Annotated in this window: 96 protein-coding genes and 2 pseudogenes (2 of these 98 only partly in view); 45 read left to right on the forward strand and 53 right to left on the reverse strand. The window is 68.9% G+C overall.

Annotated features, from left to right (window positions below; translation table 11 throughout):
- Together J2X41_RS02100 and J2X41_RS02105 are read left to right on the forward strand one after the other, a co-directional pair.
- Positions 1-256 carry the 3' end of a hypothetical protein gene (locus J2X41_RS02100; protein ID WP_310079236.1) on the forward strand. Its footprint begins 902 nt before the window's first position, so the window shows 256 of its 1,158 coding nt (coding positions 903-1,158); its start codon lies beyond the left edge, outside the window; the stop codon is at positions 254-256.
- A gap of 73 nt (positions 257-329) precedes the next feature.
- Positions 330-1,169 (forward strand): hypothetical protein, encoded by an 840-nt coding sequence (locus tag J2X41_RS02105; protein ID WP_310079237.1) that lies wholly within the window; start codon positions 330-332, stop codon positions 1,167-1,169.
- Between the two features lie 130 nt (positions 1,170-1,299).
- On the opposite strand, the gene J2X41_RS02110 is transcribed toward J2X41_RS02105, so the two are convergent.
- Both J2X41_RS02110 and J2X41_RS02115 read right to left on the reverse strand, forming a co-directional pair.
- Positions 1,300-1,671, reverse strand: a complete 372-nt coding sequence (locus J2X41_RS02110; RefSeq protein WP_310079238.1) for a hypothetical protein — start codon at positions 1,669-1,671, stop codon at positions 1,300-1,302.
- A gap of 35 nt (positions 1,672-1,706) precedes the next feature.
- Positions 1,707-2,522 carry a universal stress protein gene (locus J2X41_RS02115; RefSeq protein WP_310079239.1) on the reverse strand — a complete coding sequence of 272 codons (816 nt, stop codon included), beginning with the start codon at positions 2,520-2,522 and terminating at the stop codon, positions 1,707-1,709.
- Positions 2,523-2,676: 154 nt separating this feature from the next.
- On the opposite strand from J2X41_RS02115, the gene J2X41_RS02120 reads away from it, so the two are divergent.
- From J2X41_RS02120 to J2X41_RS02140, 5 genes and pseudogenes are all read left to right on the forward strand, one after another.
- A complete protein-coding gene (locus J2X41_RS02120) occupies positions 2,677-3,318 on the forward strand; it encodes an HD family hydrolase (RefSeq protein WP_310079240.1) in 642 nt (213 codons plus the stop codon).
- Positions 3,284-4,307: pseudogene (locus J2X41_RS02125) on the forward strand (NrtR DNA-binding winged helix domain-containing protein); the annotation flags it as partial. The gene J2X41_RS02120 and the pseudogene J2X41_RS02125, both read left to right, overlap by 35 nt.
- A gap of 235 nt (positions 4,308-4,542) precedes the next feature.
- Positions 4,543-6,387, forward strand: a complete 1,845-nt coding sequence (locus tag J2X41_RS02130) for a methyl-accepting chemotaxis protein (RefSeq protein ID WP_310079241.1) — start codon at positions 4,543-4,545, stop codon at positions 6,385-6,387.
- A gap of 121 nt (positions 6,388-6,508) precedes the next feature.
- On the forward strand, positions 6,509-6,748 hold the full coding sequence (locus J2X41_RS02135) for a hypothetical protein (protein WP_310079242.1): 240 nt from the start codon (positions 6,509-6,511) through the stop codon (positions 6,746-6,748).
- Positions 6,745-7,638, forward strand: coding sequence for an SPFH domain-containing protein (locus tag J2X41_RS02140; protein WP_310079243.1), 894 nt, complete (start codon positions 6,745-6,747; stop codon positions 7,636-7,638). The genes J2X41_RS02135 and J2X41_RS02140 overlap by 4 nt, the downstream gene beginning before the upstream one ends.
- Here J2X41_RS02140 and J2X41_RS02145 read toward each other — a convergent pair.
- Both J2X41_RS02145 and J2X41_RS02150 read right to left on the reverse strand, forming a co-directional pair.
- Positions 7,625-8,581 carry a sterol desaturase family protein gene (locus tag J2X41_RS02145; protein ID WP_310079841.1) on the reverse strand — a complete coding sequence of 319 codons (957 nt, stop codon included), beginning with the start codon at positions 8,579-8,581 and terminating at the stop codon, positions 7,625-7,627. The genes J2X41_RS02140 and J2X41_RS02145 overlap by 14 nt on opposite strands.
- Positions 8,582-8,601: 20 nt before the next feature.
- Complete coding sequence (locus tag J2X41_RS02150) at positions 8,602-9,006, reverse strand: hypothetical protein (protein WP_310079244.1); 405 nt, start codon at positions 9,004-9,006, stop codon at positions 8,602-8,604.
- 180 nt (positions 9,007-9,186) lie between these two features.
- On the opposite strand from J2X41_RS02150, the gene J2X41_RS02155 reads away from it, so the two are divergent.
- Positions 9,187-9,651 (forward strand): DUF805 domain-containing protein, encoded by a 465-nt coding sequence (locus J2X41_RS02155; protein ID WP_310079245.1) that lies wholly within the window; start codon positions 9,187-9,189, stop codon positions 9,649-9,651.
- 44 nt (positions 9,652-9,695) lie between these two features.
- The gene (locus J2X41_RS02160) at positions 9,696-10,109 is read left to right on the forward strand and encodes a DUF805 domain-containing protein (RefSeq protein ID WP_310079246.1); all 414 of its coding nucleotides are present in this window, start codon (positions 9,696-9,698) and stop codon (positions 10,107-10,109) included.
- Between the two features lie 81 nt (positions 10,110-10,190).
- On the opposite strand, the gene J2X41_RS02165 is transcribed toward J2X41_RS02160, so the two are convergent.
- On the reverse strand, positions 10,191-10,724 hold the full coding sequence (locus J2X41_RS02165; protein WP_310079248.1) for a porin family protein: 534 nt from the start codon (positions 10,722-10,724) through the stop codon (positions 10,191-10,193).
- A gap of 311 nt (positions 10,725-11,035) precedes the next feature.
- Here J2X41_RS02165 and J2X41_RS02170 point away from each other — a divergent pair, with 311 nt between their 5' ends.
- The gene (locus J2X41_RS02170; protein WP_310079249.1) at positions 11,036-12,151 is read left to right on the forward strand and encodes a beta-ketoacyl-ACP synthase III; all 1,116 of its coding nucleotides are present in this window, start codon (positions 11,036-11,038) and stop codon (positions 12,149-12,151) included.
- A 242-nt stretch (positions 12,152-12,393) separates the two neighbouring features.
- Here the strand turns inward: J2X41_RS02170 and J2X41_RS02175 are convergent, their stop codons facing one another.
- From J2X41_RS02175 to J2X41_RS02185, 3 genes are all read right to left on the reverse strand, one after another.
- On the reverse strand, positions 12,394-12,636 hold the full coding sequence (locus J2X41_RS02175; protein ID WP_310079250.1) for a FitA-like ribbon-helix-helix domain-containing protein: 243 nt from the start codon (positions 12,634-12,636) through the stop codon (positions 12,394-12,396).
- Between the two features lie 6 nt (positions 12,637-12,642).
- On the reverse strand, positions 12,643-13,122 hold the full coding sequence (locus J2X41_RS02180; RefSeq protein WP_310079252.1) for a nuclear transport factor 2 family protein: 480 nt from the start codon (positions 13,120-13,122) through the stop codon (positions 12,643-12,645).
- Positions 13,123-13,192: 70 nt separating this feature from the next.
- The gene (locus J2X41_RS02185; RefSeq protein ID WP_310079253.1) at positions 13,193-14,389 is read right to left on the reverse strand and encodes a M48 family metalloprotease; all 1,197 of its coding nucleotides are present in this window, start codon (positions 14,387-14,389) and stop codon (positions 13,193-13,195) included.
- Between the two features lie 166 nt (positions 14,390-14,555).
- Here J2X41_RS02185 and tcyJ point away from each other — a divergent pair, with 166 nt between their 5' ends.
- From tcyJ to recG, 5 genes are all read left to right on the forward strand, one after another.
- A complete protein-coding gene (gene tcyJ, locus J2X41_RS02190) occupies positions 14,556-15,356 on the forward strand; it encodes a cystine ABC transporter substrate-binding protein (protein WP_310079842.1) in 801 nt (266 codons plus the stop codon).
- 139 nt (positions 15,357-15,495) lie between these two features.
- Complete coding sequence (tcyL, locus tag J2X41_RS02195) at positions 15,496-16,152, forward strand: cystine ABC transporter permease (protein ID WP_310079255.1); 657 nt, start codon at positions 15,496-15,498, stop codon at positions 16,150-16,152.
- Entirely contained in the window at positions 16,149-16,889 is a 741-nt protein-coding gene (locus tag J2X41_RS02200) for an amino acid ABC transporter ATP-binding protein (RefSeq protein ID WP_310079257.1), read from the forward strand. The genes tcyL and J2X41_RS02200 overlap by 4 nt, the downstream gene beginning before the upstream one ends.
- 62 nt (positions 16,890-16,951) lie before the next feature.
- Positions 16,952-17,254 carry a hypothetical protein gene (locus tag J2X41_RS02205; RefSeq protein ID WP_310079258.1) on the forward strand — a complete coding sequence of 101 codons (303 nt, stop codon included), beginning with the start codon at positions 16,952-16,954 and terminating at the stop codon, positions 17,252-17,254.
- Between the two features lie 154 nt (positions 17,255-17,408).
- On the forward strand, positions 17,409-19,484 hold the full coding sequence (gene recG, locus J2X41_RS02210) for an ATP-dependent DNA helicase RecG (protein ID WP_310079259.1): 2,076 nt from the start codon (positions 17,409-17,411) through the stop codon (positions 19,482-19,484).
- A gap of 22 nt (positions 19,485-19,506) precedes the next feature.
- Here recG and J2X41_RS02215 read toward each other — a convergent pair whose 3' ends face one another.
- Positions 19,507-20,640 (reverse strand): DUF3089 domain-containing protein, encoded by a 1,134-nt coding sequence (locus J2X41_RS02215; RefSeq protein WP_310079261.1) that lies wholly within the window; start codon positions 20,638-20,640, stop codon positions 19,507-19,509.
- A 150-nt stretch (positions 20,641-20,790) separates the two neighbouring features.
- On the opposite strand from J2X41_RS02215, the gene J2X41_RS02220 reads away from it, so the two are divergent.
- Positions 20,791-21,045, forward strand: a complete 255-nt coding sequence (locus J2X41_RS02220) for a type II toxin-antitoxin system VapB family antitoxin (RefSeq protein ID WP_310079264.1) — start codon at positions 20,791-20,793, stop codon at positions 21,043-21,045.
- Positions 21,042-21,428 (forward strand): type II toxin-antitoxin system VapC family toxin, encoded by a 387-nt coding sequence (locus J2X41_RS02225; RefSeq protein WP_310079266.1) that lies wholly within the window; start codon positions 21,042-21,044, stop codon positions 21,426-21,428. Before J2X41_RS02220 ends, J2X41_RS02225 begins: the two co-directional genes overlap by 4 nt.
- 16 nt (positions 21,429-21,444) lie before the next feature.
- Here the strand turns inward: J2X41_RS02225 and rfaD are convergent, their stop codons facing one another.
- Positions 21,445-22,446 (reverse strand): ADP-glyceromanno-heptose 6-epimerase, encoded by a 1,002-nt coding sequence (gene rfaD / locus J2X41_RS02230; RefSeq protein WP_310079267.1) that lies wholly within the window; start codon positions 22,444-22,446, stop codon positions 21,445-21,447.
- 63 nt (positions 22,447-22,509) lie between these two features.
- Between rfaD and J2X41_RS02235 the strand changes: the two genes are divergently transcribed.
- From J2X41_RS02235 to J2X41_RS02270, 8 genes are all read left to right on the forward strand, one after another.
- A complete protein-coding gene (locus J2X41_RS02235) occupies positions 22,510-22,743 on the forward strand; it encodes a hypothetical protein (RefSeq protein ID WP_310079268.1) in 234 nt (77 codons plus the stop codon).
- Positions 22,744-22,811: 68 nt separating this feature from the next.
- On the forward strand, positions 22,812-24,047 hold the full coding sequence (locus J2X41_RS02240) for a cyclopropane-fatty-acyl-phospholipid synthase family protein (RefSeq protein ID WP_310079269.1): 1,236 nt from the start codon (positions 22,812-22,814) through the stop codon (positions 24,045-24,047).
- Between the two features lie 171 nt (positions 24,048-24,218).
- Positions 24,219-24,500: a hypothetical protein gene (locus J2X41_RS02245; protein ID WP_310079270.1), complete on the forward strand. Its 282-nt coding sequence runs from the start codon at positions 24,219-24,221 to the stop codon at positions 24,498-24,500.
- Positions 24,501-24,605: 105 nt separating this feature from the next.
- On the forward strand, positions 24,606-25,604 hold the full coding sequence (locus J2X41_RS02250) for a cysteine synthase A (RefSeq protein WP_310079271.1): 999 nt from the start codon (positions 24,606-24,608) through the stop codon (positions 25,602-25,604).
- Between the two features lie 89 nt (positions 25,605-25,693).
- Entirely contained in the window at positions 25,694-26,266 is a 573-nt protein-coding gene (locus J2X41_RS02255; protein ID WP_310079273.1) for a peptidoglycan recognition family protein, read from the forward strand.
- 200 nt (positions 26,267-26,466) lie between these two features.
- On the forward strand, positions 26,467-27,333 hold the full coding sequence (sseA, locus tag J2X41_RS02260) for a 3-mercaptopyruvate sulfurtransferase (RefSeq protein ID WP_310079275.1): 867 nt from the start codon (positions 26,467-26,469) through the stop codon (positions 27,331-27,333).
- Positions 27,334-27,545: 212 nt separating this feature from the next.
- Positions 27,546-28,709 carry a cystathionine beta-lyase gene (gene metC / locus J2X41_RS02265; RefSeq protein WP_310079843.1) on the forward strand — a complete coding sequence of 388 codons (1,164 nt, stop codon included), beginning with the start codon at positions 27,546-27,548 and terminating at the stop codon, positions 28,707-28,709.
- Positions 28,710-28,771: 62 nt separating this feature from the next.
- Positions 28,772-29,317, forward strand: coding sequence for a DUF1697 domain-containing protein (locus J2X41_RS02270; RefSeq protein WP_310079276.1), 546 nt, complete (start codon positions 28,772-28,774; stop codon positions 29,315-29,317).
- Here the strand turns inward: J2X41_RS02270 and J2X41_RS02275 are convergent.
- The 21 genes from J2X41_RS02275 to fucP form a co-directional block, all read right to left on the reverse strand.
- Complete coding sequence (locus tag J2X41_RS02275; protein ID WP_310079278.1) at positions 29,314-30,657, reverse strand: DUF5690 family protein; 1,344 nt, start codon at positions 30,655-30,657, stop codon at positions 29,314-29,316. The genes J2X41_RS02270 and J2X41_RS02275 overlap by 4 nt on opposite strands.
- Positions 30,658-30,705: 48 nt before the next feature.
- On the reverse strand, positions 30,706-31,479 hold the full coding sequence (gene cobA / locus J2X41_RS02280) for a uroporphyrinogen-III C-methyltransferase (protein ID WP_310079279.1): 774 nt from the start codon (positions 31,477-31,479) through the stop codon (positions 30,706-30,708).
- Positions 31,472-34,165 carry a molybdopterin-dependent oxidoreductase gene (locus tag J2X41_RS02285; protein ID WP_310079281.1) on the reverse strand — a complete coding sequence of 898 codons (2,694 nt, stop codon included), beginning with the start codon at positions 34,163-34,165 and terminating at the stop codon, positions 31,472-31,474. The genes cobA and J2X41_RS02285 overlap by 8 nt, the downstream gene beginning before the upstream one ends.
- Positions 34,158-34,514 (reverse strand): nitrite reductase small subunit NirD, encoded by a 357-nt coding sequence (nirD, locus tag J2X41_RS02290; RefSeq protein ID WP_310079282.1) that lies wholly within the window; start codon positions 34,512-34,514, stop codon positions 34,158-34,160. Before nirD ends, J2X41_RS02285 begins: the two co-directional genes overlap by 8 nt.
- On the reverse strand, positions 34,511-36,967 hold the full coding sequence (nirB, locus tag J2X41_RS02295) for a nitrite reductase large subunit NirB (RefSeq protein WP_404979860.1): 2,457 nt from the start codon (positions 36,965-36,967) through the stop codon (positions 34,511-34,513). Before nirB ends, nirD begins: the two co-directional genes overlap by 4 nt.
- Before the next feature lie 23 nt (positions 36,968-36,990).
- Positions 36,991-38,214 (reverse strand): nitrate/nitrite transporter, encoded by a 1,224-nt coding sequence (locus J2X41_RS02300; protein WP_310079284.1) that lies wholly within the window; start codon positions 38,212-38,214, stop codon positions 36,991-36,993.
- A gap of 386 nt (positions 38,215-38,600) precedes the next feature.
- Positions 38,601-39,740: a CmpA/NrtA family ABC transporter substrate-binding protein gene (locus tag J2X41_RS02305; protein WP_310079286.1), complete on the reverse strand. Its 1,140-nt coding sequence runs from the start codon at positions 39,738-39,740 to the stop codon at positions 38,601-38,603.
- On the reverse strand, positions 39,737-40,315 hold the full coding sequence (locus J2X41_RS02310; protein ID WP_028039058.1) for an ANTAR domain-containing response regulator: 579 nt from the start codon (positions 40,313-40,315) through the stop codon (positions 39,737-39,739). The genes J2X41_RS02305 and J2X41_RS02310 overlap by 4 nt, the downstream gene beginning before the upstream one ends.
- A gap of 162 nt (positions 40,316-40,477) precedes the next feature.
- The gene (locus tag J2X41_RS02315; RefSeq protein WP_310079288.1) at positions 40,478-41,923 is read right to left on the reverse strand and encodes an efflux transporter outer membrane subunit; all 1,446 of its coding nucleotides are present in this window, start codon (positions 41,921-41,923) and stop codon (positions 40,478-40,480) included.
- Complete coding sequence (locus J2X41_RS02320; RefSeq protein ID WP_310079290.1) at positions 41,923-45,129, reverse strand: efflux RND transporter permease subunit; 3,207 nt, start codon at positions 45,127-45,129, stop codon at positions 41,923-41,925. The genes J2X41_RS02315 and J2X41_RS02320 overlap by 1 nt, the downstream gene beginning before the upstream one ends.
- Entirely contained in the window at positions 45,126-48,275 is a 3,150-nt protein-coding gene (locus J2X41_RS02325; RefSeq protein ID WP_310079291.1) for a multidrug efflux RND transporter permease subunit, read from the reverse strand. Before J2X41_RS02325 ends, J2X41_RS02320 begins: the two co-directional genes overlap by 4 nt.
- Before the next feature lie 9 nt (positions 48,276-48,284).
- The gene (locus tag J2X41_RS02330) at positions 48,285-49,604 is read right to left on the reverse strand and encodes an efflux RND transporter periplasmic adaptor subunit (protein ID WP_310079293.1); all 1,320 of its coding nucleotides are present in this window, start codon (positions 49,602-49,604) and stop codon (positions 48,285-48,287) included.
- Between the two features lie 231 nt (positions 49,605-49,835).
- Positions 49,836-50,186 (reverse strand): PilZ domain-containing protein, encoded by a 351-nt coding sequence (locus tag J2X41_RS02335; protein WP_310079295.1) that lies wholly within the window; start codon positions 50,184-50,186, stop codon positions 49,836-49,838.
- Between the two features lie 103 nt (positions 50,187-50,289).
- Entirely contained in the window at positions 50,290-51,018 is a 729-nt protein-coding gene (locus J2X41_RS02340) for an SDR family oxidoreductase (RefSeq protein WP_310079296.1), read from the reverse strand.
- A 12-nt stretch (positions 51,019-51,030) separates the two neighbouring features.
- Positions 51,031-52,248 carry a UxaA family hydrolase gene (locus tag J2X41_RS02345; protein ID WP_310079298.1) on the reverse strand — a complete coding sequence of 406 codons (1,218 nt, stop codon included), beginning with the start codon at positions 52,246-52,248 and terminating at the stop codon, positions 51,031-51,033.
- The gene (locus tag J2X41_RS02350) at positions 52,245-52,541 is read right to left on the reverse strand and encodes a UxaA family hydrolase (protein WP_310079299.1); all 297 of its coding nucleotides are present in this window, start codon (positions 52,539-52,541) and stop codon (positions 52,245-52,247) included. The genes J2X41_RS02345 and J2X41_RS02350 overlap by 4 nt, the downstream gene beginning before the upstream one ends.
- A complete protein-coding gene (locus J2X41_RS02355) occupies positions 52,541-53,578 on the reverse strand; it encodes an aldo/keto reductase (RefSeq protein ID WP_310079300.1) in 1,038 nt (345 codons plus the stop codon). Before J2X41_RS02355 ends, J2X41_RS02350 begins: the two co-directional genes overlap by 1 nt.
- Entirely contained in the window at positions 53,575-54,345 is a 771-nt protein-coding gene (locus J2X41_RS02360) for an IclR family transcriptional regulator (protein ID WP_310079302.1), read from the reverse strand. The genes J2X41_RS02355 and J2X41_RS02360 overlap by 4 nt, the downstream gene beginning before the upstream one ends.
- A 4-nt stretch (positions 54,346-54,349) precedes the next feature.
- Positions 54,350-55,177, reverse strand: coding sequence for an amidohydrolase family protein (locus J2X41_RS02365; RefSeq protein ID WP_310079304.1), 828 nt, complete (start codon positions 55,175-55,177; stop codon positions 54,350-54,352).
- The gene (locus J2X41_RS02370) at positions 55,171-56,184 is read right to left on the reverse strand and encodes a zinc-binding alcohol dehydrogenase family protein (protein ID WP_310079305.1); all 1,014 of its coding nucleotides are present in this window, start codon (positions 56,182-56,184) and stop codon (positions 55,171-55,173) included. The genes J2X41_RS02365 and J2X41_RS02370 overlap by 7 nt, the downstream gene beginning before the upstream one ends.
- Positions 56,184-57,488, reverse strand: a complete 1,305-nt coding sequence (gene fucP / locus J2X41_RS02375; RefSeq protein WP_310079306.1) for an L-fucose:H+ symporter permease — start codon at positions 57,486-57,488, stop codon at positions 56,184-56,186. The genes J2X41_RS02370 and fucP overlap by 1 nt, the downstream gene beginning before the upstream one ends.
- 122 nt (positions 57,489-57,610) lie before the next feature.
- On the opposite strand from fucP, the gene J2X41_RS02380 reads away from it, so the two are divergent.
- The gene (locus J2X41_RS02380) at positions 57,611-57,964 is read left to right on the forward strand and encodes an L-rhamnose mutarotase (RefSeq protein ID WP_310079308.1); all 354 of its coding nucleotides are present in this window, start codon (positions 57,611-57,613) and stop codon (positions 57,962-57,964) included.
- 6 nt (positions 57,965-57,970) lie between these two features.
- On the opposite strand, the gene J2X41_RS02385 is transcribed toward J2X41_RS02380, so the two are convergent.
- Complete coding sequence (locus J2X41_RS02385) at positions 57,971-59,395, reverse strand: short-chain fatty acyl-CoA regulator family protein (protein WP_310079310.1); 1,425 nt, start codon at positions 59,393-59,395, stop codon at positions 57,971-57,973.
- A gap of 158 nt (positions 59,396-59,553) precedes the next feature.
- On the opposite strand from J2X41_RS02385, the gene J2X41_RS02390 reads away from it, so the two are divergent.
- From J2X41_RS02390 to aceB, 4 genes and pseudogenes are all read left to right on the forward strand, one after another.
- Positions 59,554-61,173 carry an isocitrate lyase gene (locus J2X41_RS02390; RefSeq protein ID WP_310079312.1) on the forward strand — a complete coding sequence of 540 codons (1,620 nt, stop codon included), beginning with the start codon at positions 59,554-59,556 and terminating at the stop codon, positions 61,171-61,173.
- 45 nt (positions 61,174-61,218) lie between these two features.
- Positions 61,219-61,452 carry a hypothetical protein gene (locus tag J2X41_RS02395; protein ID WP_056751998.1) on the forward strand — a complete coding sequence of 78 codons (234 nt, stop codon included), beginning with the start codon at positions 61,219-61,221 and terminating at the stop codon, positions 61,450-61,452.
- Positions 61,430-61,554, forward strand: a pseudogene (locus J2X41_RS25225) (hypothetical protein); the annotation flags it as partial. The gene J2X41_RS02395 and the pseudogene J2X41_RS25225, both read left to right, overlap by 23 nt.
- Before the next feature lie 45 nt (positions 61,555-61,599).
- Positions 61,600-63,180: a malate synthase A gene (gene aceB / locus J2X41_RS02400; RefSeq protein WP_310079313.1), complete on the forward strand. Its 1,581-nt coding sequence runs from the start codon at positions 61,600-61,602 to the stop codon at positions 63,178-63,180.
- A 175-nt stretch (positions 63,181-63,355) separates the two neighbouring features.
- Here the strand turns inward: aceB and J2X41_RS02405 are convergent, their stop codons facing one another.
- Positions 63,356-64,372 carry a hypothetical protein gene (locus J2X41_RS02405; protein WP_310079314.1) on the reverse strand — a complete coding sequence of 339 codons (1,017 nt, stop codon included), beginning with the start codon at positions 64,370-64,372 and terminating at the stop codon, positions 63,356-63,358.
- A 97-nt stretch (positions 64,373-64,469) separates the two neighbouring features.
- Here J2X41_RS02405 and J2X41_RS02410 point away from each other — a divergent pair, with 97 nt between their 5' ends.
- Positions 64,470-65,882, forward strand: coding sequence for a PLP-dependent aminotransferase family protein (locus J2X41_RS02410; protein ID WP_310079315.1), 1,413 nt, complete (start codon positions 64,470-64,472; stop codon positions 65,880-65,882).
- A 51-nt stretch (positions 65,883-65,933) separates the two neighbouring features.
- On the opposite strand, the gene J2X41_RS02415 is transcribed toward J2X41_RS02410, so the two are convergent.
- From J2X41_RS02415 to J2X41_RS02440, 6 genes are all read right to left on the reverse strand, one after another.
- Positions 65,934-66,611, reverse strand: coding sequence for a peroxiredoxin-like family protein (locus tag J2X41_RS02415; RefSeq protein WP_310079316.1), 678 nt, complete (start codon positions 66,609-66,611; stop codon positions 65,934-65,936).
- On the reverse strand, positions 66,608-66,991 hold the full coding sequence (locus tag J2X41_RS02420; RefSeq protein WP_310079317.1) for a ferredoxin family protein: 384 nt from the start codon (positions 66,989-66,991) through the stop codon (positions 66,608-66,610). The genes J2X41_RS02415 and J2X41_RS02420 overlap by 4 nt, the downstream gene beginning before the upstream one ends.
- Positions 66,991-68,565, reverse strand: coding sequence for an FAD-binding protein (locus J2X41_RS02425; RefSeq protein WP_310079318.1), 1,575 nt, complete (start codon positions 68,563-68,565; stop codon positions 66,991-66,993). Before J2X41_RS02425 ends, J2X41_RS02420 begins: the two co-directional genes overlap by 1 nt.
- Positions 68,562-69,512 (reverse strand): ABC transporter substrate-binding protein, encoded by a 951-nt coding sequence (locus tag J2X41_RS02430; protein WP_310079319.1) that lies wholly within the window; start codon positions 69,510-69,512, stop codon positions 68,562-68,564. The genes J2X41_RS02425 and J2X41_RS02430 overlap by 4 nt, the downstream gene beginning before the upstream one ends.
- 11 nt (positions 69,513-69,523) lie before the next feature.
- Positions 69,524-72,196, reverse strand: coding sequence for a TonB-dependent receptor (locus tag J2X41_RS02435; protein WP_310079320.1), 2,673 nt, complete (start codon positions 72,194-72,196; stop codon positions 69,524-69,526).
- A 97-nt stretch (positions 72,197-72,293) separates the two neighbouring features.
- Positions 72,294-73,139, reverse strand: a complete 846-nt coding sequence (locus J2X41_RS02440) for a TauD/TfdA family dioxygenase (protein WP_310079321.1) — start codon at positions 73,137-73,139, stop codon at positions 72,294-72,296.
- A 265-nt stretch (positions 73,140-73,404) separates the two neighbouring features.
- On the opposite strand from J2X41_RS02440, the gene J2X41_RS02445 reads away from it, so the two are divergent.
- The 3 genes from J2X41_RS02445 (at position 73,405) to J2X41_RS02455 (ending at position 78,734) form a co-directional block, all read left to right on the forward strand.
- Positions 73,405-74,742, forward strand: coding sequence for an LLM class flavin-dependent oxidoreductase (locus J2X41_RS02445; RefSeq protein WP_310079322.1), 1,338 nt, complete (start codon positions 73,405-73,407; stop codon positions 74,740-74,742).
- 209 nt (positions 74,743-74,951) lie between these two features.
- Positions 74,952-77,132: a catalase/peroxidase HPI gene (gene katG / locus J2X41_RS02450; protein ID WP_310079324.1), complete on the forward strand. Its 2,181-nt coding sequence runs from the start codon at positions 74,952-74,954 to the stop codon at positions 77,130-77,132.
- Between the two features lie 258 nt (positions 77,133-77,390).
- On the forward strand, positions 77,391-78,734 hold the full coding sequence (locus J2X41_RS02455; RefSeq protein WP_310079326.1) for an LLM class flavin-dependent oxidoreductase: 1,344 nt from the start codon (positions 77,391-77,393) through the stop codon (positions 78,732-78,734).
- Positions 78,735-79,073: 339 nt separating this feature from the next.
- Here J2X41_RS02455 and J2X41_RS02460 read toward each other — a convergent pair whose 3' ends face one another.
- Positions 79,074-79,490 carry a DUF6766 family protein gene (locus J2X41_RS02460; RefSeq protein ID WP_310079328.1) on the reverse strand — a complete coding sequence of 139 codons (417 nt, stop codon included), beginning with the start codon at positions 79,488-79,490 and terminating at the stop codon, positions 79,074-79,076.
- A gap of 251 nt (positions 79,491-79,741) precedes the next feature.
- Between J2X41_RS02460 and J2X41_RS02465 the strand changes: the two genes are divergently transcribed.
- Positions 79,742-80,239 carry a YetF domain-containing protein gene (locus J2X41_RS02465; RefSeq protein ID WP_310079330.1) on the forward strand — a complete coding sequence of 166 codons (498 nt, stop codon included), beginning with the start codon at positions 79,742-79,744 and terminating at the stop codon, positions 80,237-80,239.
- Between the two features lie 109 nt (positions 80,240-80,348).
- On the opposite strand, the gene J2X41_RS02470 is transcribed toward J2X41_RS02465, so the two are convergent.
- The 3 genes from J2X41_RS02470 to J2X41_RS02480 all read right to left on the reverse strand — a co-directional run bounded on the left by J2X41_RS02470 (position 80,349) and on the right by J2X41_RS02480 (position 89,570).
- Entirely contained in the window at positions 80,349-83,360 is a 3,012-nt protein-coding gene (locus J2X41_RS02470; protein ID WP_310079331.1) for a TonB-dependent receptor domain-containing protein, read from the reverse strand.
- A gap of 137 nt (positions 83,361-83,497) precedes the next feature.
- Entirely contained in the window at positions 83,498-86,536 is a 3,039-nt protein-coding gene (locus J2X41_RS02475; RefSeq protein ID WP_310079332.1) for a glycosyl hydrolase family 28-related protein, read from the reverse strand.
- Positions 86,537-86,564: 28 nt separating this feature from the next.
- Positions 86,565-89,570 (reverse strand): glycosyl hydrolase family 28-related protein, encoded by a 3,006-nt coding sequence (locus J2X41_RS02480; RefSeq protein ID WP_310079333.1) that lies wholly within the window; start codon positions 89,568-89,570, stop codon positions 86,565-86,567.
- A 169-nt stretch (positions 89,571-89,739) separates the two neighbouring features.
- Here J2X41_RS02480 and J2X41_RS02485 point away from each other — a divergent pair, with 169 nt between their 5' ends.
- Complete coding sequence (locus J2X41_RS02485; RefSeq protein ID WP_310079334.1) at positions 89,740-90,315, forward strand: gluconokinase; 576 nt, start codon at positions 89,740-89,742, stop codon at positions 90,313-90,315.
- A gap of 46 nt (positions 90,316-90,361) precedes the next feature.
- On the opposite strand, the gene J2X41_RS02490 is transcribed toward J2X41_RS02485, so the two are convergent.
- Entirely contained in the window at positions 90,362-91,039 is a 678-nt protein-coding gene (locus J2X41_RS02490; protein ID WP_310079336.1) for an FCD domain-containing protein, read from the reverse strand.
- Positions 91,040-91,302: 263 nt separating this feature from the next.
- On the opposite strand from J2X41_RS02490, the gene J2X41_RS02495 reads away from it, so the two are divergent.
- From J2X41_RS02495 to J2X41_RS02520, 6 genes are all read left to right on the forward strand, one after another.
- Positions 91,303-91,707 carry a LuxR C-terminal-related transcriptional regulator gene (locus J2X41_RS02495; RefSeq protein WP_310079338.1) on the forward strand — a complete coding sequence of 135 codons (405 nt, stop codon included), beginning with the start codon at positions 91,303-91,305 and terminating at the stop codon, positions 91,705-91,707.
- 158 nt (positions 91,708-91,865) lie between these two features.
- On the forward strand, positions 91,866-92,948 hold the full coding sequence (locus J2X41_RS02500) for a LacI family DNA-binding transcriptional regulator (protein ID WP_310079339.1): 1,083 nt from the start codon (positions 91,866-91,868) through the stop codon (positions 92,946-92,948).
- Positions 92,949-92,964: 16 nt separating this feature from the next.
- On the forward strand, positions 92,965-94,242 hold the full coding sequence (locus tag J2X41_RS02505; RefSeq protein WP_404979868.1) for an MFS transporter: 1,278 nt from the start codon (positions 92,965-92,967) through the stop codon (positions 94,240-94,242).
- 147 nt (positions 94,243-94,389) lie between these two features.
- Entirely contained in the window at positions 94,390-94,743 is a 354-nt protein-coding gene (locus J2X41_RS02510; RefSeq protein ID WP_310079341.1) for a PilZ domain-containing protein, read from the forward strand.
- A 200-nt stretch (positions 94,744-94,943) separates the two neighbouring features.
- On the forward strand, positions 94,944-95,735 hold the full coding sequence (locus J2X41_RS02515) for a tryptophan 2,3-dioxygenase (protein WP_310079342.1): 792 nt from the start codon (positions 94,944-94,946) through the stop codon (positions 95,733-95,735).
- Positions 95,711-96,895 carry a class V aminotransferase gene (locus J2X41_RS02520; RefSeq protein WP_310079343.1) on the forward strand — a complete coding sequence of 395 codons (1,185 nt, stop codon included), beginning with the start codon at positions 95,711-95,713 and terminating at the stop codon, positions 96,893-96,895. The genes J2X41_RS02515 and J2X41_RS02520 overlap by 25 nt, the downstream gene beginning before the upstream one ends.
- On the opposite strand, the gene J2X41_RS02525 is transcribed toward J2X41_RS02520, so the two are convergent.
- From J2X41_RS02525 to J2X41_RS02565, 9 genes are all read right to left on the reverse strand, one after another.
- Positions 96,892-98,010: an acyltransferase family protein gene (locus J2X41_RS02525; protein ID WP_310079344.1), complete on the reverse strand. Its 1,119-nt coding sequence runs from the start codon at positions 98,008-98,010 to the stop codon at positions 96,892-96,894. The two genes, J2X41_RS02520 and J2X41_RS02525, sit on opposite strands and share 4 nt — an antisense overlap.
- Entirely contained in the window at positions 98,007-100,343 is a 2,337-nt protein-coding gene (locus J2X41_RS02530) for an alpha-N-acetylglucosaminidase (RefSeq protein ID WP_310079844.1), read from the reverse strand. Before J2X41_RS02530 ends, J2X41_RS02525 begins: the two co-directional genes overlap by 4 nt.
- Positions 100,344-100,450: 107 nt before the next feature.
- Positions 100,451-103,138 (reverse strand): TonB-dependent receptor, encoded by a 2,688-nt coding sequence (locus tag J2X41_RS02535; protein ID WP_404979869.1) that lies wholly within the window; start codon positions 103,136-103,138, stop codon positions 100,451-100,453.
- 464 nt (positions 103,139-103,602) lie between these two features.
- Positions 103,603-105,102 carry a CoA-acylating methylmalonate-semialdehyde dehydrogenase gene (locus tag J2X41_RS02540; protein WP_310079348.1) on the reverse strand — a complete coding sequence of 500 codons (1,500 nt, stop codon included), beginning with the start codon at positions 105,100-105,102 and terminating at the stop codon, positions 103,603-103,605.
- Positions 105,103-105,131: 29 nt separating this feature from the next.
- Complete coding sequence (iolB, locus tag J2X41_RS02545) at positions 105,132-105,941, reverse strand: 5-deoxy-glucuronate isomerase (RefSeq protein ID WP_310079351.1); 810 nt, start codon at positions 105,939-105,941, stop codon at positions 105,132-105,134.
- Positions 105,938-106,837, reverse strand: coding sequence for a myo-inosose-2 dehydratase (gene iolE, locus J2X41_RS02550; protein ID WP_310079353.1), 900 nt, complete (start codon positions 106,835-106,837; stop codon positions 105,938-105,940). The genes iolB and iolE overlap by 4 nt, the downstream gene beginning before the upstream one ends.
- 6 nt (positions 106,838-106,843) lie before the next feature.
- On the reverse strand, positions 106,844-108,688 hold the full coding sequence (iolD, locus tag J2X41_RS02555) for a 3D-(3,5/4)-trihydroxycyclohexane-1,2-dione acylhydrolase (decyclizing) (RefSeq protein ID WP_310079355.1): 1,845 nt from the start codon (positions 108,686-108,688) through the stop codon (positions 106,844-106,846).
- Complete coding sequence (iolC, locus tag J2X41_RS02560; RefSeq protein ID WP_310079357.1) at positions 108,689-110,617, reverse strand: 5-dehydro-2-deoxygluconokinase; 1,929 nt, start codon at positions 110,615-110,617, stop codon at positions 108,689-108,691.
- A gap of 115 nt (positions 110,618-110,732) precedes the next feature.
- The gene (locus J2X41_RS02565) at positions 110,733-111,605 is read right to left on the reverse strand and encodes a MurR/RpiR family transcriptional regulator (RefSeq protein ID WP_310079359.1); all 873 of its coding nucleotides are present in this window, start codon (positions 111,603-111,605) and stop codon (positions 110,733-110,735) included.
- 305 nt (positions 111,606-111,910) lie between these two features.
- On the opposite strand from J2X41_RS02565, the gene iolG reads away from it, so the two are divergent.
- The 3 genes from iolG to J2X41_RS02580 form a co-directional block, all read left to right on the forward strand.
- Positions 111,911-112,897: an inositol 2-dehydrogenase gene (gene iolG / locus J2X41_RS02570; RefSeq protein ID WP_310079361.1), complete on the forward strand. Its 987-nt coding sequence runs from the start codon at positions 111,911-111,913 to the stop codon at positions 112,895-112,897.
- Positions 112,898-113,091: 194 nt separating this feature from the next.
- Positions 113,092-114,075: a sugar ABC transporter substrate-binding protein gene (locus J2X41_RS02575; protein WP_310079363.1), complete on the forward strand. Its 984-nt coding sequence runs from the start codon at positions 113,092-113,094 to the stop codon at positions 114,073-114,075.
- A gap of 19 nt (positions 114,076-114,094) precedes the next feature.
- A protein-coding gene (locus tag J2X41_RS02580) for a sugar ABC transporter ATP-binding protein (protein ID WP_310079365.1) crosses the window boundary here: on the forward strand, positions 114,095-115,343 show its 5' portion. 314 nt of this gene lie beyond the right edge of the window; only the first 1,249 of its 1,563 coding nucleotides appear in the window; it begins with the start codon at positions 114,095-114,097; its stop codon lies beyond the right edge, outside the window.

Raw genomic sequence — 115,343 nt, forward strand, 5'->3', positions numbered from 1 at the left:
GCAGGCCAAGGCCCACACCCCATCGGTGGGCGACGTCGCCGATCCCTACCCGGCGTCCGAAGGCGGTCCGCGCCGCCAGGGGCGGTTCTGGCGCGACAAGGAAGGCCGCAACGAGGGCCTGTGGCTGGTCCAGATCGGCCCCTGGTTCGCCAAGCTGCGCGTGACCTATGCGGACGCCGACGCGGCGACGGTCCGCCGCTTGGCCGCCGACCTGCTGACGGCCATCGACGCCCAGGTGAAGCCGCCGACCGTATGAGGCCGTTACCGCGATTTCATTGGATTTCCGCGCCTTCCCAGCCCAGGTTCGCGCCGAACGGGAGATTCCTCTGATGCGATACCTGCCGCTGACCGCCGCCGCGAGCTTGGCCGCGCTGGTCGCCCTGGCGGCCTGCTCGCCCAAGGTCGAGGTCACGCACAAGGACCGCAAGGGCATGGGCAGGCACGAGCCCTTGCGGGCAATCAGCAAGCTGGACTGCCCCGACAAGCAGGGCGAGCTGACCCGGGTCAGCGCCGCCGCCGACGGCCAAGCCTGCGTCTATGCCGGCCAGAACGCCGAGGTGACCCTTCAACTGGTGACCCTGAACGGCGGCGACGCCGAGGCGGCCCTGGCCCCGATCGAGGCCGACCTGAAGACCCTGATGCCAGCCATCAAGTCGCCGCCTCCCCCGCCGGCGAACGGCAAGCCGCGCGGCGACGGCGCCAAGATCAGCCTGCCCGGCATCCGGATCGACGCCCACGACAAGGGCGCCGACATCAAGATCGGCGGCCTGACAATCAACGCCAATGACGACACGGCCGAGGTCAAGGTCGCCAAGAACGTCACCATCCGCGACGGCGACACGACCCGTAAGGTCACCGAGCGCGTCAGCGGCGGCAATTCCAATGTCAGCGTCAAGACCAGCGACGACGAGGAGGGCGACGTCGACATCCACGCCACCGACGAGGGCGCCCAGATCCGCCAACGCCGGCGCGGCGACGGGGTGCGCGCCACCCTGATCCTGGCCAGCGACAAATCGACCAGCGGCTACCGCGTCGTCGGCTACGAGGCCCGCGGCCCCAAGGGCGGCCCGCTGGCCGTGGCCGTCGTCAAGGCCAAGGGCCGCGACGGCAGCGACCACGACATCTTCGAGGATATGAAAACCCTGGTGCGGCGCAATGTGGGGGGGTGATCGTCACTTGCCCCCTACGGGCCTTCGGCCGTCTTCCCCCAGAGGGGGAAGAGCCTGAAGCGCGAGGCTCCGCCCCCTATGGGGGCGGACAGGCGGCGCAGCCGCCAGGTGGGGGCAAGTTCAAACCTCCTCAAACCGGCGTCACCTCCATCACCTTGTAGGTCAGCGGCCGGCCGTCGTCGTCGGTGACGGTGACGTATTCGCCCAGGGCGAAGCGGTGTTGGCCCAGGCGATGGACCGGCTCGTCGTCCAGTTCGACATCCTCGTCATAGTCGAAGAACCAGCGCTCGCCACGACGGTTCAGCCGGCCGTCGGCCGCGTCCTCGTCCGGCGCGAAGCGGCGCACCACGCACTCGTCCTTGGCCTTGGCGTAGGCGGCCGCGTCCAGGTGGCCGTCCTCGGTCAGCGGCGCGGTCAGGGCGTAGCCGCGGTGATCGTCGCCCCCCGCGAACTCGGTGCCGGGATTGCGGGCCAGACGCATGACGATGCGGGACAGGGACATTTGCACGTCCTCCTTCTTGCTTGAGAAACCAGGGTTTAGTGCGACAGGAACAGTGACGGCCCGTCGCTGTTCAGCAAGCTTCGGGTGGTGCCCCCGAAGATGAACTCCTGCAGGCGCGGGTGGCCGAACGCCCCGGCCACCAGGAAGTCGGCGCCCATCTCCCGGGCGGCCCCCAGCAGCAGGGCCGCGGCGTCGTTGCCCGTTCCGTCCAGCACCTTGGCCGTGGCCGTAACGCCGCGGGCCGCCAGGAACTCGACCAGCCGCTCCAGGGCGAAGCTTCGCGACGAGGCGCCCGGCGCGCCGGCCACCACCACCTGGGCGGCCTTCTGCAGCAGCGGCAGCGAGGTGCGCATGGCCCGGCTGGCCTCCTTGCCGCCGTCCCAGGCCACCATCACGGTCCCGCCGACCTTCAGGCCCGGCCGCGCCACCACCACCGGCCGCTGCTCGTCGGCGATCATCTGCTGGAACGACTCGGCCAGCGGCCCCTTGCCGCGCGCGGCGGCGCTGTCGAACACGATCACGTCCGACAGCCGGCCCTCCATGGCCAGGCCCGCCCAGACCGGCGAGTCCAGGCTGATCGCCCTGCAGCGATCGTAGCCCAGCTCGCCCACCAGGCGGTCGACGGCGCGATGGCCCTCGACGGCGGCTTCCTTCAGGCTTTCCAGGGCCGTGACCTGCACGCCGCCCATGAAGCCTTCGCCCATCCATGGCATCAGGTCGGCCATGTCGGCCGGGGCGTGGACGCAGGCCAGTTCGGCGTCGAACGCCTCGGCCAGCACCCTGGCGGACTGCAGAAGACCCCGGTCGGCGGCCGCGCCGGCCAGCGGCGCCATGATTCTCGCCCAGCTCATGATCGATCTCCGGCTCCAGGCATTTCCAAAACGGCGAGGGCGTTTCCTCAGGCTCATTTCCACAGCCAAAGGCCGGCCCCTCATTGATCTTTGTCAATCGATGGGCCAGTCCAGACAGGGTCAGGCCTGCACCTTCACCGTAAGGAACGATCTCGTGGCCAAAGGGCTGCATAAAACTCCGCCCCGGGCGTGGCAGCGCATGCTGTCGGGACGCAGGCTGGACCTGCTGGACCCCTCGCCGATGGACATCGAGATCGAGGACATCGCCCACGGCCTGGCCCGGGTGGCGCGCTGGAACGGCCAGACCACCGGCGAGCACGGCTTCTCGGTGGCCCAGCACAGCGTGGTGGTCGAGGAGATCGCCGCCCATATCAGGCCCGATCTCGAGCCGAAATGGCGCCTGGCCGCCCTGCTGCACGACGCCAGCGAATACGTGATCGGCGACATGATCAGCCCGTTCAAGGCGGCCTTGGGCGTCAGCTACAAGGATTTCGAGGCCCGGCTGGAGGACGCCATCCATATCCGCTTCGGCCTGCCGCCGAAGACGCCGCCGGCGGTCAAGAAGCTGATCAAGTCTGCCGATCGGGCCTGCGCCTTCTTCGAGGCCACCCAGCTGGCCGGGTTCGAGCACGCCGAGTCCCTGGCGATCTTCGGCGCGCCGCCGGCCGGCTACGACCTGAAGATCCTGCCCCTGCCGCCGTTCGAGGCCCAGGCCCGCTACGTCCAACGCTTTCACGTGCTGTCGCGCGCCGCCGGTTTCGAGTCCGCACCCGGCGCGGCGTTCGAGACCGAATGACCGGGTCCGGACCGACATCGGTCGTCATCGGCCTGTCGGCGGTGGTGGTGGCCATCCGCGACGGCGAGGCCGTGGTCCTGACCGTCCGGCCGCACGACGCGGTCACCGACGTCGCCAGCCCCCTGCCCGGCCTGCCGTTCGGCCCGTTCGACCCCGCCGGCCACCGCACCTTCGAGCTGGGCCTGCGGGCCTTCGTCACCGAGCAGACCCGGTTCCAGCTGGGTTATGTCGAGCAGCTCTACACCTTCGGCGACGAGGGCCGCGACGCGCCGCGCGCCGAGATGGGAGCCGGGGCGGCGCGGGTCGTCTCGGTCGGCTATCTGGGCCTGACCCCCACCGCCGTCGAGACCCGGGCCCCCGACACCGCCTGGGCCCCTTGGTCGGCCTTCTTCCCGTGGGAGGACTGGCGCCACGGCCGCCCCGCCCTGCTGGACGACGCCATCGCCCCCGCCCTGCGCCGCTGGGCCGGCGACGACGTCGGCAAGGGGTCGCGCGCGCGCCTGGCCTTCGCCCTGGACGGCGCGCCCTGGAACGAGGAACGGGTGCTGGAGCGCTACGAGCTGCTCTACGAGGCGGGCCTGGCCCCCGAGGCCGCTCGCGACCGGGCCCGGGCCGAGGGCCATGACCCGGCCGAGCCCGCCGCCCTGTCGGCCGCCTTGGGCGAGCCGATGATCTCGGACCACCGTCGGATCCTGGCCACCGGCCTGTCGCGGCTGCGCGGCAAGATCAAGTACCGCCCGGTGGTGTTCGAACTGATGCCGGCCGAATTCACCCTCTCGGCCCTGCAGCGCACGGTCGAGGCCATCGCCGGCGTCCCGCTGCACAAGCAGAACTTCCGCCGGGTGGTCGAGCGCGAGGACCTGGTCGAAGGCCTGGGCCGCCAGGACGCCGACACCGGCGGCCGCCCGGCCGAGCTGTTCCGCTTCCGCCGCGAGATCCTGGCCGCGCGGCCAGCGACGGGGCTGAGCCTGCCGCTGCTGCGGGATTAGACTCACGCGACCGGCCGGTCAGTAGAGTCTCGCCTCAAGAACTCAGCCCTCGCGCGAATTACAACCTCAGAACCTCCACTCAGAACTTAGAAACACGCTACCCGATAGCTCTTGAACAGGGCTGCGACGTTGTGACCTTAGTTATCGTCGTTCTGGAATGAGCCGGATACGTATTCATTAACTTTAATCAAGCTCCATGAGCCTCGCGAATATTAAAACTTCGGGGAGGTTGGTCATGAAATTCGTCGACAGCTGGAAAATTTCGACCAAGATTCTGGCGGCGTTGATGCTGCTGGCCCTCGCCTTCGCCGCCTCGGCGACTTACAGCAGCATCGCCCTCAAGAAGGCGGACAACGCCACGAAGGCGTTGGTCGCCCATCGCGCGCCGGCCGCGCTGGAACTGGCCCGCGTCGGGCGCATGGTCAATGTGATCGGCTACGCCACCTATCGCGTCATCGCCGAGGACGGCCCGACCCCTGGGGCGCGCCAGGCCAAGGCGGACATCGAGACTTCCACCGCCCAGCTGCGCAAGAATCTGGAAAACGCCGGACGGCTGCTGCCGGAAAACGCCGCCAGCTACACGGCGTTCGAGGCTCAGGCGAAGCAGGTTTCGGACCTGGCCGGCCAGGCGGCCGATCTGTCCCTGGAGGCCAAGGACGACCAGGCCAAGCTGGTCATGGCGCAACTCAATCCCAAGATCGCGGGAATGACCAAGGACATCGTCGACTTCAACACCAAGGCCGCCATCCGTGACGACAAGGCCGTGGCCGATCTCTCCGCGGCCGCGCGCAAGTCCATAATGATCAACATCGTCCTGGCGGTCGGCGGCGTCGCCATCGGCTTGGGGCTTGGGCTCTGGGTCGCGATCGGCAAGATCTCCCGCCCGCTGAACGGCCTTTCCGAGCGCATGCGCCGCCTGGCCGAGGGCGATCTTCAGGTGGTCATCGAAGCCCAGGAGCGTGGCGACGAGATCGGCGGCATGGCTCGCGCGGTCCAGGTGTTCAAGGAAAACGGCGTCAAGGCCAAGGAACTCGAACGTGAGGCCGAGCGGCTCCGCGCCGCCTCCGAGGACGAGCGCCGCGTCAATGAAGCCGCGCGCGCCCTGGCCGCCCAGGAGCAGGCGTCGGCCGTCGAACGGATCGGCGCCGGCCTGTCCAGGCTTTCAAGCGGCGACCTTACCTACCGCCTGACCGAGGCCTTCGCGACGGACTACGCCAAGCTGCGGGAAGACTTCAACGCGACCGTCGAGACCCTTCAGGCGACGATGGAGGAGATTTCCGGCAACAGCCAAGGCATCCGCTCCGGCGCGGGCGAGATCACCGTGGCGTCGGACGACCTGTCCCGCCGCACCGAGCAGCAGGCCGCCAGCCTCGAGGAGACCGCCGCCGCCCTGGAGGAAATCACCGCGACGGTGAAGAGGACCGCCGAGGGCGCCACCCATGCCCGCGCGGTGGTGGCCGCCGCCAAGCTCGACGCCGAGACCGGCGGCGAGGTGGTGGGCAAGGCGATTGTTGCGATGAACGCCATCGAGACCTCGTCTCAGGGCATCACCCAGATCATCGGCGTCATCGACGAGATCGCGTTCCAGACCAACCTTCTGGCCCTGAACGCCGGGGTCGAAGCCGCGCGGGCGGGCGACGCCGGTCGGGGCTTCGCGGTCGTGGCCCAGGAGGTTCGCGCCCTGGCCCAGCGTTCGGCCGAAGCCGCCAAGGAGATCAAGGTCCTGATCGCCACCTCCACCACCCAGGTCAGCGCCGGGGTCGACCTCGTCGCCCAGACCGGCAAGGCCTTGGAACGCATCGTCAATCAGGTCGCGCAGATCAATGGCGTGGTCGGCGAGATCGCCGCCTCCGCACAGGAGCAGTCCAGCGGACTTCAACAGGTCAATGTGGCCATCAACCAGATGGACCAGGTCACCCAGCAGAACGCCGCCATGGTGGAGGAAAGCACCGCGGCCAGTCACGCCCTGGCCCGGGAGGCCCAGGATCTGGCGCGACTGATCGGCCGGTTCAAGGTGGGCGAGGATGGAGCCCCGGTCCAAGCCGGTCGCCAACAGAGCCATCCCGGCCGCGCGGCGTAGACCGGGTCGATCTCGCTCCGTCCGGCTCCGCCGGACAAGGTTTCGCTCGCGTAGCGCGGCCAGACTTGCCACTCTGGCTGGAGCTTGGCCGATCGATGACGCCGAAGCTGCGGAGGGCGCCATGATCTATGCGAAGGCCACGGCCTTTCTCGTCGTCTGGGTGTCGCTGGCGATCGTGCTGGTGCGGGTCGTGGTCGGCCCGCTCTGGGGTTCGGCCACCGACATCGGCCTGGTCGCCGCGCCGATCGCCTTCGCCCTGGGCGTGGTCGCCCTCGGCAAGCTGGCGTCGATCATGCTCAAGGCCATCGCCCAAGATCGCGCCCACGCCGACACATCCACCGACGGGGACACCAGGGAATGACCGAAGACTTTCAGGCCAGGGCCGCCAAGACGCGCGCGCGGATCAAGAACACCGGGCGCAACATCGCCATCGGCGTGGTCAGCGTGCTGGTCCTGCTGGTCGGCTCGTGCGGCGTCGCCTCGCACAGCACCACGGTCGAGCCCGGCAACGCCGGGGTGAAGATCAAGACCCTGGGCTCCGGAGCCGGCGTCGTCCCCGAGCCCCTGCCCGCCCGCTGGTACTTCCGCGGCGTCGGCGAGCGGATTGTCCAGTATCCGGTGATCCAGCGCACCTACAGCTACACCCGCGAAAAGGACGAGCGCGGCAACGAGAACGAGGAGATCACCTTCTCCGACAACACCGGCCTGCCGATGACGGCCGACGTCTCGGTGACCCTGCAGGTCAATCCGGTGTCGGCGCCGAGCCTCTACCAGACCTACCGCCTGTCGTTCGACCAGCTGCTGGACGGGCCGATCCGCAACGACGTGCGCTCGGCCGTCGCCGCCGAGGCCGAGAAGGTCGGGGTCGAGACGCTGTACAGCGGCGGTCGCCAGGCGGTGATGCAGCGCGCCTTCGCCCGGGTGTCGGGCAAGTGGGCCAAGCACGGGGTCACGGTCTCGCAGATGGATTGGATCGGCTCGATCCGTTATCCCGACGCCATCATCCAGCAGATGCAGAACAAGACCCAGCTGGAGCAGGAGGCCCTGGCGGCCAAGGCCCTGGAAGCCAAGGAAACCGCCCTGGCCAACGCCGCCATCGCCAAGGCGCGCGGCGAGGCCGAATCCATCCGCATCAAGGGCGAGGCGATCCGCGCCAATCCCCAGATCCTGCAGCAGCTGGCCATCGAGAAATGGAACGGCGAACTGCCCAAGGTGACCGGCGGGGCGACGCCGTTCGTCAAGATCGACTGATCAGCCGAGGTTCCGGGGCTGTCCCTTCTCCCACAAGGGGAGAAGGAAGGATTTCGCCAGCTTCGCCAGCCGGCTCGCGCTCAATCCGCGCCCGCCACTTGGCCTTCAGGGTGTGGGATGTCTCCCTTGAGCCGTCCGGGCTCCAGCCGGGCGGGCCGAACAGGTAACCCAGCGCCTCGCGCGGCGAGCGCGACGCCCAAAGATCCCGGCCGATGCCGATCCACTCGTGGAAGACGTTGGTCAGCAGGTTGAAGCTGGTCAGGTTCTTCACCGTCCCATAGCGGCAGGGCTCCTCGTCGGTCTCGGGGATGAAGGTGCCGAACATCCTGTCCCAGATGATCAGGACGCCGGCGTAGTTGGCGTCCAGGTAGCGGGGGTTGCGGGCGTGGTGCACCCGGTGGTGCGAGGGCGTGTTGAACACCACCTCGAACCAGGCCGGCATGCGCTTGATCGCCTCGGTGTGGATCCAGAACTGGTAGACCAGGCTGATCCCCTTCTGAATGGCCACCATCGCTGGCGGAAAACCCAGGAACGACAGCGGCAACCACAGCAGCCAGGTCCCGGCCACCCCGCCCGTCCAGGTTTGCCGCAGGGCGGTCGACAGGTTGTAGTGGGTGGAGGTGTGGTGGTTGACGTGGCTGGCCCACCAGAACCGCCGCTCGTGGGAGAGGCGATGGAAGGCGTAATAGGTCAGGTCCTCGGCGAAGAAGAGCACCACCCAGACCCAGACGGCGGTAATTGGGATGGTGAAGATCCGGTGCTGATAGACCCAGAGGCTGGCCGCGAAGATCACCCCGCCCACAAGGGTTCCGGCGATGCTGCTGCCCAGGCCCATGGCCAAGGAGACGGCGGTGTCCCGGGTCTCGTAGCGGGCGTTCGCCCGGCCCATCCGCGCCAGGACGATCTCCAGGATCACGGCCAGCACGAAGAACGGAATGGCCATCTGGACGGGATCGAAGGTCTTCACGCGGCGGCCTCCCGAGCGGCGAACCGAGGCGGCGGCCAGGGCTCGCCGTCGTCCAGCGCGAGGCGGGCGACGCCGTCCGCGGTCCTGAGGATCAGGACGCCCCCGGCGGGCCTGGCGGCCAGCGCCGCCGCCCAGGGCAGGTCGCGGGCCACGTAGCCGTCGCCCTTGCGCCAGGCGACCAGGGCCCGCTCGCCCGACCGCGCCACCAGGCCCGCGCCGTCGGCGGCGATCCACAAGGCCTCGACCAAGTCGTCGGGGAACTCGACCGCCAGCAGGGCTCGCGCGGCCTCGGCGTCGAGCGGCGGGGTCGGCCGCGCGATCCGCGCCCAGGCCGCCAGGGCCACCAGCAGCCCCACGGCCGCGGCCGAGCCCGCCAGCTGAATGATCAGCGCCTTGTCCAAAGCGACGCTTCCTCCCGATCGCTTCAGCGTCGGCGCGGCGTCGACCGGCGTCAAGCCTTCCGCCCGGCCGCCGAGTGATCTTGGCAATTGTTCTTTACGGCGACGGTCTTCCCACCATAGGTTCGCCTTCGGGTTGTCAGAGTCGGCCAATCGCCGACCATCGGGGGGAAGCTTAACCGCATGATGTTCGAGGCCTTGCGCAAATATGCCGAGTTCGAAGGCCGCGCCCGGCGTTCGGAATACTGGCTGTTCACGCTGTTCCAAGTCCTGGTGACCTTCGGCCTGTTCCTCGTCCTGGTCATGGTCGCCGCGGCGACGGGCGGCGACGGCGATCAGGCGGGGGCCGCGGCCGTGATGATCATGGCGCTGCTGGGGCTGTTCTACCTGGCCATGCTCATCCCCAGCCTCGCCGTGAGCGTCCGCCGCCTGCACGACAGCGACAAGTCCGGCTGGTGGCTGCTGCTGAGCTTCGTGCCCTTCGGCGGCTTCGTGGTGTTCATCTTCACCCTGCTGGACGGCACGCCCGGCGACAACCGCTACGGCCCCGATCCCAAGGGCCGCCCCGGCTACGCCCCCCCGACCGTCGTGCACAACCACTATTACCCGCCCGGCGGCGGCCCGCCTTCCGATCCGGCCCAGGCCTGACCGCGAAATTCACGCCCCTCCGGGGGCCTTCACAGGAGCCTGCCATGTCGTTGATGTTCCAGCCGCTCAAGAAATACGCCGATTTCTCCGGCCGCGCTCGGCGTTCGGAATACTGGCTGTTCACCCTGCTGATCGTCATCGCCGAGATCGTGTATTTCGCCGTGCTGGGCGCGGTGGGGGGCTTCAGCCCCAATGGGCCGAGCGGCGCGGCCATGGCGGTGATGGGGATCTTCTCGCTGGCCTTCCTGGGCGTGATCATCCCCAGCCTGGCGGTGAGCTTCCGGCGCCTGCACGACACCGATCGGTCGGCCTGGTGGCTGCTGATCAGCCTCATCCCGGGCATCGGCGGCCTGGTGCTGCTGGTGTTCTGCCTGCTGCCCGGCACGAACGGTCCCAACAAGTTCGGCCCCGACCCCAAGGCCTCGCCCACCGGCGACACCGCCGCGGTGTTCAGCTAACCGCCGAACGCCCCTCGGGAATCAGGAAGCGCGCCCCCGTCCGGAGGCGCGCTTCCTTTCGTCTCAAGTCTGGGCCGCCGACTAGAACTTCCGCGCATAGCCCACCGACACCACGTTGGCGTCGGCCGCGTCGTTGTCGCGGAATTGCTGGCGGGTGTAGTCGACGCGGACGCCGTTCTTGTCGTCGACCTTGTACTGGGCGCCGACGCCGTAGTTGACGCTGTCGGCGTCGAACTTGCTCTCGACCCCGGCCAGGGTCTGCTTGTACTGGGTGTTGCCGTAGCCGACGCGACCGATCAGGTCGATCTTCGGGCTCACCGGCAGGAAGCCCACGCCGTAGACGGCGGCCGAGTGGGTCTGCTCGATGTTGGACCGCACGCCGTTGGTGTCGATGTCGTCATCCTTGACGCCGCCGGACAGCTCGCCCTCGACGCCGAAGTGCGGGGTCAGCTTGGCGCCCAGGCGGCCCTGCACCGCGCCGGTGTCGGCGCCTTCGGCGCGAGATCCGGCGTAGCCGAGGGTCCCATAGACCCCGGTGTCCTGGGCTTGCGACAGGGCGGGGACAGCAGCGACCGAAAGGGCGGCCAGGGCGGCCGCCGTCATGAGAGCTTTCATTGTTGTACTCCTTGGCACTGGCGAGGCGGGGGAGCGCCTCGACCTGCCCTGGATAGCCGCGCCATGGGGCCGCGATTGGACCCTCGCTGGACCGTTTGGGGCCATTGCGTGTCGTTCCCGACATGTCCGTGGCGATTGTGGCGGCGCCAGATCGTTCCGTGTTCGGCTTCGAAAGCGGCGAGGTGTGACATCCCTGCCGCGCGGGGAAAGGTGACGCCCGCGCCGGGCGTGCTATGGATCGATCCACAGAGCCAAGCCGCGCCCGCACCTTTTCAGAGAGGGGGCGCGCCAGCGTCACCGGGACCGCCGCCTTGCCTAAAGCCGTCATCGTCGCCACGGGGTTGTACACCCCTCCGTTCAGCGTTTCGAACACCGAACTGGTCGAAGCCTTCAACACCTATGTCGAGCGCTTCAACGCCGCCAACGCCGAGGCGATCGCCGCCGGCGAGGTCGTGGCCCTGGCCCCCTCCTCGCCCGAATTCATCGAGAAGGCCTCAGGCATCAAGGCCCGCTACGTGATGAACAAGTCCGGGATCGTCGACCCCGAGGTCATGCGCCCGATCCTGCCCGAACGGCCCAACGAGGAGATCTCGATCCTGGCCGAAATGGCCGTCGAGGCCGCCAAGCAGGCGATCGAACGCTGGGGCAAGCCGGTCAGCGAGATCGGCGCGGTGATCTGCGCGGCCTCGAACATGCAGCGGGCCTATCCGGCCATGGCCATCGAGGTGCAGCAGGCCCTGGGCATCGACGGGTTCGCCTTCGACATGAACGTCGCCTGCTCGTCGGCCACCTTCGGCATCAAGACCGCCGCCGACTTCATCGCCACCGGCAGCGCCAAGGCGGTGCTGATGGTCAATCCCGAGGTGTGCTCAGGCCACCTGAACTTCACCGACCGCGACAGCCACTTCATCTTCGGCGACGTGGCCACCGCGGTGATCCTGGAGGCCGAAGACCAGGCCCAGGGCGGCTGGGAGATCCTGGGCACGCGGCTGAAGACCGAGTTCTCCAACAACATCCGCAACAATTTCGGCTTCCTCAACCGCGCCGCTCCGGAAGGGGTCGGGGCCAAGGACAAACTGTTCGTCCAGGAGGGCCGCAAGGTGTTCCGCGAGGTGGTGCCGATGGTCAGCCAGATGATCCTCGAGCACGCCGCCGACCTGGGGGTCGAGCCTGCGGGGCTAAAGCGCCTTTGGCTGCATCAAGCCAACATCAACATGAACGACATGATCGCCCGCAAGGTGCTGGGCCGCGACCCCGAGCCCGGCGAGAACGTCATCATCCTCGACGACTACGCCAACACCAGCTCGGCCGGCTCGATCATCGCCTTCCACAGCGCCAATGACGACTTCGCGCCCGGCGAGACGGGCCTGATCTGCAGCTTCGGGGCGGGCTATTCGGCCGGGACGGTGTTCGTGCGGAAGCGGTAGGCGAGCTTGGAACTTATGCCAAGCGCCCTTGAGTTTGCCCCCTAGCTTCCCTTGAATTCGTTATCCCGGGCCCTGTGCCCGGGACCCCTCTGTCCGCCGCAGGTGCAGGGGTGTGGCGCGCTGGCGCGCCACTTTGCTTCACCGTCAGCTGAACCAGGGGTCCTGGGCACCCGGCCCGGGATGACGAACTGTTAGGGAAGACCAGAACCGTGGGAATCAAAGGCCGCTGGTATTACCCTCAATCACCGATGATCGTCGCGAGCCCGATCTGCTCGCAGTAGGTCGAGGCTCGTCGGCCCGCTATCCGAACCTAGTTGCTCCCGCACCGCGTTGAGACGCTCGACCGCTTCTCGCCATTCAAGTTTGACGCTGTCCGACAGCGCCCGCCGCGCCTCTTCCTCGATCGAAGTTCCATGATCGGTCGCCCGGCGCTTGAGTGCGTCGATCACCCAGTCATCGAGATTGCGGATGAGAATCTGGCCCATGGCAATCTAATCCGTCACCGGCACCACATGGGCCGAGACCGCCCGCCACGCGCCGGCTCGCCGGACATAGACGTCGGCATAGTCGTTGCGGCCGGAGAAGTCGCCCTCGGCGGTCTTGCCGACGATCCGGCTGCGGGCGCGAACGACGGCAACGTCGCCGAACACCAGGATCTTCAGGTCGTCCCAGCCGATGTCGGAGACGGTGCGGGCCGGATTGGTCGCCGTCTTGATCAGGTCGGCCTTCCTGAGAATGCGTCCGCCCGGATAGATCGCCTCGAAATCGTCGGCGAGAATGCGATCGAGCGCCGCGCCGTCGCGGGTCTTGTAGGCCGTCAGCCATTCGCTGTTGAGCTTCTCCAGCGCGGCGACGACCTCCGGCGGGGCCTGGGCCGACGCGGCAGCTGCTGGCGGGGCGGTCTGGGCCGAGGCGGCCAGGGGCGTCACGGCGGTCGACGCCAGCAGGGTGAACAGAGCCAGGATTTTCAACGTCGGATCTCCTTGGACGCGCCCGGAACGACCCGCGTTCCAGGCTGGGAAAGGGTCGCTTCGAGGCCGGTCAGGTTCTGGGCTTGGCGGCGGCCAGATGCGCCGCCTTCCACTCCATGGCCCGGCGGATTCGCCGCCCCACGGCGGGGTGATCGTAGAACAGCACCTCCTCGACCACGCCGGGCGTCGCGGCGCGGTATTCGATGGTCTTGACCAGGGCCTTGGCCAGGCCGTCGGGCTCGCCGACATGCTCGAGGCTGTAGCGGTCGGCGTCGCTCTCGGCGATGCGGATCAGGCTGTTGGTCAGGGGCGCGCCCAGCAGCGACAGCACCGCCAGGATCACGCTCAGCACCGGCAGGCCGGCCGGATCGGCCAGGCCGCGGACCGACTCCGCGCCCAGCAGGGCGGCGACGGGGACGAACAGGCGGTCGACCAGGAAGAAGGCGACGACGGCCAGCAGGCTCATGACGCCGGCGATCCACAGGGCGTGATGGTGGGCGTAGTGGCCCATCTCGTGGCCGACCACGCCGCGCACCTCGGCCAGGTCCGCCCCCTGCTTGAACATGGTGTCGCTCATCGCCACCCGCGCCGAGCCGAATAGGCCCGAGACGTTGGCGGTGTAGGCGTTGGACTGCTTGGAGCCGTTATAGACGAAGATCTTGTCGGCCGGCACGCCGTTGGCCTTGGCCATGGCGGCCACGGTGTCGCGCACCGGGCCGGGCGGGGCCGGCGTATAGTGGTTGAAGATCGGCTCGATATAGATCGGGGCCAGCACCATCATCACGGTGATGAACACCGCCGTCAGTCCGCCGCTCCACAGCCACCAGGTCCGCGGCGCCTTGCGGATCAGGGCGTAGAGGGCGACGAAGAACAGGCCCAGCACCACGGCCGAGATGGCCAGGCTGATAGCGGCCTCGCCCAGCCAGCCGGTGAAGGCCTGGCTGGTCAGGCCGTACTGTTTCTGCCGCCACCAGCCGCTATAGGCCGACCAGGGCAGGCTGAGCACGCCGTCGATCAGGAGATAGACGATCCCGACCACCAGGCTGGCCAGCAGCGGCCGGGCGCGTCGCCGCTCCAGCCGCCGGCGCAGCCCGGGCAGCACGCCGCTGCGCACGATCAGCCACGACACCAGCACCGTGACCAGAAATCCCCACAGCAGCAGCCAATGGCCGCCGTGGGTGTAGGCCGCCGCCTTGGCGTGGGCCGCCGGCGGCAGGGTCGCCAGATAGGCCGCCGTGGCGGCGGCGGGATCGAACGCTTGGGCCATGTCGCTCCCCGGACACACAAGTCGCCGCAGAAGGCCAGAACCGGCCTGTCGCGTCAGGTTAATTCGCCGTCAGGTCGATCAACGGGAGCGAGCGACGGCGCTTGCCCCTGGCGGCGGCGCGCGGGCCGTATAGAAATAGGTCATGACCCGCGCTTTCGAGGCCCGCATGCGATTCCCCGCCCGTCGTGATTTCCTTCTGGGCCTCGGCCTGGGCGTCGCCGGCCTCGGCCTGGCCGGCTGCGGCGGCAAGGCCGGCGACGCGGCCGAGACCGGCCTCAAGCGCGTCGAGGCGACCAAGACCCTGCGCATCGGCCTGGAGGGCACCTATCCGCCGTTCAACTTCCAGGACAAGGACGGCCAGCTGGCCGGCTTCGAGGTCGACTTCGCCAAGGCCCTGGCCGCCCAGATGAAGGTCAAGGCCGAGTTCCATCCCTCGCCGTTCGCCGGCCTCTTGGGAGCGCTGGAGTCCAGGCGCATCGACGTGGTGATCAACCAGATCGCCATCACCCCGGAACGGGCCGCCAAGTACGACTTCTCGCGGCCCTACACCGTCTCGGGCATCCAGATCATCGTCCGCAAGGGCCAGGCGGGGATCGCCACGCCCGCCGACCTGGCGGGCAAGAAGGTCGGAGTCGGCCTGGGCACCAACTACGAGAGCTGGCTGCGGGCCAACGTGCCCGCGGCCGTGGTCCGCACCTATGACGACGATCCCACCAAGTACCAGGATCTGAAGGCGGGCCGCATCGACGCGGTGCTGAACGACCGGCTGGTGGCCGCCGACTTCGTCAAGACCTCGCCCGACTTCGTCGCCTCCGGCCCGGTGTTCGCCAGCCAGGGCATGGGCGTGGCCATGTTGCGGGACCCGGCCCTGAAGGTCACGATCGACGAGGCCATCGACGCCCTGCGCGCCGACGGCCGGCTGGCGGCGATCTCGACCCGGTGGTTCGGGCAGGACGTGACGAAGTGATCTTGAGCCACCCTGTTGTCATCCCGGAAGCGCGTAGCGCTGTCCGGGACCCAGGGGACTGGGCCAAAGCGGTGCAGCCGCCCCTGGATCCCGGACAGCCTCTACGAGGCTTCCGGGATGACAACCGTTGGGGACGGATTTGAACCCCGCCCTCGACCTCGTCGCGCAGTCGGCCCCGCTGCTGCTGAAGGGCGCGGGCTATACCGTGCTGCTCAGCCTGATCGGCATGGGCGTCGGGCTGGCGATCGGGTTCGGCCTGGCGCTGATGCGGCTGTCGCGCAGTCCGTTCCTGCGCTGGCCGGCGGCGGTCTATGTCTCGGCGATCCGCGGCACGCCGCTGCTGGTGCAGCTGTTCCTGATCTATTACGGCCTGCCGCAGCTGGGCGTGCAGCTGCCGCCGCTGCTGGCCGCCGGGATCGGCTTCTCGATCAATATCGGGGCCTATGCCGGCGAGATCCTGCGCAGCGCCATCGCGGCCGTGGACAAGGGCCAGTGGGAGGCCGCCAGCGTGCTGGGTATGAGCCGCGGCCAGGCCCTGCGCCGAGTGATCCTGCCCCAGGCCGCCCGCACCGCCGTCGCGCCGCTGTCCAACAGCTTCATCAGCCTGGTCAAGGACACCTCCCTGGCCGCCACCATCCAGGTGCCCGAGCTGTTCCGCCAGGCCCAGCTGATCACCGCCCGCACCTACGAGATCTTCGCCATGTACCTGGCGGCCGCCGCCCTCTACTGGATCCTGTCCAGTCTGCTGGCCCTGGGCCAGGCCCGGCTGGAACGCCAGGCGGAGCAACGCCGATGAGCGCGATCTCGGCCACCGGCCTGGTCAAGCGCTTTGGCGACACGACCGTGCTGAACGGCGTCGACCTGACCGTGACGCCCGGCGAGGTCGTCGCGGTGATCGGCCCCAGCGGTTCGGGCAAGAGCACCCTGCTGCGCTGCCTGGCCGGGCTGGAGCTGATCGATGGCGGAACCCTGACCGTGGCCGGCGTGACGGCCGGGTCCAGGCCGCCCCTGGCTCGCGCCCTGAAGGGCCGGGTCGGCTTCGTGTTCCAGAGCTTCAACCTCTTCCCGCACCGCACGGCCCTGCAGAACGTCGCCGAAGGGCCGATCGTGGTGCGGGGCGAAAAGCCCGCCGCCGCCCACGCCAAGGCCCGGGCCCTGCTGACCAAGGTGGGCCTGGCCCATCGGGTCGACGCCTATCCCCGCGAGCTGTCCGGCGGCCAGCAACAGCGCTGCGCCATCGCCCGGGCCCTGGCCATGGATCCGCAGGTCATCCTGTTCGACGAACCGACCTCGGCCCTGGACCCGGAACTGGTCGGCGAGGTGCTGACAGTCATCCGCGACCTGGCCGCCGAGAGGCGGACCATGGTCATCGTAACCCACCAGATGGACTTCGCGCGCGATGTGGCCGATCGGACGCTGTTTATGGATGACGGCGTTATAATCGAACAAGGCCCTTCCGCCGAAGTGCTTGGTTCGCCTAAGGAAGAGCGTACGCGGCGATTCCTCAGCAAGGTGAGTGGCCTAAGGTCATAATTTGGCCTCCGGCGCCCCTCACCTCCTCTCCGCCGACGCCGTGTGCTGTGAGGCGAGGTCCAGTGAAACCCTATATCGATCTGCAAGGCGCATCGGGCGCCGTCTACCGTTACAAGCTGGCCGAGGATCGCGATCCTCGGACGACGATCGCTGGCAATTTCGTCTTTGTCGACGCCACCGGAACCGTCGTCTATGCGGGCGAAGCCAACAACCTGCACGGGGCGGGCAACCGCTTCCCTGAGGCGGCGACGAAGCATAAGGCCGAGTATCTCTACACCCGCCTGAACGTCTCGGGCGCCTCGCGCTCGGACGAGCTTCAGGACATCGTGGCCGCGCTGAAACCGGCCATGAACAAGGGCGAATAGCGCCCGCCTTCGGATTTCGGGGAGACGGCGACGTCACGCCCCGGGATCCGTTCGGCCTTTTACGGTCGAGCTTCTCACCAAATCGTCCTGCGGCACGAAAAGAGAACATCGCGGCGTCCACATCCGCCGCCGGCTTCGCTATGGTGGGAGCCGCATGCGCCCCGAGATTCTCTTTCCGCTGTTCACGCCGGTCTCCACGCTGAAAGGCGTGGGGCCGCGCGTCGCGCCGCTGGTCGAGCGCCTGGCCGGACCGATCGTCCGCGACGTGCTGTTCACCCTGCCCCAGGGCCTGATCCGCCGCACGGCCACCACCTCGGACCGCGCCGTCGACGGCCAGGTCCAGACCTTTCTGGTCACCATCGACGCCCACCTGCCGCCGCAGCGCCCCGGCCAGCCCTGGCGGATCCGCGCCTGGGACGAGCACGGCTTCGTCACCCTGACCTGGTTCAAGGGCCATGGCCCGCACCTGGAGCGCCAGCATCCGGTCGGGGCCAAGCGGGCGGCCAGCGGCAAGGTCGAGCGGTTCGGCAGCGAGATCCAGGTCGCCCATCCCGACTATCTGCTCGAGGCCGAGCGGGTCGGCGAGATCCCGCCCATCGAACCGGTCTATCCGGCCACCGCCGGCCTGCCCTCGCGCACCTTCCGCAAGTTCGCCCAGGAGGCCCTGGAGCGCGCCGTCGCCCTGCCAGAGTGGCAGGATGGGGCCTGGCTGGCCAAAAACGGCTTTCCGACCTGGCGCGAGGCCCTGGCCCTGGTCCACGGCCCGCAGGCCGAGATCGACCTGTCGCCAATGTCGGTGGCCCGCCGCCGCCTGGCCTATGACGAGCTATTGGCCCACCAGCTGGCCCTGGCCCAGCGCAAGGCCGGCAAGCGCTCTCACCCCGCGCCGCGCATCGTCGCCGGCCCGCTGTCGGACGCGGTCGAGAAGGCCCTGCCCTTCAGGCTGACCGGCGCCCAGATCCGCGCCCTGTCGGAGGTGCGCGGCGACATGGCCAGCGGCGAGCGGATGGGCCGGCTGCTGCAGGGCGACGTCGGCTCGGGCAAGACCGTGGTGGCCATGCTGGCCATGGCCGACGCGGCGTCCAGCGGCCTGCAGTCGGCCCTGATGGCCCCGACCGAGATCCTGGCCCGCCAACACTACGAAACCCTGGCCCCGCCGCTGGAGGCGCAGGGTTTGGCGGTGATCCTGCTGACCGGCCGCGACAAGGGGTCGGCCCGGGCGTCGAAACTGGCCAAGCTGGCCGACGGCTCGGCCGCCGTCGCCGTGGGCACCCACGCCCTGTTCCAGGACGATGTGGCGTTCAAGGCCCTGGGCCTGACGATCATCGACGAGCAGCACCGGTTCGGCGTCAACGAACGCAAGCGCCTCCAGGAAAAAGGGGAAGGCGCGCACCTGGTGGCCATGTCGGCCACGCCGATCCCCCGCACCCTGGAACTGACGGTGTTCGGCGACCTGGATGTCTCGCGCATCGACGAGAAGCCGCCGGGCCGCACGCCTGTCGCCACCCGCGCCGCGCCGACCCCGCGCATTCCCGAGATCATCGAACGGCTCAAGGCCGCCGCCCAGGCCGGGGCTCAGGCCTTCTGGATCTGCCCGCTGGTCTCGGAGTCCGAAAAGATCGACCTGCGCGACGCCGAGATGCGGGCCGCCTCGCTGCGCCAGGCCATCGGCCCCACCGTCGGCCTGGTCCATGGCCAGATGCCGTCCGCCGAGAAGGACGCCGTCATGCAGGCCTTCGTCGATGGCGAGGTCTCGGTCCTGGTCGCCACCACGGTGGTCGAGGTCGGGGTCAACGTGCCCAACGCCAGCATCATGGTGATCGAGCACGCCGACCGCTTCGGCCTGGCGCAACTTCACCAACTTCGCGGGAGAGTGGGTCGCGGCGCCCGCGAGAGCTCGTGCGTGCTGCTCTACGACCCGCCGCTGTCGGAGACCGCCCAGCAGCGGCTGGACATCCTGCGCCGCAGCGACGACGGTTTCGAGATCGCCGAGAAGGACCTGGAGCTGCGCGGCGGCGGCGATCCCCTGGGCCTCAAGCAGAGCGGCTTCCCGGCCTACAGGCTGGCCGACCCGGTCGCCCACCGCGACCTGATCGCCGTGGCCGCCGACGACGCCCGCCTGATCCTGGCCCGCGACCCCGACCTCACCTCGCCGCGCGGCCAGGCGGTGCGGACCCTGCAGGAACTGTTCGACTGGAAGGCCGCCTCGCCGCTCAACGACGCCGGTTGAGCCGCGCAGGGCAGAGAACCGCCTAGCTGGCGGCCTGCGGAACCGGCCCCCGCCGCTTCAGCGCCGCGACCCGGGCCAGGGCGTCGGCCTCGATGTCGGCCCAGAACAGGTTGAAGCCGTCCACCTTGCGGCGGTCGGTCCACGAGCCGCTGTCGCGCAGCGAGGTCGATTTCGGGCGCCCGGTGTGCAGCAGGCCGTTCTCGCACTGGGCCCAGACCTGGCGCTTGAGCAGGGCCGGCCTTGAGTCCCATTCCAGGCCGGTGGCGTTGGCCGCGCCGAGGTTCAGCTTGGCCGGCGCGCGGATCTCGTTGCGCGCCCCCAGCAGCGGGTTGACGCAAAGCGGCTGACGACCGTCCAGGGTGACCAGCTCGCCGCCGGTGTTCCAGACCAGCGAGCGGTTGGTCAGTTCCTGGGCCTGCTGGAAGTCGCCGTCGACCATCGACGCCCAGGCGACCAGACAGCCGGCCTGGTCGCGACCGGCGCAGGCGGGCACCGGCGCGCCGGGGCCGAACTCGTCGGCCGGCACCACGGTCTCGATCAGGTAGACGCCGGCCAGGCGGCCCCGCAGCGCCGCGTTCGGGGCGATCTCCTCGTTCAGCAGCCGCTCGGCCAGGATGCCGCCCTGCTCCACCCCGACCAGCACGATCGGCCGCCCGCCGTTGTCGTGCGCGAGGTAGTGGCGGAAGGCGTCGCGCACGTCGTCATAGGCGAAGCGCCGGGCGTCGCGGGCGTCGTCGCGCAGCGTCAGGAAGGTGTAGAGGCTGGCCTGGCGGTAGTGCGGCGCGAAGATCCGTCCGACCCGCGCGAACGGGGCGGCGTAGTTGGGCAGCATGACCCGAGCCAGGTCGCGCGCCGCCTTCGGCTGGTCGAACGGCGCGTTCCAGTCGCGACCGCCGTCATAGCTGGTGGGGTGCACGAAAAAGACGTCGGCGCCGCCCCGGCTGGCCACGCCGTGCTGGGGCGCCAGCGCCCAGGCTTCCGGCCGCGCGTAGTTGGGAGCCGGCGGCGGCTCGTAGGTCTGGAACGGGATCTTGGGATCCAGCGTCGTGCGCAGGATGTCGTAGCGCCAATAGAACGCCGCCGACAGAACCAGCGCCAGGAACAGCACCGCCCCCGCGAAGATCCAGCGCTTGAAGCCCTTGAAACGGTCGGCCATGGCCCTTGGTTACACGAACCCGCCGCGTCGCGCGAGACGGCCTGGAGCCTCCTGGAGCGTGGCGGCCGAAGGTGACGCCCTTGACCATGGCGGCGCTCCGAATCACGGCTCGGCTTGGAGGCCGTATTGATCGGGTGTATATACAGGACCATGAGCCTGTACATTCGCAGCGAAGAAGCCGACCGCCTTGCTCGCCAGTTGGCGGAGCGGACGGGACTGACCCTGACCGACGTCGTCACGCGGGCGTTGCGCGCCGAACTCGACCGCACGCCAACCACGCCGGAAGCCCTGGCCGCGCGGCTGGCGCGGATCCGGGCGATCCAGGCCAGGGTCAGGGCCTCGCCCGTGCTGCAGGAAGGCTCCGACGACGCCCTGCTGTACGACCAGGACGGCTTGCCGAAGTGATCGTCGTCGATACCTCGGCGCTGATCGCGATCTTTCAGGGCGAGCCCGACGCCGAAACCTTTCTCGACGCGATCATCACGACGGAAACCGCGCTGATCGCCGCGCCGACGCGCCTGGAGGCCTTCATCGTCGCCAGCCGTCGTCACGGCGCCGTGCGCGCAGCCGAGTTGACGGACCTGATCGCCGCCCTGAACCTAACGACGGTGGCGTTCGACGGGGCCCTGGCCGATGTCGCCCAGATGGCCTACCGAACCTTTGGACAAGGCGCTCACGGCCTGAACTACGGCGACTGCTTCAGCTACGCCCTGGCCAAGTCGCGCGACCTGCCGCTGCTGTTCAAGGGCGAAGACTTCGCCGTCACCGACGTGCGGCGGGCGGCCTGACCGTCAACCGCGCGCCTCACCGGTACGGATCGTCCGTATTGAGGAACCCGCAGACATAGTCCTCGACGCCGTCTTCCAGCGAGGTCATCGGTGCGTTGTAGCCGGCGGCGCGCAGGCGGCTCATGTCGGCCTGCGTGAAGTACTGGTACTTGCCGCGCAGCACCTCGGGCATGTCGAAATAGTCGATGTCGGGCTCGCGGCCCACAGCCCGGAAGGTGGCCTCGGCCAGGGCCTTGAACGAGCGGGCCTTGCCGGAACCGAGGTTGTAGATCCCGTTGACGTGCGGGCTCTTGGCCAGCCAGGCGACCACGTCGGCCACGTCGCGCACATAGACGAAATCGCGAAGCTGGCCGCCGTCCTCGTAGTCGGGGTGGTGCGACTTGAACAGCCGCACGCCCTCGCCCGCCGCCACCTTGGGCCAGATCTGGCAGACGACCGACTTCATGCCGTCCTTGTGGTCCTCGTTAGGGCCGTAGACGTTGAAGAACTTCAGCCCCGCCCACTGGGCCGGCGCATGTCCACGGGCGGCCTCGCGAACGGCGTAGATGTCGAACAGCGCCTTTGACCAGCCATAGGCGTTCAGCGGTCGCAGGGCCTTGAGGCTTTCCAGGTCGTCCTTGCCGTCGAAACCTTGCAGGCCGTCGCCGTAAGTGGCCGCCGAAGAAGCATAAATCAGTCGCCGCTGATGTTGCGCGCACCACCGCCACAGGTCGCGCGACAGCACGAAGTTGGACTGCACGATCAGGTCGGCGTCCGGCTCGGTGGTCGAGGAGATCGCCCCCATGTGGATCACCAGCTCGACCTCGTCGCCGCGCTGGGCCAGCCAGTCGAACAGATCCTCCGGGGCCACGAAGTCGGCGATCGGCGCCTTGGCGATGTTTTTCCACTTGTTCTGCGCGGCCTCGCCCAGCCGGTCGCAGACCACCACGTCGAGGCTGTCGTCCTCGCACAGCTTGGCCACGATATTGGAGCCGATGAACCCGGCGCCGCCGGTGACGAGGATGACGCGTCTGGACATGATGGGCGTTATGGCACAGGGGGCGGATGGAGCAAGGGACTGGGACAAGCATCGGGGCGAGGCGTGGGCGTGAAGGTGCGGCTCGGTCGGAACGGCCCCGTCCTCGTCTGGCCGCGCACCGAACCGCGCCTGGCCGACGCCCTGAGCCACGCGCCGTGGAAGGCTTCGGCGCAACCCAACCCCGCCGCCAGGCGTATCCATGGCGAACCGATCGTGGGGCGTTCGGCGGCGCGTGAAGGCGCGCTCGCGGCCTATCGCGGCCTCAAGGGCGAGGAGATTTCTCGCGAGGGCCGATAGTCCTCCCCATTTACAGGTCGGTTCCGAGAGTTCTTACTTTCGTCATCAAGTTAGGGATGGGACCGTCGATGACCGATATCCTGCCTGCGACCTGGCCGGCCGCGGCCCGCGACCCCGAACTGCGTCGCGCCCCGGCCGCCTTCCGCACCGCGCTCCGCGTCGCCGTCGAGAACTGGGCGGCCGGCGATCTGACCTTCGTCCTGCCCTCGGGCAAGCCCCTGCGCATCGTCGGCAAGGGGCCGGGCCCGGACGCGGTGATCCGCATCCACGACTATCGGTTCATCCGCCGGGCCCTGGCCTCGGGCGACATCGGCTTCGCCGAGGGCTACATGGCCGGCGAGTGGGACACCCCCGACCTGTCGGCGGTGTTGGAGGCCTTCTCGCTGAACTTCGACCGGCTGACGGCCCTGGTCCGGGGCAATCCGATGATGCAGGCGGTCAACAAGCTCTACCACCTGTTTCATCGCAACGATCGGGTGGGCTCCAGGAAGAACATCCACGCCCACTACGACCTGGGCAACGCCTTCTATTCCCGCTGGCTGGACCCCAGCATGACCTATTCGTCGGCCCTGTACGAAAAACCCGGCCAGCCGCTGGATCAGGCCCAGCGCGCCAAGTACGCGGCCCTGGCCCGGTCGATCGACCTCAAGCCCGGCCAGCACGTGCTGGAGATCGGCTGCGGCTGGGGCGGCTTCGCCGAGTTCGCGGCCAAGGAAGTGGGAGCCAAGGTCACCGGCGTCACCATTTCCCAAGCCCAGCACGACTTCGCCAAGCGGCGCCTGTTCGACCAGGGCCTGGCCGAGAAGGCCGAGATCCGGTTGATCGACTATCGCGACGTCCAGGGCCAGTTCGACAGCGTCGCCTCGATCGAGATGTTCGAGGCGGTCGGCGAGGAATACTGGCCCACCTATTTCGGCAAGATCCGCGAGGTGCTGTCGCCCGGCGGCCGGGCCGGCCTGCAGATCATCACCATCCGCGACGAGCTGTTCGCCCGCTACCGCGGCCACACCGACTTCATCCAGCGCTACGTCTTTCCGGGCGGCATGCTGCCCAGCGAGGCGCGCCTGAAGCAGGAGACGGCCGCCGCCGGCCTGGCCTGGACCGAGATCAACCGCTTCGGCCAGAACTACGCCGACACCCTGTCCGAATGGGCCGCGCGGTTCGAGGCGGCCTGGGACGACATCAAGGGTCTGGGCTTCGACGAGCGCTTCCGCCGGCTGTGGCGGTTCTATCTCAGCTATTGCGAGGCCGGTTTCCGCACCGAGCGCACCAACGTGATCCAGCTGGGCCTTTCCCGGGCCTAAAGCATCGCGCGGAAAAGTGGACGCCGGTTTTCCGCAAAAGCGATGCGAAAACAAAAATCTAGAGCAAGCGGCGCGATTCCTACTATCGCGCGGCTTGCTCTAGCAAACCTGGCCATGCATCCCGACCTTGGGTGTGCGTACAGTCCGCAAGCGCTCACCGAGGTCGGCCCGATGAACCTCTACACCCTCGTCCTGGATTTCCATGGCGGCACCTACATCACCCAGTTCGACGCCGAGACGGCCACCGATGCGGTCGCCGCCTGGTGCAAGGAGCTGGAAGACGAACAGCTGCTGGGCGACGCCTCGTTCCCCGTGGCCGAGGGCATCATGGTCGACGCCATCGAGAACCATCTGGTCGAGGTCGAGGGCCTGCACGGCGCCTGGTGCGCGGCCGCCTCGGTCAACGGCGCCCTGGCGCTGCTGAACGTGATCATCACCCAACGGCTGGATTAAACCTGCGCTGAAACCGTCAAGGCCGCCTTCAGGAAAACTGGTCTTGCCTGAAGGCCGCGCATCACGATCTACCAAGCCGACCTCCCGCTCGGCTGGACTGAAGAGATGACCGTAAAGACCAGCGTCCTGGACGCTATCGGCGACACGCCGCTGATCCGCCTCAACCGCGCCAGCGAGGCCACCAGCTGCGAGATTCTCGGCAAGGCCGAGTTCATGAACCCCGGCCAGTCGGTCAAGGACCGCGCGGCCCTGGGCATCATCCGCGACGCCGAAGCCCGCGGCCTGCTGAAGCCCGGCGGCCGGATCGTCGAGGGCACGGCCGGCAACACCGGCATCGGCCTGGCCATGGTCGCCTCGGCCCTGGGCTACAGAACCACCATCGTCATTCCCCGCACCCAGAGCCAGGAGAAGAAGGACGCCATCCGCCTGCTCGGCGCCGAACTGGTCGAGGTGGACGCCGTCCCCTATTCCAACCCCGACAACTATGTCCGCTATTCGGGCCGCCTGGCCGAGGAACTGGCGAAGACCGAGCCGAACGGGGCGATCTGGGCCAACCAGTTCGACAATGTCGCCAACCGCCAGGCCCATTTCGAGACCACCGGCCCGGAGATCTTCGAGCAGACCGACGGCAAGGTCGACGGCTTCATCTGCGCCATCGGCTCGGGCGGCACCCTGGCCGGCGTCGCCGCCGCCCTGCGGGCCCGCAAGCCGCAGGTCAGGATCGGCCTGGCCGACCCGCACGGCGCGTCGCTGTACAGCTGGTACGCCGACGGCGAGCTGAAGTCGGAAGGGACCTCGATCAGCGAGGGCATCGGCCAGGGGCGGATCACCGCCAACCTCGAGGGCCTGGCTATCGACCACCCGTTCCGGATCAGCGACGAGGAGATGCTGGAGCAGGTCTTCGACCTGGTGCAGCACGAGGGTCTGTGCCTGGGCGGCTCAACCGGGATCAACGTCGCCGGCGCGGTGCGCATGGCGAGAGCCATGGGTCCGGGCCACACCATCGTGACCATCCTCTGCGACCATGGCTCGCGCTACCAGAGCAAGCTGTTCAACCCCGCCTTCCTGGCCGAGAAGGGTCTGCCGACCCCGCCCTGGATGTAGCCCCCGGCGCGCGATGCGCGCCGAATAGCAAAGTTGCGCCATTCAACCTTACAGTGCAGGATCGTCCCAATCTCGATGAGGAGGGCCGAATGGCTTGGAAGGGGATCGTGGGCAGGAGCTTCACGCCGGAGTCGTTCGAAACCTACTGCGAAACCCTGACCTGGTCGGCCTGGCGGCCGAAGTTCATCGTCCTGCACAACACCGGCGCGCCCTCCCTGGCCCAGCGGCCGCAAGGCTTCACCCGCACCCACATCGCCAATCTCGAGGCCTATTATCGCGACGGCCGCAAATGGAGCGCGGGACCGCACCTGTTCGTCGACGACAAGCAGATCTGGGTGTTCACGCCGCTGACGGTGTCGGGCGTTCATTCGCCCAGCTGGAACAGCATCGCCCTGGGCCTGGAGATGCTGGGCGACTACGACAAGGACGCTTTCGACAAGGGCCGTGGCGCGGCGGTGCGCGACAACGCCGTCGCGACCATGGCCACCCTCTCGGCCGTGCTGGGCCTGGATCCGGCCAGCATGAAGCTGCACCGCGAGGACCCCGCCACCACCCACGCCTGCCCCGGCAAGAACGTCAGGAAGTGGGACGTCATCCAGCGCGTGCAGGACAAGATCCTCGATGAGGCCGGAGAGCACTCCTTGGCGGAGCCCCATCCGTAGGGTTGGCGGCTCGCCTTCTCAGATTTTTAAAGCCCCAACGGTTGTCATCCCGAAAGCCTCGCAGAGGCTGTCCGGGATGACAATGTTGAGAGGCAGACTTTTGGTCCGCTTCCACCTCGCAAAGCCTTGCCCCGCCCCGCCGATCGCGTGATCTTGCCCGCCCTCTCGAAGGGGCGAGTCAGACCCCGAAAGGCCTTGCCATGACCCACGCCGATCCCCTCGTCTCGACCGCCTGGCTAGCCGAGCACCTCGACGCGCCGGACGTCAGGATCGTCGACGGCTCCTGGCACATGCCCGCCGCCAAGCGCGATCCCAAGGCCGAGTACGACCTGGCCCACATTCCGGGCGCGGTGTTCTTCGACATCGACGAGATCGCCGACGAGACCTCGGACCTGCCGCACATGCTGCCCTCGCCGATCAAGTTCGCCTCGCGGGTCAAGAAGCTGGGCCTGGGCGACGGGTCGAAGATCGTCGTCTACGACACCAGCGGCATCCTGCCCGCCGCCCGCGTCTGGTGGGAATTCCGCGCCATGGGCCACGAGGACGTGGTGGTGCTGGACGGCGGCCTGCCCAAATGGATCGCCGAGGGCCGTCCGGTCGAGGACCTGGCCGTCACCCCGCAGGAGCGCCACTTCACCCCGCGCTACCAGGCCGACATCGTCCGCTCGCTGGACCAGATGAAGCGCAACCTGGAGAAGTCGCCTGAAGATCGGGGCCGCGAGCAGGTGATCGACGCCCGCGCCGCCGGCCGTTTCGAGGGCCGCGATCCCGAGCCCCGCGCCGGCCTGCGTGGCGGCCACATTCCCGGCTCGCGCAACGTGCCGCTGTCGACCCTGCTGGCCGCCGACGGGACCATGCTGCCGGCCGACCGGCTGGCCGCGGTGTTCGAGGCCGCGGGGGTCGACATCAACCGGCCGATCGCCACCACCTGCGGCTCGGGCATCACCGCCGCCGTGGTCTCCCTGGCCCTGGCCCGGCTCGGCAAGCCCCGGGCGGCGGTCTATGACGGCTCGTGGACAGAATGGGGCGGCCGCGACGACGTGCCGGTGGCGACGGGCGCGGCTTAGCCAGACCCTCCCCCCATGGGGGAGGTGGTCGCGCAGCGACCGGTGGGGGGAGTGATACGACCTCGATCAGTGATGCCGCCGTCTCAAAACTCCCCCCTCCGTCGCCCGGTGGGCGACACCTCCCCCACAGGGGGAAGAACTGAGGCCTTGAACCGCCTCGCTCCCGCGCCTTAAACGAAAGCGTGCCGTAGCCGCCCGAGTGTCCCATGCCCCTGGATGAAGAAACCCGCCTGGTCCGCAAGGGCGCCCCGCCCAAGGGCGGCTCGGTGCTGGCCCGCACGGTCAATCCGCCGGTGCAGCGCGGCTCGACGGTGCTGATGCCCAACGCCGCCGCGCTGTACGACGACAGCCAGCTGACCTACGGCATCACCGGCCTGTCCTCGCCGGCCAACCTGCAGCTGGCCCTGGCCGAGCTGGAGGGCTCGCCCGACGTGACCCTGTATCCGTCGGGCCTGGCGGCGATCACCGGCGTCATGCTGGCCCTGCTGAAGGCCGGCGACGAGATCCTGGTGGTCGACAGCGCCTACAAGCCGACGCGCCGGTTCTGCGACCGGGTGCTGACCCGGTTCGGCGTCAAGACCGCCTACTATGACCCGGCCCTGTCGCCCGACGCCCTGATGGCCCTGTGCACGTCGGCGACCCGGATGATCCTGCTGGAGGCTCCCGGCTCGCTGACCTTCGAGATGCAGGACATCCCGGCCATCGCCGCGGCCGCCAACGCCCGCGGCGTGCTGACGATGATCGACAACACCTGGGCGGCCAGCTTCTACTTCAAGCCCCTGGCCCATGGGGTGACCATCAGCGTCCAGGCCCTGACCAAATATGTCGGCGGCCATTCGGACGTGTTCATGGGCAGCGCCGCCACCGCCGACAACGTGATCGGCAACCAGCTGGGCGACGCGATGTGGGACATCGGCTGGTCGGTCTCGCCCGACGACGCCTATACCGTGCTGCGCGGCCTGCGCACCCTGGCCACCCGCCTGCCCGTCCACCAGGCCAAGGGGCTGGAGATCGCCCGCTGGCTGCAGGGCCGGCCCGAGGTGGCCCGCGTGCTGCATCCGGCCCTGGAGACCGACCCAGGCCACGCCCTGTGGAAGCGCGACTTCACCGGCGCCTGCGGGCTGTTCGGCGTGGTGTTGAAGCCCTGCTCGCAGAAGGCCGTCCACGCCTTCCTCGACGCCCTGGACCTGTTCGGCCTGGGCTTTTCCTGGGGCGGCTACGAAAGCCTGGCCATCCACTGCGACCCGCAGCTGAAGAACCGCGCCATCCCGGTGAAGCTGGAAGGCCCGCTGCTGCGCCTGCACGTCGGACTGGAGAGCACGGCCGACCTGATCGCCGACCTGGAACGCGGCTTCGCGGCCCTGGCCGGAGCTTAAATCGAACCGCGACGGCGAGGTCGTGAAGGTCTAGACAACCGCCTCGTTCGAAAGGCCCGACCATGACCGTCCACATCGCCCTGCTGCGCGGCGTCAACGCCGCCGGAAACCGTCTGGTCACCGCCGACGAGCTGACCGCCCTGCTGACCGAGCTGGGCCATGCCAATGCCCGCACCGGACCCAAGGCCGGCGACCTGGTGTTCGCCAGCGGCGAGCAGACGGGCGCCGAGCTGCAGACCCAGATCGAGACCGCCCTGATGGACCGGTTCGCGCTGCGCACCGACGTCTATGTGCGCACCGCCGATGCCTGGCGCGCCCTGGTCGCCGCCAATCCGTTCCCAGAATTCGCCGCCCAGGACCCCGGCTGGCTGATGACCCTGTTCCTGAAGGACACGCCGGACAAGAAGGCGATCGGCGCCCTGCGCGCGGCGATCCGCGGCCGCGAGCAGGTGCGCGCCGAAAGCCGCCAGCTCTACGCGATCTATCCCGACGGGATCGGCGGCTCGAAGCTGACCAACAGCCTGGTCGAGAAGACGCTTGGCGCGCGGATCACCGGCCGAAGCTGGACCGCGGTCCTGGCGCTGGCCGAGATGCTGGGCGAGGGTTAGTCGGCCGTCTCCGCCGCGATCGGACGCGGCGCCTGAGCCGCCCCGCCCTTCGGCAACCGCAGCAGCATCCAGGCCAGCCCCACCCCGACGACGCCGATCACCGAGGTCCCGTAGGCCGCGCCGGCCAGGAAGCCGCTCCAGGCCAGCTCCAGGTGGGCGAAATAGCGGGCCAGCAGCAGGGAGACGCTGCCGACATAGCCGCAGGAGTCGGCGACATAGATCAGGAACCCCGCCGTCCCCACTTGGCCGGTGGCGGCGATCAGCCGGTCGAACAGCATGCCGTTGAACGGGGTGTAGGCCATGTAGATCCCCGCCCCCGTGGCGACCATCCAGGCCACGGGGCCCAGCAGGCCGACCTGCCGACCCAGGGTGGCGGCGCCCAGCAAGGCGAAACCCAGGGCCACGAAGGCGAAGTTGAAGCCGACCGCCCGGCGGTTGTCGCGCACCAGGCTCAGCACGCCCAGCCCGACCAGCACGATGGCCGCGACGGGGATCTCGGACAGCGAGAAGATCGCCGCGGCGTTCTTGAAGCCCAGCTCGGCCCAGATCTCGGCGGCGAAGTTGTCGCGGAAGTCCCGAAGCGCGGTCAGCAGCACATAGACCGCCACCAGCAGCACCAGGGCCGGCGCGTGGGCGGCGAACATGGCCGCGCGGGCCTTGGCGTCCATCGGCGCGCGGCGCACCCGGGCGGCCTCGTCGGCCGGCGACGGCGGCGGCAGCTGGGTCAGGGCCGCCACGGCCAGCAGCAGCAGCGGTGTGAACAGCAGGCCGGTCAGGGCCGGCATCCAGCGTTCGTCGACGCCCTGCAGCAGCAGGCTCTTGCCCACCGACTTCACCACGCCGGAGGCCAGGATGAAGCTGGCGCACAGCATGGCCCCCAGCACTTCCGACAGCCGCCGGCCCTCGACGAAGCCGAACACCAGCCCCCAGATCATGCCCAGGCACAGGCCGTTGACGAACAGCGCCGGCGGACCGGCGACAGCCGGACCCAGGCTCAGGCCCAGCAGCGACAGCTCGGCCCCGCCGATCAGGACCAGGATGGCCAGCCAGCGCCGCTCGGGCCGCATCTCGGAGATCACCTTGATCCCGATGATCTTCGACACGGCGTAGCCGGCGACCTGGGCGATCACCAGGGCCACCTTGAAGTCGATGGCGAGCGGCCAGCCGGCCATGTGGTCGTAGTGGGCCGCCGTGAACGGCTTGCGGTAGGCGAACATCGAGAAATAGGCCGCGAAGGCCGCCAGCCCGCCGTACAGCGCGAACGCCCACGGCGGCGCCTTGGCCAGGGCGCGGGCGATGGGGCCCGGAGCCAGTTGCTGAGTCGGTGCTGCGTTCGGCATGGCCCATGGGCGGGCCGAAACGGCCCGCGCGTCAACCGCCGATCGGCGTCAGGCGGTCAGGGCGGCGCGTTGGAACGCTTCCTCGGCGACTTCGACCGCCTTTTCGCGGGCCTGGGCCGCCACTTCGCCGACGACGATGACCACCGGGCCGCCGTGGCTCGTCAGCCGCTCGGGCAGGGTCCGCAGCGTGCCGTGATAGATCCTGGCGTTCGCGCCGCCCGCCTGCTCGATAGCCACCGCCGGAGTGCTGGGCGCGCGGCCGGCGGCGATCATCCGCTCGCACAGGGCCTGGGCCACCTCGCCGCCCATATAGACCGCCAGGGTCGCCTCCGGATCGCTCGCCGCGCTCCAGTCGCCGCTGAGCGTTCCGGCCTCCAGCCGCGCCGTGGTGAACACCACGCGCCGGGCTTCGCCGCGATGGGTCAGGGGGAAGCCGAACTGGGCGGCGGCGGCGCAGGCGGCGGTGACGCCGGGCACCACCTCGACCGAGACGCCGTGCTCGCGCAGGAAGGCCGACTCCTCGCCCACCCGGCCGAACACCGAGGGGTCGCCGCCCTTCAGCCGCACGACGCGCAAGCCCTTGCGCGCCAGGCGCAGCATCAGGCGGTTGATCTCGTCCTGGTGCATGCTGGGCTTGCCCGCCCGCTTGCCGGTCTGGATGCGCACGCAGCCGGCCGGGGCCAGGGCTATGGCCTCGTCGCTGATCAGGGCGTCGTAGAGCAGCGCCTGGGCGCTCTCCACCGCGCGCACGGCCCGCACGGTCATCAGGTCGACCGGGCCGGGACCGGCGCCGACGAGCAGGACTTGGGCGGCGTCAGACATGGGCGGGCTCCTTGGCGGGAACGGCGGCGGTCGCGGCGATCATCCGGGCGATCTCGGGACGGCAGGACCCGCAGTTGGTCCCCGCCCCGGTGGCCGCGCCCACCGCGTCGGGGTTGGCGGCCCCGGCGACGATGGCGACCTGCACGGCCCGGGCGCCGACCTTCAGGCAGGCGCAGACCAGCGGCCCCTTGTCGACCGGCGCGCCGGGCGGGCGGCCGAACAGCAGGGCCGAGCGGGCGTCCTGACTCAGTTCCGGCTCGGCGAACAGCTCGGCCAGCCAGTCGCGCGGCGGCAGGCGGCCGCTGATGGTGATGTACAGGACCGCGACCAGCCGGCCGTCGCGCAGCCAGGCGTCGCGTCGCGCGCCGGTGGCGGCGTCCTCATAGGTCACGAGCTCGCCGACAAGGCCTTTCGACAAGGCCTTGCGCAAGGCGGCGCGCTCGACTTCGTCGCCTCGGCCGGCGAACTCGTGTTGCTGGCAGGCGTCCTGGGGGATGCGCCGCCAGACGAGGTCCAGACCCGACGGAAGGGCGAGGCTGTCCCGCGTGAGGAAGAAGCCCTTCCAGGTCTCGCGATAGGGGCGAAGCCGGGCGGGGGTGTGCTTGAACTCCGGCTGGCCGGAGATGGGGTCGAGATTGGGCGCGATCAGGTGATTGGAACGGCCGGACGGCGCGAAGGCGTCGGTCCAGTGCATCGGCATGAACAGGCCGCCGGGCCGCTGGCGCTCGGTGACCTTGGCCAGGGCCACGGCCTCGCCGCGCACGGTGGTCACCCGGGCCAAGACACCGTCCTTGACGCCCAGGGCCTCGGCGTCGGCCGGATGGACCTCGACGAACGGCTCGGGGGCGTGGCGGCACAGGTCCGGGGCCAGGCCGGTGCGGGTCATGGTGTGCCACTGGTCGCGAATGCGGCCGGTGTTCAGCGACATCGGATAGGCCGCGTCCATCGCGTCAGCGGGGCCCTTGGGGCGCGTCGGGACCATGCGGGCGCGGCCGTCCGGGGTCTGGAAGCGGCCGTCCACGAACAGCCGCGGCGTGCCCCGGCCGTCCGCCGCCACCGGCCACTGGACCGGCAGGAGTCCGGCGTAAGCCTCTGGCGTCAAAGCCGAAAGGCCAGCCAGATTCAGAACGCGATCGGTATTCTCGTAGGCGGTCAGACGGGCCCATTCGCGGAACACGCTGGCCTGGCTGCTCCAGCCGAAGCCGTCAAAGCCCATGGCCTGGGCGACGTCGGCCATGATCCGCCAGTCGGCGCGCGCCTGGCCCGGCGCGGGGAACAGCGCCCGCTGGCGCGAGATCCGGCGCTCGGAATTGGTGACGGTGCCGTCCTTCTCGCCCCAGGCCAGGGCCGGCAGCTTGACGTCGGCGAAGGCGGTGGTGTCGGTGTCGACGCAGTCGGACACTACCACGAACGGGCAGCGCTCCAGGGCCTCGCGCACCCGGCCGGCGTCGGGCAGGCTGACGGCGGGGTTGGTGGCCATCACCCACACGGCCTTGATCTTGCCGGCGTGGATGGCCTCGAACATGTCGACGGCCTTCAGACCCGGGGCGCGGGCGGTGTCGGGCGCGCCCCAGAAGCGGGCCACGCGGTCGCGGTCGGCCGGGGCGAAGTCCATATGGCCGGCCAGGGTGTTGGCCATGCCGCCGGTCTCGCGCCCGCCCATGGCGTTGGGCTGGCCGGTAATCGAGAACGGGCAGGCGCCCGGCTTGCCGATCCGGCCGGTGGCCAGGTGAACATTGAGGATCGACAGGCCCTTGGCCGTGCCCTGGGCCGACTGGTTGGCGCCCATCGAGAACAGGCTGACCGCCTTGGGATTGTCGGCGAACAGATTGTAGAAGCTCAGCAAATCGTCGAGCGCTACACCGCAGTCGGCGGCCACGGCGGCGGGCGACTGGTCCAGTTCGGCCAGGGCCGCCTCGATCTCGGCGAAGCCGTTGACGTGGGCGGCGATGTAGTCGCGGTCGATCGCGTCGCGGCGGATCAGGTCGGCCAGCAGGCCGTTCCATAGCCGCACGTCGCTTTGCGGGGCGATGGCCAGGTGCAGGTCGGCGCCCTCGGCGGTGTCGGTGCGGCGTGGGTCGATGACCACGTGCTTCTGGCCGCGCGCCCTGGCGGCTTCCATGCGCCGGAACAGCACCGGATGGGTCCACGCGGCGTTATGCCCGCTGAACACCACCAGGTCGGCCAGGTCCAGGTCCTCGTAGCAGCCCGGCACCAGGTCGGCGCCGAACGCCTGCTTGTGGGCCGCCACGGCCGAGGCCATGCACAGGCGGCTGTTGGTGTCGATATTGCCCGAGCCGATGAAGCCCTTCATCAGCTTGTTGGCGACGTAGTAGTCTTCGGTCAGCAATTGGCCCGAGACGTAGAAAGCGACGCTGTCGGGGCCGTGCTTGGCGATGGTGTCCCTGAACCGCTTGGCGACCAGGGCCGTGGCGTCGGCCCAGCTGGCGGCCTTGCCGTTGATCGTCGGCTCCAGCAGCCGGCCCTCCAGCCCCACCGTCGCGCCCAGCGCCGTGCCCTTGGAGCACAGGCGGCCGAGGTTGGCGGGATGGGCCGTGTCGCCGGCCACCGACAGCGCCCGGCTGTCCGCTGACGGCATCTGGCCGACCGCACCCGATACGCCGCAGCCCACCCCGCAATAGGGGCAGGTCGTCTTGACGAGCGGAGCGGCCGAGCCGTCAGCCATGGGCGTCGACGCTCATCGGGAGGCTCAGCAGCAGGCGGCCGTCGCGGACCTCCAGCGGCACCACCGGCGTGCAGCCCTTGCCCTTGTCGGCGCCCATCGGCTCGCCGCTAGCCAGGTCGATGTTCCAGGCATGCAACGGGCAGCTCACCGCCCGGCCATGGACGATGCCCTGGCTCAGCGGCCCGCCCTTGTGCGGGCAGGCGTCCATCAGGGCGAACACCTCGCCGTCGCCGGTGCGGAAGATGGCGATGTCGCCGCGCGGACTGGGCACCCGGCGGGCGCCGCGGCGCGGCACGTCCGTCACGGCGCCGACATCGACCCAGACGGGGACTTTGACATGCGCGTTCATGCGGGGACGAACTCCATCCGGCGGCTCATGGGGGTGAATTCCTCGGTGTGGCGGCCGGCCACGCGCTCGGCCCACGGGTCGATGCGGGCGAAGCGCTGCGAGAACACGAAGCGGTCGTAGAGGGCCTTGCGCTGGTCCGGATCGGTGACCTGGGCCTGGATGCTCTCCAGACCCACGCGCGCCATCCACTTGTAAACCCGCTCCAGGTACCAGCCTTCCTCGCGGTACAGCTGCATGGCCGCGGCGATCACCCAGACGGCCTCGTCCTCGGTGGCCACCCGGGTCAGCACCTGGGTGCCCTGGATGTGCAGGCCGGCGGCGCCGCCGATGTGGATCTCGTAGCCGCTGTCGACGCAAACCACGCCGAAGTCCTTGCAGGTGGCCTCGGCGCAGTTGCGGGGACAGCCCGACACCGCCAGCTTGACCTTGGCCGGAGCCCAGGAGCCCCACAGGAACTTTTCAAGCCGGATGCCCAGGCCGGTGGAGTCCTGGGTGCCGAACCGGCACCAGTCGCTGCCGACGCAGGTCTTCACCGTGCGCAGGCCCTTGGCGTAGGCGTGGCCGCTGACCATGCCCGCCGCGTTGAGGTCGGCCCACACGGCCGGCAGGTCGTCCTTCTTGACGCCTAGCAGGTCGATGCGCTGGCCGCCGGTGACCTTGACCGCCGGAATGGCGAACTTGTCGGCGACGTCGGCGATGGCCCGCAGTTCGTCGGGGGTGGTCATGCCGCCCCACATGCGCGGAACGACGGAATAGGTGCCGTCCTTCTGGATGTTGGCGTGGACACGCTCGTTGATGTAGCGCGACTGCTTGTCGTCGCGATATTCGGACGGCCAGGCGCACAGCAGGTAGTAGTTCAGGGCCGGGCGGCACGACGAGCAGCCGTCGGGCGTGGTCCATTCCATGGCCTGCATGACGGCGGGCATGGACTTCAGCTCGTATTCGACGATGGCTTTGCGGACGTCCGAGTGCGGGTGATGCGTGCACTTGCACATCGGCTTGGGGCCGGTCTGTTCCTTGAAGCCGTCGCCCAGGGTCAGCTTCAGCACCTGCTCGACCAGCGGCGTGCACGAGCCGCACGAGGCCGAGGCCTTGGTGACCGCCTTCACGTCGTCCAGGGTCGTCAGACCCTGGGTGGTGATGGCCGAGACGATCGAACCCTTGCAGACGCCGTTGCAGCCGCAGATTTCCTGCGTGTCGGGCATGGCCGCAACGGCGGCGTTAGGGTCCAGGCCGGACAGCCCTTCCGTGATGGCCTGGCCGAAGATCAGGGTCTCGCGGATGTCGGTGACCGAGGTCCCCGCCCGCATCAGGTCGAAATACCAGTTGCCGTCGGCGGCGTCGCCGAACAGCACCGCGCCGGCCACCTTGCCGTCCTCGATGACCACGCGCTTGTAGACGCCGCGGCCGGCGTCGCGGAACACGATGTCCTCGCAGCCTTCGCCGCCCGAGAACTTTCCGGCCGAGAACACGTCGACGCCTGAGACCTTCAGACGGGTCGACAGGACCGAGCCCTCGTAGGCTCCCTCCCCGTCGGTCATCGACTCGGCCAGCGAGCGGCACATCTCCCAGATCGGCGCGACCAGGCCGTAGCAGTTGCCCCGGTGCTCGGCGCATTCGCCGACCGCGAACACCGCCGGATCGGAGGTGCGCATGGCGTCGTCGACGACCACGCCGCGATTGACGGCCAGGCCGGCGGCGCGGGCCAGGGCGGCGTTGGGCTTGATGCCCACGGCCATGACCAGCAGGTCGCATGGCAGGGTGCGGCCGTCCTTGAGCTTGAGGCCCGTGACCTGGCCGTTCTCGCCGACGATCTCCTCGGAGTGGGCCCCCATCACCGTCTCGACGCCGCGCTCGAGCAGGGCTTCGCGCAACAGGAAGCCGGCGCTTTCGTCCAGCTGGCGCTCCATCAGGACGTCCATCAGGTGGACGACCGTGGCGGACATGCCGCGCCGGGCCAGACCGTAGGCGGCTTCCAGGCCCAGCAGGCCGCCGCCGATGACCACGGCCTTCGCGCCCGGCTTTCCGGAGGCGGCGACCATGGCGTCGACGTCATCCAGGTCGCGGAAGGTGACCACGCCCTTCAGGTCGATGCCCGGCAGCGGCAGGCGGAACGGATCGGAGCCAGTGGCCAGGATCAGCTTGTCGTAGGAAACTTCCAGCCCGCCCTCGGCGACCACCTTGCGGCCTTCCAGGTCGACCGCCGTGACGGCCCGCCCGGCATGCAGGGCGATGCCGTTGTCGGCGTACCAGGCCTCGTCGTTGATCACGATGTCGGCGAAGGACTTCTCCCCCGCCAGCACCGGCGACAGCATGATGCGGTTGTAGTTCACCCGCGGCTCGGTCCCGAAGATGGCGATCTCGTAGCGGTCGGGATCGCGCTTGAGGACTTCCTCGACCGCCCGGCAACCGGCCATGCCGTTGCCGATGACGACCAGCTTTTCCTTGGTCATGGTTTTGCTCACTGGGAAAAGGATCAGACGCGGACCGGCGCGGCGGAGTCGCCGTGCAGGGTCGGCCAGACGGCGCGCCAGCGGGCCTTCAGGCTGTGCAGGGCCACCAGGGCGAACACCGCCAGGGCCGCGAAGCCGAGGAAGCCGATCTGGTAGGAGCCGGTCATCTTCTTGGCCATGCCCAGGCTGGAGGCCAGGTAGAAGCCGCCGACGCCGCCGGTCATGCCGATCAGGCCGGTCATGACGCCGATCTCCTTGCGGAACCGCTGGGGCGCCAGCTGGAACACAGCGCCGTTGCCGGCGCCGAGGGCCAGCATGGAGAACATCAGCACCGCCAGGGCGACATAGGCCGAAGGCATCTGGAAGCTGGCGACGGCCAGGCCGGCGGCGGCCAGGGCGAAGACGAAGCTCAGGGTCCGCACGCCGCCGAAGCGGTCGGCCAGGGCCCCGCCGACCGGACGGACGAACGATCCGGCGAACACGCAGGCGGCGGTGAAGAAGCCCGCGACCACCGGCGAGAGGCCGTATTCGGCGTTGAAATAGATGGTCAGGGAGGAGGCCAGGCCGACGAAGCCGCCGAAGGTGACTGCGTAGAGCAGCATCAGCCACCAGGCGTCCGGAACCTTCAGCACGTCCAGGTACTCGGCCAGCTTCTTGGGGGCGGGCTGTTCGGGGGCGTCCTTGGCCAGCAGCATGTAGACGACGAAGGCCAAGGCCAGGGGGATGGCCGCCAGGCCGATCACGTTCTGCCAGCCGAAGGTCTTGGCCAGGATCGGCGCGAACAGGGCGGCCAGGGCCGTGCCCGAATTTCCCGCGCCGGCGATGCCCAGGGCCAGGCCCTGGTGCTCCTGCGGATACCAGCGCGAGGCCAGCGGCAGGGCGACGGCGAACGAGGCGCCGGCCACGCCCAGCACCAGGCCCAGGGCCAGCACCTGGTGATAGTTGTGGATGCCCAGGAACCAGGCCAGGACCAGGCCGGTCAGCACGATCAGCTGCCCCATCATCCCGGTCTTCTTGGGGCCGATGCGGTCGACCAGCACCCCATTGACCAGGCGCAGCAGCGCGCCGGCCAGGACCGGGATGGCGACCATCAGGCCCTTCTGGGCGGGATCGAGGTGGAAGTCCTTGGCGATGGCCACGCCCAGCGGGCCCAGGATCACCCAGACCATGAAGCTGAGGTCGAAATACAGGAAGGCGGCGAACAGGGTCGGCGTGTGGCCGGCCTTCAGGAAATCACGCGAGATCATGGTGCGCCTCGGATGTAGGTGTCTGCGAGAGCGGGACGCGAGCGCCCCAGGCGGGTGACCGCATCCGAGCGGTCGTCTCTGGCAGCCACGAACGTCGTTGTCCGGAGGCCTGACCCTAGTGAAGGCGCGGAAGGCGGACGAAGTCACGCGCCATGCTGCGATGCGGCGCGATCCGGACCACATCGTCCAGTTGCTCAGCAAATAGGCGGCCGCACTGCTCGAAGGATGAGCAGAATGCATAGGAACCGATGAGCGGGAACAGGTTCAGCCGGCCGGCAGATCGTCTCCTTCGCCTCCCGGAAGACTCAGAAGGCTGGGCTAAGACGGGGGCGATTCACCTGGACCTCGGACAAGCGCCGCGCGCTTTCCGGGATGACGACGGAGCGTTAGGAAGCCCGCCCCACCGCGAACGACGCCGCGTAGCCGCGCGCGTCGGCCGGATCGAACAGTGCGCCGTCGAACAGGGCCGAGGGCGCGGGCGCCGCGTCGGCGAACACCTGGGCAGGCTCGACCACCGGCCCCAGCGACAGCGCCGCATCGCGGAACAGGTCGGGGCGATAGACGCGGTCGGCGACGGCGGCTAGGTCCAGGTCCGGCCCGACCTGCCCCCAGCGTACCATCTGCGACAGGAACCACAGGGCGTGCTCGCGCCGGGGCAGCCCGGCGGCGTCGCGGTGGAAGACGATCTCGGACTTCAGGGCCCGGGCCACGATCTCGGGCTCGACGCCCACATGGTCCGGCCGCGACAGCAGGGCCACCAGTTCGGCGTGATTGCCCGGTTCGTCGGCCCAGGCCGCCGCGCGGATCAGGGCGCGCAGGGCCGCGCGCAACTCATCGCCATGGCTGGCGGCCCAGGCGGCGGTGACGCCGAACACCTTGTCCGGGCCGCCCGGCCAGAACTGCGAGGCCTTGATCAGCGACTCGCCCAGGCCCTCGTCGACGGCGGCGGCGTTCCATGGCGCGCCGACGCAGAAGCCGTCGATCTCGCCCGAGCGCAGGTGCTCGACCATCCGCGGCGGCGGCGTGACCACCAGGCGCACGTCGCGGTCGGGATCGATCCCCGCCTGGGCCAGCCAGTAGCGCAGGAAATAGTTGTGCATCGAATGGGGGAAGACGACGGCGAAGGTCAGCGGCGGGGCGCCCTGCCCGCGCCGCAGCGCGACCACGGCCGCCAGGGCCTGGGCCGTGACCAGCGGCGCGGCCAGGGCGCCGGGGTCGGCCTCGCTCATCATCGCCGCCAGCCGGGTCGAGACGGTGATGGCGCTGCCGTTCTGGTTCAGGGCCAGCGGGGCCAGCATCGATCCGCCCTCCAGACCCATGGGGGCCAGGGCCATCGGGGCCAGCATGTGGGCGCCGTCCAGCGCGCCGAAGGCGACCTTGTCGCGGATCGTCGCCCACGAGGCCTCGCGGCTTAGCGCCACCTCCAGCCCCTCCTCGGCGAAGAAGCCCTGCGCCTTGGCCACCACCAGAGGCGCGCAGTCGGTCAGGGGGATGAAGCCCAGCGTCAGGTCGGCCAGTCCGCTCACGAGGCGTCGCCCTTCAGCACGCCGGCGAAGGCCAGCAGGTCGGCGGCGATCTGGCCGATCGGCTTGCCGCGGTCCATGGCCAATTTACGCAGCAGCCGATAGGCGCCGTCCTCGTCCAGGCCCCGCTCCTTCATCAGCAGCCCCTTGGCCCGTTCGACGGTCTTGCGCGATTCCAGGTCGGCCTTGGCCTTGGCGAGGTCGCCATGCAACTGCTGGGTCAGGGCGAAGCGGCTCATGGCCACGTCCAGGATCGAGCGCACCCGACTCGGCGCCAGCCCGTCGACCACATAGGCCGCGACCCCGGCGCGAACGGCCTGTTCGGCCAGGCCCGGCTCGGAGCGGTCGACGAACATCACCACCGGACGCGGATTGTGCTGGCCGGCTTCGCGCAGGCTTTCCAGCGTGTCGCGGTCGGGGCTGTCGGCGGCGATCACCACCACGTCGGGGGCGAAGGCCGCGGCCTCGCGCTCGTCGAACACGGCCGCGCGGCGCACCTCCAGCGGCTGCACGCCGGCGAGCCCCTCGGCCACGAGGGCGGCGCGCGCGGGATCGGGATCGATGACGAGGACGCGCATGCCCTTCGCCCTAAGGCCGTCCGGCGACGGGTGGGAGCGGCGAAGGTTCATCGCGGTCGGAGTTGCTCGATCAGCCTGGTATTTGCACAGTCTAGCCTGAAATAGCGGCGCCAAACGAGCAGGCAAGACGCCACAGGCGCCGCGAGGCGCGCTCCCGGATGTCTAGGCCTGGGGCTTCCATCCACCGCCCAGCGCCTGGATCAGGGCCACGGCCGTGGTCTGCCGGGCCACGGCGGCGGTGAGCAGCGCCCGCCGCGCCGACAGGGCCGAGGCCTGGGCCGTCACCACGTCGGTATAGGCCACCTGCCCGGCCTTGTACTGGTTGAGCAACATCTGCTCGGTCTGGTCGGCGGCGTCCGAGCTGGTCTTCAGCAGGGCGTAGCGACGCTCCAGCACCTGGGCGGCGGTCAGTTGGTTCTCCACGTCCTCGAAGGCGGCCAGGGCGGTCTGGCGGTAGTCGGCGACCGAAGCGTCGTACGACGCCCTCGCCTGCTCCACCCGCGCCTTGCGCGCGCCGGCGTCGAACAGGGTCTGGGCGGCGGTCAGGCCCAGCGACCAGGTGTTGGCCGAGGCCGAGAACAGGTCGCCCAAGGCCGAGCCGCTGGTCGCGCCATTGGCGCTGAGGCCGATGGTCGGGAAGAACGCAGCCCGGACCACGCCAATGTCGGCGTTGGCGGCGGCGACCCGACGCTCGGCGCCGGCGATGTCCGGCCGGCGCTCCAGCAGGGTGGAGGGCACGCCGGCCGGGATTTCGGGCACGCGGGCGCTCCAGGCCGGATCGGCGGCCAGGCGGAAGCCACTGGCCGGCTCGCCCACCAGGGTGGCGATGGCGTTCTCGTAGGCGGCGCGGGTCTGGCGCAGGCTTTCGAGGTCGGCCTGGGCCCCGGCCAACTGGGTGGTGGCCTGCAGCACGTCCGACTTCGGCGCGATGGCCGCCGCATAGCGGTTCTGGGTGATCTGCAGGCTGCGCTGGTAGCCCTCGACCGTTCTGGTCACCAGGGCGATCTCGGCGTCGGCCTGGCGCAGGCCCAGATAGTTGACGGCCAATTCGCCCTGCATCGACAGGCGGGCGCCGGCCAGGTCGGCGGCGCTGGCCTGTTCCGAGGCCTTGGCGCCGTTGATCCCCTGGCGGATGCGGCCCCACAGGTCCGGCTCCCAGCTGGCGCCGATGCTGGCCTGGTAACGTTGGCCGCGGCTCGAACCGCCAGAGCTCGAAGTGGTCGAGCCGGAACCGCCGGTTTTGGTCGCCGAGCCTGATAGGTCGATGGTCGGGAACAGGCTGGCCCGCTGCTCGCGCACCAGGGCGCGAGCCTGGCGGTAGCTGGCCTCGGCCGCGGCGATGGTCTGGTTGGAGACGTTGACCCGGGCGACCAGGGCGTCCAGCTGGGGATCGCCCAGCAGGGTCCACCAGTCGCCGCGGTCGATCAGGTCGCCGGGCGTGGCGACCTTCCAGCCCTCCAGGGCCTTGTAGGTCGCCGGCAGGGCGGCGGTCGAGGCTGTGACCTCCGGCCGCTGATAGGCGGGTCCGACGGTGCAGGCGGACAGCAGGATCAGCGCGGCGCCGGCGAGCGCGAGGGACTTGAGGCCAAGGCGCTTGAGGTGAGGCATCAGACGGGCTCCGGCGCGGAGGGCATGTGGGCCAGGTAGCGCTCGTCGCGCGCCTTGCCCCGCAAGCGGTCGAGATAGACATAGACCACCGGGGTGGTGATCAGGGTCAGCAGCTGGCTGGCGATCAGGCCGCCGATGATGGTGATCCCCAGCGGCCGGCGCAGCTCGGCCCCCTCGCCGAAGCCGATGGCCAGCGGCAAGGCGCCCAGGGCGGCGGCCAGGGTGGTCATCAGGATCGGCCGGAAGCGCAGCAGACTGGCCTCGCGCACCGCCTCCAGGGCCGTCAGTCCGCGCGACCGCTGGGCCTCCAGGGCGAAGTCGATGATCAGGATGGCGTTCTTCTTGACGATGCCCAGCAGCAGGAACACCCCGATCAGGGCGATCACCGAGAATTCCATCTTGAACACCAGCAGGGCCAGCATCGCCCCGACCCCGGCCGCCGGCAGGGTCGACAGCACGGTCAGCGGGTGGACGTAGCTTTCGTAGAGGATGCCCAGCACGATGTAGATCGCCACGATGGCGGCGGCCACCAGGAACGGCTGCTGCTTGTTTTGGTCCTGGGCGCTGCGGGCGCTGCCCTGGAAACTGCCACGGACATTGGTCGGCAGGGCGATGTCGGCCTCGGCCTGCTTGATGGCGGCCTGGGCGTCGCTGAGCGAGACGCCGTCGGCCAGGTTGAACGAGATCGTCGTGGCCAGCTCGCCGTTCTGGTGGTTGATCGAGGTCGGGGTGGCGGCCTGGGCGACGCTGGAGATCGCCGTCAGCGGCGTCATCGGCGTCTGCGCAGTGTTCAGGGCCGCGCCGGTCGAGGCGTCGCGCAGGCCCGGATTGACCGCCGCGCCGCTGGACGTCGCCCCGCCGCTGGTCCCGCTGGTGGTCGGCACATAGACGTCGTCCAGCGCTTCCGGCCCCCGCGAGAACCGCCGGTCCCACTCCAGGATCACGGCGTACTGGTTGATGTCCTCGTAGATCGTGGCGATCTGGCGCTGGCCGAAGGCGTTGTAGAGGGCATTGTCGACGGCCCGCGGCGTGACACCCATGCGCGAGGCGCTGTCGCGGTCGATGGTGACGAAGGTCTCGACGCCGTTCTCGGACTGGTCGCTGTCGACGTCGGTCATCACGTCGGACCGGGCCTTCATCGCCTCGGCCAGCTTGGGCGCCCAGGCCTTCAGCGCGTCGCTGGAGTCGCTGGTCAGGGTGTACTGGTAGGTCGAATTGCTCTGCCGCCCACCCATCCGCACGTCCTGGACGGGGTTGAGGAAGACGCTGATGCCGGTCACCCTCTGCAGCTGCGGCCGCAGGCGGTTGATCACCGCTGAGCCCTTCTCCTTGCGGTCGTCGGGCCCGTCGCCCAGCGGCTTGAGATTGACGAACATGAAGCCGCCGCCGGCCCGGGCGCCGCCGGTGAAGCCGACCACCGTGTCGACGGCCGGGTCCTTGCGGATGATGTCGACCACCTGGCGCAGCTTGGCCTGCATGACGTGGAACGACACGCTCTGGTCGGCGCGCAGCCCGGCCTGGATCTGGCCGCTGTCTTGCTGGGGAAAGAAGCCCTTGGGCACGGCGACATAGAGCCAGGCGGTCATGGCGATCACCACCACCAGGATCAGCAGCACCAGCGGCTTGGCGGCCAGGGCCCAGTCCAGGCTGTGCTCGTAGGCGCGGTGGATACGGTCGAAGCCGGACTCGAACGCGCGGGCGACCCGCCCCTCCTTGCGGCCTTCCTTAGGCGGGCGCAGCAGATAGGCGCACATCATCGGCGTGGTGGTCAGCGAGATGACCAGCGAGATCATCACCGCCGCCGACAGGGTGACGGCGAACTCGCGGAACAGCCGCCCCACCTGGCCGCCCATGAACAGCAGCGGGATGAACACCGCCACCAGCGAGATGCTGATCGACAGCACCGTGAACCCCACCTCGCGCGCGCCCAGCAGGGCGGCCTGGAAGTGGTCCATGCCCTTTTCGATGTGGCGGGCGGTGTTCTCCAGCACCACGATGGCGTCGTCGACCACGAAGCCCGTCGCCACTGTGATGGCCATCAGGCTCAGGTTGTTCAGCGAGAAGCCCAGCAGGTACATCACCCCGAACGTGCCCAGCAGCGAGACGATGGTCGCCGCCGCCGGGATGAAGGTGGCCCGGGCGCTGCGCAGGAAGGCGCTGACCACCAGAACCACCAGCACGATCGAGATCAGCAGAGTCACCTCGATCTCGTGCAGCGAGGCGCGGATCGAGTTGGTGCTGTCGCTGGCCACCGCCACGTTGATGTCGCCGGGCAGCTGGGCGCGCAGTTCCGGCAGGGTGGCGCGGACGCTGTCGACGGTCTGGATGATGTTGGCCCCCGGCTGGCGGGTGACCAGGATGATGATCGCCGGCTTGCCGTTGAACAGGCCCAGGGTTCGGGTGTCGGCGACGCTGTCGGTGACGTCGGCCACATCCTTGAGCCGCACCGGCGCGTCGCCGCGCCAGGCCACGACCAGGCCGGCATAGTCGGCCGCCTTGCGCCCGCCGGGGCTGGTATAGACCTGGAACCGCCGCCCCGCGCCCTCGACCTGGCCCTTGGGACGGTTGGCGTTGGCCGACTGGACCGCGGCGCGCACGTCCTCCAGCGAGATGCCGTACTTGTTGAGCAGGAACGGATTGGCCGACACCCGCACGGCCGGCAACGAGCCCCCGCCGATCTCGACGTCGCCCACCCCGGTCACCTGCGACAGTCGTTGGGCCACGATGTTGGACACCGCGTCGTAGATCTGGCCCGGGGTCTTGGTCTCGCTGGTCAGGGCCAGGATGATCACCGGGGCGTCGGACGGGTTCTGCTTGCGGTAGCTGGGATTGCTGCGCAGCGTGGCCGGCAGGTCCGAGCGGGCGGCGTTGATGGCGGCCTGCACCTCGCGGGCGGCGCCGTCGATGTTGCGGTTGAGGTCGAACTGCAGGGTCACCCGGGCCGAGCCGGTGTTGCTCTGCGAGGTCATCTCGGTGACGCCGGGGATCACGCCCAGCCGCCGCTCCAGCGGGGTCGCGACGCTGGAGGCCATGGTCTCGGGACTGGCGCCCGACAGGTTGGCCGAGACCGAGATGGTCGGATAGTCCACCTGCGGCAGGGGCGAGACCGGCAGCACGAAGAAGGCCGCGATGCCGGCCAGGGCCAGGCCGATGGTCAGCAGGACCGTGGCCACCGGCCGCTTGATGAAGGGCGCCGACAGGTTCACGAGGGCGCCCCCGGGACCGGCTCGGGATCGATCCTATCTGGCGCGACATGGTCGTCGTGCTCGCGGCGCATGCCCCGGTCGGCGGGAGCCAGGCGGTCGAAGGCCAGGTAGATCACCGGCGTGGTGAACATGGTCAGCAGCTGGCTGACCAGCAGGCCGCCGAAGATGGCGATGCCTAGCGGCCGGCGCAGCTCGCCGCCCTCGCCGAAGCTCAGCATCAGCGGGATGGCCGCGAACAGGGCCGCCAGGGTGGTCATCAGGATCGGGCGGAAGCGCAGGATGGCGGCCTGGAAGATGGCGTCGCGCGGGCTCTTGCCCTCGTTGCGCTGCGCGTCGATGGCGAAGTCGATCATCATGATCGCGTTCTTCTTGACGATGCCGATCAGCAGGATGATGCCGATGATCCCGATCACGCCCAGGTCGTTGCCGGTGATCCACAGGGCCAGCAGCGCCCCGACGCCGGCCGATGGCAGGGTCGACAGGATGGTCAGCGGGTGGATGTAGCTCTCGTAGAGCACGCCCAGCACGATGTAGACGCAGACCACCGCCGCCAGGATCAACCACAGCTGGTTGCTCAGCGAGTTCTCGTAGGCTCCCGCCGCCCCCAAGAAGGTGTGGGTGACCGCCGTCGGCATGCCGATGTCCTTCATCGCCGCGCGGATGTCGTCGACCGCCTTGCCCAGCGAGACGCCCGGCGCGGTGTCGAAGCCGATCGTGGTGGCCGGAAACTGCGAGACGTGGGTCACCTGCAGCGGGGCGGTCTGTTCCTTGATGGTCGAGATCGCCGACAACGGGGTGGGCTGGCCGCCGCCGGTCTTCAGGTTCAGCAGGCCCAGCGATTGCGGCGCGGTCAGCAGGCCGGGCTTGGCTTCCAGGATCACCCGGTACTGGTTGGTCTCGGTGAAGATCGTCGAGACGATCCGCTGGCCGAACGCGCTGTACAACGCATCGTCAATGTCCGACGCCGTGATCGAAAGACGAGCGGCGGTGTCGCGGTCGATGTCGACATAGGCCGCCGCCCCGGTGGCGTCGGCGTCGCTATAGACGTTGCGCACCGACTTCACGCTGGCCAGGCGAGCGGCCAGTTTGCCGGCCCATTCCTTGACCGTGGCGGTGTCGGCCCCCTCCAGCGACAGGCGGTAGAGGGTCGGGCCGGTCTCGGCGTCGATGGTCAGGTCCTGGGTGGGCTGCAGGTAGAGGTGCACGCCCGGCACGGCGGCCACGCGGTCGCGCAGCCGCTGCATGATCTTCTCCTGCGAGCCGCTGCGGTCGGCCTTCAGGTTGATCAGCATCTGGCCGGTGTGGAGCATCGCATTGTTGGCGCCGTCGACGCCGATGAACGAGCTGAGGCTCTCCACCGCCGGGTCGTCTAGGATCGCCTTGGCCGCCTGCTGCTGCAGGCCGGCCATGCGGTCGTAGGAGACCGACTGCTCAACCTCGGTGCGGGCCTGCAGCTGGCCGGTGTCCTGGGTCGGGAACAGGCCCTTGGGAATGATCAGGTACAGAAAGACGGTCAGGGCGAAGGTCGCCACGGCCACGACCAGGGTGGCCTTCTGCCGCTCCAGCACCCAGTTCAGCCCACGCTCGTAATGGTGCTCCACCCGCTCGAACACCGCCTGCGACTTGCGGGCGATGCGGCCCGGGCGCTCGTGGCCCTCGCCCTCGCCCTGCGGCTTCAGCCAACGGGCCGACAGCATCGGCGTCAGGGTCAGCGAGACCACGGCCGAGATCAGGATGGTGATCGCCAGGGTGATGGCGAATTCGCGGAACAGCCGCCCGACCACGTCGCCCATGAACAGCAGCGGGATCAGCACGGCGATCAGCGACACGGTCAGCGAGATGATCGTAAAGCCGATCTCGCGCGCGCCCTGCAGGGCGGCCGCCATCGGCTTGACGCCCTTTTCCAGGTGCCGACTGATGTTCTCGATCATCACGATGGCGTCGTCGACCACGAACCCCGTCGCGATGGTCAGGGCCATCAGGCTGAGGTTGTTCAGCGAGAAGCCCATCAGGTACATCACCCCGCACGAGCCGATCAGCGAGATCGGCACGGCCAGGCCGGCGATCAGGGTGGCGCGCAGGCTGTGCAGGAAGAAGAAGATCACCACCACGACCATCACCACGGCCAGCAGCAGCTCCATCTCCACATGGTGGACCGAGCCGCGGATGCCGGTGGTGCGGTCGGCCAGCACCTTGACCTCGAGGGTGGCCGGCAGGCCCGCCTCCAGCTCCGGCAACTTGGCCTTGATGGCGTCGACGGTCTTGATGACGTTGGCGCCCGGCTGGCGCTGGACGTTGACGATGATCGCCGGGGTTTCGTTGGCCCACGCTCCAAGGCGGGTGTTCTCGGCGCTCTGCACGACCTGGGCGATGTCGCGCAGCCGGATCGGGGCGCTGTTCTTGTAGCTGACAATCAGGTTCGAATAGTCGTCGACGGTCAGCAACTGGTCGTTGGCGTTGATCGTGTAGGCGCGGGTCGGCCCGTCGAAGCTGCCCTTGGCGCTGTTGGCGTTGGCGCTGCCGATCGCGCTCTGCACGTTGGCCAGGGTGACGCCGTACGAGGCCATGGCCTGGGTGTCGGCCTGGATGCGGATGGCCGGACGCTGGCCGCCGCTGAGGGTGACCAGGCCCACGCCCGACACCTGGCTGATCTTCTGGGCCAGGCGGGTATTGACCAGGTTCTGAACCTGCGTCAACGGCAGGGTGTCGGAGGTCACCGCCAGGGTCAGGACCGGGGCGTCCGCCGGATTGACCTTGGCGTAGACCGGCGGGGCCGGCAGGTCGGCCGGCAGCAGGCTGTTGGCCCCGTTGATCGCCGCCTGCACCTCCTGTTCGGAGACGTCCAGGCTCTCTCCCAGATTGAACTGCAGGGTGATGATCGAGGCCCCGGCCGTGCTGACCGAGCTCATCCGCGCCAGGCCCGCCATCTCGCCCAGCTGGCGTTCCAGCGGCGCGGTGACCGTCTGGCTCATCACCTCGGGACTGGCGCCCGGATAGAGGGTCTGGATCTGGATCGTCGGATAGTCGACCTGCGGCAGCGCCGACAGCGGCAGCAGCCGGAAGCCGACCAGGCCGGCCAGGACGATGGCCGCCATGAACAGCGCCGTGGCGACGGGCCGCTGGATGAAAGGACGCGAAGGGTTCATGGCGCGGGCCTATTCGGCCTGCTGCTGACGGCGGCGGTGGCGTTCGCCGCCCTGCCCCTGGCCGCCCTCGCCCCGCTTGCCGGCCCACTGGCCCTTGCCCTTGCCTTGGCCCATGCGGCCCGCGGCCTGGCCCGGCAGCTGCACCTTGCCGCCCTCGCGCAGGCGGTCGCCGCCCTCGGTGATCACCTTCTCGCCAACCGTCAGGCCGCTGGCCAGCGACACCTGGGCGGTGGTCGAGGGACCGGCCACGACCTTGCGCTTGTGCACCGTCTGGTCCGCGTCCAGCACCCAGACGAAGGCGCCGTCGCTGCTCTGGCGCAAGGCCGTGGCGGGAACCACCACCGCGTTCCTGATGGTGTCCAGCTCCAGGCGGACATTGACGAATTGGCTGGGGAACAGGGTCCCGCCGGCGTTGGCGAACCGCGCCTTGGCCTTGACCGTGCCGGTGCCCACGTCGACGACGTTGTCGAGGGTCGAGAAGGTCCCGGTGTCCAGGGTGGTGGTCCGCGTCCGGTCCAGGGCGATGACCGGCAACGCCGCGCCGGTGTTGGCCCGCGCGCCGATCCGCGGCACGTCGTCCTGCGGAACGGTGAACTCGACGTCGATCGGCGAGACGGTGGTGATCACCGCCACGCCGCTGGCGTCGCCCGCGCCGATGTAGTTGCCGACGTCCACGACCCGCAGGCCGACCCGGCCGCTGACCGGCGCGACGATGCGCGCATAGCCGACGTTCAGGCGCGCCGTGCCGACGGCGGCCCGGTCGGCCATGACCGTGCCCTGCAGCTGCTTGACCGTGGCGGCCTGGGTGTCGACGTCCTGGCGGGCGATGGAGTCCTGGGCCAGCAGGGTCTGGTAGCGCGCCAGGGTCACCTGGGCGTTGGCCAGCTGGGCCTCGTCGCGGGTCAGGTTTCCCTGCGCCTGCATCAGGTCCATCTGGAACTGGCGCGGATCGATCTGCACCAGCGGCTGGCCGGCGCGGACCATCTGGCCTTCCTTGAACATCACCTGGGTGATCACGCCGGCCACCTGCGGCCGGACGGTGACCGTCGCCGCGGGGGTCACCGTGCCCAGGGCCTCGATCACCACCGGCAGGTCGGTCTGGGTCGCCGTCGCCACCGCCACGGTGCTGGCCGGACCGCCGCGCCGTCCGCCGCCAAAGCCGCCGCCCGGGCCGCCGGGGCCGCCGCCCCCTTCGCCCTCGCCGCGCGGCGCGTGCATCAGGCTCCAGGCCAGCCAGACCACGCCGGCCAGCACCGCCAGGGCGATCGCGCCGCCGATGACTTGCGCCTTGCGGCTGACGGGGCGGATCGGTCGCTGGGGTTCGGTCATCGAGATCTCAGGCGCGCGGGGCTATGGGGATCGGACGAACGCTACCGGGTCCGAAGCACCAAACGCCACAATGGCGAAACGGATGCTCCTGCGGTCGCGTTTGGCGGCCGCGCCGGCGGTCGCTCACAGCCTTACTTGCCCGGCCACGTTACCGGCGCATTTCAAGGTCGAAACCTGCGCCGCCGCATCTTTGCCGCCAGTTGGCGAGCGACGGCGGGGCGAAGACGGCGGTCAGGCGCCGTTCAGCCGCCAGGCGAAGCGCGTGGCGATGGTCACCGCGCCGTCCTTGCCGCCCGCCGGCCCGTCCAGGGCCTCGCTCTCGATGAACTGCAGGCCGGCTTCCTTCTGGGACCGCCAGACCACGCGGGTCAGGTGAACCCGCTTGGCGATCGAATCCACGAGAAAGATCCCCTCCTCGGGCAGCCCCATGTCGGTAAGCGAAACCCGCGCCCCGCCCTCGGCGACGTCGATCAGCGAGCATTTCCAGGCCTTGCGGCCATCGACCAGATAGGCCTTGCGCTTGGTCGGCGTGCGGGCATGGGCCCGCTGCTCAAGAGCGCGTGATTCGACATCTGATCGCATGGCCACAACCCTAGCGCGGCACGGTTAACGGATGGCGCCGCTTGGAGAAGCTTTGCTATGACGAACGCGCCGCCTCAACCCAAAGTCTGTGGAGAACCGGCGATCAGTTGATCCAACCGCCGTCGATGATGTGGATCTGACCGGTGGTGAACGCCGATTCATCGCTGCCCAGATACAGCGCCAGCTGCGCCAGCTCCTCGGGCTTGCCCAGGCGACCCATCGGCTGGCGCGCGGTGAAGGCCTGGCGGGCGGCCTCGTAGTCGCCGGTGTCGGCTAGGCGCTGGTTCAGCGAGGGCGTCTCGACCGTCCCCGGGCAGATGGCGTTGCAGCGCACGCCCTGCCCCACGAAGTCGGCCGCCACCGCCTTGGTCAGGCCGATCACCGCCGCCTTGGTCGCCCCGTAGGCGAAGCGACCCGGGACGCCTTTGATCGAGCTGGCCACCGACGCCATGTTGACGATGGATCCGCCGCCGTTCTCCAGCATGGCCGGCAGGAAGGCGCGGATCATCCGGTACATGGCGTTGACGTTCAGGTCGTTGGAGAACGCCCAGGCCGCCTCGTCGCAGTCCAGGATGGTGCCGGAATGCACGTAGCCGGCGCAGTTGAACAGCACGTCGATAGGCCCCAGTTCGGCGGCCAGGTCCGTGATCGCCCGCCGGTCCAGCACGTCCAGGCGGCGCGGCTCGCAGCCGGCGACCTGCGCCAGCAGGGCCTCGTTGACGTCGGTGGCGATCACCCGCGCGCCTTCGCGGGCGAACAGCTCGGCGCTGGCCTTGCCGATGCCCTGGGCGGCGGCCGTGACCAAGGCGGTCTTGCCGGAAAGTCTTCCCATCTCGCTTACTCTCTAACTGGCCCGCCGAAGCGGAAGACAGGCCGGACCGATTGGATCGAAGGCCTTGTAGGTGAGGATGAACTCCTGGTGGCCGAGGGCCTCGGAGACCGTGCGTCGCCCTCCCGCCACGGCCAGGACGAGGTCGTGGATCTCGGTCCCGACCTCGTCCAGGGTCCCGCGCCCCTCCATGATGCGGCCGGCGTCCACGTCCATGTCGCCGCTCAGCTTGCGGTAGGTCTCGGGATTGGCGCAGATCTTGATGACCGGCGAGATCGCCGACCCGACGACCGAGCCTCGCCCGGTGGTGAACAGGGTGATGTGGGCGCCGCAGGCGATCAGCTCGACGATCTCGGCGTTGTCGGAGATGTTGGGGAAACCGAAACGCGGCTCGCCGTCCGGCACCACGTCCAGCAGATAGAGTCCCCCGCTGGGCGGCAGGTCGCCGGGCTTGAGGATGCCGACGATCGGGGCCGAACCCGACTTGGAATAGGCCCCCATCGACTTTTCTTCCTGGGTGGTCAGTCCGCCCTCGGCGTTGCCGGGCGCGAAGCTGCCGTAACCCATGACCGTATAGTAGGCCTCGGCCTTCTGGACGCTGCGCTCCAGCTCCAGGCCCAGCTCCGGCGTGATCGCCCGGCTGGCCATGATCGTCTCGCAGCCGACCAGTTCCCCGGTTTCCTCGAACACGCAGGCCGCGCCCTCCGCGCCCAGCCGATCGAAGGCTCGCCCGACGGCGGGATTGGCGGTGATGCCGCTGGTGCCGTCCGAACCGCCGCAGATGGTGCCGATCACCAGTTCCGACACCGCCATCGTCGCCAGCGGCGCGCGGCTGGCGACCGCCCGCAGGCGGGCGACCGCCTGCAGCCCCTTGGCGATGGTGCTGGCCGTGCCGCCGTTCTCCTGGATCACCAGGGTCTCGACCGGTCGCCCGCTGGCCTCGATGGTCGCGCGCAGCTGTTCGCGGTTGAAGCTCTCGCAGCCCAGCGAGACCAGCAGCACCCCGCCGACGTTGGGATGGGTCGTGATCGCCTGCATGACCTTCAGCGCGTAGGCGTTGGGATAGCAGCCGGGGAAACCGATCAGGTGCACCTCGGTGTCGTCGCTCTTGGTGACGATCGCGCGCGCCACGTGGTGGGCGCACTCGACCAGATAGGCGACGGCGACGACGTTGCGGATGCCCTTGCGGCCGTCGGCCCGCAGATAGCCGCGCAGCGTGTGCGACATGGTCATGGTCCTTCCGCGCCCGTCGCCTGCCGGGTGTGGCTGGCGATGTAGTCGCTCTTCATGTTGTGCAGGTGGACGTGGCCGCCAGCGGCGACCGGCGTGGTGATCGAGCCGATCGGCGCGCCGTACTTCAGCACCTTGTCGCCGACGGCCAGGGCGTGGCGGGCCAGCTTGTGCCCGACCCCGACGTCGGCGCCCGCGGTCACCACCTGGCCGTCGATCGTCAGGACCTGGCCCGCGCGCACCGGCGCGCTGAGCACCAGTACGTTGTCGTCGGGATGCAGCAGGATCAGACTCATCAGGACTCCGTGGACGTCGGCGCGTCCGGATGCAGCAGGCCCTCGGCGCGAAGGTCGTCCCACAGGGCGTCGGGGATGGCGTGCTCGGCCCAGGCCAGGGCTTGGAGCACCTGCTCCGGGCTGGACATGCCGGGAATGACGCTTTGAACCTGCGGGTGGGCCAGCGGGAATTGCAGGGCGGCCGCGGCCAGGGGCGTGGCGTGGGCCAGGCAGACCGCCTCCAGCCTGCGGACCCGGTCGAGGATCTCGGCCGAGGCCGGACCGTAGTTGTAGTGGGCGCCGGGCCTGGCGCCCTCGACCAGGATCCCCGAATTGAACGGTCCGCCGACGATGATCGACACGTCGCGGGCGGCGCAGCGCGGCAGGAAGCGATCCAGCGCCGTCTGTTCCAGCAGGGTGTAGCGGCCGGCCAGCAGGAAGACGTCGAAATCGCCCTCGTCCAGCGCAGCGTCGCAGATCTCCCACTCGTTGACGCCCAGCCCGATCGCCCCGACCGCGCCGCTGTCGCGCAGCGCGCGCATGGCCTTGTAGCCGCCGTCGAAGAACTGGCGTCGCCGCGCGGCGTCGTCCTCGCCGTGAGTGACCGCGCCGAGGTCATGGGCCAGCAGCACGTCGACATGGTCGCGCTTCAGGCGCCGCAGGCTGGCCTCGAACGATCGCATGACCCCGTCGTACGAATAGTCGAACACCGGCTCGAACGGCGCGGCGCCGACGAAGCCGTGGCGTTCGGCGGCCGGGTCGGCTTCCGGCGCGGGACGCAGCAGCCGGCCGACCTTGGTCGAGACCTTGGCGCTGGCCGGCAAAGCCTCGCCCAGGCGGGTCTCGCTGAGGCCGAAGCCGTAGTGCGGCGCGGTGTCGAAATAGGCGAGGCCGGCGGCCAGGGCCGCGTCGATCGTCTCGCGCGCGGCGGCGTCGCTGACGGCGGCGTAGAGGTTGCCGATCGCCGCGGCGCCAAAGCCCAGCGACGGCAGGTCCAGCCGACCGCGCCCCTTCGCCCGGTCGCGGGAAGATGTCTGCGGGGCATCGGCGAGGGTCACTGGAACTGGCCTCCAAGTTCGACGGAGATTTCATCCGCCGCCGCCCGGATCGCGGCGATCGTGTCGGACACGGAAATGGCGGTTAGCGTTTCGACGTATGGCGAGGTCAGGGCCGCGGCCACGCCCTCCGGTCCGAAGATCGGCGCCGAGAGGTCGACCACCAGCCGGGTCACGTCGCTGGACGCCTGGACGTGCTTGTCGGCCCTGGCCCGTTCGGCCTTGGCCTCGAACTTGGCCCAGGCCGTTCGCGAGACGGTGGGTTCGAGGCGGGTCCGCCACTCGTCGCGGACGGTTTCGGGCTGGAAGGCGTAGAGCACCAGGCCCGAGGTCGCTTCGACGATGGCCCGGTGGTAGCCGACGCGGACCGAGAAGCCCTGGTTGCCGGGCGCCTCGATCCTGGCCACCACCACCATCTCGGCGGCGCTGGCCACGGCCAGGTGGCACGACTGGCCGATGGTCTCGGACAGACGCCGCATCACCGGCAGGGCCGCTTCCAGCACGCTCTTGGCGGGCGCCCGGGTCATGCCCAACGAAAACAGCCTGTTGGTCAGCACCAGGCCGTCGCCGGCGGGCGTGTTGGCCACATAGCCTCGTTGCTCCAGCACCTGGACCATGCGGAACAGCTCGCTGACCGAGCGGTTCAGCGCCGCGGCGATCTGGACCATGCCCATGGGCTCGCCCCGGGCGGCCAGCAGTTCGAGGACGTCCAGGCCCTTCTCAAGGGCCGGGGCGCGGTATTTGGCGGAGGTTTCTTCGGGCTCGGTCATGGCCCTATATCCGATAGAAGCGGCGGGAAGTCCCGCCGAACAGGGCCGCCAGATCGGCTGCGTCGGTCAGTCCGCTGAGGTCCTTCGCCAGGGCCAGCCAGCCGCCGTAATCGCCCGCCAGGTTCAGCACCGGCCAGTCGCTGCCCCACATCAGGCGCTCGGGACCGAAGGTCGCGACCAGGTGGGCGACATAGGGCGCCAGGGCCTGTGCCCCCTGCCCCGGCGCGGCCTCGGTCAACAGGCCTGACAGTTTGCAGAACACCTGCGGCTGGGCGGCCAGGGCGTCGATGCCCCGCGCCCAGGCGCCGTCCTTGTCGCCGGCGGCGATCGGCGGCTTGGCGCCGTGGTCGATGACGATGGCCAACTCGGGCCGACGGCGCGCCAGGGCCAGCAGGTGCGGCAGGTGGCGGGTCAGGACCAGGGCGTCCAGGGACAGGCCGTGGGCGACCATGGCGTCCAGCGCCGGATCCAGGCCCGGCGCGGCGATCCAGGCGTCGTCGTCCAGACTCTGCAGCATCGGCCTCAGGCCGCGGAGCTTGGGATGTCGGCTCAGTTGCGCGATGCGGGCCGGAGCGTCGGGCGACGCCAGGTCGACCCAGCCCACCACGCCCAACACCCGCGGCTCGTCGGCCGCCAAGGCCAGCAGCCAGTCCGTGTCCCGGTCGTCCGGCTGGGACTGCACCAGCACGCAGCCCGCCAGGCCAAGGGGCGCGGCGACCGCCGCCAGGTCGGCGGGGCCGAAGTCGCGGTGGATGGCCGCCAGGTCGGGCGTCGGCCAGGAAAAGCCGTTCTCGCCGACCCGCCAGAAGTGCTGGTGGGCGTCGATCAGCACGAGACGATCGCCTTGATGACCCCGGCCTGCGGCTCCATCCAGCCCGGCAAGGCCTGGGCGACCTCCGCCAAGGTGGCGGCGTGAGTGTTCAGGGCCTTGGTGGGAACCTTGCCCGCCCGCATCGCCGCGACCACGGCGTCGAAGTCTTCCGGCGTGGCGTTGCGGCTGGCCAGCAGCGTCGTCTCGCGCTTGTGGAACTCCGGGTCCGAGAAGGTGATGTCCGCCCCCACGACCGAGATCAGCACATAGGTCCCGCCGTGGCCGACATAGGCGAAGCCCGCCTCCATGGCCTTGGGGCTGCCCGTGGCGTCGAAGACCACGTCGAAGAAGTCGCCGTCGGTGAGGTCCGACAGGGCCCGCGGCGTCCCATCGCCCAAGGCTGCGACGTGATCCACGCCCAGGTGGTCGCGACAGAAGTCCAGCCGGTCCTGGCGGCCGTCCAGGGCCGTGACGATCCCGCCCTGGAGCTTGGCGAACAGCGCCGCGGCGATGCCGATCGGCCCGGCGCCGACCACCAGCACCGACTGTCCCGGCGTGATGACGGCCCGACGCACGGCGTGGGCGCCGATCGCCAGGAACTCGATCATCGCCGCCTCGTCCAGGCTGATCCCGTCAGCCCGGCGCACGAAGCCCTGCGGCACGGCCAGATACTCGACCATGCCGCCGTCGCGGTGGACGCCCAGCACCTGGATGTTCATGCAGCAGTTGGGCTTGGCCTTGCGGCAAGCCGCGCAGGTCCCGCAGGACATGTAGGGCATCACATAGACCGGATCGCCGGGGCCCAGGTCGCTGCCCGCCGGCGCCTGAACGACCTCGCCGGCCAGTTCGTGGCCCATCACGCGCGGATAGGCCAGGAACGGCTGGGTGCCACGATAGATGTGCATGTCGGTGCCGCACACCCCGACGCGGCGGACACGGATCAGCACCTCGTCGTCCGTCGGTTGGGGGATCGGACGACGCTCCAGGACCAGTTGGCCGGGCGCGGCGCAGACCAGGGCGTCCATCATCAGTGGGCTCCCGCCGGGGCGGCCTTGAGGTCCTCGCGGGTCGCGCGGCCGGCCGTGAAGCCGAACAGCCCGACCACCGCGAAACAGGCGCAGGGCACCAGGATGGCCAGGTCGATGGCGCTGGCGTCCGACACGGCCCCCATCAGAGTCGTCAGCACCGCCCCGCCGATGATGCTCATCACCAGGAAGGACGAGCCGGTCTTGGTCAGCGGCCCCAGGCCCTTCAGCGAGCCGGCGAAGATGGTCGGGAACATGATCGACATGAAGAAGCTGGTCGAGGCCAGGGCGTAGAGCCCGACCTTGCCGCCCACCAGGGCCGCCACCAGGGTCAGGCCGACATTGACCGCCGCGAACAGGCCCATCAGCAGCGACGGGCTCACGCGGCTCATGGCGGCCGTGCCGATGAAGCGGCCGGCCATGAAGCCGACCAGGGACCACGACAGATAGGCCGCGGCCGCCTTCTCGCCCAGGCCCGGCACCTCGTGCTGGGCGTAGCGGATCATGTAGCTCCAGACCCCGACCTGGGCCCCGACATAGAAGAACTGGGCCGCCACGCCGAACACGAAGCGGGGCCGCGCCAGCAGGGCTGGGATGGCCTTGGCGGCGGGCAGGCCGGCCTCGTCCTCGCCGGGATCGGGCCGCCCCGCCTGGTGCGGGAACTTGGTCAGGGCCACCAGCAGCGCCCAGGCCAGCACCACGGCGGCGATGACCAGGTACGGAACCTGGGTCGAGTGGGCCTCGGCGGTCTGGAAGGCCTGCAGCTGGGCCGGCGTCATGGCTGCGAACTCGGCCTTGGTGGGCTCGACGCCCGACAGGATGAACTGGCGGCCGACCACCACGGCGGTGATCGAACCCAGCGGGTTGAAGGCCTGGGCGAAGTTGAGGCGCTGCTCGGCCTTGGCCGGATCGCCCAGCACGGTGATCAGCGGATTGGCCGAGGTCTCCAGGAAGGCCAGGCCCGAGGCCAGGACGAACAGGGCCGCCAGGAACCAGGAATACTGCCGCGCCTCGGCGGCGGGCCAGAACAGCAGGGCGCCCAGGCCGAACAGCAGCAGGCCGACGATCACCGCAGCCTTGTAGCCATAGCGGCGCATCACCGCGCTGGCCGGCAAGGCCAGGAAGAAGTAGCCCAGATAGAACGCCATCTGCACCAGGCCCGACTGCAGGTCGGTGAGGAAAAACGCCTTCTTCAAATGCGGAATCAGCACGTCGTTGAGGTTGTTGGCGACGCCCCATAAAAAGAACAGGGCGACGATGAGTATGAGCGGGGCGAGGGCCGTCCGCTCCTGGGGGCGTTGTTCCATGGGGCTTCCTTCCAGGGGGGACGGTTGACCCGACCCTGCTTATCTGGAACGAAATCACCACGTATGATGTGACGCGTCAAATATGAAAAAATCGCAGTCGCACGCGACGAGAGGGAAACGCCATGACCACCACGCGCCGCTGTTTCGCGCTGGATCTCCACGACGATCCCGAGACCATCGCGGCTTACCGGCGCTGGCACGCCCCGGGCGGCCCTCCGGTTGCCGTGACCGAATCGATCCGACGAGCGGGCATCTTGGACATGCAGATCTGGCTGACCGGCCCGCGCCTGTTCATGATCATGGAGACCGGGCCGGACTTCTCGCCGGAAGCCAAGGCGGCGGCCGACGCCGCCGATCCCGACGTCCAGGCCTGGGAAGCGCTGATGGGCAAGCTGCAGAAGGCCCTGTCCTGGGCCGCGCCGGGCGAGAAATGGACCCCGGCCGAACGGATCTTCAGCCTGGCCGAGCAGCCCTGAGGCGTCTCAGGCCACGAACGGGAACGGCGACACGGCCTTGCTGGATTCCTCGACCAGCAGGGTCCGGTTGATCGGCGCGGCGGCCCGTTGCGGACAGGCCGGCCGCTCGCAGATCCGGCACGAGGGACCGATCTCGACGGCCGCCGGCGCGGCGATGTCCAGGCCCCGGGCGTAGACCAGCTTGCCGGCGTGCTTGAGCTCGCAGCCCAGCCCCACGACCAGTTCGTCCTCCAGCCCCGCCTGCAGGCCCGACACCCGCCGCACGGTGCGCGACAGGGTGAAGTAGCGCTCGCGGTCGGGGGTCTCGATCACCTGGGTGACGATCCGCCCCGGGGTCTTGAAGCTGTCGTGGACGTTCCAGCGCGGACAGGCGCCGCCGAACCGCGAGAACGGGAACGGCCCGGCCGCGAACCGCTTGGAGATGTTGCCGGCCGCGTCCAGCCGCATCATGAAGAACGGCACGCCCCGCGAGCCCGGGCGGCTGAGCGTGGTCAGGCGCTGGGCGGCCTGCTCGTAGCTGATCCCGAACCGCGAGCGCACCCGCTCGATATCGTAGCCGCTGACCTCCATCGCCGCCAGGAAGGGCTCGTACGGGGTCATGATCGCGGCGGCCAGGTAGTTGTCGAGGAACACCTTCAGCAGCTGGCGCGTGGCGCGGTCGGGGGCCTGGAAGCGGTCGGTCAGGGCCGACAGGGTCTCGCCCGCCTCCATCAGGCCCAGTTGGTAGCACATGGCGAAGATCCGGCTGGCCGGGGCCAGGGTTTCGGACAGCATCAGCCGCTTGCGGTGGTGGTCGTAGCGCCGCAGCGACCCGGTCATGGTCTCGACCGGCATGACCCGGACCTGGATTCCGAAGCGCTCCAGCAGCCGGGCGCGGACGGCGGGCCCCAGGTCCTGCGGGTCGGCCTTCATCGCCGCGACGATCGGCTCGGCCGCGGTCTCCAGTTCCGCAAAGTGATTGCGTTGCGAGCCCACCAAATCGCGCACCCAGTCGGTCGGCGAACTGGACGAGACCGGCGCGGTCCCGTCCGGCCTCTCGAAGGCGCCCAGGTCGATCAGCCGGCCGCGATCCAGATAGGCGCGATAGAGACGGGCCATGGCCTCGGCGATGCCCGGCGACAGCTCGGCCACCTCGGCCGCCTCGTGCCGGCTGACGCCCAGGTCGGCGAACATCTTGTCGGCCAGCACCTCGTCCAGCCCCGCGCCGCCGCCGGGGTCGTCGGCCGACAGGCTGCGCAGGTCCAGGTCGTAGGCGTCGGCCAGGCGCAGCAGGATCTGGGCCGTGACCGGCCGTTGGTTGCGCTCCAGCAGGTTCAGATAGCTGGCCGAGACGCCCAGGTTCTCGGCCATGCGGCTCTGGGTGACGCCCAGGTCGCGCCGCAGCCGCTTGAGCCGGCCGCCGAGAAACAACTTCTTGTCGTGGGTCGCCATTCGGTCATGTTGTCACGTATTTACAAGAATTACAAAGTCGGTTTGTGACAAATTGCCTTCAATAGGTTCGACGCCGGCCGCGCCGCGACCCAAGCTCTCCTCACGAACTTTTCCGCCCGGCCTCGCGGGCCGAGCCGACGATGGGACGAGAAAGAGCCATGACGCTGCGCAAGACCTACGCCCAACACCGCCAAGCCCTGCTGGCCCGCTATCCCCAGGGCGTCACGCCGGGCGGCGTCGCGGTGGACGACATCATCCAGCTGAAGCTGCAGAACACCTTCTCGACCCACCTGGACATCGCCCGCGAGATGGCCGGCGTCATGCGCGCCGACATGGCCGAGTACGACGCCGACAGCAGCAAGTTCACCCAGTCGCTGGGCTGCTGGTCGGGCTTCCACGCCCAGCAGATGATCAAGTCGGTCAAGCGCCTGCGCGGCACGACCAAGGGCGCCTATGTCTATCTGTCCGGCTGGATGGTGGCGGGCCTGCGCAACCGCTTCGGCCACCTGCCCGACCAGTCGATGCACGAGAAGACCTCGGTCGTCGACCTGATCGAGGAGATCTACGTCTCGCTGCGCCAGGCCGACGAGGTGGCGATCAACGACCTGTTCAAGACGCTGCGCGCGGCGCGCGAGGCCGGCGACAAGGCGGCCGAGACGGCGGCGATCGCGGCCATCGACGGCTTCGAGACCCACGTCGTGCCGATCATCGCCGACATCGACGCCGGCTTCGGCAACGAGAACGCCACCTACCTGCTGGCCAAGGAGATGATCAAGGCCGGCGCCTGCTGCCTGCAGATCGAGAACCAGGTCTCCGACGCCAAGCAGTGCGGCCACCAGGACGGCAAGGTCACCGTGCCGCGCGAGGACTTCATCGAGAAGCTGCGCGCCTGCCGTCTGGCCTTCGAGGAACTGGGCGTCGACGAGGGCCTGATCGTCGCCCGCACCGACAGCCTGGGCGCGGGCCTGACCCAGAAGGTGCCGGTCAGCCAGGAACCGGGCGACCTGGCCAGCGACTACATCAAGTGGCTGAAGACCGAGGCCATCACTCCCGACAACCCGATCCTGCCGGGCGAGCTGGCGCTGTATCGCGACGGCCGGTTCGAAAAGCCGGTGCGCATGCCCAACGGCCTGTTCGCCTTCCAGGAGGGCACCGGCCGGGCCCGGGTGATCGAGGACTGCATCGCCTCGCTGACCCAGGGCGGCGCCGACCTGCTGTGGATCGAGACCGACACCCCCAATGTCGACGAGATCGCCGCGATGGTGGCCGAGATCCGCAAGGTCGTGCCGAACGCCAAACTGACCTACAATAACTCGCCGTCGTTCAACTGGACCCTGAACCTGCGCCGCCAGGTGCGCGAGCAGTGGATCGCCGAGGGCAAGATCCACAAGGACAGCTATCCCGACGGCGCGGCCCTGATGTCGGCCGAGTTCGACGCCAGCGACCTGGGCCGCGAGACCGACGAGCGCCTGGCCCGCTTCCAGGTCGACATCGCGGCCCGGGCCGGGGTGTTCCACAACCTGATCACCCTGCCGACCTTCCACCTGACGGCCAAGAGCATGGACGAGCTGTCGCGCGGCTATTTCGGCGACGACAGGATGAAGGCCTATGTCAATTCGGTGCAGCGCGAGGAGATCCGCCGCGGCGTCTCGGCGGTCAAGCACCAGCACGAGGTCGGCTCGGACCTGGGCGACAGCTTCAAGGAGATGGTCGCCGGAGAGCGCGCCCTGAAGGCTGGCGGCCACGCCAACACCATGAACCAGTTCGCCGCCGAATAGCCGACGAAACGTCCCTGCCCTTTCCACCCGATCAAGGAGTCCATCATGACCGCCACGCAATTTGCTCCCGCCGCCATGCCGAACCCCACCGACCAGCAACGGGCGGTCGATCGGGTGGCCGAGGCGGCTCACCGGCTGAACGAGGCGGTGCAGCGCGCCATCGCCGCGGGCTACTCGGTCGAGCTGGTGCGCACCTCACGCCACCACGACGGCGCGGGCAACTGGGGCGACCAGATCGTCCCGACCGTCCGTCCCAATGGCGCCGCCAAGAGCGCCTGATAGGCCTTGCGTGGTCCTCGTCCTTCGACAGGCTCAGGATGAGGACCATTGCCGAGGCCGAAATCGAAACCTCATCCTGAGCTTGTCGAAGGACGAGGTTTCGGTTCTCACCAGTACCGCCGCATCCCACACCCCACAGGACCCGCCATGCCCCTCGACATCGCCGCCAACATCCAGATCAACGGTCCTGTCGAGGGCCGCGCGGTGGAGGTCCTGACGCCCGAGGCCCTGGCCTTCGTGGCCGACCTGCACCGCCGGTTCGACGCCCGCCGGCGTGAGCTCCTGGCGGCCCGCGCGGCCCGCCAGGCCCGCTTCGACGCCGGCGAGCTGCCCGACTTCCTGCCGGAAACCGCCGACCTGCGGGCCGCCGACTGGACCGTCGCGCCGATCCCGGCCGACCTGCGGGACCGCCGGGTCGAGATCACCGGCCCTGTCGACCGCAAGATGATCATCAACGCCCTCAACTGCGGGGCCAAGGTGTTCATGGCCGACTTCGAGGACGCCACCTCGCCGACCTGGACCAACCTCCTGGAAGGCCAGGTCAACCTGAAGGATCGCTGGGCGGGAGACCTGACCCATGTCGATCCCAAGTCCGGCAAGCGCTATGCGCTGGGAGCCAACCCAGCCGTCCTGAAAATCCGCCCCCGTGGCTGGCATCTGCCTGAACAGCACATGGAAGTGGATGGCCAGCCCGTCAGCGGAGCCTTGTTCGACTTCGGCCTCTACCTGTTCCACAACGCCCGGGCGACCCTGGCCCAGGGCTCGGGCCCCTACTTCTACCTGCCCAAGCTGGAGAGCCGCCTGGAGGCCCGCCTCTGGAACGAGGTGTTCGTCCGCGCCCAGGAGGCGCTGGGCCTGCCCATCGGCACGATCAAGGCCACGGTGCTGATCGAGACCATCCCCGCCGCCTTCGAGATGGACGAGATCCTCTACGAGCTGCGCGACCACATGGCGGGCCTGAACTGCGGCCGCTGGGACTACATCTTCTCGTTCATCAAGCGCCTGGGCCGCCGGCCGGAATTCCTGACCCCCGACCGTTCGGCCATGGTCATGGGCCAGGCCTTCCTGGGCGCCTATTCGCTGAAGCTGATCCAGACCTGCCACCGGCGCGGTGCCTTCGCCATGGGCGGCATGGCGGCGCAGATCCCGATCAAGGGCGACGAGGCCGCCAACCAGGCCGCCTTCGCCAAGGTCCGGGCCGACAAGGAGCGCGAGGCCGGGGCCGGCCATGACGGCACCTGGGTCGCCCATCCGGATCTGGTGCCGGTGGCGCTAGAGGTCTTCGACCGCCTGATGCCCACGCCCAACCAGCTGGACAAGCGTCTGGCCGACCTGACGATCACCCAGGCCCAGATGCTGGAACTGCACCAGGGCGCCCGCACCGAGGCCGGGGTGCGCGAGAACATCCGCGTCGGCGTGCGCTACACCCAGGCCTGGATCGAGGGCCGCGGCGCGGTGCCGCTCTACAACCTGATGGAGGACGCGGCCACGGCCGAGATCTGCCGCACCCAGCTGTGGCAGTGGATCCGCCTGGACGCCGACCTCGCCGACGGCCGTCAGATGAGCTCGCAGCTGTTCGTCAGCCTGCTGACCGAGGAAATGGCCGACCTGCGCCGCGACTTCCCCTCGCCCCGCCTGGAGGACGCGGCGCTGCTGTTCTCGCGCATGGTGCTGTCCGACACGCTGGAGGAGTTCCTGACCTTGCCGGCCTACGAGCTGATCGCCTAGGAACTGTGGACAGTTGACGATCTTGGGCCGAATTCCTCGTCCTTCGACAGGCTCAGGATGAGGAATTCTACTGAACCGCCCTAAAAAGTAGCCCTCATCCTGAGCCTGTCGAAGGACGAGGGCGGCCCACAGCCGCCAGACGCCTAACTGTCCACAGCGCCTAGAGTCTGCGGGGTCAGCCCAGCCGCAGGCCGCACAGGGCGGCGATGATCGTCGCCGACAGCGCCGCCGCCAGGACCAGGCCGGTCCACCAGACGCGCTGGGCGACGGCCGGCGGCGTTCCGTGGGCCAGCAGCACCCCGCGCAGGCCACAGAACAGGTGGGCGACGACGAAGAACACGCCCAGGGCGTAGTGTGGCACGAGGCGGATGTTCCAGGCGTCGAGCAGCAGGCCCTCCGGCGCCCCGCTGGCCCAGGCCCAATCAGTCTGGATCCCGTGGACGGCGCGGGCCGACACCAGCGCCGAGTTCAGGTGGGTGAGGATGAAGGCGGCCAGATAGACGCCCGAACCGACCTGGATCGTCCGGACCAGATCCGCCGGTCGCGCGCTCCAGCGCCAGGCCAGTCGCAGGCCGCAGGCTACCTGGAACAGCAACAGGCCGACCAGCAGCGGCTCGACCACCGCCGACCGGTAGACCACCCGCCCGGCCTTCATGACCCGGCCATGCGCCTCCGGCCCGAGCAGGCCCGTCAGGTGGTTGGAGAGGTGGAAGGCGACGAACAGCAGGATCAGGGCCCCCGCGACGCCGTGCACCACGCGCAGGCGACCCACGGGCCGTGCCGGCGCCGGCGCGGCGTCCGGCTGGACCAGGGAGGCCGCGACGCCGGCCAGGATCCAGGCCGCGGGCCAGATCCAGACGTCTCGGATGGGCGAATGCAGCAGGCCCGCGACGACGCCGGTCAGCACGAACAGCGGCGGGGCCGCCAGGGCCGCGAAGCCGAGACGGCGCGCCGGCGTCGTCGCTTCTGCTCTCAAGGTTAGGGCCAGGCCGGACAGCGGTAGGGCGAAGGCTGCGACCAGCCAAAGTCCCGCTTCGGCTGTTCCGGCCGTCGATCCTGCCGTGATCGCCGCATGAAACGCCTTCAGCGCCCAGGGATAGAGGATCGCCAAGCCGACCGGGATCCAGAGCATGATCCGTGATCGTGCCGCAGGCGCGTCGCGGTCGAGGGCGATCGGCGTCGAGATATCCACGGGCGTCTCCAGTCGCCGAAATCGTCTCCAGCCCCGCGATAAAGGATTGTTCTTGGCTCATTGCCCAGGGCCGCTTTTGGTGAAAATGATTGGGCCAATGAACGCGCCCCTGCCCTTCAACGCGCTGGCCATCGACCGCGCGTCCGACAGCTCGCTGCATCGCCAGCTCTATGAGCGGATCCAGGGCGCGATCGGCGACGGCCGCCTGGCGCCGGGGGCGCGACTGCCCTCGACGCGCAACCTGGCCGCCCAGCTGGGCCTGGCGCGCGGTACGGTCGACGCCGTCTATGCCCGCCTGGCTGGCGAGGGCTGCCTGGTCTCGCGCCGGTATAGCGGCACGATCGTCGCGCCCGGCCTGAACCCGGCGCCGGGGCGGACACCGACAGCCACGTCGCCCGCGCGGAACCCGTCGCCCGATCCGGAGTGGTCGCCGCTGCAGTTGGGACTGCCCGCTCTGGACCTGTTTCCCCGCAAGCCCTGGACGCGGATCCACGCTCGGCAGGCCCGACAGCTGTCCGGCGCCGCGATGCTTTATCCCGATCCCATGGGCCTGCCGACCCTGCGCGAGGCGATCGCCGCCTATCTGGCGGTGTCGCGCGGGATCACCTGCACGACCGACCAGATCGTCGTCACCCATGGCTTCCAGGACGCCCTGAACCTGACGGCCGAGCTGGTGCTGAAGCCTGGCGATGCGGTGTGGACCGAGGATCCCGGCTACGGCTTCGCCCAGCGGACGCTGGCGGCGCGCGGCATGGCGATCACCGCCGTGCCGGTGGACGAGGAAGGCCTGTGCGTCGGCTGGGGTCGAACCCAGGCGCCCGACGGACGGCTGGCGGTGGTCACCCCCACCCACCAGTTCCCGACCGGCGTGGCCCTCTCCCCGCGCCGGCGTCGCGAGCTGCTGGACTGGGCAGCCACCTCGGGAGGGTGGGTCCTGGAAGACGACTACGACTGCGAGTTCCATTACAGCGGCCGCAAGCCGACGGCTCTCAAGGCGCTGGACCTGCAAGATCGCGTCTTCTACGCGGGCAGTTTCAGCAAGACCCTGCTGCCGTCGCTGCGGCTGGGCTATCTGGTGCTGCCGCCGCAGCTGGCGGCGGCAGCCGGGACCGCCCAGCAGCTGCGCCACCGCGGCGTGGCGATGTTCGAGCAGATGGCGGTGGCCGAGTTCATGCGGCAGGGCCATTTCGCCCGCCACCTGCGGCGCATGATGCTGGCCTACAAGGCCCGCCGCGCCGCCCTGGTCGCCGCCCTGGAGCGCCGGTTCGGCGACCGGATCGAGATCGTGCTCCGCGCCGGCGGGCTGCACGTGCTGGCGCGCTTTCCCAAGGCCGAGGTCGACGATGTCGAGCTGGCGCGCCGAGCCCTGCAAGCCGGCCTCAAGCCCTCCCCTCTGTCGGGCCAGTGCCTGAGCCACGACCTGGGCCAGGGCCTGCTGCTGAGCTTCACCAACGTCGCCGAGGACAGGGCCGGCCACGTCGCCGAGGCCCTGTTTGAGGCGCTGGGCTAGCCGTTACCAGCAGACCTTGGCCGACAGCGCCCCGTTGATCCCCTCGGCCCATCAAACCTGCAGGGGAACAGCCGCCAGGGCCCGGACGGCGGCGATCACCGGCTCGGCCTCGGTGCGCACCAGCCAGTCGGGGCTGACGTCGGCGAAGCGCACGACCTGGTCGGGGCCGATCACCACGACGGTCGGCTGGGGCAGCTCCCAGGTTCCGGTCCCGGTGGTCTCGCCAATCGAGCCGCCCTTGGCGCGTTGGGCGGCCTGGCTGGCCTCGTCGGCCGTGTAGAGGATGCCGAACCGCCGTCCCAGGGTGTTGCCGGGATCGCTGGCGACCTTGAAGCTCAGGCCATGGCGGACGCGGATCTCGCCCAGCCGCTCGGGGATCTGCGGACTTACGGCCACCAGCGGCACGCCCAGGGCCTTCAGCGTCGGCTGCAGCGCCCGCTCGTAATAGGGCAGCGCGATATTGCAGGCCGGGCAGCCGGCGAAGCGGAAGAACACCAGCACGGCCGGTCCCTTGGCGGTCAGGCCTTTCAGGGTCAGTTCGCCGCCCTCGACGTCCAGCAGGGTGAAGGGCTCGACGCGGTCGCCGGCCTTGATCCAGGCGGACGGATCGGCCTGTTCGACCAGGGTGGCGCGCTGGTCGATGTTGATCTTCAGCGCCGCCGGATCCCAGGTGCGCAGGCGTTCGGCGTGCAGGTCGGCCAGCTGCTTGGTCAGGCTGTCTTGGCTCATGGTTTCGTCTCCTCGGCTTTGGTGATGGCGGCGCGTTCGATGGCGGCCAGCCGGGCTCGCTCGAAGATCGAGCCCATGCGCCAGTGCTGGTTGGTGAAGGTTTCGGCGTGCTCGCCCCAGCCGGAGTCACGGCGAAAGGCGCCCAGCTGACCGGAGGCCAGGGCCTGGTCGGCGGTGATCCCGGCCGGCGCCTCGCAGTCGGGCCAGACGAACAGGGCGTCGGCGGGACAGTAGAGTTCGCACAGCAGGCAGGTCTGGCAGTCGTCCTGGCGGAGGATCGCCGCCTTGCCGCCCGGTCCGAGGGCCAGCACGTCGCTGGGGCAAGCCTCGACGCAGTCGCCGCAGCCGGTGCAGCGGTCCTCGATCACGACCTCGATCATCAGGCCACCTCCGCCTGGGCCGACGCGGTTTCGAAGGCGGTCCAGACCCCTTCCAGGCCGCCGGCCCGTTGGCGCGAGGCCAGGCGGGGGTCAAGACCCGGCGCGTCCTCGCGATGATGCATGCCGCGGCTTTCGCGCCGGGCCAGGGCCGAGGCCTTGCTCCAGCGCCCAGCGGCAACCAGGGCGGCGGCCTCGCGGGCGCGGAGGCCGGCCCGGCCCTCGCCGCGCGCGTGGTCGGCCAGTTCGCTCCAGACCGCGTCCAGCCGCTCGGCCGACTGGGTCAGGGCCGGACCGCGCCGGAAGATGTTGCGGTCGTAGGCGTTGAGCTCGTCGCGCACGGTCTGGACCGCAGCCCGCAGGTCCACCGGCCGCTCGGCGCGATGCGGGCGCAAGCCGGCGCGGCCGGCAGCCACCGCCAGGTCGTCGGCTCGGGCGCCCTGCCCGAGCGCCAGCCGTGCGGCCCCCTTCCCGGCCCACTGTCCGGACGACAGCGCCCAGGACGAATTGACCGCCCCGCCGCCGGAGATCGCGCCCGTCACCAACTCGCGGCTCGCGGCGTCGCCGGCCGCGAACAGGCCCGGGACCTGCGTCTGGCAGGCCTCGTCGACCACCCTCAGGCCGCCGATGCCCCGCACAGTGCCTTCCGCGTGGAGGGTCACCTCGAAACGGTCGCGGTAGGCGTCGATCCCCTGGCGGTCGAACGGCAGGACGAAGTTGGGCTGGACCTGCGGCATCACCCGCCGGATGTCCTCGGGCACGCGGTCCAGGCGGCAGAACAGCGGTCCGGCCATCAAGACCCGCGCCAGGTGCGGGGTGACGTCCGGCCCCGGCGGGATGTCCAGCTCGCGGTCGTCGGCGTCGAGCCAGCGCGCGAAGCTGTAGGCCATCGAGCGAGCCATGTTGGTGCCGGCCAGGGCCGGCGTGTAATAGTTGCTGAATTCCATGCCCGACAGGTCGGCGCCAGCCTCGACGCCCATCAGCAGGCCGTCGCCCGTGTTGGTGGCCGAGCCCAGCAGGCGCGAGGCGAAGGCGCAGCCGCCTGTGGCCAGCACCACCGCCCCGGCCCGGATCGTCCAGGGCGTCTCGCCGCGCAAGGCCAGGCCGGCCGCGCCGGCGATCGACCCGTCGCCATGGCGCAGCAGCTCCAAGGCCGGATGATGGTCGAGGATGCGCACGCCCTGGTCCAGCGCCAGGCGCCGCATCGCCCGCATGTATTCGGGCCCGCGCAGGCCGCGATAGAACGGCTGACCGTGGTCGTCCGTCGAGAAGTCGTAATAGCCGCGCAGGGTCGGCAGGCTGGTCCAGGTCAGGTCGAGGATCCGCCGCATCCAGTCCGGGTCGCCCAGGCCCAGGGACCGCTTCAGCCGGTCGGCCACTGCCCCCTCCCGCCCCTCCGGCGGGACCCACCAGTGGCCCGGGCCGGCGGTGGCGGTTACGCCGCTCGTACCGCAATGGCCCTTGTCGGCCAGCACCACCTGCGCGCCCTCGCGGGCGGCGGCGATGGCGGCCCAGGTCCCGGCCAGGCCGCCGCCGATCACCAGCACGTCGGCGGTCAAGGTCAGGCCCAGGCTCACGGCGCGACCGCGGCATTGAACGAGCGGTCGAAGGCGCCGGCCGGGTCGCGGGTCGAGGTCACGGCCCCGGCGGCGCGGAAGCGGTCGAGCACCGCCCGCCCCTCGGCCACCGCCGCATCGTCGATCGCCGAGGGCGTGATGCGGTAGTGTTGGACCGTATAGAGCGCCACGTCCGGCTGCAGGCCGGTTTCCTTGGACAGGGCGGCGGCGAATTCCTGCGGATGCTCGCCCGCCCAGCGCCGGGCCTTGGCCAGGCGGCGCAGGAAGTCCTCCATCTGCGGCCGCTTGCCGGCGATCGCCGCCTCGCTGGCCGCCTCATAACCGTAGCCGCCGAGCCGGCCGTCGCCGTCGGCCAGGATCGTGGCGTCATCGTGCAGCCTGGCCAGGGCGACGTAGGAGCCCCAGGTCACCCAGGCGTCGATGGCCCCGCTGCTGAAGGCCGCCTTGGCGTCGCTGGGATTGAGGAACACGATCTGGACGTCGGTCGGCTTCAGCCGCGCCTCTTCCAGCAGCCGCAGCAGCAGGTAGTGGCCGATCGAACCACGACCGGTGGCGATCTTCTTGCCGCGCAGGCCGGCGAGGTCATGGATGCTCGAGCCCTTGCGGACCAGCAGCGCCGTGGACGAGCCGCCGCTCTTGCCGGCCTGCACCGCCTTGATCCTGGAGCCGCCGGCATAGGCGAACAGGAACGGCGCATCGCCGGCCTCGCCTAGGTCGACCGCCCCGGCCCCCACCGCCTCCAGCAGCGGCTGGGCGGCGGCGAACTCGCTCCACTCGATCTTGTAGGGAACGCCTTCCAGAGCGCCGGAGGCGACCAGGATCGCCTTGGTCCCGCCCCTCTGGCTGCCGACCTTCAGAGGGGCCTGGCCGTTCCCCGCCCCGCCGGCGCCGCATCCAGCCAGCAGGACGGCGGCGGTCAGGGTGGCGATGAGGCTGCGTCTTTGCATGGCGCCCTCCCTCAGAAGCGTTGGGTCAGGCGGGCGTAATAGTAGCCGCCGGTGATGCCGAAGGGCGAGAAGATCCCGAACTGGTTCATGCCGGTGTCGGGATTGATCACGCCGATCTTGTCGGGATGCTCGTCAAACAGGTTGTTGGCCCCAATCGCGATGTTCGTGGTCGGACGGACATCCCAGGCGATGTCGAGGTCGGTCACCCACTTGGCGCTGTAGGTGCGGTCGAGATCGGCGGAGGTCCCCGCCTCGGTGTACTGGCCGTACCGTGTGGTCCGCAGGCTGGCCGTGACCGTGTCGCGGCTCCACAGGGCGCCGAGGATCAGCTTCTTGCGCGGCGTGCCGACGGTCAGGTCGGCGATCTTCTGGCGGTCGAACAGCACCAGGTTCGGATTGACCGCCTTCAGCACCGCCGGCGTGTCGATCCGCTGGGTGATCTTGGTCTTGTTGAAGGCGTAGGCGGCGTTGAGGTTCAGGCGTCCGAAGACCCCGAGATCGAAGGCGTACTCGCCGACCAGGTCCACGCCCGTCGTCCGGGTCGAGACGGCGTTGGTGTAGTAGGTCGCCGCCAGGCCCTGCGGGAACCGCGCCAGCAAGGGCGCCAGGGCCGGCTGCGAGGCCAGCTGCGCGGCGCTGAGGTCCAGGTTGCTGGTGTCGACGATGCGGTCGTCGATGTCGATCTGGTAGGCGTCCAGCGTGACCCGCAGGCGGCTGGTCGGCTCGGCGGTGATCCCGAAGCTGTAGTTGGTCGAGGTCTCCGGCTTCAGCGGCGTGGCGCCCAGAGCCCGGGCCTCAGCGGAGTCGGCCCGCAGCACCTTGGTCGGGAAGGTCAGGTATTCACCCGGGGTGCAGGGCAGGCCTCGGAAGACGTTGTTGGGCGCTGCGGCGCAGAGATTGCCGTTGATCGTCGAGCTGGCGAACACCGACTGGGCCAGGGACGGGGCGCGGAAGCCGTTGCTGACCGTGGCCCGCACCGCGTAGCCCGGCAGGAACTCCCAGCGGGTGGTCAGCTTGCCGCTGGTGGTGTCGCCGACGTCGCCGGTATAGCGCTCGTGCCGACCGGCGACGCCGACGTACCAGTTATCCGTCAGGTTGGTCCCGACGTCGACATAGGCGGCGTAGACGTTGCGGCTGACCGAGCCGGCGTCCTCCGGGGCGGTGCCGGCGTAGGAGGCCAGGCCCGGATTGGGCCGCAGGCCGGCGAACGGCTGGCCGGCCGGGATCACATAGTCGCCGACGGCGTAGGACGCCTCGTCGCCCGGCTCGATCCGGAAGTGCTCGTAGCGCTGCTCCAGACCCCAGGACACCTGGACCGGATGCGGCAACAGGCCTTCGAACGCGCGGGTGACGTCGAAGTTGGTGGTCCACTGCTGGAACTGGTGGGTCGACAGGTGGAAATAGGTCGGGCTGGCGGGGCCCAGGGTGGCGTTGAGGGTGTTCTGGCCGTCCAGCTGGGCGTGGTCCTGGGCGAAGGTGGTCGACAGGTCCCAGTCCCAGCCCCTGGCCTGACCGCGCGCGCCCAGGGTGGTCTGGAAATCGAGCTCGAAGATCCGTCGCAGGGCGTTGAAGCCGTCGGGATAGACCTCGGGCAGCGAGTTGCGGTTCTGCGGCCGGCCGGGGGTGACGCCCGCCACCGGCGCCAGGTTGGGCAGGAAGCTGCCGGTGTTCTTCTTCGACGCGCGATGGCTCAGCGTGCCGGTCGAATAGAGCGTCAGGTCGCGCCAGGGCAGTTCGGCGTTGTAGGACGCCGCCAGGATGTCCTCCTCGCCGGGTCCATAGCCGTGGCCCCAAGAGTAGCGGTCGGCGGTGGCGTCGCGGGGATCGGGGGTGACGGTGGTGACCCCGCCGACCGTCGTGACCGTGGGCTGGTAGAGGTACTGGGCCCTCGACGGGACCGAGCGCGAGGCGGCCTCGTTGTTCTTCCAGTTCAGGGCCAGCTGAACGAAACCGCCCTGATGGCCCAGCGGCAGGCCATAGTTGAGGGTGGCGCTGCGGGTGTCGCCGTCGCCCAGATAGTTCTGGCCGCCGGTGTAGCTGAACGACCCGCCTTCAGCGTCCTTCTTCAGGATGATGTTGACCACCCCGGCGATGGCGTCCGAGCCGTACTGGGCCGAGGCCCCGTCGCGCAGCACCTCGATGCGCTCGATGGCCGAGGCCGGGATCAGGTCCAGGTCGACCGGCGCCCCGCCGCGGCCCACCCGGGCCAGGTTGTTGATCAGGGCCGTGCCGTGGCGGCGCTTGCCGTTGACCAGGAACAGGGCCTGGTCGCCGTTCAGGCCGCGCATGGTGACGGCCCGGACGGTCCACGACGTACCGCCGCCGTTGATCCCCGGCAGGTTGAAGGACGGGATCAGGGTGTTGAGCACTTCCTTGAGGCCGACCTTGCCGGTGGCGGTCAGTTGCTCGCTGGAGATCACGTCGACCGGGGCCGGGCTGTCGGCCACCGTGCGGCGCATGCCGCGCACGCCGGTGACGATCACGCCTTCCAGGGCCACGGCGCCCTCGACGTCGGCCGGGGCGGCGTCGACGACCGGCACGGCGGCCGCCGTGGTGTCGGCCGCGCGGGCGTGATTGACTAGCAACGAAACGGTCAGGATCGAGGCGCAGGCGAGCAGGCTCGTCCGCAGGGCCGATGGAGGCGCGGGCCGGGCGAGCGCCCGGGTCGTGTAAGGCAGAGTCAAAAGTCTATCCCCCGCGCGAGGTCCGTGACCGCCGCGTCGTGTTGTTGGTCTCGAAGGTGGAAGAGGCGCGCCGCCGGCCCTCCGGCGCGCCCGAAGGTCAGGTCGAGCGACGCTCGCGGTACGGGATGTCGTCGGAGCCGATCAGCACCCGTTCCATCACCCGCGGGAAATCGCCATAGTCGCGCACGGCGTAGTGCAGGCCCGCGCGGTTGTCCCACAGGGCCACCGAATTGGGCCGCCAGCGGAAGCGGGCGTGATGTTCGGGCTTCTTGACCTGGTCATACAGCCGGGCCAGCAGCGCCCTGCTCTCGTCGGGCGCCAGGTCGACAAACCGGGGCTTGAGGCTGAAATTGATCCAGAAGATGTCCTCGCCGGTCTCCGGATGGGTGCGGATCGCGGGATGGGCGACCAGCGGATAGCGCTCGCCCGAGCGGGTCAGGGCGTCCTGGTAGTCGTGGATCACGTAGAGATCGTCCACCGCCGCCTTCAGATCGTCGGGCAGGCCGCGATAGATCGCGCCGCCGTCCGCCCAGAGGGTGTCGCCGCCGACCTCGGGGATGTGAACGGCCTTCAGCACCGCGCCGAACGACGGGTTGATCCGCCAGCTGGTGTCGGTGTGCCAGTGGTTCTCGCGGATGTCATAGTCCTTCAGCGCCTGGGCCGAGATCGGCTGGACGGCGCGATGGGTCTCGACGCCGCCGGTCGGATGGGCGTAGACCTCGCCGAAGTTGGCCGCGAAGGCCAGTTGCTGGTCGCGGCTGATGTCCTGGTCGCGGAAGAACAGCACCTTGCGCTCCAGCAGCAGGGCCTTCAGCGCGTCGCGCTGCGACCGGTCCAGCGGCTGGCGCAGGTCGATCCCGCTGACTTCCGAGCCGATGGTGGGATTGAGGTGGATCGTGCTCAGTCCCGCCTTTTCGCGAAGGCCGGTGATGGTGGCGCTCATGGGCCTCTCCTCGCCTGATGGTTCGACATGCGGCGAACAACGCCGCGACCGCAGGCAACATGAGCAATCCGATCAAACCGCGCGAAACAGTATTCCTTCAATCCATCCCAGAGATTTGTATATCCGCGCCTCAAATACATCTCTTCATGACGAGAAATCATAAGCATCCATGAATGATGCTCATAAGGCCCATTGGTGAAACTCCATTGCTGACCCTGACGTCCGGTGACAGTCATGCCGCCGAAACATTCCATCGGAGGCCGTCATGGCAAAGCGCAGGCAGTTGAAGCTCGGCCACATGATCGAGGGCGCGGGACGCACCTGGACCGACTGGCGCCATCCGGACGCCCAGCCGGGCGCGAGCACCGACTTCAAATACTACAGCCGCGCCGCCAAGCTGGCCGAACAGGGCAAGTTCGATTTCCTGTTCATCGCCGACAGCCTGTCGATCAACGCCAAGTCCAGCCCGCACTATCTGAACCGCTTCGAGCCGATCACCATCCTGTCGGCCCTGGCGGCGGTGACCGAGCACATCGGCCTGGTGGCCACGCTCAGCGTCACCTATTCGGAGCCCTTCAACGTGGCCCGCCAGTTCGCCTCGCTGGACCACATCAGCGGCGGCCGCGCCGGCTGGAATGTCGTCACCTCCTGGCTGGAGGGCTCGGCCGAGAACTTCGGCAAGGCCGAGCACCTGGCCCACGACGTGCGCTACCGCCTGGCGGCCGAATATCTCGACGTCGTCCAGGGCCTCTGGGACAGCTGGGAGGACGACGCCCTGGTCCATGACAAGGCCAGCGGCGTGTTCTTCGATCCTGACAAGCTCAACACCCTGGACCACAAGGGCGAGTTCCTGTCGGTCAAGGGGCCGCTGAACATCGCCCGCTCGGCCCAGGGGCAGCCGGTGATCTTCCAGGCCGGCGCCTCGGAGGACGGCCGCAACCTGGCCGCCAAGCGGGCGGACGCGATCTTCGTCGGCCATGGCGGCATCGAGGACGCCCGAACCTACTACGCCGACGTCAAGGCGCGCGCGGCCGGCTTCGGCCGTGATCCCGACAGCCTGTTCATCCTGCCCGCTGCCGCGCCGATCATCGGCTCCACCGAGGCCGAGGCCGAAGCCCGCTGGCGGGAACGGGCCGAGCTGGTGTCGATCGAGTCCGCCCTGGCCATGCTGGGCCGCGGCTTCAACGACCACGACTTCACCGGCTACGACCTCGACGCCCCCTTCCCCGACGTGTTCAGCCGCGGGGTCAACAGCTCGCAGTCGGCGACGCTGAAGATCGCCCAGGCCGTCGAGGCCGAGAACCTGACCCTGCGCCAGGTGGCCTTGCGCTTCGCCACGCCGCGCGGCGACCTGGTCGGCACGCCCGAGCAGATCGTCGACAAGTTCGAGCTGTGGCTGGACAGCCGCGCCTCGGACGGCTTCGTGATCGGCGAGTCCCTGCCCGGCCAGTTCCAGCTGCTGGTCGAGGAAGTCGTGCCCCTGCTGCAGAAGCGCGGGATCTTCCGCGACGATTACGAAGGCGCGACCTTCCGCGAAAGCCTCGGGATCGACGTCCCGGCCAATCGTTTCACCGTCCAGAAGTCCAGCCGCGCCGTCGCCTGAAAAATCGCCGGCCGCGCGGGAGCCAAACCCAGCGCGGCCGGACCTCCGCGGACCTTCGGATCGCTGTCCCGCCTGCCTTTGCCCGCCCAGCAAAGGTTTTGGCTATCGCTTTGATAGGAACAATCAATTTTACCTATGCCCCGAAGAGCGTTGTCTAGGCGAGCGCCGATGTCGGCGAGCAGACACAAAGCCAGCGCGGGAGAGAAACGATGGACGCCAAGGTCGAAGACAGCGCCAAAAGCCAATGCCCGGTCGGGCGCGGCGGCGCCAAGGGCAACCGCGACTGGTGGCCGCAGAACCTGCGCCTCGATGTCCTGAACCAGCATTCGCCGCGCTCCAATCCGATGGGCGAGGCGTTTGACTACGCCGAGGAATTCAAGAGCCTCGACCTGAACGCGGTCGTCGCCGACCTGCACGCGCTGATGACCGACTCCCAGGACTGGTGGCCGGCCGACTTCGGCCACTATGGCGGCCTCTTCATCCGGCTGGCCTGGCATAGCGCCGGCACCTATCGTATCGCCGACGGCCGCGGCGGCGCGGGCGGCGGCCAGCAGCGCTTCGCTCCGCTCAACAGCTGGCCCGACAACGCCAATCTCGACAAGGCCCGCCGGCTGCTGTGGCCGATCAAGCAGAAGTACGGCCGCAAGATCTCCTGGGCCGACCTCTACGTCCTAGTGGGCAACGTCGCCCTGGAGTCCATGGGCTTCAAGACCTTCGGCTTTGGCGGCGGGCGGGCCGACACCTGGGAGCCCGAGGAGCTGTTCTGGGGCCCCGAAGGCTCATGGCTGGGCGACGAGCGCTACAGCGGCGAACGCCAGTTGCATCCGACCCTGGGCGCCGTGCAGATGGGCCTGATCTACGTCAACCCCGAAGGGCCGAACGGCAACCCCGATCCCCTCGCCTCGGCGCGCGACATCCGCGACACCTTCGCTCGCATGGCCATGGACGACGAGGAGACCGTCGCCCTGATCGCCGGCGGCCACACGTTCGGCAAGACGCACGGGGCCGGAGATCCTTCGTTCGTCGGCCCCGAACCGGAAGGCGGCGACATCGAGGACCAGGGCCTGGGCTGGAAGAGCACCCACGGGACCGGGTTCGGCGCCGACGCCATCACCGGCGGCCCCGAAGTGATCTGGAGCCAGACGCCGACCAAGTGGAGCAACCACTTCTTCGACAACCTCTTCAAGTTCGAATGGGAGCTCACCAAGAGCCCGGCCGGCGCCCAGCAGTGGCAGGCCAAGAACGCCGAGGCCGACATTCCCGACGCCCATGACGGCGCCAAGCGGCATCCGCCCAAGATGCTGACCTCGGACCTGGCCCTGCGGTTCGACCCCGCCTACGAGAAGATCTCGCGTCGGTTCTACGAGAACCCGGACCAGTTCGCCGACGCCTTCGCCCGCGCCTGGTTCAAGCTCACCCACCGCGACATGGGCCCCATCGGGCGCTACCTGGGTCCGCTCGTGCCCCAGGAGACGCTGATCTGGCAGGACCCGATCCCGGCCGTGGACCACCCGCTGGTCGACGCCTCGGACATCGCGGCCTTGAAGGCCAAGATCCTGGCGTCGGGGCTGACCGTGGCGCAGCTGGTCTCGACCGCCTGGGCCTCGGCCTCGACCTATCGCGGCTCCGACAAGCGCGGCGGCGCCAACGGCGCGCGCATCCGCCTCGCACCCCAGAAGGACTGGGAGGTGAACGATCCGCCGACCCTGGCCAAGGTGCTGGCGACGCTGGAAGCGATCCAGGCCGAATTCAACGCCTCGGCCGGCGGCGGCAAGAAGATCTCGCTGGCGGACCTGATCGTCCTCGGCGGCGCCGCGGCCATCGAGAACGCGGCCAAGGACGCCGGCACAAGCGTGGAGGTTCCCTTCGCGCCCGGGCGCACGGACGCCTCGGCCGAACAGACCGACGCCGACTCGTTCGCGCCTCTGGAGCCCATTTCCGACGGCTTCCGCAACTATCGCCGCGAGGGCCCGCAGTTCATGGCGCCCGAGGAGGCTCTGGTCGACCGGGCGCAGCTGCTGCGCCTGTCCGGACCGGAGCTGACGGTGCTGGTCGGCGGCCTTCGGGTTCTGGGCGCCAACGCCGGCGGCTCCAAGGACGGAGTCTTCACCAATCGTCCGGGCGCGCTGACGAACGACTTCTTCGTGAACCTGCTCAACATGGGCACGACGTGGAGCCCCACGGCCGTCAACGCCTTCGCCGGCCACGACCGCAAGAGCAGCCAGCCCCAGTGGACCGCCACCCGCGTCGACCTGATCTTCGGATCGCACGCCGAGCTTCGGGCCTTCGCCGAGGTCTATGCCAGCGCCGACGCGCAAGGAAAGTTCGTGAAGGACTTCGTGGCCGCCTGGAACAAGGTCATGAACGCCGACCGGCTGGACCTGAACTGACGCGCTTGGACCAGGACTAGCGATCCTGGGGCGTCCGTCACAGCGACGGACGCCCCAGCCTTGCCCGTCGGTCTTCGCTGAGATCCATACGGACTCGCAGTTTTCCTCCACTCAATGAAAGAAAAGCAGAAGTCCACTGTAATCATTGATGATTTGCGCACCCACTTGATCGATGCAAATCGGCCTGTTCAGCACTGCTCGTTATCGGAGGTGGGCCCAGAGTCCTAGCGTCGGAGTTCCAATTTCGAGAGCTCGGACATGACGCAGCAACCCAAACGGCAACTGAAGCTCGGCGCGATCCTGGGCGGCGTCGGCATGGATCACACCAGCTGGCGCGACCCCGACCTGCCCGGCGACGCCAGCATCGACATCAACTGGTACATCGACAACGCCCGCCTGGCGGAGGCCGCCAAGTTCGACCTGGTGTTCATCGTCGACAGCCCGTTCATCACCCCCGACACTGCGCCGCACTTCCTCAACCGCCTGGAGCCCCTGACCCTGCTGTCGGCTTTGGCGGTCTCGACCTCGAAGATCGGCTTGGTCGGCACCCTGACCACCTCGTACTGGGAGCCCTACAATGTCGCCCGGCAGTTCGGATCGCTGGACCACATCAGCAAGGGCCGCGCCGGCTGGAACGTGGTGACCACCGGCCTGGAAGGCGCCTCGAAGAACTACGGCCGCGACGAGCACTTCGAGCACGGCGAGCGCTACGAGCGGGCCGGCGAGTTCGTCGAGGTGGTCCAGGGCCTGTGGGACAGCTACGAGGACGACGCCTTCCCACGCGACAGGGCGGCGGGCGTGTTCCTCGACAAGACCAAGCAGCATGCGCTGAACCACAAGGGCAAGCACTTCTCGGTGGCCGGTCCGCTGGCCCTGTCCCGTTCGCCGCAAGGCCAGCCGGTGATCTTCCAGGCCGGAGTCAGCGGCGCGGGCCGCGACCTGGGCGCCAGGATCGCTGAGGGCGTGTTCGCCGGGGTCGAAACCTTCGACGAGGCGGTGGAATACTACGCCGACCTCAAGGCCCGGGCGGCCGCCCTGGGCCGTGATCCCGACCATATCAGCGTGCTGCCGGGCCTGGCCCCGATCATCGCCGACACCGACGAGGAGGCCCGCGCCATCGCCGAGGCCCAGGCCGGCGCCCGCGAAATCGACAAGGCGCTGGTCGAGCTGGGTCGAGCGTTCAACTACCACGACTTCCGCAAGTATCCGCTCGATGGCCCATTCCCGGATGTCAGCGAGCTGAGCCTCAACAGCTACAAGGGCCGGGCCGAGCGGATCGTGGCCGTCGCCCAGGCCGAGGCCCTGACCTTGCGCCAGACGGCCGAGCGGTTCGGGCGTTGGCGTTCGGACTTCGTCGGCTCGCCCCAGACCATCGCCGACGAGATCGAGCGCTGGTTCGTCGGCCGCGCGGTGGACGGCTTCATCCTGCGCGTCGACCGGCCCGGCGTCTTCGCCCAGTTCCGCGACAAGGTCGTGCCGTTGCTGCAGGCCAAGGGGTTGTTCCGCACGGAATACGAGCACGACACCCTGCGCGGTCACCTGGGACTGCCGGTCCCCGGACATCGCTGGGCCAGGTCGCCCGACCAGATCGCGGCCGAATAGCCGAGCGGCGCGGGGTCGATCCGGCCTAGTCGGCTCCGTTGCCCGGATCGTCCGCCGTCGGATCGGAAGTCTGGGTGGTCTTCTTCGTTGGATCCGCGCTGGGATGCAGCGGCGCCTCAAGGCCGGCAGGCTGAGGTGGCGGCGGGGGCGCGTCCTGCTTTTCTTCCGGCATTGATGCTCTGAGCTCGACAGTCCTTAGGCGTTGCGGGACCGGTTTCGACGGCCTCCCCGCGACGCGCCGTGGCATGTCGGGGATGCGATCGTCCGGAACCAGGATCAACGACCGGCAGGTGGCGGCGTTCCCGAGGCGAGTCCGCGGAAGCCGCCGGACGTCCTATGTTATTCGTGGCCGGAGGCGAGATTGGCGTCGGTGCGTCCGTGGGGCTTGGAGTGTCCTCCGGTGCGGAGGTACCGGCGATCGATGTCGGCGATGATGTCCTCGGCCTTTTCCCCCGCCTGCAGGCGGATCAGGACATCCAGCTTGGCCTCGCTCCGGTCGTCGTTCTCCTTGGACGAGGGCGAGCCAACATAGAGGAAATAGGCCAGACCCACGACCTGCCAGATCAGTTGCAGGAACTCCGACTGCCAATTCTCGAAAGTGTCCCGGCCCATTTCGACCAGGTAGGGCGTGAGGGTCGGCGCCTGGTGCAGGGCCTGCTGTTCGTCGACGAAGGCGAACCAGCCGAAAGTCCAATGTCCCGCGATGGAGACGAGGAAGAAGAGCCCGGTCAGCCAGGCATAGGCATAGCGTTTCATTCGGAAGTCCTCCTCAGGCCGCGTGTCTCGCCAGGGTGAGTTGGCGGACGCGGGACGGTCGCGCTCGCCATCTACAAACCTCCAAACTCCGCCGCCCATCGAATGGTTCGCGACCGCGGCGCGGCAAGCTGGCCTACGACGCCTGCGCGGCGTGGGGGGCAGGATCCTGGCTGTCGCGGATGGCTGGGCCGGCGCACGTGATCGGCGGCTAGGGTCCAGAACCACAAGGGCCCCATCGGCGTTCGATCCTCATGGAAACCTTCCGCGCCCTGATCGGTCCGGACACTGGCGACGCCACCGTCGCCCAGCTGTGCGCGCGAGCGGTGATCCTGTTCCTGTTCGGCGTCCTCTGCATCCGCATCGCCGGGCGGCGGACCTTTTCCAGCATCACGCCCCTCGACATCATCGTGGCGCTGATCATCGGTTCGAACATCAGCCGGGCCATGACGGGCAAGGCGCCGTTCTTTCCCGGCCTGGCCGCGACGCTGGTCGTCGTCGTCCTGCACCGGCTGCTGGCCATGGCGACCCTGCGCTGGAGCCCGCTGGCGCGGCTAATGAAAAGCGCGCCCGTGACCCTGGTGCGCGATGGCGTCGCCGACGAAGCGGCCATGCGCCGTCACGCCATCGGTCGGGCCGACCTGGCCGAGGGTCTGCGCATGGAACAGGTCGACGGGATCGAGAGGGTGGGCCTGGCCACGCTGGAAGCGGGCGGCAAGATCAGCGTGGTTCCGCGATCAAGGACGGAATGACTGCTCCGCAAGTTGCGGCCGGAGCCCTCGAGAAAACGCCCGAGCCGGACGACCGTCAGGTCGCGCCGACCCGGGCGGCCGCCCAGGGGGAGGAGGTAGGCGGCTCGAGTTAGAAGCTGTAGCGCAGGCCGACGTGGTAGAACCGGCCGAGCAGGTCGTAGAGCGCCGGGTTGGCGTCCAAACCGGTGTTGGTCTGCGGCGACGGCGTCGGGTCCTTGTTGAACAGGTTGGCGACCTTGAAATAGGCCGTCAGCCCGTCCTTGATCTCGTAGGAACCGCTCACGTCGACATAGGTGGCGCCCTTCATCTGGTTGTGGTCGATCGTTGGATAGTTGTTGTTATCGGCTGCGCTTCTACCCACCGGACAGCTGCCGGCGGCGCACTCGATGTACTGGCCGCCGATGACGCCGTCGCTGAACCAGCGCTCCTGCAGGCTCAGCATGAACCGGTCCGAGGTCCAGGTCTGGACGGCGAGCACCTTCCAGTCCGGCGTGGCCCCGGAATTCTGGCCCGCCGTGTCGATAACGGAGCCGCCGGGGAAGCCTTGATTGGTGACGAACTTGTGGGTGTTGGTCGCCAAGGCGCGCAGGTCGAAGTGGCCCGGCACGCTGGGGATGTCGAACCGGTAGCTGGTTTCGATGTCGAAACCGCTGGTCTTGATCGAAGCCAGGTTGAACACCTGGGCGTTGACGTACGCCGTCGTACCGGCCGGCGGGGCGAAGTTGAAGCTGCTGCAATACTGCGTCAGACCCGCATAGCAGAAGTTGACGACCTGCTGAGCGCTCAGGCTGGAGATGCCGCCGTTCAGCACGATGTTGTACCAATCGACCGACACGCTGAAACCCGGCAGCCATTTCGGGTTGGACAGCACCACGCCGAGGCTCGCGTTCTTGGCGATCTCGGGCTTCAGGTCCGGGTTGCCAACCACGTTCTGAAGAACCAGCAGCGCGCCTGGTCCCGCGGGTTGGCCCGGTGGGGGCGTGCCGTTCGAGGGAATGGTGAAGTTGGGCAGCGTGGTGGTGACCGGCGCGGCGAAGAGCTCCGACAGGTTCGGCGCCCGCACGTCGCGCGAGGTGACCGCCCGCAGGCGAACGCCATCGACGGGCGTGTCCCAGGTGGCCCCGACCTTCCAAGTGTAGACCGTGCCCGAGGTGCTGTAGTCGGTCCAGCGACCGGCGGCGTTGAGGTTGGCCTTGCCCGCGGTTTCGGAGTTCACCAGCGGGACGTTCACTTCCGCGTACGCTTCCTTGACGTTGTATTTGCCGGCGCCGGAGTGATAGTTGCCCGCGTACCAGTTGTTGCCGGCCGTGTTGAGCAACGGATCGGCCGGATAGTCGGTGGTGTAGGGCGAAGCCGCCGAACCGTCGCCGTAGGGGTCGCCCTGGACGTGGTAAGCCTCGCGACGATACTCGGCGCCGAAGGCTAACGAAACCGGCCCGGCCCAGCCCTGAACGGGCTCGCCGCTGAAGTTGATGCTGGCGACGTCCTGCTTCTGGACCGAATGCTGGTACGGGCCGTTCTCGGGCGTGATGTAGGCCAGCGCCGCGTCGCTGGGCCGTTGTCCGCCGAAGACGTTGATCGGCTGACACCCGTTGGCCCGCGCCACCGGGTCCGTGCAGACGATCTGGCCGTTGACCAGGGTGGCCTGGACGGCCGCCCTGTAGCGCGGGTTCAGCATGATGTTGTTGACGTGGATGTTCGTAGTGTTTTCGCCATGCGTGTAATAGGCGTCGTAATGCCAATCGGTGCCGAAGGCTGCGAACTTGCCGTCGGCGCCGATCACGCCGCGATATTGCGTCCGCGTCGGATGGACCGAGATGTTGTGGGGCAGCAGGGCGTTGCTGGTGCCGAAGGTAAAGCTGGTGATGTTGTTGGCGGCGCAGGCGGCCACGACCGAGGCCGGCAGATAGGGATTGGAGCATTGCATCGTCAGGCCGGTCGTGGCCCCGCCCGGGTTGGGCTGGTTGCTGGATTCGACGCGGGCGACGTTCAGGGTCGCGTAGATCTCGTTGTTGTCGTCGATGTCGTAGGCGATACGGCCGTAGCTGTTCATCCGCTTGATTTCGGACTGCAGCGAGGTGCCGACGCCGACATTGCCCGACAGGTCGCCGCCGACGCAGAAGCCGCCGTTCGAGTAGCAGCCGATCACCGCGCCGTTGGCGGCCTTGGACGGCACGCCGTTGGAGCCGTACTGGAACTGGAACGGGTTTCCGTTCTGGTCGAAGGCGGTGCCCTGTAGCGGGCCGGCGCTGATCAGGCCGTACTTGGTGTACTGATAGGCTTGAGCGTGCTCGCGGTAGAGGTACTGCGGCGAGCCGTCGTTGGTGATCCCGCGGTTGATCAGAGTCGCCGTGGTGTACCAGTCGCGACTGCCCGGCGCGTCCTCGCCGAAGCCGCCGGCGGGCACGCCCTCTTCGTCATCATATTCGGCGCTGACCTGGACGTGCAGGCGATCGTTCAGGAAGGCCTTGCCGCCGGCGACCTGCAGCAGAAACTGCTCGTTGTCGCCATAGGTCGTCACGCCCGCCGAGACATTGGCCTTGAAGCCTTCGAACTTCTTGTCGGTGATGAAGTTGACGACACCGCCGACCGCGTCCGAACCGTAGGAGGCGGAAGCGCCGCCGGTCACGACGTCGACCCGCTGGACCAGCAGTTGCGGGAACAGGCTGATGTCGGGAACACCCGTGATGTTGGCCGGAACCACGCGTTGGCCGTCCAGCAGGGTCAGGGTCCTGATCGGAGTCAGGCCGCGCAGCGAGAACGAGCTCAGGCCCTGCGAGCCGCTCGAGGTGCTGAACGTGCCGGTGGTCGCGCCCGTCGACCCCTGCAAGGAGGGCAATTGGGCGATCGTCGTGAAGATGTTCGGCTCGGCGTTGCGCTCCAGGTCGGCCTGGCCCAGGGCCTGGGTCGGCGTCGGGGCGGTGAAGCCGGTGGACCGGATCCGCGAACCGGTGACCACGATCTCGGAGAGGGCCGTGGCGGACGCGGGCTCCGACGCCTCCGGGGCCGGCGCCGTCTGGGCGCTGACGGCTCCCGCCGACACGATCATCGCGACCGCACTGGTCGCGAACAAAGCGCTTAGAAAGGATGATCCCCCGCGTGCGCGACCGACAACACTCATCCTGCAGCCTCCTGTTTTTCGTTGAGTCCATCGACGATGGCCTTGCAGGAAACTGTCAGACAAAAACGGCGCGAACCATTACGACCATGGTCGTACGTCCGCCGGGTAGAGCCGCGAGCCGGCGATCTTTTCCCAGTCTATCGGCCGCGCACCGCGTACAGCGCGTGGTGGGTCAGGACGAACAGGGTCCGCTTGTCCGGGCCGCCGAAGACCAGTTGCAGCGGGCGTTCGGGAATGTCCACACGGCCCAGTTCCTTGCCGTCGGGCGCATAGACGAACACTTGGCCGTTGGCGACGTACACGCGCCCTTCCCCATCCGTCGCGACGCTCTCGCCGCCGCGATCGGCGAACGGCTTCAGGTCGGTGATCGCGCCCCGTGGACCGACCAGCCCGCTGTAGGTCCTGTTCTCCGAACTGTTGGCCACGAACACCCGCTGTCCGGGCTTGGCGGCGGTGAAGCCGTAGGTGTCGAGCGCGTCCGAGAAGCGCAGTCCCCGGAAGTCCGAAGGTCCCTGCTGGAAGACGCGATAGGCCGGCAGCACCAGGCTGCCGTCGGGCGAGACGTAGTCCTTGGGCTTGGGCAGGGCCATGTCGCGGGCGAACATCTGCGCCAGGGTGGTGAACTGGTAGGTCTCCGGATCGAGCTGGTCCTTGAACTCGCCGTTGCTCCACCAGTTGACGGGCAACACGGTCGTCGCCGTCGGATGCTCGACGGCCGGACTCGCGGCGATCACCTTGACCTCGGTGTCGGGGCTGCCCGGCTTGAAGCTGTAGACCGTGCCGTCGCGGCCGTCCGATGACAGCACCAGCAGGTCACCGGAATCGTCGACGGCCAGGTTGACCGGGTCCAGCGTGTTGTCGCGCATGATCGACAGCTTGCGTTGGTCCGACCAGCTGTAGATGCGCTGGTGGCGACGATCGATGAAGTAGAGCGTCCCCGCGGCGTCCGCGGCGCCGCCGCCCAGGGAATAGAAGCCGTCGGCCAGCTTCTCCACGCGGGCGCCGGCGGGGAAGACCGAGGGCGCGACCGGGGGCGGATCGGCCGTCAGGTCGAGCACGGCGAACTGGCGCTCGCGCGCCTCCAGCCCGCTGGTGACGTCCTGGATCGCGTTCTCGTAAGGGTACTTGGTCAGGCGCAGGAAGGTCGCGCAGCCGTTCTCGTCGCAGGTCGAAAAGCCGCTTTCGCCGTTGACCGCCACGTTGCGGAACCGGATGTCCCGCGAGTTGTAGACCTTGACCGCCGCGGCGGCCGGCCGCCGCGTGCGGGTGACGCGATAGGCGTGATAGTTGGCCAGCAGGATGTCGTGGGAGTCGCGGATCTCCAGCGACACCGTGTCCTCGCCCTCGCCGGCCTCCTCCTCGGTCTGCGGCGCCAGGAACTCCCAGTTGGCGACGCGGTTGAGGCTGATTTCGGTGCGCACATGGTGCTCGACCGAGGCCTGGTAGACATGGCCGGGCGTGTCGGTGTCGGACACGTAGATCCCCGAATAGGCGTAGGTGCTGGGGCTCCAGAGGTTGGAGAACGTCCCGCCGCCGCCGTTGGTGACCCAGAGGCTGGGGTACTGGCCCGCCCAGCGCTTGGCCGGGTCCGGGTCGGCCGTGGCGTTGGCGTTGTACGGATTGAACCGCGTCCCATCGGCGAGGTTGGTGCCGTGGCCGCCCTGGAACTTGACGTCCTCGACCAGCGAATTGGCGCCCGCCGTCCAGAGCAGGGCCGTGGCGCGGGGATTGATCCCGCCGGTGTTGAGGCCCAGCCCCGAGACCGTGCCATCGCCCCCCGCCGCCGAGGCGAGCAGCGCCTTGGGCGCGCCGACGCCCTGGTAGCTAGGGGTTCCGTCCGGCAGAACGATCTGGGTGAGGCTGGGATGCAGCCCGATCAGCACCGAGTCCGGCCGGAGCTTCAGCGTGTCGGTGACCCGGTAGAAGCCGGCCGGGAAATAGACGACGCGGTGGGTGTCGATGGCCTTCTGGATGGCGGCGGTGTCATCGGCGGCGTTGTCGCCCCTGGCCCCCAGGCCGCGCACGTTCACCCAGTCGGACGTGGGCGGCAGGGCCTTTATCGCCAGGACGCGACGCGTCGGCAGGTCGGCGACGGCCTCGGCCTTCATCTCGGTCTTGTACTTGCCCATCCGGCCCAGGCCCGGCAGCGTCAGGCCGTAGGTGAACGACGAGACCCGATAGGCGCGCCCCCTGCCCGGCTCGGTCCTGCCGCTGTCGCGGAAGCGGGCGAACACCGGGGTGTTGGCGGCCACGGCGTTCTCGAAGCCGACCTGGGTATAGACGTTGTTCTCGTTGGAGATGACGACGCCGGCCTTAGAGACGTTCTCGAAGCGGACGTCCTTGCCCCACAGCCAGTCGCCATAGCCACGGTCGATGTCGATCCCCACCGGCGTGTCGCGCAGGGCGACGTTGACCAGGGTCAGGCCCGCCTCGTGTTCACGGATCGCCGCGTCGCGCTGGCCCTCGAAGGTCGAGTCCAGCAGCACGAAACCCCAGGCCGGCGAGGTCTTCTCGGCCAGGATGCCGTAGCGCCCGCCCTTGAAGTGCAGGTCCTGGGCCGCGTTGCCGATCTGGTACAGGCCCGCCAGGCCCGAGCCGATGTCGAAGTCCATGTGGCTGAGATAGGCGTGCTGGGCGGCGTGGAAACGGATCGCCGTCGCCGCCGGATTGCCCTTGCCGATCTCGAAGTCGATGTTGCTCATCGCCGAATAAAACGTGCCGGAATTGGCGTCGGCGATGTCCTTGTTGAACGGCACGCTGCCCGGCGGTGGGAACGGCACGCGGCGCGCCGGATCGGGCTTGGCGCCGGCGAAGATCACCATATTGGCCACGCCCTTCTGGAACCCGGGCGTCGCATCGCCCAGCAGGATCCGCGGGCGCGTGACGCCGACCCCGAACACGCGGACGCCGGGCCAGAGGAAGATCGTCTTGCTGATCCGGTAGCGGCCGGCGGGCAGGAAGACGAGACCGCCGCCCGGCTTGGCCGAGGCCGCGTCGATCGCGCCCTGCAAGGCCGCGCTGTCGTCGGCGCGACCGTCGCCCTTGCCCCGGACCACGACCGCCGCCGGATCGTCGGGCGCGGTCGTGAAGGCCGACACCGAAGCCGTCGCGGGTCCGCTCGCCGCCACCAGCAGCGCGATCAGGGCCGCGCAGGGCGCGACGAGCCAGCTCTTCATGGACGGCCTTTCGTATTCAGAGCGCCGGTCAGGGCGTCACCGCGTAGAGCGAATGGTGGGTCAGGACAAACAGGGTCTTGCTGTCTTCGCCGCCGAAGATCAGCTGAAGCGGTCGTTCGGGCACATCGATGCGACCCGCCAACCGGCCGTCCGGTTCGTACTGGAAGATCTGGCCATTGGCGACGAACACCCGTCCCTGGCCATCGACCGCGACGCTCTCACCGCCCCGGTTGGCGAACGCCTTCAGGTCGTTCAGCGTCCCGCCGGGCCCGACTTGGCCGCTATAGGTCTTGCCCTCGGACTCGTTGGTCACGAAGACCCGTTCGCCCACCGCGGCCCCGATCAGGCCATGGGCCTGCAGGCTGTCGGCCCAGCGCCAGCCGACATGGTCCGGCGGCCCCTGCTGCCAGACGCGGAAAGCGGGCAGCGACAGGCTGCCGTCGGGCGAGACGTATTCCTGCGCCTTGGGCGCGGCGACGTCGCGGGCGAACATCTCGGCCAGGGTGGTGAAGTGGTCGGTGGCAGGATCGTACTGGTCGCGGAACTCGCCATTGTTCCACCAGTTGACCGGCAGCAGCGTCTTCGCGCCGGAACGCTGGGCCGACGCCGTCGGCGCGATCACCGTCATCTGGTCCTTGGGTCCGGCCGGATCGATCGAATAGACGCTGGCCTGTGGGCCGTACGAGGACACCACCAGCAGCTTGCCCGAACGGTCGACCGCCAGGTTGGTGGGGTCCAGAGAATGGTCGCGCACCACCTCCAGCCCCTTGGCCTTGGTCCAGCGATAGATCCTCTGGAACCGCTTCTCGACGAAATAGAGCGCCCCGTCCGCCCCTACCGCGGCGCCGGAGATCGACCAGAATCCGCTCTCCAGCTTCTGGATCTTTGGATCGGCGACCGTGGCGACGGGCGCGGGGTCGCCCTTTACATCGAGCACCGCGAACTCGCGCTCGCGCACTTCCAGCTTGCGGGTCTTGTCCTGGATCGCGTTCTCGAACGGGAACTTGCTGGCCCGCAGATAGGTGCCGCAGCCGATCTTGTCGCAAAGCGCCACGCCGCTCTCGGCGTTGATGTGGACGTTGCGGAAGCGGATGTCGGACGAGTTGAACAGCTTCACCGCCGTCTCGGCCGGATGGTACGACCGCGTCACGCGATAGCCGTGATAGTTGGCGAACAGGATGTTGCGCGAGTTGCGCACCTCCAGCGAGACGGCGTCGGGCCCGTCCCCGACCTCCTGCTCGGTCTGCGGCGCCAGGAACTCCCAGTTCTGGACGTTGTCGAGCACGAACTCGTTGCGGACATGGTGCTCGACCGACACCTCGTAGATGTGGCCGGGCGTGCTGGTGTCGGAGATGTAGAAGCCCGCCGAGGCGAAGGTGTTGGGGCTCCAGACGTTGGCGAAGGTGCCGCCGCCGCCGTCCGTCACCCAGATGCTGGGATACTGGGCGTCCCAGCGGCCGTCGGCCACCGGGTCGCCGCTGCGGGCCTGGGCCGCGCCGAGCGACTTGCCGTCCATGGTGGGCGTGCCGCCGCCGCCCATGATCTTGACGTCGGTGACCTGGGAGCCCGCCCCCGACCGCCACAGCAGCGCCGAAGCGCGCGGATTGACGCGTCCGGTGAAGATCCCCAGCCCGAACAGGACGTTGTCGCCGTCCTTCGGCGTTTCCAGCACCGGCGCGACCGGTCCGACGCCCGCATGGCGTGGGTTGTCGTCGGGAATGACCAGTTGGGTCACGGCCGGGTGCAGGCCGATCAGCACGGTGTCGGGCCGAAGCTTCAGGGTGTCGGTGACCTTGTAGAAGCCGACCGGCAGATAGAGCACGCGATGGGTGTCGATCGCCTTCTGCAGGGCGGCGGTGTCGTCGGCCTTGCCATCGCCCTTCACGCCCAGCGTCTTGACGCTGGTCCAGTCGGCGACCGGCGGCAGGGCGCGCAGGGCCGGCGCCGAAGCCGCCGGCAGGGCCGCCAGCGGGGCCATGTCGACATTGGTCTTGTACTCGCCCATCTGGCCCAGGCCTGGCAGCGTCAGGCCGTAGGTGAACGAGGCCACCTTATAGGCGCGGCCCTTTCCGGCCACGGTCTTGCCGCTGTCGCGGAAGCGGGCGAACACCGGGGTGTTGGCGGCCACCGCGTTCTCGAAACCAACCTGGGTGAAGACATTGTCTTCGGCGGAGATGACGACGCCGGCCTTGGAGACGTTCTCGAAGCGGACGTTCTTGCCCCAGAGACTGTCGCTGTAGCCGCGGTCGATCTCGATGCCGACCGGCGTGTTCCTGATGGCCACATTGACCAGGGTCAGGTCGACCTCGTGCTCGCGGATCGCCGCGTCGCGCTGGCCGTCGAAGGTCGAGTCGATCAGGGTGAACTGCCAGGCCGGCGAAGTCTTCTCGGTGACGATGCCGTAGCGACCGCCGTGGAAGTGGACGTCCTCCATGACGTTGCCCGCCTGGTAGACCCCGGCGAAGGCCGAGCCCAGGCGAAAGTCCATGTGGCTGAGGAAGGCGTGCTGGGCCATGCGGAACCGGACCGCCGCCGCCGCCGGATTGCCCTCGCCGATCTCGACGTCGACATTGCCGATGGCCGAATAGAAGGTGCCGGAATTGGCGTCGCGCACCTTGTCGGTCGGCGGAACCACGGTCGGCACGGGCACGGGGATGTCGCCGACCTGGTATTGGTCGCCGCCCGTGAACACGATCATCGTGCCCACGCCCTTCTGGAAGCCTGGCGTGTTGGGGGCCAGAACGAACACCGGCCGGGTCGCGCCGACCCCGAAGATGCGGACGCCCGGCGGCACCAGGATGCTGCGGCTCAGGCGATAGCGGCCCGACGGCAGGAAGACCAGGCCGTGGCCGGTCTTGTCGCGCGCGGCGTCGATGGCCTGCTGAACGGCCTGGGTGTCGTCCGCACGACCATCGCCCACGCCCCTGACGGTGATCGCGAGCGGATCGTCGGGCGCGGTGAGCAGGACCGAGCCGGTGGACGCCAGGGCCGGGGTCGAGACCGCCAGAAACGCCGCCAAAAGGACCGCTCTCATGCCGTTCTCCTCGTCGCAATCCCTTACCGATAAGGAAACCGCCCCAGGCCCGCCATCCTCGACCATGGTCGTAGTTACGCCTCAAGGGCGGCCCGGTAGAACCTGGGTTCAATCGTGCGGCCGGCTGGTTGGTCATTCGCCAGGCTCGGCCGGCCTTCAAGGAAGCCGCTTGCCGTCGCCACCCCGCCCTGCTCCGTCCGTCGGGCTCGCCATCATCGCCATGGGCGTGAGCGGGAGCGGAAAGTCGACGCTGGGCGCCCTGCTCGCGCAAAGGCTGGACTGCCCGTTCCTGGAAGGCGACGACTTCCACGACGCGCGGGCGGTCGCCAAGATGAGCGCCGGCCAGCCCCTCGACGACGACGACCGCTGGCCCTGGCTGGACCGGCTGGGCCTGGCCGTCGGAGAAGCGGTCGCCTCGGGCGGACGGATCGTGGCGGCCTGTTCGGCGCTGAAGCGCGACTATCGCGAGCGCCTGCGCCGGGCCATCGCGGCCCCGACCCGTTTCGTGCTGCTGGACGCCGGCCACGACGAGCTCCTGCGGCGGCTCACCCGCCGCTCCGGCCACTACATGCCCGCCACCTTGCTGGACAGCCAGTTGGCCACCCTCGAGCGCCCTGGCGCCGACGAGGCGGTCCTCATTCTGGACGCCGCCGCGCCGCCCGAGCGGCTGTGCGACCTGACCCAGGCCTGGCTGGAGGCGGACGCCCGCCAGATCGGCGGAGCGGCGCGCGCCTCAGGGCATTAGCCGCTTTCGTCCCCGCGAGAGGCGCCAGCGCATGGCCTCGGCCACGCTAGGGCATCAACCGCTTTCGTCCGCGCGAGAGGTGCCAGCGCATGGCCAGGGCGGCGCTGTCGCCGTCCTGTGCGCGGATCGCCTCGACGATCATCTCGTGCTCGCGCATCATCTCGGCGATCGCTTCCGGCGGCCGCGAGCGCGAGATGTCGACCCCTGCCCGCATGATCCGGTCGACGTCGGGCTGCAGCGCCTCGAAGGTGACCAGGAAGGCGGGGTTGGCGGTGGCCTGCACGATGCGGCGGTGCAGCTCCATATCCTCGGCATGGGCCGGGGCGTTCGACAGCAGGGCCTCGCGCAGTTTCGAGAGCGCGTCCTCGATGCCGGCCATCTCCTCGGCCGAACGCCGGGCCGCCGCCAGCCGCGCCGCCTCGGCCTCGAGCACGAAACGCACCTCGTAGCTGCCCAGCGTCGAGGGCAGCTCGGACAGCGGCATGTAGGCGCCCAGCTTGGCCGACGGGCGATTCTTGACGAACGAGCCGGCCCCGCGGCGGGCCTCGGTGATGCTGTCGGCGGCCAGGCGCACCAGGGCTTCGCGCACGATGGTGCGCGACATGCCCAGCGTCTCGGCCAGGCGCGACTCCGACGGCAGGCGATCGCCGACCGCCAGGCCGTCGGTGTTGATCATCTCGACGATGGCGGTGTAGGCCCGGTCAGCCAGGCGGCCTTGGCTCATCCAACAGATCCCCAACACGACCGCCGCGGCGCGGTCACGCTTTCACGTTCCACAAAAAGCGGCGGCCGACCAGTCCGGCGCCGAAAGCCCTCGTTCATCAGGATGACCAAGGGCGGGATTGCCGACCGCCGGACGCTCCCCAGGCGCCGCGCGGACGGCCCCGCGCGCCTGACCCGCTTCGGGTTCTCCATCGGCTCGCCCCTCAAAATCTGTACGACAGCTTTTCCAAATAAGCCGTTCAAAATCATTTGTGCACGCTAACATTGACCAACGCACTTGAATCTGTCCAACTAATATCGCTAAGTTCGCTGAACACGAACCGCCGCCGGCAAAAGATCGGCGCATCGACCAAGGCGGAGCCCGGCCGCGGCAAGACGGCTGGTCAGGAGAGGAAAATGGCAGGGGTAAACATGACCGCAATGAAGCAGCGCGACGCCGACGAAGACCAGAAGATCGGCTTTTGCGAGCTCACGCCGACCCAGATGAAGGTCCTGGAGGGGGTCAATTCCGGACGGCTCAACAAGCAGATCGCCTTCGATCTCGGGATCGCCGAAGCCACGGTCAAGGCGCACATGACCGCCGTGATGCGCAAGCTCAACGTGCACAACCGCACGCAGGCCGCGATCGCAGCCCAGATGATGAGCTTCAGATCGCGGGCGGAAGCCTAGCAGATCGACGCGCGCAACCGTGTTCGCTGACGCGTGACCCGCAGGGCCGCAGGGCTGGCTTTCCAAGCCAGGACCACGCCTCGCCCGCCGCTTGCGTCGGCGGATGCGCCGCGCCCCTATGGACCCGCGCCGCCGGCGGACGTCGGGAAGGTTACCCATTGAACAGGCCAGATCGCCCTCGCGGCGCCACCATCGTCGATGTCGCGCAACGGGCGGGCGTCTCGCGCATGACCGTGTCGCGGGTCATCAACGACGGGGCCAGCGTCCGTGAGACGACGCGCAAGGCCGTGCAGGACGCGATCCGGGAGCTGAGCTACCAGCCCAACCTGGCGGCCCGCAGCCTGGTCACCGCCGGCGAACTGCGGATCGGGGTGGTCTATTCCAATCCCAGCGCCGCCTTCATGAGCGACTTCCTGGTCGGCGTGTTCGAGGAGGCCACCAACGCCGGGGCGCGGCTGATCCTGGTGCGGGGCGAAAGCGGCCACTCGCCCGCGCCGCGGGATCTGGAGAAGCTGCTGGCCACCGGCGTCCAGGGCGTGGTCCTGGCCCCGCCGCTGGGCGAATCCGCCATCGTCCGCGACATCCTTCGCGCCGCCAACCTGCCCGTCGCCGTGGTCGCCTCCGGCAGGCCGCCCGCCGACGCGATCAGCGTCCGCATCGACGACCGCCAGGCCAGCTGGACGATGACCCGGCATCTGCTCGACCTGGGCCATAGGCGGATCGGCTTCATTGTCGGCAACCCCGACCAGACCGCCAGCGCCGAGCGCCTGGAGGGCGCCCGCGCCGCGGTCGCCGCCGTAGAGGGCGCGGAACTGGTCCTGGCCCAAGGCGCCTTCACCTACGGTTCGGGCCTGACGGCGACCGAGGAACTGTTGGACCGCGATCCGACGCTCACCGCGATCTTCGCCAGCAACGACGACATGGCCGCGGCGGCGGTGTCGGTGGCCCATCGCCGACATCTGGACGTGCCGCGCGACCTGACGGTGGTCGGCTTCGACGACGCGACCGTGGCCACGACCCTTTGGCCGCCCCTGACCACTGTCCGCCAGCCTGTGCGGCAGATGGCGGCGGTGGCGCTGGACCGGCTGATCCGCGCCCTGCGCTCACCCCAGCCCGACGGCGGGGTTACGGCCGACCATGTGCTGGACCATGTCCTGATCCAGCGGAACTCCACCGCGCCGCCACGCCGCATCGACGCGGCGCCGGACGCCAGGACCGACGGAGCACGCCTTCATGTCTGAACTCGCCGAAGCCCAAATGGAAAAGGCGACCGTCGGCCGGATCACCGCGCGGCTGATGCCGCTGTTCTGCCTGATGTACCTGATCGCCTATATCGACCGGCAGAACGTCTCCTACGCCAAGCTGGAGATGGTGAAGGCCCTGGGCCTGAGCGAAGCCGCCTACGGCCTGGGCGCGTCGCTGTTCTTCATCGGCTACTTCCTGTTCGAGGCGCCGTCGAACCTGATCCTGGCCCGGGTGGGCGCGCGGGTCTGGTTCGCCCGGATCATGTTCACCTGGGGCCTTGTGACCCTGGCCCTGGGCTTCACCCAGAACGCGGCGATGTTCTACGGGCTGCGGTTCCTGCTGGGAGTCACCGAGGCGGGGTTCTTCCCCGGCGTGCTCTATGTGCTGACCCTCTGGTACCCCCAGGCGCATCGCGCGCGGATGGTGGGGCTGTTCATGGTCGCCAGCGCCGTGGCCAATGCGGTGGGCTCGGCCGTGGGCGGAATGCTGCTGGACCTGGACCAGGTGCTGGGCCTGGCCGGCTGGCAGTGGGTGTTCCTGGCCACCGGCGTTCCCGCCGTCCTGCTGGCGCCCTACGTGCTGTGGAAGCTGCCCGACGGCCCGGCCCAGGCCAAGTGGCTGCCCGAGGCGGGCAAGGCCTGGATCACCAAGGTGCTGGACCACGAGCGCGGCGGCGCCTCCGTTGATCATCGCGGCGCCTGGAAGGCGATCTTCGATCCTCGAGTCCTGCTGCTGGCGGGGCTCTATATCGGCATGCCCCTGGGCGCCTACGGTCTCAGCTACTGGTTGCCGACCATCGTCAAGTCGTTCGGCGTGTCCAACACCGTCAACGGCCTGGTCAACGTGATCCCGTGGATGCTGGTCGCCGTGGCCCTGTGGCTGGTGCCGCGCCATGCCGCGCGCCACGGCGCCAGCGCCTGGCACATCGCCGGCCCCACTCTGGTGGCCGCCGTGGCCCTGACCCTGAGCGTGATCCTGCCCGGCGCGGCGTTGAAGTTCGCCATGCTGTGCGTCGCGGCCCCGGCCATCTTCTCGGCCCAGCCGGTGTTCTGGAGCCTGCCGCCGAGCTTTCTCAGCGGCCCGCGGGCGGCGGCCGGCATCGCGGCGATCAATGCGATCGGCAATCTCGGCGGTTTCATCGCTCAGAACCTGGTGCCGATGGTGCGCGACGCGACCGGCAGCGATCTGGCGCCCATGCTGGCCCTGGCCGCCGTGCTGGTGGTGACCAGCATCCTGGTCTTCTACGCCATGGGCCGCCTGGACCGGACGCGGCGTGGAGGTGTCTCCTAGTACGAGCGTCTCCGACCGCCGGCCCTGGAAAAGTCCGGTGATCGCGAATGAACCGTGCTCCCAGACGCCGCCGCTCGAGCGAGTGAGACAACACGCCGCAACTTCGACGCTAATCTAGGTTAACGATCAGCGCCTAGCGTTCGAGTCATGATCTCGATCGTCGACTCCAATCTGGAAGGCGCGGACCGCCGCTGTCACCCCCGTCACAGCGACCATAGCCCGATCTACGTCGGCGACGGCGCCGTTGCGCGCAGGTGCCGTCTCGTCGATGTCTCCGACGGCGGCGCGCGAATCTTGATCGGCCGAGACGCGGAGCTTCCTTCCTTCGTCATATTGGTCGATCCGGAGACGGGCCTCAGCCGCCGCGCCGCCCTGGTCTGGAGAAGCGCGATCGAGATCGGTGTCCGCCTCCTGGAGGAAGGCGTCCGCTATCGCGTCATGACCTCCGTCGGCGCGCGGGGCTGGAACACCGGCCAACATTCTTGCCGCCGAGCCTCGTAGGACCAGGCTCGCCGAACGCGGCTTAAACGGCGACACACGGATAGGTCCTGAAAAAGGGCTTCGGGCGGCGGACCAACGCCGTTCAGGACGGATATTCATTTCACCCCACGCCTGCGCCCAGGAACATCGTTTCGCGCTCTGCGGTGATCGCCGCGCAAACGAGGGCAAACCTGCCGCCGGGAACGGCCTAGGGTCGGCGCATGACCCAGGACATGACCTACGCGCGCTACCTCGCTTTGGACCAGCTGCTGGCGGCCCAGCAGCCGCTGAGCGACCGCCACGACGAGCTTCTGTTCATCGTCATCCACCAGACCAAGGAGCTGTGGCTCAAGGAGATCATCCACGAGGTGCTCCTGGCCAGGCGGCTGATCGCGGAGGGCGACGTCGAGCCGGCCTACAAGGCCTTGGCCAGGGTGTCGCGGATCCAGACCGTGATGACGCTGTCGTGGGACGTGCTGGCGACGATGACGCCGGCCGACTATCTGAGCTTCCGGGGCGATCTGGGCTCCAGCTCGGGCTTCCAGTCGCACCAGTTCCGCACCCTGGAATACCTGCTGGGCCTAAAGGACCAGAGCTTCCTGAAGTTCCACGCCGAGGGTTCGGACGCCCTGGCGCAGTTGCAAGCGGCCCTGGAGGCGCCCAGCCTCTACGACGTCGCCATCGCCCAGTTGCCCAAGGCGGGGCTGGCCGTGCCGGACGCGGTGCTGAACCGCGACTTCGCCCAGACCTACGCGCCCTCGCCCGAGGTGGAGGCCGCCTGGCTGGAGGTCTATCGCGACACCCAACGCTATTGGGAGCTGTACCAACTGGCCGAAAAGCTGGTCGACCTGGACGACGCCCTGGTCACCTGGCGCCATAAGCACGTGCTGACCGTCGAGCGGATCATCGGCGGCCGGCCGGGCACGGGCGGCACCGACGGCGTCGGCTACCTGGCCTCGACCCTGCGCCGGCGCGCCTTCCCCGAGCTGTGGTCGCTGAGAACCAAACTGTGAGCGGCGCGCGCAAGGACCTGTTCTCGCGGGCGTTGGCCGCCGCGCCGGGGCGGCTGCACATGGCCGCCCACAGCCACCATCTGTGGCCCGACGCCACCCTGGCCGCCCAGGTGCAGGCCTGGGAGGACGCCGCCGTCCTGGCCGACCACAAGTGGGACAAGGCCCTGGGCCAGGTCTATCCGGCCGCCCAGGCGCTGGTCGCCCGCGAGTTGGCCCTGCCCTCCCCCGACAGCGTGGTCTTCGCGCCCAACACCCACACCCTGCTGGCGGTGCTGACCTCGGCGATCGACCGCCGGCCCGTCCGGGTGCTGTCGACCGACGGCGAGTTCCACTCCTTCCGTCGCCAGGCCCAGCGCTGGGTCGAGGCCGGCGAGATCGAATTGACCCTGGTCGAGAGCGACGCGCCGGATTTCGCCGAGCGGTTCCTGGCGGCCGCGCGCGGCGGCGATTTCGACCTGATCTTCGTCAGCCACGTCTTCTTCAAGAGCGGCCTGGTCTTCGACCGCGTCTGGGAACTGGCCGAGCTCGCGCGACCGCAAGGGCCGTGGGTGGTGGTCGACGGCTATCACGGTTTCCGGGCGGTCCCGACCGACCTGGCGGCGGTGACCGACCGGTTGTTCTACATCGCCGGCGGCTACAAGTACGCCATGGCCGGTGAAGGGGCGGCGTTCCTGCACGCACCGCCGGGCTTTGGCCCGCGGCCCGCCCTGACCGGCTGGTACGCCGAGTTCGGCGATCTGGAAGGTCCGCCCGGCGGGGTGGGCTACGTCCGCGACGCTGGCCGGTTCATGGGCGCCACCTTCGACCCGTCGGGTCTCTATCGTTTCGTGGCGGCCGGACAGATGCTGGAGGCTGAAGGTCTCACCACCTCGGCGATCGCCGCTCACGTGCGCGGCCTGCAACGGATCCTGCTCGACCGGATCGTCGCCGGCGGGGCGGGACCGTTGAAAGACGCCGTGGTGCTGAATCCCCCGGGCGAGGCTCCGCAAGCCCGATTCCTGGCCTTGCGCCCTCCATCGGCCCAGGCCTGGAAACAGGCGCTGGCCGCGTTGGGCGTCGTCGTCGACGTGCGCGACGACGTGTTGCGGATCGGCCTTTCGATCTATCACGACGAGCGGGATCTTGAGGCGTTCTGCGCCGCCTGCGGGGCGCTGACCTAAAGCTTCACGACGATCCCGCGGCGATCCATGACGTAGCCCAGCAGCCAGCAGACCAGCATGTAGGCGATCGCGCACAGCAACGAGCCCAGCGCGCCCGGCGTCATCGCCTGGAACACATGGATCCCGACCCACTCGTATGGCCCCACGCCCGGCGCGACCTCGATCATGTTCAGCGAAACGATGAACAGCTCCGAGAACAGGTAGATCACCAGCGGATTGAGACCGAACACCTGGAAGAACCGCGTCGCCGCGTTCGGCGCCCGCCCCTCCAGCACGGCGGTCAGGGCGGCCAGCAGCACCAGGTCGATGCCGACGGTCAGCAGGACGAAGCTGCCGGTCCACAGCTTCTTGGCGATCGGGAAGGCCAGACCCCAGGCCAGGCCGCCGGCGATCAGGACGGCCCCGGCCAGGGCCATGCGGATCGTGGCGCGGCCAGCGGCGGGCGTGTCCTTCAGGAACCGCGCGGCCAGATAGCCGGCCAGCACGTTGACGGTCGCGGGCAGGGTTCCCAGCAGGCCTTCGGGATCAAAGCCCCCGTCCTTGCGGTAGAGGTGGTTCTGGCCGATCAGCCACAGATCCAGATGCGTGCCGGCGTTGCCCAGCTTCGACAGCGGCGCGGCCGGGTCGCCGAAGGCCAGCAGGATCGCCCAGTAGCCGAGCAGCAGGCCGATCGACAGGACGACGATCAGCCGCGGCGACAGCCAGCGCACGGCCAAGGCGGCCAGCAGGTAGCAGAGCGCGATCCGCTGCAGCACGCCCATGACCCGTGTGCCGGCGAACGGGATCAGCGCCCAGTGCCCGTCGACCTTGTGGACGAACGGGAACCAGTACATCAGGAAACCCAGCAGGAAGATCAGGGCCGCGCGCCGCAGCACCTTGGCCAAGAACTGGCCCGTCGGGACCGGCCGCGAGAAGGCGAAGGCCATCGAGCAGCCGACCGCGAACAGGAACGAGGGGAACACCGCGTCGGCCGCCGTGAACCCGAACCAGGGGGCGTGGACCAGCTGGGTGTAGGCGTCGGCTCCGGGACCGGCGGTGTTGACGACGATCATCAGGCAGACCGTCAGGCCCCGGAAGACGTCCAGAGACAGGAAGCGCGCGGCGGGCTTAGTCATGCGTTGGTCTTCCGAGCTTGGTCCAGATGGGCGATCAGGGCCTTGACCCCGCCGACCGGATCGGCGGGCCGCTGGCGATGATAGGCGACGTCGGCGGCGACCCAGGCGCGCTCCCAGGCGACGCCGTCGCGAGTGACGACCGTCTCGTCGAACGGCCCCGTTCCCGCCGCCTTCAGGGTGTCCAGGAACCGCGACCAGCGCGGCAGGTAGAAGTCGCGATAGAGGCCCTGCCAGGCCTTGGAGGCGTAGTCGTTGAGATTGCCCTGGCCGCCCCAGACGGTGACCTGGGCCTTGGCGTTGGCGACATAGGCCGCGGCGTCCGCCGGGGTGTCGCCATAGGCCCTGGCGTCGTCGATCCAGGTGGCCAGGGTCTCGGGCTGGACGCCGAGCAGCGCGTCGACCGCCAGGGCCAGCGTCTCGATCTGTCGGCGCGCCCGATCGCCAGCGGAGATGTCGCCAGCGCGATAGGCTGCGACGGCGGCCTGAAGCTGGCTGTCGATCTCCAGGCTGGCGAGGTGGCGGGCCGCGTCGACCAGGTCCAGTACGAACAGCGGCTGGTCGGCGAAGGCGCCGGCCTGGGCGGCCAGGGCGCGCACGGCCGCGTCCAGCTGGGCGCGATCGCCGGGGTGGCCCGGGAACTCGCCGATCGTCGCCGTCGGCCGCTTGAAGAACAGATAGGCGCCGGCCTTGCTCTTCCACCAGCGCGGCGACCAGTAGCGGGTGGTGTAGGCGGCCTGGACCAGTTGGCCCAGGGCCGCGTCAAGCTGCGGCGTGGTGGCGCCGTAGCGCGAGCGGGCATAGGTCGACAGCCAGGCCGACAAGGACCCCTGCCCCGCCCCCCAGGCCAGGTCATACGTAGCTTCGTAGACGATTGAATTGTTGTGCAGCCCCTCGGGGAACATCCCGAAGCCCGCCAGCTTGCCCGTGTTCGGGTTGCTGGCGATCGCCGTCAGGTCGCGGCGGTAATAGTCCAGGTCACCATAGACCGGATTGCTGCCACCGTAGTTGTGGACGTAGCCGTAGATCCACGGCTTGCCGCCGAACGCCTTGGCGTTCTTCCAGACGTCCGGATAGCGGTCGTTGCCGATGTCCAGGACCATCAGCTTGTCGTCGGGCACGAGGCTCAGATAGGCCGAGATCGCCGGCGGGTCCCAGAAATGCTGGTCCGCGCCGAACAGCCAGCCCTGCATCACCCAGACCGCGTCCGGGCGGGCCTGGCGAATGGAGTCGTAGATCGCCTTGCCGTAGGCGGCCAAGCGCTGGGCCTTCAGGGCCGGGTCGATCTCGACCTTGGCCTTGGCTGCCGCCGCGTTGGCCGTTCCGTCGCCGTAGGCCGCGTCGCGAGCGTCCGCGCCGTCGGCGGCGATTGGCGGCAGCATCTCGTTGAACGAGTCGGCCAGGTAGTAGGTCCCCGCCCCATAGGTCTGGGTGTAGAGGGCCAAGAACCGGCTGGCGATGCGGGCGAACAGCGGGTCGGCGGGATCCAGCCAGTAGGTCTCGTGGAAGCCCTCCCATGGCCGCATCCGATAGATCTTGGCCTCGGGATGCTTCTGGGCGAAGGCCTTGGGCACGTAGCCGCCGAAGGCCGGCAGGATCGGCGTCATGCCCAGCGACCGCATCCGGCCCAGGATCTGGACCTGCAGGTCCTTCTTCTTGTCGATCCAGCGGCTCGGCAAGGGCGCGCGGTAGCCCTCGATGTTACCCATGCGCTGCCAGGGGGTGAAGGCAGGACCGGAGAAGTAGTCGGCCAGTTCCGCCTCGCTCAGGCCAAACTCCCGCCACAGCGCCCGCCAGACATGTTCCTGGCCCTCCATGGCCAGCGGCATGTCGACGCCGTGCGCCGCCATCCAGTCGATCTCGCGCGTCCACCGCGCCCAGCCCCACCAGGGCGTCGTGTAGCCATAGGTGCAGGTGTTGAGATAGGCGCGGTGCGCGAACGGGGTGGCGACCCTTCCCGTGTCGACGTCGGGAAAATGGTCCGGCAGCGCCACCCGATCGCCCTCCCAGCTGACCGACGCCGCGCCGATGGACTTCAGGTAGCTGTAGGCGCCGCGCGTCAAGGCGACGGGCGTGTCGCCGCTGATGCGGACCCGCCCTCCCCGGCTCTTCACCCTGTACCAGGGCGGCGCGGTCGCCGTCGCGCGCGGCGCCAGCGTCAGGTCGATCTGGCCAGCGCGCGGACCGAAACGGCGAACGAGCACCGCCCGCGCCGCCTTGACCGCGTTCCCCTCGTCGCCGGCCGCCGTGGCAAGGGACGGCGCCGATAGCGCGGCGACGGCGGCCACGGCTTGCTGAAGCGCCTGACGGCGAGAAGGACTAGGCCGCATGGAAATCAGGTCTCGGGACATCTGGAACACCGAAAAATCTGGTCGCCGCCAGGAGTCCGGCGGCGACCAGCCGTTTCGCCGAAGGGTCGGCGTCTTGGAGAAACTTCGAAACGCTACATCTTGTACTGGAACGACAGGTAGTAGCTGGGCCCGGTGGACGAACTCATCTGCCAGCGGCTCTTGTCGATCAGATAGGCCTTCTCCTCGGCGTTGTTGAGGTTCATCGCCGCGAACGAGAAGCTCAGATGATCGTTGAAGTTATAGCCGAGATTCAGGTCGAACTGGGTGCGCGAGGCGACCGTGTGGCCCAGAGGGCCGGCGAAGAAGCTCTCCACCGAGGTCTGGTCGTAGGCGCTGCGGTAGTTGGCCGACAGGCGGGCGCTGAAGGTCTTGTTCTCCCAGTAGACGGTGCCGTTGGCCGTGTGCTCGGACAGGTTGGCCAGCTTGAAGCCGGTGGTCGAGGTCGCCGGGCTGACATGGGTGTAGTTGGCTACGAGGCCGAAGCCCTCGATCGGCAGCCAGGCGTCGAGCGACTGCTGCCAGTTCAGTTCATAGCCCTTGATCGTCACTTCGCGCGCGTCGTTCTGGCTCTCGGTGATCGAGTAGGTGTCGCCGGCGCTGGAGACGCAGACGCCGCTGGCGTCCTTCGACAAGCTGACGCCTTCGTAGCTGGTCGGGCAGATCACGGTGGTGAAGGTGCCGTTCTTGACCTTCTTGGTAAAGAAGCCGGCGCTCAGCCCATTGCCTTCGCCGTAGTACCATTCCAGGCCGACATCGATCTGGTTGGCGGTCAGCGGGTTCAGCGAGCCTTGGCCTAGGGCGATGGTGTTGACCTTGTGGCCGGTGCTGTCGGTGCTGGTGGTCACCGTCGTGGCCAACTGGTTGCTGGAGTCGATGATCGGACGGACCAGCACCTTGGCGGCGGCGAAGCGCAGCAGCAGGTTGTCGGTCAGGTCGACGCTGAAATTGGCCGAAGGCAGGGTGTTGTCGTAGGACTTGGGCGTCGAATAGGTCCCGGCGACCAGCTTGACCTCGGTGTTCTGCGGATTGGCGGCGCCGGCGACGTAGCCGTGGACCGTCTGGTCGGTGCCTTCGCGGCGGACGCCGACATTGCCGCGGAACGGCAGCGAGAAGATCTCGCCCTTCAGGTTGGCCATCGCGTAGAACGAGGTCAGGTCGCGATTGACGTGGTAGCTGCCCTGCGGATCGAAGGCCTCGTAGACGGTGTAGTCTTCCTTGGCCAAGGCCTCGCGATAGGCCTGGATGTTCGGCGAGATCCAGGCGCCTGGAATGGTCATGTCGCCATCCAGGAAGTTCGACACCGCGATGCCGGTGGTCGCCAGGCTGGGCGCGAAGGCCGTCGGCACGTTGGTGTCCTGACGGTCGAAACGATTGACGTTTCGCTTGAGCACTTCCTTGCGGTACTTGCCGCCGAAGGCGATGGATTCCAGGAAACCGTAGTCGACGTAGCGCTTCACATCCAACTGCGCGGCGTCTTCATAAGAGTCGATCGTGCGGTAGGCGCCGGTCGGATAGTTGTTCCGGAACAGGTTGGCCGGCGCGTACTGCGTCGCGTCGGTTAGGGAGTTCGACGTCGCGAAGGCGATGTTCTTGGGATTGCTGATGTCCAGTGTCGCCGACGGAACGACCACGCCGAGGATCGCCGCCTCCTCGTTGAAGATGGCGTGGCCGCGCGAATAGTGCGCGACGCCCTTGAAGTCCCAGTTCTCCAGGCCTGTCCAATGAAAGTCGGTGGTGAAGGCGCCGGTCGACTGCGGCCGGGTCTCGAACTGGTGATTGTTCTCCAGGCGGAAGTTGTTGATCTGCACCTTCGTGGCGGTGTTGTTCGCCGACGCCAGCGTCACCACGTTCGAGGCCGACGGACTGGTGAACAGGAACACCTGCTGATGCAGGTCCTGGGTGGTCTTGTCCTTGGCGTAGGTCGCGATCATGTCGATCTGCAGGGTGTCGATCGGCTTGAACTGGATCGCCCCGTTGACCATGCTGCGCTTGGTGTCGCGGTCGATACGACGAAAACGCAGGCGACCGGGCGTATACACCCCGCTGTTGACGATCCAGCGGTCCATCCACATGTAGTCGCCGCGGTCCTTCAGCGCCTGGTAGCCCGCGCCGAGGAACACCCCCAGTTTGTCGTCGAAGAAGTGGTCGACATAGGTCGCGCCGACCTTGCCCGTCGGGTCGCCGCCGGCCAGCTTCTGTTGTTGCAGCTTGCCGGCCAGGATCAGTTGCCGGCCCTTGACGTCGAACGGATGCACCGTGTCGATATTGACCGTGCCGGCCAGGCCGCCAGCGTCCATGTCGGCGGTCGGGGACTTGATCACCTGGATGGCCGAGGCCAGTTCGGTCTGGATCACGTCATAGCGGAAGCCGTCGGTGAAGTTGGCGCTCTTGAACGACTGACCGTTGATCGTGGTCATCGCATATTGCGGGCCCAGTCCGCGAATGCTGATCGTCGAGCCGCGGCCGTTGATGTTGGAGATCTGCACGCCCGGAATGCGCTGGATCGCTTCGGCGATGTTTTCCGACGGGAACTTGCCGATGTCCTCGGACGAGATGCCGTCCGAGACCCGGATGTCCTTGCGCTTGGTGTCCAAAGCGGTCGCCAGGCTCTTGCGGAAGGCGGTGACCACCACCTCGTCCATGGCGTCGGCGGGAGCGGCCGGCGCGGCGGGCGTCGTCTGAGCCGAAGCGACGCCGGCCAGGCAGGCGCCCGTCAGCAAGGCGAGCACGAACGCCTTGTGCCTGTTAGCAGGTGCGAAAGACGCGAACTTGGTGCGCATCATGGATTATCCCCCTCAAACCGACGGCGCGATGGATCGCGCCGTTGCGACGCCGCGCTCGCGGCCACTTCGAGCAGACCATTTAGAGACCTATATGGGCCGCTCCCAAGGCACCGTAGGGTGGGGTTCGAGGAGGGTCAAAGCGCACAACCCCTTATTTTACTTGGAATTTACGGCTGATGGAAACATGGGCGCCATTTCGATTGGTTATACGCTCGACGGAAGACGCCAATCGCAATATTTGTCAATATATTCAATAGTATACATCCGAACCGTCATACCGAGCCCCAAGGACCAACAAGACCAATTTAGTGCCTTTTTTCGCGACCATTCCACACCGCGCCAACGCCCCCGTAACAAACGATAGCGACGCCTCGGCCAAGGCCTCCCGGGCCACCGCCGAGATCGGGGCGGCTGCGCCGACTTGAGCTCCGTGGAACGAGAATCCGCCGGTCGCCCGACCGTCAGCGCATGGTCGGAATGACGAAGCTCTGGTCCAGCACCGCCCCGCCCTTGGGCCAGCGCTGGGTCACGGTCTTGGTCCGGGTGTAGAAGCGCACGCCGTCCAGGCCGTATTGGTTCAGGTCGCCAAAGCCCGAGCGCTTCCAGCCGCCGAAGCTGTGATAGGCGACCGGCACCGGGATCGGCACGTTGATCCCGACCATGCCGACCTCGACCTGGTCGGCGAACTCGCGGGCGGCGTCGCCGTTGCGGGTGAAGATCGCCACGCCGTTGCCGTACTGGTGGCGCGAGGCCAGGCCGATCCCCTCGGCCAGGCTCTCGGCGCGGACCACCTGCAGCACCGGGCCGAAGATCTCGTCCTGGTACGAGCGACTGGTCGGTTTGACGTGATCGAACAGGGTCGGGCCGACGAAGAAGCCCTCTTCGTGGCCTTGCAGCGAGAAACCGCGACCGTCGACCACCAGTTCGGCGCCTTCGTCGACGCCCATCTGGATGTAGCTTTCGATCCGCGCCTTGTGGGCGGCGCTGACCACCGGGCCGTAATGGGCGTCGTGGTCGGTGCTGACGCCGATGCGAAGCCCGCTGATCGCGGCGACCAACTTCTCGCGCAGGGCGACAGCGGTCTTCTCGCCGACAGGAACGACCACCGGCAAGGCCATGCAGCGCTCGCCGGCCGAGCCGTAGGCCGCGCCGATGATGTCGGCCGTCGCCTGGTCGAGATCGGCGTCGGGCAGGACGATGCCGTGGTTCTTGGCCCCGCCCATGGCCTGGACGCGCTTGCCGGCCGCCCCTGCCCGCTGGAACACCGACTGGGCGATGTCCGAGCTGCCGACGAAGCTGACGGCCTTGATGTCGGGATGGTCGAGGATGGCCTCGACGCAGTCCTTGTCGCCGTGGACGACGTTCAGGATGCCCGGCGGCAGGCCGGCCTCCATCATCAGCTCGGCCAGACGCACCGGCACGGACGGATCGCGTTCGGAGGGCTTGAGGATAAAGGCGTTGCCGCAGGCGATGGCTGGGCCGAACATCCACATCGGGATCATGGCCGGGAAGTTGAACGGGGTGATGCCCGCCACGACGCCCAGCGCCTGACGCATCGAATAGACGTCGATCCCTGGGCCGGCGCCTTGGGTGTACTCGCCCTTCAGCAGGTGCGGGATGCCGCAGGAAAACTCGATGACTTCCAGGCCGCGCATGATGTCGCCCTTGGAGTCGGCGACGACCTTGCCGTGCTCGGACGACAGCAGTTCCGCCAGTTCGTCCATATGGACTTCCAGCAGGCGCTTGAACTCGAACATCACCCGCGCCCGGCGCTGGGGATTGGTCGCCGCCCAGGCCGGCTGGGCGGCCTTGGCGTTGGCGATGGCGGCGTCCAGCTCGAAGGTTGAGGCCAGGGCCACCCGCGCCTGCACCTTGCCGGTGTTGGGATCGAAGACGTCGCCGAAGCGTCCGGACGCGCCCTCGACGGCGCGGCCGCCGACGAAATGGGGAATGCTGCGCATGACGCGCTCCTTCTCGAAGGGGTCGGGGATCACGCTTGCCGCATGATCCAGTCGTGGGCCGGGTCGTTGCGGAAGATCCACTTGCGGTGCGGTCCGGCCATGACGTTGAGGTAGTAGAGGTCGTAGCCGTGCGGGGCCCCGACCGGGTGATAGCCGCGCGGCACCATCACCACGTCGCCGTCCTGCACGCAGACCGTCTCGTCTAGGCTGCGGTCGTCGGTGTAGACGCGCTGGAAGGCGAAGCCCTGCGGCGGGTTGAGGCGATGGTAGTAGGTCTCCTCCAGCGCGGTCTCCTCGCCCTCGGCCGCGGTGTCGTGCTTGTGCGGCGGGTAGCTGGACCAGTGGCCGCCCGGCGTGATCACCTCAACCACCAGCAGGCCGTCAGCCGGCGCGGTTTCGGGCAGGATGTTGCGGACGAGGCGCGTGTTCGTCCCCTTCCCCCGCGTTTCGCGCGGCATGTCGGCCTCGGCGATCAGCCGCGCCTGCCCGCCCGGCTTGCCGGGCGCGGTGCAGAGGGCCAGCTCGATGGCGGTCACGGCGGTCACGGCGTAAGCCGTGGCCGCCGGCACGTAGACGGCGCCCGGAGCCTTGTCCTCGAACACGCTGGTCCGGCCGCCGATCGCTCCGAACGACACCTCGCCAGCGGTCACCTCGGCGGTTCCGCTCATTACGACGACGCAGGTCTCGCGGGCTGGGTCGGAACCTTCGAAGGTCTCGCCGGCCGCCAGCTTGACCACCTGGAAGCCGACATGGCTCCAGCCGGCGCTTTGTGGGGTGATTTCCAGGACCGAGCCGGAGGCGTCGGGCGCATGGGGACGGACGAGCAGCTTGCTCATCACGCCGCCCACAGGCCCGCGGCGGCGGCTTCCGTCTTCAGGGTCGCCAGGCCGATCTCGCCGTATTCGCGCGGATTGGCGATGGCCGGGTCCTGCTCGGCCTCGACGATGATCCAGCCGGAATAGCCGATCTCGGCCAGGGCTCGCATGACGGCCGCGTAGTCCAGCGACCCGTCGCCCGGCACGGTGAACATGCCCGCCAGGACGCCCTCCAGGAAGCTGCCGCCGTCCTGCGAGATGACCTTGCGGAAAACCTCGCCGCGGATGTCCTTGCAGTGCACGTGGGCGACCCGCTGGGGGTGCGCGCGGATCACCGACACCGGATCCAGCCCGCCCAGAGCCGCGTGGCCGGTGTCGACCGTCAAACCGACTGACGGACCGGTGCTGGCCAGGAAGGCCTCCAGGTCCTCGGGCCGTTCGACGACCGTGCCCAGGTGATGGTGATAGGCGAACTTCAGGCCCTGCCCCTGGATGTAGTCGGCCACCTGGGTCAGGCGGGCGCCGAATTGCTTCCAGCCCTCGGCGTCCAGGCGCGGGGTCGCGGACAAGGCCTTGGTCTTGTCGCCGTGGATGGCGTTGCTGGTCTCGGCATGGACGAAGACGGTGCAGCCCATGGCCTTCAACAGGTTGAGGTGCGGCTGCAAGGCTGCGATCTCGTCGTCGGCCGACTGGACCAGCAGGCTCCCGCTATACCAGCCGCCGACCAGGTCGAGGCCGTAGCGGTCCAGCAGCGGCTTCAGCACCGCAGGGTCGCGCGGGAACACGCCGCCCAGCTCGACGCCCTCGAAGCCGATCGCCTGGCAGTCGGCCAGCACGCTCTCCAGCGGGGTGTCGCCGCCCAGCTCGGGCATGTCGTCATTGATCCAGGCGATGGGGCTCACGCCGAAACGGATGGTCATGGGCGTCTAGTCTCCCGTACGCTGCTGCTTGATCTTGTCTTCGTAGTCGGCCCGCGCGGCCTTGACCGCGGGACGCACCGAGACCTCCGGCACCGCCACGTCCCACCAGGCGCCGCCCTGCGTGGTCGGCATGGGGTCGGTGTCGACGACCACCACATAGGTCCGGTCGCTGGCCTTGGCGCGCCGCAACGCGGCCTCGAGTTCGGCGAGGTTGGCCACCTTCTCCGACCGCGCGCCCAGGCTCTTGGCGTGAGCGGCGAAGTCGATGTCCGGCAGGGTCTCGTGGACCGTGTCGGCCAGCAGGTTGTTGAACGCCGCGCCGCCGGTCGCCGCCTGCAAGCGGTTGATGCAGCCGTAGCCCCGGTTGTCGAGGACGGTGACGATCAGCTTGGTCCCCAGCATCACCGAGGTGGCAAGCTCGGAATTGAGCATCAGGTAGCTGCCGTCGCCGACCATCACGTGGACCTCGCGGTCCGGCGCGGCCAGCTTGACCCCGACGGCGCCGGCGATCTCGTAGCCCATGCACGAGAAGCCGTATTCGACGTGATAGCCGCCCGGCGCGCGGGTGCGCCACAGCTTGTGCAGCTCGCCCGGCAAGCCGCCGGCGGCGCAGACCACGACGCTGTCGTCGGACGAGGCCCGCCACACCGCGCCCAGCACCTGGGCGTCGGTCGGCAACGGCCGGTCGTCGGCCTTGGTCGCGGTGTCGAAGATCGCGTTCCAGCCGGCGACACGGCCCGTGACCTTGGCGGTCCAGGCGTCAGGGGCGCGCCAGCCGTCGAGCGCTTCGGCCAAGGCCTCGACCACCGCCAGCGCGTCGCCGACCACGGCGGTCGCGCCGTGCTTATGGGCGTCGTGCGGGGCGACATTGATCTGGACCAGCTTGCGGCCTGCCGCCCCGAACAGGGCGCGCGAGCCGGTGGTGAAGTCCTGCAGGCGCGTGCCGACGCCGATCACGAGGTCGGCCTCCTCCGCCGCCGCCACCGAGGCGGTCGTGCCGGTGACACCGATCGCCCCGAGGTTCAGCGGGTGGTCCCAGGCCAGGCTCCCCTTCCCGCCTTGCGTCTCGGCGACCGGCAGGCCGGCGGCGGAGGCCACTGTGGCCAGCGCGGCCTCGGCGCGGGCGTAGAGCACCCCGCCGCCCGCCACGATCAGCGGCTTTTTCGCCGCCTTGATCAGGGAAACCAGGTCGGCCAGCTCTCTCGGATCGGGGCGCGGCGCGCGGATGCGCCAGACGCGCTTGGCGAAGAAGCCCTCCGGATAGTCGAACGCCTCGGCCTGGACGTCCTGACAGAAGGCCAAGGTCGCGGGGCCGCAGGTGGCCGGATCGAGCATCGTCGCCAGGGCCCGCGGCAGGGCGTCGAGGATCTGCTCGGGCCGCGTGATCCGATCGAAATAGCGCGACACCGGCTTGAAGCAGTCGTTGGCGCTGACCGTGCCGTCGCCGAAATCCTCGATCTGCTGAAGAACGGGATCGGGCCGCCGGCTGGCGTAGACATCGCCGGGCAGGAACAGCACCGGTAGGCGGTTCACATGCGCCAGGGCGGCGGCCGTAACCATGTTGGTGGCGCCGGGGCCGATCGAGGTGGTGCAGACCATGGCCCGCTCGCGTCGGGACTGCTTGGCGAAGGCGATGGCCGCGTGGGCCATGCCTTGTTCGTTGTGGGCGCGCCAGGTCGGCAGCAGGTCTCGGACGCCGTGCAGCGCCTCGCCCAGCCCGGCGACGTTGCCGTGACCGAAGATGGCCCAGACCCCGGCGAAGTACGGGATCTCGCCCTCCCCCGTCTCGACATATTGCGCACAGAGCCAGCGGACGGTCGCCTGGGCGGCGGTGAGACGAGCGTGAGCCATCTAGGCCGCCTTCTCCGCGGCGCCGCGCAGGCGCCTCCACGCATCGACCAGCACCTGGAACTTGCCGACCAGCGCGGCCACCGCCGCGTCGTCGTCGATCCGGTGGGCCAGCCACTCGCGGGCGACATCATAGAAGATGGTCCGGCCCACGGCGAAGCCCTTGACGATGGGGAACGGCGCGACGACCGCGAACGACGCCAGAAGCTCGTCCTCCGGCGCCGACAACCCCAGCAGCACCACGCCCCGGCACAGCGGGTCGTTCTCGGCGATGGCGACCTCGATCTCGCGCCAGGCGGCGGGATCGGTCAGCGGTTCCAGCTTCCACCAGTCGGGCCGGACGCCCAGGCCGTAGAGCCGGCGAATGCCGCGCGCCACCGTGTGGCTGTCGCTGGCCATGTCGGCGGGCAGGATCAGCTCCAGCAGCAGTTCGTGGCGGGTCTTGCGGCAGGCGTCGAACAGCCGCAGCAGCTGGCGCTCCTGACGCTCGCGAAGGTCGACCTCGTCGTCGGGGTGATAGAAGACCAGGCACTTGACCACATGGTCCAGCGGCCACTCGGTCAGCTCGGTGGCGACGTCGGCCGAGCTCTCGAACTCCAGCGGACGCGACTTGGGCAGCTCGATCGGGCGGGCGATCCAGTAATCGTGGTCGGCGGCCTGGGCCAGGGCGTCGAAACCGAAGCGGCCGTCCAGCAGCATGCCGAAACGCGCCTCGTCGCGACCGGCCACCTGCTGGACCGCGCGCAAGGCCAGGGTCTTGAAGTGCGGGATCCGTCCGGGATCACCGCCGGTCTCGGCGATCAGGTCCAGGAACTGGCTGCGATGGTCGACGGCCAGGACGGTCAGCTCGTCATAGACGCGCTCGCGGGTCGTGGCCCAGTGGATGTGCTCCAGCTCGACATCCTCGCGCAGGCGGAACGGACGTTCCCGCTCGCCGAGGAAGGCCTGCAGCTCGACCCAGGTCGGCATGGCGGGCGCGCAGCCATGGCGCGAGACGACGATCGCCCCGCAGGCGTTGCCCCATTCGCAGCAGGTCTCGACGGGCTCGTGGCGCAGCCAACCACGCAGGAAGCCGGCCATGAAGGCGTCGCCCGCCCCCAGCACATTGAACACCTCGACCTGGAAGCCCCGGGCGCTGACGCCCTGGTCCAGGCTGTCGGGGATCGCGCCCGGGAAGGCCACGCAACCATCGGCGCCGCGCTTGCAGACCAGCAGGGCGTCGCTGCCCTTTCGGATGGCGCGCAGGGCTGTGACGGTGTCGGTCGAACCGCCCAGAATATGGATTTCCTCCTCGGTGCCGACGATCAGGTCGCAGAGGGTCAGCACCTCCTGCAGCTTCTCGGTGACCTGCCGGTTGGCGACGAACCGGTTCTCGCCGGCGTCCTTGCCGGTCAGGCCCCACAGCACCGGCCGATAATCGATGTCGAAGGCCACGCGGCCGCCGGCCTTCTTCACGGCGCGGGCCGCCTTCAGGCTGGTCTTGTAGACGTTGGGCTGCGACAGGTGGGTGCCGTTGATCAGCACCGCCCCGGCCTGGGCGAACCAGGCCTCGTCGACGTCCGACGGCTGCAGCGCCATGTCGGCGCAGTTCTCGCGGTAGAAGATCAGCGGAAAGTTCACCCTGTCGCGGATGCCCAGGATCACCAGGGCGGTCAGGCGGTCGGGGTCGGACAGTACGCCGGCTACGTCGACGCCCTCGCGGGCCAGCTGTTCGCGGATGAAGCGGCCCATGTGGTCGGCCCCGACCCGGGTCAGCAGACCCGTCTTCAGGCCCAGGCGCGCGCCGCCCGAAGCGGTGTTGGTCGGACTGCCGCCCAGATACTTGGCGAACGAGGCCATGTCCTCCAGACGGCCGCCCACCTGCTGGCCATAGAGGTCGACGCTGGAGCGGCCCACGGCGATCAGATCAAGGGTCTTTGAGTCCTGCGCCATACGGGTTCCACGTTACTCTGCCGCCGGTTTTCCACCCGCTGTGTGAAACGCATATTCCAACATCAGAACGCTCGCAATATCCATTTCATTTCCACCAGGGAATGGAACAGATGGTTCAGCCCGCGTGAGCCTTGCTCTTCTTCTTGCTGGCCGCGAAGGCGAAGCCGATCACCAGGGCCTGGGCCAGACAGATCGAGGCGGCCAACGAGCGGAAGGTCCTCACCTCCGACTCGCGCACGTGCAGAACCAGGCTGGCCGCCTTGGCGATCGGACTGACCAGGCTGTCGCTGATCGACAGGACCCTGGCCCCGCGCTGCGAGGCCATCTCGACCGCGTGCACCGTTTCCTCGGCGTAGGGGTGGTAGCTGACCGCGATCAGCAGGTCCCTGGGACCGATGGTCTGGACCTGCTGCTTGGTCAGACCGGCCACGCCGTCGATGAAAAGCGTGCGCTTGTTCAACTGCTGCAGCGAATAGGCCAGGTAGGACGCGACAGGGAACGACCGGCGGAAACCGACGACATACACCGTCTCGGCCTTGTCGATCAGCTTCACCGCGTTGGCCATGTCGGCTTCACTGACCGTCTGTCCCAGGTTCTGCAGGGCCAGGGTGTTGCCCTCGACGAACTCGGCGAGCACGTCGGCCCCGCTCTCGGGCTTCTTGGCGACCGCCTCGTTGAAGTGGCGCACCCGCTCGCCATAGCCCAGGCCCGCATGCCCCGACAGCAGGCCGTCGCGAAACAGCCGCTGCATCTGGCTCGCGCCCGGATAGCCGAACGACTTGGCGAACCGCACGATCGCCGACGGCTGCACGCCGCAGCGCTCGGAGATCACGGCCAGGGTCTCCAGCGCCATCTCGTTGGGTTCGTCCAGCACATAGCGCGCGATCTGCTGCAGGCGCTTGCTAAGCGAGTCGTAGCGTTCGAGGATCGCCGTCCTCAATTCATCGGCGCTGGCCGGCGCGTTCGCCGTCATGGTCTCTTCGGTCATCGGGGCCCCGACACAACTGATCCAAAGTTAGAATATCCGTTCCGCGTGTAAACACCAGACCCCTCGCCCGCGGCAAGAAATTCCACTTTAATTGTAGAGAGAATTTTCGTTCCAAGTTACACGAGTGGCGAAACCCGGCCAAGCCACGAGCCGGACGAGGAGGCGATGGTGATCCAGACTGCGCGATTGAACGGTGATCGAACGGGCTCGTTCCGCCTTCGCCGTTCCAGCCGCGAGGCGCCGCCGCCCAACGTCCTCGCGCGCCCGATCTCCTGGCCTGTTCTTCCCAGAGTATGAAGGTTCCCATGCACGACATCGCGATCCTGGGCGCGGGCCGCATCGGCCGCATCCACGCCAAGAACGTCGCCGGCCAGGCGGGCTTGCGGTTGAAGTACGTGGTCGACCCGATCGCCGCGGCCGCCGACGGCCTGGCCGCCGAAACCGGCGCCGTCGTCACCGACCTCGACACCGCCCTCGGCGATCCGTCGGTGGACGGCGTCATCGTGGCGAGCTCCACCGACACCCATCTGGATTACGCCCTGAAGGCCGTCGCCGCCGGCAAGGCGGTGTTCTGCGAGAAGCCGATCGACCAGGATTTGGCCCGCGCCCGTTCGGCGGCCGGCGAACTGGGCGGCCGGGGCGTGAAGCTGTTCCTGGGCTTCAACCGCCGCTTCGACCCGAGCTTCCAGGGCTTGAAGGCCCGCCTGTCGGCCGGCGTGGTCGGCGCCCTGGAGACCGTGCACATCACCAGCCACGACCCGGCCCCGCCGCCGGTCGCCTACGTCAAGGTGTCGGGCGGCCTGTTCAAGGACATGGCCATCCACGACTTCGACATGGCCCGTTGGCTGCTGGACGAGCCGATCACCGAGGTGTTCGCCGCCGCGAGCTGCCTGGTCGACCCGGCGATCGGCGAGGCCGGCGACGTCGACACGGCCAAGATCATCCTGCGCACCGCCTCGGGCAAGCTCTGCGTGATCAGCAACAGCCGCCGCAGCGGCTACGGCTACGACCAGCGCATCGAAGCCTTCGGGTCCAAGGGCCTGGTCCGCGCCGAGAACGTCATGGAGAGCACCGTCTCGGTCTGGGGCGAGGCCGGCGCGACCAGCGACGCCTTCCAGAACTTCTTCCTCGACCGCTACGCCGAGGCCTACCGTCGCGAGATGGCGCACTTCGCGCAGATCATCCGCGGCGAAACCCTGCCCTCGGTCGGCTACGCCGACGGCGTCGAGGCCCTGGCCCTGGCCGAGGCGGCCGGCCAGTCGGTCCGGACAGGCCAGGTCGTGAAGCTGTAGCTTCGTGACGGAAATCGACGCCCTTTGGGAGAAAGGGCGTCGAAAGCGCCCCATCGTCGGCGCGATCACCGCAGAAATGAAACGCACCTTCCCGACATTCTTGACATGGAATTTATATTCCATTCTTGTGTCGAAGAAAAACCGGGCGATGCTCCACGTCCCATAAACATACCGTTAGAGAGACGAGAAACGCCATGAACCGCACCCCCACATCGCGCCGGCGCTTCCTGGGCCTAGCGGCCGGACTGGGGCTGACGGCGGCGGCGGGCGGACTGCTCGGCGGTTGCGGGCGCGGCGGCCAGAACGCCGCCGAGGTCGTGGTCAGCTTCAACGACCTCTCCCAGCCCTTCTTCGTGGCCATGCGCCGCGAACTGGAGGACGAGGCCGCCAAGCTGGGCGTCAAGGTCCAGGTGATGGACGCCCAGAACAACTCGTCCAAGCAGATCGCCGATCTCGAGGCCGCGGCGGTGCAGGGCGCCAAGGTGGTGATCATCGCCCCGACCGATTCCAAGGCGTTGGCCACGGCCGCCGACGAACTGGCCGAACAGGGCGTGGCGGTGATTTCGGTCGACCGCAACATCTCCGGCGCCAAGGTCCCGGTGCCGCACGTGGGCGCCGACAACGTGGCCGGCGGCCGCGCCATGGCCGACTGGGTGGTCAAGACCTATCCCGGCGGCGCGCGCGTGGTGGTGATCACCAACGATCCGGGCAGCTCCAGCTCGATCGAGCGGGTCAAGGGCGTGCACGAGGGCCTCGCGGCCGGCGGCCCGGCGTTCAAGATCGCTGCCGAGCAGACCGCCAACTCCAAGCGCGACCAGGCCCTGACCGTCACCCAGAACGTGCTGACCTCGATGCACGACGATCCGCCCGACGTGATCCTGTGCCTGAACGACGACATGGCCATGGGCGCCCTCGAAGCGGTCCGCGCGGGGGGCTTCGCGCCGGGCAAGATCAAGGTGCTGGGCTTCGACGCCATCCCCGAGGCCCTGGCCCGGATCAAGGCCGGCGAGATGGTCGCCTCGGTCGAACAGAACCCCGGCCAGCAGATCCGCACCGCCCTTCGCCAGGCCGTGGCCAAGATCAAGACCGGCGCGGCGCCCAAGAGCGTCAGCCTGACCCCCGTGCTGATCACCAGCGCCAACCTTTCCGAGGCTTCGCGCATCTCGGAAGTGAAATAGTCCGCGACGGATCGGTGTGATGACGCTTCTGGACGTCAGCCAGGTCAGCAAGAGCTTTCCCGGCGTGCGCGCCCTCGACCGGGTCCGGCTCGAGGTCGGGCGCGGCGAGGTCCACGCCCTGCTGGGCGAGAACGGCGCGGGCAAGTCGACCCTGATCAAGATCCTGTCGGCCGCCCACGCGGCCGACGAAGGCGTCGTGATCTTCGATGGCCAGCCGCTGGATCCGCGCGACGCGCCCCTGCGCCGCCAGCAGCTGGGCATTGCGACGATCTATCAGGAGTTCAACCTCTTTCCCGAGCTCAGCGTCGCCGAAAACATCTTCCTGGGTCGCGAGCCGAAGCGGCCCCGTTCAGGAAATTGGGGTCTGATCGACTGGCGACGCCTGCGGGCCGACGCCGACGCCCTGCTGGGTGAACTGGGCCTGCCGCTGGATCCGAACGCCCAGGTCAGCCGCCTGACGGTGGCCGAACAACAGATGGTCGAGATCGCCAAGGCGATGACGCTGAACGCCCGGCTGATCATCATGGACGAGCCGACCGCCGCCCTCAGCAGCCGCGAGGTCGGCCGCCTGCACACGATCATCGCCGACCTCAAGGCGCGCGGCGTCAGCGTCATCTACGTCTCCCATCGCCTGGCCGAGGTGAAGGCCATGTGCGACCGCTATACGGTGATGCGCGACGGCCGCTATGTGGCCAGCGGCGACGTGGCCGAGGTGGAGGTCAGCGACATGATCCGCCTGATGGTCGGCCGACATGTCGAGTTCGTCCGCCGGGCGCGCTCGGGCGAGCCCGGCCCCGTCGTCCTGAAAGTCGAGACGGTGACCCCGAAGCGCCCGCGCCTGGCGGCCCCCGGCTATCTGAAGGATGTCTCGCTGGAGGTGCGCGCAGGCGAGATCGTCGGCTTGGCGGGCCTGGTCGGCGCGGGTCGCACCGACCTGGCCCGGCTGATCTTCGGGGCCGACGCGATCGCCAGCGGGTCGATCCGGCTGGACGGCAAGCCGCTGAAACTGAAGTCGCCGCGCGACGCGATCCGGGCCGGCGTGATGATGGTGCCCGAGGACCGCAAGCAGCAGGGCTGCTTCCTCGACCATTCCATCCGCCGCAACCTCAGCCTGCCCAGCCTGAAACCGTTGAGCCGCCTGGGTCAGTGGATCGACGAGCGCGCCGAGCGTGAGCTGGTCGAGACCTATCGCCACAAGCTGCGCGTCAAGATGGCCAGCCAGGAAACCCCGATCGGCAAGCTGTCCGGCGGCAACCAGCAGAAGGTGC

It is taken from the genome of Caulobacter sp. BE254, assembly GCF_031457295.1.
Lineage (GTDB): Bacteria > Pseudomonadota > Alphaproteobacteria > Caulobacterales > Caulobacteraceae > Caulobacter.

Bases quoted from the DNA above. Each gene is read 5' to 3' on its own strand.
- J2X41_RS02105 (WP_310079237.1), top strand. From the start codon at position 330: ATGCGATACCTGCCGCTGACCGCCGCCGCGAGCTTGGCCGCGCTGGTC.
- J2X41_RS02110 (WP_310079238.1), bottom strand. From the start codon at position 1,671: ATGTCCCTGTCCCGCATCGTCATGCGTCTGGCCCGCAATCCCGGCACC.
- J2X41_RS02115 (WP_310079239.1), bottom strand. From the start codon at position 2,522: ATGAGCTGGGCGAGAATCATGGCGCCGCTGGCCGGCGCGGCCGCCGAC.
- J2X41_RS02130 (WP_310079241.1), top strand. From the start codon at position 4,543: ATGAAATTCGTCGACAGCTGGAAAATTTCGACCAAGATTCTGGCGGCG.
- J2X41_RS02135 (WP_310079242.1), top strand. From the start codon at position 6,509: ATGATCTATGCGAAGGCCACGGCCTTTCTCGTCGTCTGGGTGTCGCTG.
- J2X41_RS02140 (WP_310079243.1), top strand. From the start codon at position 6,745: ATGACCGAAGACTTTCAGGCCAGGGCCGCCAAGACGCGCGCGCGGATC.
- J2X41_RS02145 (WP_310079841.1), bottom strand. From the start codon at position 8,581: ATGGCCATTCCGTTCTTCGTGCTGGCCGTGATCCTGGAGATCGTCCTG.
- J2X41_RS02155 (WP_310079245.1), top strand. From the start codon at position 9,187: ATGATGTTCGAGGCCTTGCGCAAATATGCCGAGTTCGAAGGCCGCGCC.
- J2X41_RS02160 (WP_310079246.1), top strand. From the start codon at position 9,696: ATGTCGTTGATGTTCCAGCCGCTCAAGAAATACGCCGATTTCTCCGGC.
- J2X41_RS02165 (WP_310079248.1), bottom strand. From the start codon at position 10,724: ATGAAAGCTCTCATGACGGCGGCCGCCCTGGCCGCCCTTTCGGTCGCT.
- J2X41_RS02175 (WP_310079250.1), bottom strand. From the start codon at position 12,636: ATGGGCCAGATTCTCATCCGCAATCTCGATGACTGGGTGATCGACGCA.
- J2X41_RS02185 (WP_310079253.1), bottom strand. From the start codon at position 14,389: ATGGCCCAAGCGTTCGATCCCGCCGCCGCCACGGCGGCCTATCTGGCG.
- tcyJ (WP_310079842.1), top strand. From the start codon at position 14,556: ATGCGATTCCCCGCCCGTCGTGATTTCCTTCTGGGCCTCGGCCTGGGC.
- J2X41_RS02200 (WP_310079257.1), top strand. From the start codon at position 16,149: ATGAGCGCGATCTCGGCCACCGGCCTGGTCAAGCGCTTTGGCGACACG.
- recG (WP_310079259.1), top strand. From the start codon at position 17,409: ATGCGCCCCGAGATTCTCTTTCCGCTGTTCACGCCGGTCTCCACGCTG.
- J2X41_RS02215 (WP_310079261.1), bottom strand. From the start codon at position 20,640: ATGGCCGACCGTTTCAAGGGCTTCAAGCGCTGGATCTTCGCGGGGGCG.
- J2X41_RS02220 (WP_310079264.1), top strand. From the start codon at position 20,791: ATGAGCCTGTACATTCGCAGCGAAGAAGCCGACCGCCTTGCTCGCCAG.
- rfaD (WP_310079267.1), bottom strand. From the start codon at position 22,446: ATGTCCAGACGCGTCATCCTCGTCACCGGCGGCGCCGGGTTCATCGGC.
- J2X41_RS02240 (WP_310079269.1), top strand. From the start codon at position 22,812: ATGACCGATATCCTGCCTGCGACCTGGCCGGCCGCGGCCCGCGACCCC.
- J2X41_RS02245 (WP_310079270.1), top strand. From the start codon at position 24,219: ATGAACCTCTACACCCTCGTCCTGGATTTCCATGGCGGCACCTACATC.
- J2X41_RS02250 (WP_310079271.1), top strand. From the start codon at position 24,606: ATGACCGTAAAGACCAGCGTCCTGGACGCTATCGGCGACACGCCGCTG.
- J2X41_RS02255 (WP_310079273.1), top strand. From the start codon at position 25,694: ATGGCTTGGAAGGGGATCGTGGGCAGGAGCTTCACGCCGGAGTCGTTC.
- sseA (WP_310079275.1), top strand. From the start codon at position 26,467: ATGACCCACGCCGATCCCCTCGTCTCGACCGCCTGGCTAGCCGAGCAC.
- J2X41_RS02270 (WP_310079276.1), top strand. From the start codon at position 28,772: ATGACCGTCCACATCGCCCTGCTGCGCGGCGTCAACGCCGCCGGAAAC.
- J2X41_RS02275 (WP_310079278.1), bottom strand. From the start codon at position 30,657: ATGCCGAACGCAGCACCGACTCAGCAACTGGCTCCGGGCCCCATCGCC.
- cobA (WP_310079279.1), bottom strand. From the start codon at position 31,479: ATGTCTGACGCCGCCCAAGTCCTGCTCGTCGGCGCCGGTCCCGGCCCG.
- J2X41_RS02285 (WP_310079281.1), bottom strand. From the start codon at position 34,165: ATGGCTGACGGCTCGGCCGCTCCGCTCGTCAAGACGACCTGCCCCTAT.
- nirD (WP_310079282.1), bottom strand. From the start codon at position 34,514: ATGAACGCGCATGTCAAAGTCCCCGTCTGGGTCGATGTCGGCGCCGTG.
- nirB (WP_404979860.1), bottom strand. From the start codon at position 36,967: ATGACCAAGGAAAAGCTGGTCGTCATCGGCAACGGCATGGCCGGTTGC.
- J2X41_RS02300 (WP_310079284.1), bottom strand. From the start codon at position 38,214: ATGATCTCGCGTGATTTCCTGAAGGCCGGCCACACGCCGACCCTGTTC.
- J2X41_RS02310 (WP_028039058.1), bottom strand. From the start codon at position 40,315: ATGCGCGTCCTCGTCATCGATCCCGATCCCGCGCGCGCCGCCCTCGTG.
- J2X41_RS02315 (WP_310079288.1), bottom strand. From the start codon at position 41,923: ATGCCTCACCTCAAGCGCCTTGGCCTCAAGTCCCTCGCGCTCGCCGGC.
- J2X41_RS02325 (WP_310079291.1), bottom strand. From the start codon at position 48,275: ATGAACCCTTCGCGTCCTTTCATCCAGCGGCCCGTCGCCACGGCGCTG.
- J2X41_RS02330 (WP_310079293.1), bottom strand. From the start codon at position 49,604: ATGACCGAACCCCAGCGACCGATCCGCCCCGTCAGCCGCAAGGCGCAA.
- J2X41_RS02335 (WP_310079295.1), bottom strand. From the start codon at position 50,186: ATGCGATCAGATGTCGAATCACGCGCTCTTGAGCAGCGGGCCCATGCC.
- J2X41_RS02340 (WP_310079296.1), bottom strand. From the start codon at position 51,018: ATGGGAAGACTTTCCGGCAAGACCGCCTTGGTCACGGCCGCCGCCCAG.
- J2X41_RS02345 (WP_310079298.1), bottom strand. From the start codon at position 52,248: ATGACCATGTCGCACACGCTGCGCGGCTATCTGCGGGCCGACGGCCGC.
- J2X41_RS02350 (WP_310079299.1), bottom strand. From the start codon at position 52,541: ATGAGTCTGATCCTGCTGCATCCCGACGACAACGTACTGGTGCTCAGC.
- J2X41_RS02360 (WP_310079302.1), bottom strand. From the start codon at position 54,345: ATGACCGAGCCCGAAGAAACCTCCGCCAAATACCGCGCCCCGGCCCTT.
- J2X41_RS02370 (WP_310079305.1), bottom strand. From the start codon at position 56,184: ATGATGGACGCCCTGGTCTGCGCCGCGCCCGGCCAACTGGTCCTGGAG.
- fucP (WP_310079306.1), bottom strand. From the start codon at position 57,488: ATGGAACAACGCCCCCAGGAGCGGACGGCCCTCGCCCCGCTCATACTC.
- J2X41_RS02380 (WP_310079308.1), top strand. From the start codon at position 57,611: ATGACCACCACGCGCCGCTGTTTCGCGCTGGATCTCCACGACGATCCC.
- J2X41_RS02385 (WP_310079310.1), bottom strand. From the start codon at position 59,395: ATGGCGACCCACGACAAGAAGTTGTTTCTCGGCGGCCGGCTCAAGCGG.
- J2X41_RS02390 (WP_310079312.1), top strand. From the start codon at position 59,554: ATGACGCTGCGCAAGACCTACGCCCAACACCGCCAAGCCCTGCTGGCC.
- J2X41_RS02395 (WP_056751998.1), top strand. From the start codon at position 61,219: ATGACCGCCACGCAATTTGCTCCCGCCGCCATGCCGAACCCCACCGAC.
- aceB (WP_310079313.1), top strand. From the start codon at position 61,600: ATGCCCCTCGACATCGCCGCCAACATCCAGATCAACGGTCCTGTCGAG.
- J2X41_RS02410 (WP_310079315.1), top strand. From the start codon at position 64,470: ATGAACGCGCCCCTGCCCTTCAACGCGCTGGCCATCGACCGCGCGTCC.
- J2X41_RS02415 (WP_310079316.1), bottom strand. From the start codon at position 66,611: ATGAGCCAAGACAGCCTGACCAAGCAGCTGGCCGACCTGCACGCCGAA.
- J2X41_RS02420 (WP_310079317.1), bottom strand. From the start codon at position 66,991: ATGATCGAGGTCGTGATCGAGGACCGCTGCACCGGCTGCGGCGACTGC.
- J2X41_RS02430 (WP_310079319.1), bottom strand. From the start codon at position 69,512: ATGCAAAGACGCAGCCTCATCGCCACCCTGACCGCCGCCGTCCTGCTG.
- J2X41_RS02440 (WP_310079321.1), bottom strand. From the start codon at position 73,139: ATGAGCGCCACCATCACCGGCCTTCGCGAAAAGGCGGGACTGAGCACG.
- J2X41_RS02445 (WP_310079322.1), top strand. From the start codon at position 73,405: ATGGCAAAGCGCAGGCAGTTGAAGCTCGGCCACATGATCGAGGGCGCG.
- katG (WP_310079324.1), top strand. From the start codon at position 74,952: ATGGACGCCAAGGTCGAAGACAGCGCCAAAAGCCAATGCCCGGTCGGG.
- J2X41_RS02455 (WP_310079326.1), top strand. From the start codon at position 77,391: ATGACGCAGCAACCCAAACGGCAACTGAAGCTCGGCGCGATCCTGGGC.
- J2X41_RS02460 (WP_310079328.1), bottom strand. From the start codon at position 79,490: ATGAAACGCTATGCCTATGCCTGGCTGACCGGGCTCTTCTTCCTCGTC.
- J2X41_RS02465 (WP_310079330.1), top strand. From the start codon at position 79,742: ATGGAAACCTTCCGCGCCCTGATCGGTCCGGACACTGGCGACGCCACC.
- J2X41_RS02470 (WP_310079331.1), bottom strand. From the start codon at position 83,360: ATGAGTGTTGTCGGTCGCGCACGCGGGGGATCATCCTTTCTAAGCGCT.
- J2X41_RS02475 (WP_310079332.1), bottom strand. From the start codon at position 86,536: ATGAAGAGCTGGCTCGTCGCGCCCTGCGCGGCCCTGATCGCGCTGCTG.
- J2X41_RS02480 (WP_310079333.1), bottom strand. From the start codon at position 89,570: ATGAGAGCGGTCCTTTTGGCGGCGTTTCTGGCGGTCTCGACCCCGGCC.
- J2X41_RS02490 (WP_310079336.1), bottom strand. From the start codon at position 91,039: ATGAGCCAAGGCCGCCTGGCTGACCGGGCCTACACCGCCATCGTCGAG.
- J2X41_RS02505 (WP_404979868.1), top strand. From the start codon at position 92,965: ATGGAAAAGGCGACCGTCGGCCGGATCACCGCGCGGCTGATGCCGCTG.
- J2X41_RS02510 (WP_310079341.1), top strand. From the start codon at position 94,390: ATGATCTCGATCGTCGACTCCAATCTGGAAGGCGCGGACCGCCGCTGT.
- J2X41_RS02515 (WP_310079342.1), top strand. From the start codon at position 94,944: ATGACCCAGGACATGACCTACGCGCGCTACCTCGCTTTGGACCAGCTG.
- J2X41_RS02525 (WP_310079344.1), bottom strand. From the start codon at position 98,010: ATGACTAAGCCCGCCGCGCGCTTCCTGTCTCTGGACGTCTTCCGGGGC.
- J2X41_RS02535 (WP_404979869.1), bottom strand. From the start codon at position 103,138: ATGCGCACCAAGTTCGCGTCTTTCGCACCTGCTAACAGGCACAAGGCG.
- J2X41_RS02540 (WP_310079348.1), bottom strand. From the start codon at position 105,102: ATGCGCAGCATTCCCCATTTCGTCGGCGGCCGCGCCGTCGAGGGCGCG.
- iolE (WP_310079353.1), bottom strand. From the start codon at position 106,837: ATGACCATCCGTTTCGGCGTGAGCCCCATCGCCTGGATCAATGACGAC.
- iolD (WP_310079355.1), bottom strand. From the start codon at position 108,688: ATGGCTCACGCTCGTCTCACCGCCGCCCAGGCGACCGTCCGCTGGCTC.
- iolC (WP_310079357.1), bottom strand. From the start codon at position 110,617: ATGGCGCAGGACTCAAAGACCCTTGATCTGATCGCCGTGGGCCGCTCC.
- J2X41_RS02565 (WP_310079359.1), bottom strand. From the start codon at position 111,605: ATGACCGAAGAGACCATGACGGCGAACGCGCCGGCCAGCGCCGATGAA.
- iolG (WP_310079361.1), top strand. From the start codon at position 111,911: ATGCACGACATCGCGATCCTGGGCGCGGGCCGCATCGGCCGCATCCAC.
- J2X41_RS02575 (WP_310079363.1), top strand. From the start codon at position 113,092: ATGAACCGCACCCCCACATCGCGCCGGCGCTTCCTGGGCCTAGCGGCC.